This is a genomic window from Pseudoalteromonas luteoviolacea, assembly GCF_001696455.1.
Classification (GTDB): domain Bacteria; phylum Pseudomonadota; class Gammaproteobacteria; order Enterobacterales; family Alteromonadaceae; genus Pseudoalteromonas; species Pseudoalteromonas luteoviolacea_C.
Map to the genome: position 1 here is coordinate 1,095,758 of NZ_MAUJ01000001.1, position 115,343 is coordinate 1,211,100.

Annotated in this window: 97 protein-coding genes and 1 tRNA gene (2 of these 98 running past the window's edge); 49 read left to right on the top strand and 49 right to left on the bottom strand. The window is 41.9% G+C overall.

Annotated elements, in window-relative coordinates:
* Together bioA and A7985_RS04705 are read left to right on the top strand one after the other, a co-directional pair.
* Positions 1 to 7, top strand: the 3' portion of a protein-coding gene (bioA, locus tag A7985_RS04700) for an adenosylmethionine--8-amino-7-oxononanoate transaminase (RefSeq protein ID WP_065789265.1). It extends 1,283 nt beyond the left edge of the window; 7 of the gene's 1,290 nt are visible here — the last part of the coding sequence; the start codon falls outside the window, past its left edge; it ends in the stop codon at positions 5 to 7.
* A gap of 210 nt (positions 8 to 217) precedes the next feature.
* Positions 218 to 1,555: a KamA family radical SAM protein gene (locus A7985_RS04705; protein WP_065789267.1), complete on the top strand. Its 1,338-nt coding sequence runs from the start codon at positions 218 to 220 to the stop codon at positions 1,553 to 1,555.
* A 31-nt stretch (positions 1,556 to 1,586) separates the two neighbouring features.
* On the opposite strand, the gene A7985_RS04710 is transcribed toward A7985_RS04705, so the two are convergent.
* Entirely contained in the window at positions 1,587 to 2,021 is a 435-nt protein-coding gene (locus A7985_RS04710) for an ATP-binding protein (protein ID WP_065789270.1), read from the bottom strand.
* Positions 2,022 to 2,371: 350 nt separating this feature from the next.
* On the opposite strand from A7985_RS04710, the gene asnS reads away from it, so the two are divergent.
* Positions 2,372 to 3,769, top strand: a complete 1,398-nt coding sequence (gene asnS / locus A7985_RS04715; protein ID WP_065789275.1) for an asparagine--tRNA ligase — start codon at positions 2,372 to 2,374, stop codon at positions 3,767 to 3,769.
* Positions 3,770 to 3,858: 89 nt separating this feature from the next.
* On the opposite strand, the gene A7985_RS04720 is transcribed toward asnS, so the two are convergent.
* From A7985_RS04720 to A7985_RS04740, 5 genes are all read right to left on the bottom strand, one after another.
* Positions 3,859 to 5,082, bottom strand: a complete 1,224-nt coding sequence (locus A7985_RS04720) for a glycoside hydrolase family 18 protein (protein WP_065789276.1) — start codon at positions 5,080 to 5,082, stop codon at positions 3,859 to 3,861.
* Between the two features lie 173 nt (positions 5,083 to 5,255).
* Complete coding sequence (locus tag A7985_RS04725) at positions 5,256 to 5,672, bottom strand: globin family protein (RefSeq protein ID WP_065789277.1); 417 nt, start codon at positions 5,670 to 5,672, stop codon at positions 5,256 to 5,258.
* A gap of 327 nt (positions 5,673 to 5,999) precedes the next feature.
* Positions 6,000 to 6,584: a cytochrome P460 family protein gene (locus tag A7985_RS04730; protein ID WP_081310425.1), complete on the bottom strand. Its 585-nt coding sequence runs from the start codon at positions 6,582 to 6,584 to the stop codon at positions 6,000 to 6,002.
* 9 nt (positions 6,585 to 6,593) lie between these two features.
* Complete coding sequence (locus tag A7985_RS04735) at positions 6,594 to 7,202, bottom strand: hypothetical protein (RefSeq protein ID WP_065789279.1); 609 nt, start codon at positions 7,200 to 7,202, stop codon at positions 6,594 to 6,596.
* A gap of 9 nt (positions 7,203 to 7,211) precedes the next feature.
* Positions 7,212 to 8,204, bottom strand: a complete 993-nt coding sequence (locus A7985_RS04740; RefSeq protein WP_065789280.1) for a cytochrome-c peroxidase — start codon at positions 8,202 to 8,204, stop codon at positions 7,212 to 7,214.
* Positions 8,205 to 8,400: 196 nt separating this feature from the next.
* Between A7985_RS04740 and A7985_RS04745 the strand changes: the two genes are divergently transcribed.
* Positions 8,401 to 10,818: a methyl-accepting chemotaxis protein gene (locus tag A7985_RS04745; RefSeq protein WP_065789281.1), complete on the top strand. Its 2,418-nt coding sequence runs from the start codon at positions 8,401 to 8,403 to the stop codon at positions 10,816 to 10,818.
* A gap of 60 nt (positions 10,819 to 10,878) precedes the next feature.
* Here the strand turns inward: A7985_RS04745 and A7985_RS04750 are convergent, their stop codons facing one another.
* The 4 genes from A7985_RS04750 to A7985_RS04765 form a co-directional block, all read right to left on the bottom strand.
* Positions 10,879 to 11,496 carry an FKBP-type peptidyl-prolyl cis-trans isomerase gene (locus A7985_RS04750; protein WP_065789282.1) on the bottom strand — a complete coding sequence of 206 codons (618 nt, stop codon included), beginning with the start codon at positions 11,494 to 11,496 and terminating at the stop codon, positions 10,879 to 10,881.
* Between the two features lie 105 nt (positions 11,497 to 11,601).
* Positions 11,602 to 11,973: a hypothetical protein gene (locus A7985_RS04755; RefSeq protein ID WP_065789283.1), complete on the bottom strand. Its 372-nt coding sequence runs from the start codon at positions 11,971 to 11,973 to the stop codon at positions 11,602 to 11,604.
* A 50-nt stretch (positions 11,974 to 12,023) separates the two neighbouring features.
* Positions 12,024 to 12,114: transfer RNA gene (locus tag A7985_RS04760), tRNA-Ser, on the bottom strand.
* Between the two features lie 87 nt (positions 12,115 to 12,201).
* Entirely contained in the window at positions 12,202 to 12,573 is a 372-nt protein-coding gene (locus tag A7985_RS04765) for a hypothetical protein (RefSeq protein WP_065789284.1), read from the bottom strand.
* Positions 12,574 to 13,105: 532 nt separating this feature from the next.
* Between A7985_RS04765 and A7985_RS04770 the strand changes: the two genes are divergently transcribed.
* The 3 genes from A7985_RS04770 to A7985_RS04780 all read left to right on the top strand — a co-directional run bounded on the left by A7985_RS04770 (position 13,106) and on the right by A7985_RS04780 (position 18,551).
* On the top strand, positions 13,106 to 15,364 hold the full coding sequence (locus A7985_RS04770; protein ID WP_065789285.1) for a TonB-dependent siderophore receptor: 2,259 nt from the start codon (positions 13,106 to 13,108) through the stop codon (positions 15,362 to 15,364).
* Positions 15,365 to 15,658: 294 nt separating this feature from the next.
* Positions 15,659 to 17,263 (top strand): trypsin-like serine protease, encoded by a 1,605-nt coding sequence (locus A7985_RS04775; protein WP_065789286.1) that lies wholly within the window; start codon positions 15,659 to 15,661, stop codon positions 17,261 to 17,263.
* Positions 17,264 to 17,351: 88 nt separating this feature from the next.
* Positions 17,352 to 18,551 carry a hypothetical protein gene (locus tag A7985_RS04780; RefSeq protein WP_065789287.1) on the top strand — a complete coding sequence of 400 codons (1,200 nt, stop codon included), beginning with the start codon at positions 17,352 to 17,354 and terminating at the stop codon, positions 18,549 to 18,551.
* Here A7985_RS04780 and A7985_RS04785 read toward each other — a convergent pair whose 3' ends face one another.
* From A7985_RS04785 to gyrA, 13 genes are all read right to left on the bottom strand, one after another.
* A complete protein-coding gene (locus A7985_RS04785; RefSeq protein WP_065789288.1) occupies positions 18,552 to 20,123 on the bottom strand; it encodes a cryptochrome/photolyase family protein in 1,572 nt (523 codons plus the stop codon).
* 3 nt (positions 20,124 to 20,126) lie between these two features.
* Positions 20,127 to 20,273 carry a DUF2256 domain-containing protein gene (locus A7985_RS25650; RefSeq protein WP_081310426.1) on the bottom strand — a complete coding sequence of 49 codons (147 nt, stop codon included), beginning with the start codon at positions 20,271 to 20,273 and terminating at the stop codon, positions 20,127 to 20,129.
* 5 nt (positions 20,274 to 20,278) lie between these two features.
* Positions 20,279 to 21,727 (bottom strand): cryptochrome/deoxyribodipyrimidine photo-lyase family protein, encoded by a 1,449-nt coding sequence (locus A7985_RS04790; RefSeq protein ID WP_065789289.1) that lies wholly within the window; start codon positions 21,725 to 21,727, stop codon positions 20,279 to 20,281.
* Between the two features lie 4 nt (positions 21,728 to 21,731).
* On the bottom strand, positions 21,732 to 23,054 hold the full coding sequence (locus A7985_RS04795; RefSeq protein ID WP_065789290.1) for a DASH family cryptochrome: 1,323 nt from the start codon (positions 23,052 to 23,054) through the stop codon (positions 21,732 to 21,734).
* 149 nt (positions 23,055 to 23,203) lie between these two features.
* Entirely contained in the window at positions 23,204 to 23,908 is a 705-nt protein-coding gene (gene pyrF / locus A7985_RS04800; protein ID WP_065789291.1) for an orotidine-5'-phosphate decarboxylase, read from the bottom strand.
* A 37-nt stretch (positions 23,909 to 23,945) separates the two neighbouring features.
* On the bottom strand, positions 23,946 to 25,082 hold the full coding sequence (locus A7985_RS04805; protein WP_065789292.1) for a lipopolysaccharide assembly protein LapB: 1,137 nt from the start codon (positions 25,080 to 25,082) through the stop codon (positions 23,946 to 23,948).
* Positions 25,079 to 25,315: a LapA family protein gene (locus A7985_RS04810; RefSeq protein WP_348772429.1), complete on the bottom strand. Its 237-nt coding sequence runs from the start codon at positions 25,313 to 25,315 to the stop codon at positions 25,079 to 25,081. The genes A7985_RS04805 and A7985_RS04810 overlap by 4 nt, the downstream gene beginning before the upstream one ends.
* Before the next feature lie 48 nt (positions 25,316 to 25,363).
* Entirely contained in the window at positions 25,364 to 25,654 is a 291-nt protein-coding gene (ihfB, locus tag A7985_RS04815; RefSeq protein ID WP_063357208.1) for an integration host factor subunit beta, read from the bottom strand.
* A 60-nt stretch (positions 25,655 to 25,714) separates the two neighbouring features.
* Complete coding sequence (gene rpsA / locus A7985_RS04820; RefSeq protein WP_065789293.1) at positions 25,715 to 27,382, bottom strand: 30S ribosomal protein S1; 1,668 nt, start codon at positions 27,380 to 27,382, stop codon at positions 25,715 to 25,717.
* Between the two features lie 97 nt (positions 27,383 to 27,479).
* Positions 27,480 to 28,187, bottom strand: a complete 708-nt coding sequence (gene cmk / locus A7985_RS04825; RefSeq protein WP_065789294.1) for a (d)CMP kinase — start codon at positions 28,185 to 28,187, stop codon at positions 27,480 to 27,482.
* 154 nt (positions 28,188 to 28,341) lie between these two features.
* Positions 28,342 to 29,622, bottom strand: coding sequence for a 3-phosphoshikimate 1-carboxyvinyltransferase (gene aroA / locus A7985_RS04830; protein WP_065789295.1), 1,281 nt, complete (start codon positions 29,620 to 29,622; stop codon positions 28,342 to 28,344).
* Entirely contained in the window at positions 29,622 to 30,704 is a 1,083-nt protein-coding gene (gene serC / locus A7985_RS04835; RefSeq protein WP_065789296.1) for a 3-phosphoserine/phosphohydroxythreonine transaminase, read from the bottom strand. Before serC ends, aroA begins: the two co-directional genes overlap by 1 nt.
* Before the next feature lie 184 nt (positions 30,705 to 30,888).
* A complete protein-coding gene (gene gyrA, locus A7985_RS04840; RefSeq protein WP_065789297.1) occupies positions 30,889 to 33,567 on the bottom strand; it encodes a DNA gyrase subunit A in 2,679 nt (892 codons plus the stop codon).
* A 181-nt stretch (positions 33,568 to 33,748) separates the two neighbouring features.
* On the opposite strand from gyrA, the gene ubiG reads away from it, so the two are divergent.
* The 3 genes from ubiG (at position 33,749) to nrdA (ending at position 37,723) form a co-directional block, all read left to right on the top strand.
* Positions 33,749 to 34,459 carry a bifunctional 2-polyprenyl-6-hydroxyphenol methylase/3-demethylubiquinol 3-O-methyltransferase UbiG gene (gene ubiG / locus A7985_RS04845; RefSeq protein ID WP_065789298.1) on the top strand — a complete coding sequence of 237 codons (711 nt, stop codon included), beginning with the start codon at positions 33,749 to 33,751 and terminating at the stop codon, positions 34,457 to 34,459.
* The gene (locus A7985_RS04850) at positions 34,456 to 35,103 is read left to right on the top strand and encodes an HAD family hydrolase (RefSeq protein ID WP_065789299.1); all 648 of its coding nucleotides are present in this window, start codon (positions 34,456 to 34,458) and stop codon (positions 35,101 to 35,103) included. The genes ubiG and A7985_RS04850 overlap by 4 nt, the downstream gene beginning before the upstream one ends.
* 334 nt (positions 35,104 to 35,437) lie before the next feature.
* Positions 35,438 to 37,723 (top strand): class 1a ribonucleoside-diphosphate reductase subunit alpha, encoded by a 2,286-nt coding sequence (nrdA, locus tag A7985_RS04855; RefSeq protein WP_065789300.1) that lies wholly within the window; start codon positions 35,438 to 35,440, stop codon positions 37,721 to 37,723.
* A gap of 66 nt (positions 37,724 to 37,789) precedes the next feature.
* Here nrdA and A7985_RS04860 read toward each other — a convergent pair whose 3' ends face one another.
* From A7985_RS04860 to A7985_RS04895, 8 genes are all read right to left on the bottom strand, one after another.
* A complete protein-coding gene (locus tag A7985_RS04860) occupies positions 37,790 to 40,843 on the bottom strand; it encodes an efflux RND transporter permease subunit (protein ID WP_065789301.1) in 3,054 nt (1,017 codons plus the stop codon).
* A 1-nt stretch (position 40,844) separates the two neighbouring features.
* Positions 40,845 to 41,975, bottom strand: a complete 1,131-nt coding sequence (locus tag A7985_RS04865) for an efflux RND transporter periplasmic adaptor subunit (protein WP_065789302.1) — start codon at positions 41,973 to 41,975, stop codon at positions 40,845 to 40,847.
* 126 nt (positions 41,976 to 42,101) lie between these two features.
* On the bottom strand, positions 42,102 to 42,923 hold the full coding sequence (locus tag A7985_RS04870) for a PhzF family phenazine biosynthesis protein (RefSeq protein ID WP_065789303.1): 822 nt from the start codon (positions 42,921 to 42,923) through the stop codon (positions 42,102 to 42,104).
* A 61-nt stretch (positions 42,924 to 42,984) separates the two neighbouring features.
* Positions 42,985 to 43,983, bottom strand: coding sequence for an L-histidine N(alpha)-methyltransferase (locus A7985_RS04875; RefSeq protein ID WP_065789304.1), 999 nt, complete (start codon positions 43,981 to 43,983; stop codon positions 42,985 to 42,987).
* Positions 43,983 to 45,257 carry an ergothioneine biosynthesis protein EgtB gene (gene egtB, locus A7985_RS04880; protein ID WP_065789305.1) on the bottom strand — a complete coding sequence of 425 codons (1,275 nt, stop codon included), beginning with the start codon at positions 45,255 to 45,257 and terminating at the stop codon, positions 43,983 to 43,985. Before egtB ends, A7985_RS04875 begins: the two co-directional genes overlap by 1 nt.
* A gap of 299 nt (positions 45,258 to 45,556) precedes the next feature.
* Positions 45,557 to 46,624: a DUF4331 family protein gene (locus A7985_RS04885; RefSeq protein WP_065789306.1), complete on the bottom strand. Its 1,068-nt coding sequence runs from the start codon at positions 46,622 to 46,624 to the stop codon at positions 45,557 to 45,559.
* Between the two features lie 99 nt (positions 46,625 to 46,723).
* Positions 46,724 to 47,188: a DUF417 family protein gene (locus tag A7985_RS04890; protein WP_065789307.1), complete on the bottom strand. Its 465-nt coding sequence runs from the start codon at positions 47,186 to 47,188 to the stop codon at positions 46,724 to 46,726.
* 551 nt (positions 47,189 to 47,739) lie between these two features.
* Positions 47,740 to 48,207, bottom strand: a complete 468-nt coding sequence (locus tag A7985_RS04895) for a hypothetical protein (protein ID WP_065789308.1) — start codon at positions 48,205 to 48,207, stop codon at positions 47,740 to 47,742.
* A gap of 134 nt (positions 48,208 to 48,341) precedes the next feature.
* Here A7985_RS04895 and A7985_RS04900 point away from each other — a divergent pair, with 134 nt between their 5' ends.
* The gene (locus A7985_RS04900) at positions 48,342 to 49,316 is read left to right on the top strand and encodes an AraC family transcriptional regulator (protein ID WP_065789309.1); all 975 of its coding nucleotides are present in this window, start codon (positions 48,342 to 48,344) and stop codon (positions 49,314 to 49,316) included.
* 261 nt (positions 49,317 to 49,577) lie between these two features.
* A complete protein-coding gene (locus A7985_RS04905; RefSeq protein ID WP_065789310.1) occupies positions 49,578 to 50,120 on the top strand; it encodes a carboxymuconolactone decarboxylase family protein in 543 nt (180 codons plus the stop codon).
* Positions 50,121 to 50,570: 450 nt separating this feature from the next.
* Here the strand turns inward: A7985_RS04905 and pssA are convergent, their stop codons facing one another.
* Positions 50,571 to 51,896: a CDP-diacylglycerol--serine O-phosphatidyltransferase gene (pssA, locus tag A7985_RS04910; RefSeq protein ID WP_065789311.1), complete on the bottom strand. Its 1,326-nt coding sequence runs from the start codon at positions 51,894 to 51,896 to the stop codon at positions 50,571 to 50,573.
* Between the two features lie 255 nt (positions 51,897 to 52,151).
* Between pssA and trxB the strand changes: the two genes are divergently transcribed.
* The 4 genes from trxB to infA all read left to right on the top strand — a co-directional run bounded on the left by trxB (position 52,152) and on the right by infA (position 54,920).
* The gene (gene trxB / locus A7985_RS04915) at positions 52,152 to 53,102 is read left to right on the top strand and encodes a thioredoxin-disulfide reductase (protein WP_065789312.1); all 951 of its coding nucleotides are present in this window, start codon (positions 52,152 to 52,154) and stop codon (positions 53,100 to 53,102) included.
* A 96-nt stretch (positions 53,103 to 53,198) separates the two neighbouring features.
* Entirely contained in the window at positions 53,199 to 53,915 is a 717-nt protein-coding gene (gene aat / locus A7985_RS04920) for a leucyl/phenylalanyl-tRNA--protein transferase (RefSeq protein ID WP_065789313.1), read from the top strand.
* Positions 53,908 to 54,612 carry an arginyltransferase gene (locus A7985_RS04925; protein ID WP_065789314.1) on the top strand — a complete coding sequence of 235 codons (705 nt, stop codon included), beginning with the start codon at positions 53,908 to 53,910 and terminating at the stop codon, positions 54,610 to 54,612. Before aat ends, A7985_RS04925 begins: the two co-directional genes overlap by 8 nt.
* Positions 54,613 to 54,701: 89 nt before the next feature.
* Positions 54,702 to 54,920, top strand: a complete 219-nt coding sequence (infA, locus tag A7985_RS04930; RefSeq protein WP_023401681.1) for a translation initiation factor IF-1 — start codon at positions 54,702 to 54,704, stop codon at positions 54,918 to 54,920.
* Positions 54,921 to 55,279: 359 nt separating this feature from the next.
* Here infA and clpA read toward each other — a convergent pair whose 3' ends face one another.
* Entirely contained in the window at positions 55,280 to 57,544 is a 2,265-nt protein-coding gene (gene clpA, locus A7985_RS04935; RefSeq protein WP_065789315.1) for an ATP-dependent Clp protease ATP-binding subunit ClpA, read from the bottom strand.
* Positions 57,545 to 57,572: 28 nt separating this feature from the next.
* Positions 57,573 to 57,890 (bottom strand): ATP-dependent Clp protease adapter ClpS, encoded by a 318-nt coding sequence (gene clpS / locus A7985_RS04940; protein WP_065789316.1) that lies wholly within the window; start codon positions 57,888 to 57,890, stop codon positions 57,573 to 57,575.
* Positions 57,891 to 58,091: 201 nt separating this feature from the next.
* Between clpS and cspD the strand changes: the two genes are divergently transcribed.
* The 8 genes from cspD (at position 58,092) to A7985_RS04980 (ending at position 66,673) form a co-directional block, all read left to right on the top strand.
* Positions 58,092 to 58,310: a cold shock domain-containing protein CspD gene (gene cspD, locus A7985_RS04945; RefSeq protein ID WP_063373876.1), complete on the top strand. Its 219-nt coding sequence runs from the start codon at positions 58,092 to 58,094 to the stop codon at positions 58,308 to 58,310.
* Positions 58,311 to 58,666: 356 nt separating this feature from the next.
* Entirely contained in the window at positions 58,667 to 60,889 is a 2,223-nt protein-coding gene (locus A7985_RS04950; protein ID WP_065789317.1) for an NADP-dependent isocitrate dehydrogenase, read from the top strand.
* Between the two features lie 119 nt (positions 60,890 to 61,008).
* Entirely contained in the window at positions 61,009 to 61,668 is a 660-nt protein-coding gene (locus tag A7985_RS04955) for an rRNA large subunit pseudouridine synthase E (RefSeq protein WP_065790035.1), read from the top strand.
* A 78-nt stretch (positions 61,669 to 61,746) separates the two neighbouring features.
* Positions 61,747 to 62,847, top strand: coding sequence for a tRNA 2-thiouridine(34) synthase MnmA (mnmA, locus tag A7985_RS04960; RefSeq protein ID WP_065789318.1), 1,101 nt, complete (start codon positions 61,747 to 61,749; stop codon positions 62,845 to 62,847).
* Positions 62,847 to 63,449: a high frequency lysogenization protein HflD gene (gene hflD / locus A7985_RS04965; protein WP_065789319.1), complete on the top strand. Its 603-nt coding sequence runs from the start codon at positions 62,847 to 62,849 to the stop codon at positions 63,447 to 63,449. The genes mnmA and hflD overlap by 1 nt, the downstream gene beginning before the upstream one ends.
* 36 nt (positions 63,450 to 63,485) lie before the next feature.
* A complete protein-coding gene (gene purB, locus A7985_RS04970) occupies positions 63,486 to 64,856 on the top strand; it encodes an adenylosuccinate lyase (protein WP_065789320.1) in 1,371 nt (456 codons plus the stop codon).
* Between the two features lie 77 nt (positions 64,857 to 64,933).
* Entirely contained in the window at positions 64,934 to 66,088 is a 1,155-nt protein-coding gene (locus tag A7985_RS04975) for a cupin domain-containing protein (RefSeq protein WP_065789321.1), read from the top strand.
* A gap of 126 nt (positions 66,089 to 66,214) precedes the next feature.
* Positions 66,215 to 66,673, top strand: coding sequence for a GNAT family N-acetyltransferase (locus A7985_RS04980; RefSeq protein ID WP_065789322.1), 459 nt, complete (start codon positions 66,215 to 66,217; stop codon positions 66,671 to 66,673).
* Here the strand turns inward: A7985_RS04980 and A7985_RS04985 are convergent.
* Positions 66,657 to 67,100 (bottom strand): DUF4826 family protein, encoded by a 444-nt coding sequence (locus tag A7985_RS04985; RefSeq protein ID WP_065789323.1) that lies wholly within the window; start codon positions 67,098 to 67,100, stop codon positions 66,657 to 66,659. The genes A7985_RS04980 and A7985_RS04985 overlap by 17 nt on opposite strands.
* 148 nt (positions 67,101 to 67,248) lie before the next feature.
* On the opposite strand from A7985_RS04985, the gene A7985_RS04990 reads away from it, so the two are divergent.
* From A7985_RS04990 to A7985_RS05035, 10 genes are read left to right on the top strand one after another with little or no spacing between them, the layout of a single operon-like run.
* Positions 67,249 to 68,394 carry a methyl-accepting chemotaxis protein gene (locus A7985_RS04990; RefSeq protein WP_065789324.1) on the top strand — a complete coding sequence of 382 codons (1,146 nt, stop codon included), beginning with the start codon at positions 67,249 to 67,251 and terminating at the stop codon, positions 68,392 to 68,394.
* Positions 68,395 to 68,401: 7 nt separating this feature from the next.
* Positions 68,402 to 68,770 (top strand): response regulator, encoded by a 369-nt coding sequence (locus tag A7985_RS04995; RefSeq protein WP_039608997.1) that lies wholly within the window; start codon positions 68,402 to 68,404, stop codon positions 68,768 to 68,770.
* Positions 68,771 to 68,780: 10 nt separating this feature from the next.
* Positions 68,781 to 69,056 carry an STAS domain-containing protein gene (locus A7985_RS05000; protein WP_065789325.1) on the top strand — a complete coding sequence of 92 codons (276 nt, stop codon included), beginning with the start codon at positions 68,781 to 68,783 and terminating at the stop codon, positions 69,054 to 69,056.
* Between the two features lie 9 nt (positions 69,057 to 69,065).
* Positions 69,066 to 71,174, top strand: coding sequence for a chemotaxis protein CheA (locus A7985_RS05005; RefSeq protein WP_065789326.1), 2,109 nt, complete (start codon positions 69,066 to 69,068; stop codon positions 71,172 to 71,174).
* Positions 71,175 to 71,194: 20 nt separating this feature from the next.
* Entirely contained in the window at positions 71,195 to 73,177 is a 1,983-nt protein-coding gene (locus A7985_RS05010; RefSeq protein WP_065789327.1) for a methyl-accepting chemotaxis protein, read from the top strand.
* 5 nt (positions 73,178 to 73,182) lie between these two features.
* Positions 73,183 to 73,785, top strand: a complete 603-nt coding sequence (locus A7985_RS05015; protein ID WP_081310428.1) for a chemotaxis protein CheW — start codon at positions 73,183 to 73,185, stop codon at positions 73,783 to 73,785.
* Positions 73,778 to 74,323, top strand: a complete 546-nt coding sequence (locus A7985_RS05020; protein WP_065789328.1) for a chemotaxis protein CheW — start codon at positions 73,778 to 73,780, stop codon at positions 74,321 to 74,323. Before A7985_RS05015 ends, A7985_RS05020 begins: the two co-directional genes overlap by 8 nt.
* A gap of 9 nt (positions 74,324 to 74,332) precedes the next feature.
* Positions 74,333 to 75,136: a CheR family methyltransferase gene (locus A7985_RS05025; protein ID WP_065789329.1), complete on the top strand. Its 804-nt coding sequence runs from the start codon at positions 74,333 to 74,335 to the stop codon at positions 75,134 to 75,136.
* Positions 75,133 to 76,206, top strand: a complete 1,074-nt coding sequence (locus A7985_RS05030) for a protein-glutamate methylesterase/protein-glutamine glutaminase (protein ID WP_065789330.1) — start codon at positions 75,133 to 75,135, stop codon at positions 76,204 to 76,206. Before A7985_RS05025 ends, A7985_RS05030 begins: the two co-directional genes overlap by 4 nt.
* Before the next feature lie 2 nt (positions 76,207 to 76,208).
* Positions 76,209 to 77,831 (top strand): bifunctional diguanylate cyclase/phosphodiesterase, encoded by a 1,623-nt coding sequence (locus A7985_RS05035; protein WP_065789331.1) that lies wholly within the window; start codon positions 76,209 to 76,211, stop codon positions 77,829 to 77,831.
* 1 nt (position 77,832) lies between these two features.
* Here A7985_RS05035 and A7985_RS05040 read toward each other — a convergent pair whose 3' ends face one another.
* Genes A7985_RS05040 through A7985_RS05050 form a run of 3 tightly spaced genes read right to left on the bottom strand, consistent with a single transcriptional unit; the run spans position 77,833 to position 80,957 of the window.
* On the bottom strand, positions 77,833 to 79,062 hold the full coding sequence (locus A7985_RS05040; protein ID WP_065789332.1) for a lipoprotein-releasing ABC transporter permease subunit: 1,230 nt from the start codon (positions 79,060 to 79,062) through the stop codon (positions 77,833 to 77,835).
* The gene (gene lolD / locus A7985_RS05045) at positions 79,055 to 79,762 is read right to left on the bottom strand and encodes a lipoprotein-releasing ABC transporter ATP-binding protein LolD (protein ID WP_065789333.1); all 708 of its coding nucleotides are present in this window, start codon (positions 79,760 to 79,762) and stop codon (positions 79,055 to 79,057) included. Before lolD ends, A7985_RS05040 begins: the two co-directional genes overlap by 8 nt.
* Positions 79,755 to 80,957 carry a lipoprotein-releasing ABC transporter permease subunit gene (locus tag A7985_RS05050; protein ID WP_065789334.1) on the bottom strand — a complete coding sequence of 401 codons (1,203 nt, stop codon included), beginning with the start codon at positions 80,955 to 80,957 and terminating at the stop codon, positions 79,755 to 79,757. Before A7985_RS05050 ends, lolD begins: the two co-directional genes overlap by 8 nt.
* Positions 80,958 to 81,113: 156 nt before the next feature.
* On the opposite strand from A7985_RS05050, the gene A7985_RS05055 reads away from it, so the two are divergent.
* On the top strand, positions 81,114 to 82,763 hold the full coding sequence (locus A7985_RS05055; protein WP_065789335.1) for a SulP family inorganic anion transporter: 1,650 nt from the start codon (positions 81,114 to 81,116) through the stop codon (positions 82,761 to 82,763).
* Positions 82,764 to 82,772: 9 nt separating this feature from the next.
* Here A7985_RS05055 and A7985_RS05060 read toward each other — a convergent pair whose 3' ends face one another.
* The gene (locus A7985_RS05060; protein ID WP_065789336.1) at positions 82,773 to 83,648 is read right to left on the bottom strand and encodes a LysR family transcriptional regulator; all 876 of its coding nucleotides are present in this window, start codon (positions 83,646 to 83,648) and stop codon (positions 82,773 to 82,775) included.
* Between the two features lie 98 nt (positions 83,649 to 83,746).
* Here A7985_RS05060 and A7985_RS05065 point away from each other — a divergent pair, with 98 nt between their 5' ends.
* Positions 83,747 to 84,868 carry an S-(hydroxymethyl)glutathione dehydrogenase/class III alcohol dehydrogenase gene (locus A7985_RS05065; RefSeq protein WP_065789337.1) on the top strand — a complete coding sequence of 374 codons (1,122 nt, stop codon included), beginning with the start codon at positions 83,747 to 83,749 and terminating at the stop codon, positions 84,866 to 84,868.
* A 77-nt stretch (positions 84,869 to 84,945) separates the two neighbouring features.
* The gene (gene fghA, locus A7985_RS05070) at positions 84,946 to 85,788 is read left to right on the top strand and encodes an S-formylglutathione hydrolase (RefSeq protein ID WP_065789338.1); all 843 of its coding nucleotides are present in this window, start codon (positions 84,946 to 84,948) and stop codon (positions 85,786 to 85,788) included.
* 65 nt (positions 85,789 to 85,853) lie between these two features.
* On the opposite strand, the gene A7985_RS05075 is transcribed toward fghA, so the two are convergent.
* Positions 85,854 to 87,755, bottom strand: coding sequence for a beta-ketoacyl synthase (locus A7985_RS05075; protein WP_065789339.1), 1,902 nt, complete (start codon positions 87,753 to 87,755; stop codon positions 85,854 to 85,856).
* 121 nt (positions 87,756 to 87,876) lie between these two features.
* On the opposite strand from A7985_RS05075, the gene A7985_RS05080 reads away from it, so the two are divergent.
* Positions 87,877 to 88,866, top strand: a complete 990-nt coding sequence (locus A7985_RS05080) for a GlxA family transcriptional regulator (protein WP_370671159.1) — start codon at positions 87,877 to 87,879, stop codon at positions 88,864 to 88,866.
* On the opposite strand, the gene A7985_RS05085 is transcribed toward A7985_RS05080, so the two are convergent.
* From A7985_RS05085 to A7985_RS05105, 5 genes are all read right to left on the bottom strand, one after another.
* The gene (locus A7985_RS05085; protein WP_065789341.1) at positions 88,867 to 89,346 is read right to left on the bottom strand and encodes a GreA/GreB family elongation factor; all 480 of its coding nucleotides are present in this window, start codon (positions 89,344 to 89,346) and stop codon (positions 88,867 to 88,869) included.
* Positions 89,347 to 89,405: 59 nt separating this feature from the next.
* A complete protein-coding gene (locus tag A7985_RS05090) occupies positions 89,406 to 91,295 on the bottom strand; it encodes a hypothetical protein (RefSeq protein WP_065789342.1) in 1,890 nt (629 codons plus the stop codon).
* A 9-nt stretch (positions 91,296 to 91,304) separates the two neighbouring features.
* Positions 91,305 to 92,381, bottom strand: a complete 1,077-nt coding sequence (locus A7985_RS05095; protein ID WP_065789343.1) for a hypothetical protein — start codon at positions 92,379 to 92,381, stop codon at positions 91,305 to 91,307.
* Positions 92,382 to 92,437: 56 nt separating this feature from the next.
* A complete protein-coding gene (locus A7985_RS05100) occupies positions 92,438 to 95,512 on the bottom strand; it encodes a hypothetical protein (RefSeq protein ID WP_141685263.1) in 3,075 nt (1,024 codons plus the stop codon).
* Positions 95,513 to 95,973: 461 nt separating this feature from the next.
* Positions 95,974 to 96,414, bottom strand: a complete 441-nt coding sequence (locus tag A7985_RS05105) for a hypothetical protein (protein WP_065789345.1) — start codon at positions 96,412 to 96,414, stop codon at positions 95,974 to 95,976.
* A 333-nt stretch (positions 96,415 to 96,747) separates the two neighbouring features.
* On the opposite strand from A7985_RS05105, the gene ccoN reads away from it, so the two are divergent.
* The 11 genes from ccoN (at position 96,748) to A7985_RS05160 (ending at position 110,302) form a co-directional block, all read left to right on the top strand.
* A complete protein-coding gene (ccoN, locus tag A7985_RS05110) occupies positions 96,748 to 98,181 on the top strand; it encodes a cytochrome-c oxidase, cbb3-type subunit I (RefSeq protein ID WP_065789346.1) in 1,434 nt (477 codons plus the stop codon).
* A gap of 12 nt (positions 98,182 to 98,193) precedes the next feature.
* Positions 98,194 to 98,814, top strand: coding sequence for a cytochrome-c oxidase, cbb3-type subunit II (gene ccoO / locus A7985_RS05115; protein ID WP_063373907.1), 621 nt, complete (start codon positions 98,194 to 98,196; stop codon positions 98,812 to 98,814).
* A 6-nt stretch (positions 98,815 to 98,820) separates the two neighbouring features.
* A complete protein-coding gene (locus A7985_RS05120) occupies positions 98,821 to 99,006 on the top strand; it encodes a cbb3-type cytochrome oxidase subunit 3 (RefSeq protein WP_065789347.1) in 186 nt (61 codons plus the stop codon).
* On the top strand, positions 99,003 to 99,968 hold the full coding sequence (ccoP, locus tag A7985_RS05125) for a cytochrome-c oxidase, cbb3-type subunit III (RefSeq protein WP_065789348.1): 966 nt from the start codon (positions 99,003 to 99,005) through the stop codon (positions 99,966 to 99,968). The genes A7985_RS05120 and ccoP overlap by 4 nt, the downstream gene beginning before the upstream one ends.
* Before the next feature lie 132 nt (positions 99,969 to 100,100).
* Positions 100,101 to 100,592, top strand: coding sequence for a FixH family protein (locus A7985_RS05130; protein ID WP_065789349.1), 492 nt, complete (start codon positions 100,101 to 100,103; stop codon positions 100,590 to 100,592).
* Positions 100,593 to 100,597: 5 nt separating this feature from the next.
* A complete protein-coding gene (locus A7985_RS05135; RefSeq protein WP_065789350.1) occupies positions 100,598 to 102,970 on the top strand; it encodes a heavy metal translocating P-type ATPase in 2,373 nt (790 codons plus the stop codon).
* A complete protein-coding gene (ccoS, locus tag A7985_RS05140) occupies positions 102,967 to 103,140 on the top strand; it encodes a cbb3-type cytochrome oxidase assembly protein CcoS (RefSeq protein ID WP_063359916.1) in 174 nt (57 codons plus the stop codon). The genes A7985_RS05135 and ccoS overlap by 4 nt, the downstream gene beginning before the upstream one ends.
* The gene (locus A7985_RS05145) at positions 103,127 to 103,798 is read left to right on the top strand and encodes a sulfite exporter TauE/SafE family protein (protein WP_065789351.1); all 672 of its coding nucleotides are present in this window, start codon (positions 103,127 to 103,129) and stop codon (positions 103,796 to 103,798) included. The genes ccoS and A7985_RS05145 overlap by 14 nt, the downstream gene beginning before the upstream one ends.
* A gap of 190 nt (positions 103,799 to 103,988) precedes the next feature.
* Positions 103,989 to 104,717, top strand: coding sequence for an FNR family transcription factor (locus A7985_RS05150; RefSeq protein WP_065789352.1), 729 nt, complete (start codon positions 103,989 to 103,991; stop codon positions 104,715 to 104,717).
* 95 nt (positions 104,718 to 104,812) lie between these two features.
* Positions 104,813 to 105,736 (top strand): universal stress protein UspE, encoded by a 924-nt coding sequence (gene uspE, locus A7985_RS05155; RefSeq protein WP_065789353.1) that lies wholly within the window; start codon positions 104,813 to 104,815, stop codon positions 105,734 to 105,736.
* Between the two features lie 471 nt (positions 105,737 to 106,207).
* Entirely contained in the window at positions 106,208 to 110,302 is a 4,095-nt protein-coding gene (locus tag A7985_RS05160) for a GEVED domain-containing protein (protein WP_065789354.1), read from the top strand.
* Between the two features lie 453 nt (positions 110,303 to 110,755).
* On the opposite strand, the gene ccoG is transcribed toward A7985_RS05160, so the two are convergent.
* The 4 genes from ccoG to carB form a co-directional block, all read right to left on the bottom strand.
* Positions 110,756 to 112,138, bottom strand: a complete 1,383-nt coding sequence (gene ccoG, locus A7985_RS05165) for a cytochrome c oxidase accessory protein CcoG (RefSeq protein WP_065789355.1) — start codon at positions 112,136 to 112,138, stop codon at positions 110,756 to 110,758.
* Between the two features lie 139 nt (positions 112,139 to 112,277).
* Entirely contained in the window at positions 112,278 to 113,717 is a 1,440-nt protein-coding gene (locus A7985_RS05170) for a sigma-54 interaction domain-containing protein (protein WP_065789356.1), read from the bottom strand.
* 274 nt (positions 113,718 to 113,991) lie between these two features.
* Positions 113,992 to 114,468 carry a transcription elongation factor GreA gene (gene greA, locus A7985_RS05175; RefSeq protein ID WP_063357270.1) on the bottom strand — a complete coding sequence of 159 codons (477 nt, stop codon included), beginning with the start codon at positions 114,466 to 114,468 and terminating at the stop codon, positions 113,992 to 113,994.
* Positions 114,469 to 114,514: 46 nt separating this feature from the next.
* A protein-coding gene (carB, locus tag A7985_RS05180; RefSeq protein WP_065789357.1) for a carbamoyl-phosphate synthase large subunit crosses the window boundary here: on the bottom strand, positions 114,515 to 115,343 show its final stretch. The gene runs 2,390 nt beyond the window's last position; 829 of the gene's 3,219 nt are visible here — the last part of the coding sequence; its start codon lies off the right edge, out of view; its stop codon occupies positions 114,515 to 114,517.

Here is a 115,343-nt window from a genome sequence, read left to right on the forward strand (position 1 = left end):
ATATTAAACCACCAATCGCCCAGTTCATGTGCTGGGCTAATTGCTCCCTCTTACGTCAGCGAGACCAAATTTCACTCAAGTCCGTATATATTCCAAGCACATACGAAGAAAAGTACCATTTTTTCAGGGTCTTTGATGATTTGTACCTGAATTTACTTCAAGTTTTTGGTACAATACGCCTCTTATTTTTAAACTAGCAAGCCGAGAAGTAGTAAGTATGCAACAATCCGTCCAATTGCAGCCGGCAGAGGCCTATCAACCACCTCGCTTTACTGTGTATCAACACCGTCAAATTGATAAAATTGAGCAGCTAGACAAGCTGCCTGAGCACCTTCGCTTTCAAATGAAGGTGGTTGCTAATGTGTTTCCTTTCCGTGTAAACAATTACGTTATAGACGAATTGATTGACTGGGACAAGGTACCTAACGATCCTGTATTCCAGCTCACGTTCCCCCAACGAGGCATGCTTGACGATGAGTCTTACGAGGAAATGGCGGCGCTATTAAAGCGTGACCATACGCCGGAAGAAGTATTTGAGCTTGCAACTAAACTTAGACAAAAGCTTAACCCACATCCAGCAGGTCAAATGGACAAAAACGTCCCTTCATTTGAAGGTGAAAACGTCGAAGGTGTACAGCATAAGTATAAAGAAACCGTTTTATTCTTCCCTGCTCAAGGCCAGTATTGCCACTCGTACTGTACGTTCTGTTTCCGCTGGGCTCAGTTTGTTGGTAAAGCAACACGCTTTAACAACAACGATGAAGAATTACTACACCGATATTTAGAAGAGCACACTGAAGTGACTGATCTTCTGATGACTGGTGGTGACCCTATGGTAATGCGCACGGTTAAATTGCGTAAATATCTTGAGGCACTAAAAGAGCCAAGGTTTGACCATATTCGTACTATACGTATCGGTACTAAGTCGTTAACTTTCTGGCCATTCAGATATGTAACAGACCCAGATGCACAAGACCTACTTGCACTATTAAAAGAGCTGGTAGATGCCGGTAAGCATGTGTCTATCATGGCGCACGTAAATCACAAGCAAGAATTGCGTACAGATGTAGCAAAAGAAGCCATCAAATTACTTCGTAAAACTGGCGCACAGATCCGTACACAAGCCCCACTACTTAACCATTTGAATACTGATCCAAATATGTGGGCAGAAATGTGGAAAGAGCAAACGCAAATGGGCATGATCCCTTACTACATGTTTATCGAACGTGATACGGGTGCAAAACGCTATTTTGAGTTGCCACTTCACAAAACTTGGGAAATATTCAGAGACGCGTACAAGCAGGTTTCTGGCGTAAGTAGAACAGTACGTGGACCTTCGATGAGTGCTGGCCCGGGTAAAGTAGAGATTTCTGGTGTCACGGAAATTGCTGGTGAGAAAGTATTCGCGCTGCGCTTTATTCAAGCTCGAAATCCAGAATGGGTGCAACGCCCGTTCTTCGCAAAATTCGACGAGAATGCCCATTGGTTAGATGACTTAAAACCAGCATTCGGTGAGGAAAAGTTCTTCTGGCAAGAAGAATACGAAGCGATGTAATTCAAAAAAAGCCGACTTAAAAGTCGGCTTTTTACCATTCAAATATGTGTGCCATTTTACTGATGGTCTTTAATGCAACGCCATGCTCATTGCGTTTAGCATACAGATGCTGCATAGATTTATCTTTAACCTCTCCAACAATCACTTCTTTAACCTGATAGCCCATCGCTTGAGCCGCACTGACATAGGCAATGAACTCCCACTTTTTAACGTTTGTATTATCAGCTATCACCAACGGGATGCCCTGTGCTAATGCATTAATAAAGCGAGCAAGGTTTAAGTTATGGTATTGAGGTAGTTTCGACTTATTGAACTCATAACGACCGTCTTCATCCGTAAAGTAGTCATCTGTCGAGCAGATAGTGTATTGAGACTCATCGCCTGCTACAAGTTCGTCTGCTAGCGTATGCGCGTAATGTGTTTTACCTGAACCTGGTAAACCTCTTAGAATAAAAGCTTGTTTCATTTAATGAAATTTCATTCCGACTATTTTTTTAATTAACCTATCTATAATGCCATAAAAAAGCCCTGTCGCACAGCCTCTCAGGTGGTCAATAACACGCCAACCCATGAAATAAGTGAATATTTAAAGAAATTTTTTAGCATATCCTTAAATTGATAGTTTTTTTATGTAGCTATCAGGGGTAAGATACGGATTACGTGACTTCACACACAAACAAGCGAAATTTCGTTAAACAAAAGCGAGTCACAACAGAATTTGCATTTAGGTATATTGAAATATGTATCTGCGTGCATATATAGACAAAAACAAGTGGGCATATTGGCCCTTATATAATTAATCATTTTGGAGTAAAGATGAGCCACATAGCGATAACGGAGCTACTAGCAGGCACCGTTGCGGTAGACAGCCAAGTTACGATTAAAGGCTGGATCCGTACACGACGCGATTCAAAAGCGGGTATTTCATTTCTTGCCGTCCACGACGGTTCTTGTTTTGACCCTATTCAAGCAGTAGTACCTAATTCGCTCAATAATTATGAAGAAGTCACTCGTCTTACTGCAGGTTGCTCTGTCGCTGTCACTGGTATCCTTGTGGAATCACAAGGTAAAGGCCAAAGCTTTGAGCTTCAAGCTAACTCAGTTGAAGTACTTGGCTGGGTAGAAAACCCAGATTCGTACCCAATGGCGGCGAAGCGCCACTCAATTGAGTATTTGCGTGAACATGCTCACCTACGTCCACGTACCAATGTAATCGGTGCGGTTACCCGTGTTCGTAACTGTTTATCGCAAGCAATTCACAGATTTTTCCATGAGCAAGGTTATATGTGGATCAGCACACCAATCATCACAGCAAGTGACTGTGAAGGTGCAGGTGAAATGTTCCGTGTATCAACGCTTGATATGAATAACCTGCCTCGCACAGAGAAAGGCGACGTAGATTACAGCGAAGACTTTTTCGGAAAAGAAGCGTTCCTAACCGTATCTGGTCAGCTGAACGGTGAGACATATGCAAGTGCCATGTCTAAAATTTACACTTTCGGCCCGACATTCCGTGCTGAAAACTCAAACACATCTCGCCATTTGGCTGAGTTCTGGATGGTAGAGCCTGAAGTGGCATTTGCAGACTTAGACGATATCGCAGGCCTGGCTGAAAACATGCTTAAGTATGTATTTAAAGCCGTACTTGAAGAGCGTCGCGACGACATGGAGTTTTTTGCACAGCGTATCAACAAAGAAGCGATCTCTAGACTAGAGAACTTTGTAGACAAAGATTTTGCTCAGGTCGACTACACAGATGCGATTGACATCCTAAAAGCATCTGGTAAAAAGTTTGAATTTGACGTTGAATGGGGCGTAGACCTTCAATCTGAACACGAGCGTTACCTTGCTGAGGAGCACTTTAAGGCACCTGTAGTTATTAAAAACTACCCTCGTGACATCAAAGCTTTCTACATGCGTCAAAATGAAGACGGCAAAACAGTGGCAGCAATGGACGTTGTTGCACCAGGCATTGGTGAAATCATCGGTGGCTCTCAGCGTGAAGAGCGTTTAGACGTATTGGACGCACGCCTAGAAGAAATGGGCTTGAATAAAGAAGATTACAGCTGGTATAGAGACCTTCGTAAATACGGTACGGTTCCTCACTCTGGCTTTGGCCTTGGATTCGAGCGTCTAGTTGCATACGTAACTGGTATGGCTAACGTTCGTGACGTTATCGCATTCCCGCGTACAAAAGGCAGTGCAACTTACTAATTTGGAATAAATTTCAAATATAAAAAGCCCCTTTTTAAAGGGGCTTTTTTAATCCTTTTATGCTTCTCTTTTAAAAGTAGATTAATGCATTATAGGCTATTACTTACGACATAATTCTGGCATGAACCCAGCTCAGTATACCTATGTGCATGCCCCAGTGTTTTGGGTGCGACGCCATGCAAAGGCCCACCATTTACACGCCAATTTTTACCTTCAAAGCTCACGACATCCCCTGTGCTATATACGCTAGGGTACGGCTGCCACTTGGCTGCACATGGTTGACACTTAGGTAACTCTCTCGCAATTACATCTAACAACTTATAGTCATCATCGCGTGAATCTTGGTGTAGTTCCCAGATAAAAATACCTGGGTAACCATTCTCAGAAACGAAATTTGTTTTGGTTTTTAGGAGTTCAGGCGTTTCCCAAAAATGAACATAATTATCCAGCTCATGCACGCCTTGGTTGTAATCAATACCTTCTCCTTGCACCATAGTTTCTACAATCTCTCGGGCTGTAAGCGTTCGAACTGGTCCACTCACCAAAGGAAAAGATTTATTGTAAAAAGGGATACCTAAACTGGTTTTAGATACATCGTACTTGGTGATCATACTTTGGCTCCATTCATGTGGATTTACCAAACCACCATGAATGTATTCCCAAGCTGCGTGGTGATTTTTAGGAGAGCCGCCCCACCCGCCAGTATAGTCATACGCCATAAAGCGAATAATATCGGCATACTCGTCTAAGTCTTTATGGAAATTGATACCTGACCAGCCACCAGCTTGCACGTCTACAGAAACCTCAAGATTTTGTGGTAATTTTTCTCTAAGCTCTTTTACCAAATTTAATAAATAGCCGCTTTCAACCGGGTTAGGCTGGTTATATGTACTCCAGTCCTCCCAGTCTACATCAATCCCATCCAAGTTATGTAATTCAGCGTAAGCAACTAAGTTGTCAACGAGCTTGCTTCTAGCAGCAGCATCCATAGACAAAAAGTCTACACCAGCCCCTCCAACAGAAATCATCACCCCTGTATTATTCGCATGAGCATGCTCGACGATATCATCGATATAACGATCTGCTTCTGTCGTGTCTAGTGAGCCGTCAGAGCGAGGGTAGGCAAAAGCCACAATGATGTGTGTTAACTGGTCTGTTGCGAGGTCTTTAACGTCTAGTTCACCACCTGCTGGATAATCCCAAGTTGAATAGAAACCTTCTACTCTTGGACAGGACTCTGACGCAAGCACATTTAAACTGACAGACCCCAATGTGAGGGCCGTGATTGCTGCTAAGTAACTTTTTTTAAACATAACCTTCTCCATGTTGTATAGAAATAAATTTCCCTTTTTTAATAACATGATTGAGTAGGTTGTTATATTGAATTTTTGTAAAGGTATAAAGTCAAAAATAAGCGGTAGTTAATACTAATAAAAGCAACAAACTACAAAGCGAGTTAAGTAAGGTAGCCACGACCAAATAAAGTTTAACTTTTGAACGCGTGGCTCTTCATAACCGTTGCGACTAAACGTATCACCTCTATCCAAGCTTGCCTTAGCTCAGGGTTCCAATCTTCTCCGAGCCCCTTTTTTAAAGTATAGAGTAATGCATTGCCAACAGGCGTAAAATGAGAAGCTTTGACACCATAGTTTACGTGCCTTTCGGCCAATTTATGTAATACTGGAACCAAGCTGTCTAGATCATCGAGCGACTTAACCGCCACCTTTAATGTGGCCATTAATTTTTGCCCTTGGCTTTTCATACTATTCTTAAAGAGCGCTTTAAGTGACGGGTCGTAATGAAAAAGCGTGTTGTAAAATATCTCCGCGGCTTGTTCTGCAATAGGCTCAACCTTTGCAAAGCTCTCCTGAACCAATTGCTTTTGTCTAGCTGATAAACTCATGCACGAACCCCATCTTTATAGGTCATACAACATACTCTAGACTTAAAATTACAGCATGGCTAATAATTGCTTAATTTAAAACATTTTACCAATTAAGCTCAGATTAAAAGGTTGTTTAAAGTGAATAAACTTAATTCAGCTTAAGTTCCCATAATGGTATTAGTGTGGTCGATTTAGCATCTTATCTTAATTTAAAAGTAATCCATTTACTGTTTATTCGTTGCCAAAAGAATCAATACTCAATAATCATTGAGTAGACTGTGTAAATAGATGATTCACCCTTATCGCTGGGTAGTGGGCTGAATCACACTACCCTGCAATCATATTTTATTTCTTCTTAGAGTAAAAGTTAGCGAATATAAAATCTCTTTCTGCAATACTCGCATGGCAATTTGAGCAAGTGTGCTTAATAGCGGGTTCACTTCCCTTACCTGCCAAAATTATATTTCCCAGCTTATCGAACTGGACATACTCCCAATCTCCATACCCTTTTGAGTAGCCCTTTTCCCTTTTTAACATCATAGTAATCGTTAAAGCATCATGTGGTGCACCAGACTGAGAAGAGAAGTTTTCTTTAAGAACAATTGTACCCGGTTTATACATTCTAAATTTGGGGTCTGCTAGTTCTTCTTCCTCTTCTTCTTCATCATAGTCTTGGTAATATCGAAGATACTCTAAATAATTGTTTTCATATGCTCTGACGTCCTTATTCAAAAAAACAACAATAAACTGCTGCCAATGAAGGCCTGAGTGCTCAAAGCCCGTTACTCGATGCCAACTGGTTCGATAGTCTTTGAGCGCTTCTTGATACTTTTCTGGGATCTTAAACGGATAAACTTTAAATGGGTCTGCACCTGCCGTGTCCACAGTAAAAAGCGCACTCATACAAAGAAGTGCCATTATACGTTTCATAGATAAACCTTAATTGAGAGCCAATTTTAAAGTTGCACGTTTTTTACCTTTGTACATAACATCGACACTGGTCTCTTGTCCCTTAGCCAGCTTTAACTCCACGGGGTCGTATTTAGGTATTTGTAATACAAACTCGGTATGAGAACCCACATCCAACTTAATAGGATATACTTTTTGCTTTTTACTGAATGGCAGCACTTGATAAGCATCTGAGTTAACATTCGCGATATAACTGCGCATTTTGGGATGTATTTTGCAACCTATGCGTGTAAGCGTATTTTCCGACCAGTCTGCCGACACTTTTGTTGTTTGTCCCTGATTCATTAAGCCAACATCAAATTTAACCCCTGAATTTGGGTCATTAGCAAAAATGTTATGCTGGAACTCATCAGAGTTTTTAAAAGTAATTTCACCTTTGGGCCCAATAACCACCGCTTTTTTATCAAATATTTTATTTGATTGGTCTAATTCGGCCTTTTGAGGTCCAACGCCTCCTTTTGCATACACAACCCCTACAAACGATGGTCTTTTTACAAACTCTAGCTCACCAGTTAATGTCGCTGCTTCAACACAAAATACTGAACTAAACCCCACCATTAACATTGCGTACTTTTTCATATCTACTCCTTAATTCGGTAAAATTGGTCTTTCAATTACAACGGGATCGGTCAACGCTGCCATAAACGCTATTAAGTCCGCTTTTTCTTGCGGGTTAAGGTTAAGAGGCACAATGAGAGGGCTGACATTTTTGACGTTAACTGCACCTTGGTCATAATGCTCCACGACCTCTTCTAAACTCGCCAAGGAGCCATCGTGCATATAAGGCGCACTCATGATGATGTTTCTTAGACCGGGGGTTTTAAAAGCGCCCATTAATTCTTTATTTTTGTCTATGGCATAGCGCCCTTTATCACCACTTTGAATGCCTATATTATGAAAACTGTCATCAGTAAAGTTCGCACCATCATGGCATTTTACACAGCGCGCTTTACCGACAAACAGCTTCAAACCTCGCACGGCAGACATAGACATAGCTTCCTTTTGACCAGCAAGATATTTATCGAACGCCGAGTCATCACTCACAATCGTCATTTCAAATGCCGCGATTGCTTTACCAACATTTTCAAACGTCATCTCACCGTATAGCTCTTTGAATTCTTTTTTATAGAACGGCACTTTTTTAAGTCGTTGCAAGACATCTTTCGGTGTCATCTGCATTTCAACATCAGACACTAGCGGCCCTAACGCTTGTTCCTGTAAAGAGCCAGCCCGCCCATCCCAAAAAAAGATACCAGACCACGCTAAGTTATAGAGGTGTGGCGCATTACGCCCTAGAATATCACCGCCGCTTCCTATTCCCTTTGCGACTCCATCACTGAAACCTAATTCTGGGTTATGACAAGTTGCACAAGATTGGTTTTGATGTTTTGACAATCTATTATCAAAAAATAGCATTTTGCCTAATTTAACTTCTCTATCTGATGGCTCTTCTTCATCTATGTATTCGATATCGTCGACATCAGGCGTCGCTAAATTGCCAAATACAGGTATGTCTTTGGCTTGTAACTGAGTACTAAATATCAAAGGTAAAGCGGCTAAAACCAACTTCTTACAATCCATTACTCGTCCCCCGAAACAGTTTGTTTACACATGTTAATTTTAATGGTTAAACTTTGACCTTATCGAAGGATTGACTATATTTGTCAATAAATCAAAAAATTAGCCGATTTTAATAAAAGTTTCGCAAAACAGGTAAACGCACAAACTTAACTTAAATTAAAATTGCTAATACCAACTCTGAGACACTCATAACAACATGATGATTTCTAGATTTGTTCCAGGCATCGCTGCGCAAATGCTCTTGGCTTTTGGTGTAATAACATCGCTGGGTATATTCAGTAACTTTTTCGTTTATTTAAGTACAGGCACCCTAGCCAAAAACTTCACTCAGGTCTCCTCTGTATCCATTCCACTCGTTAATGTTAATTCAGATCTCAAAATGAATATTTTGGAATCTTTGATAGCATTAGAGGAGCAAATAATCACTGGTAATAATGATACGGCGAGAAATACAGCCATTACGAAAAGAAACGTCGCATGGCAGGACATTGAAAGTGGATTTGAACATCTGGCCAAGTTCGCACGAGAAACAGGATTTGAAGAAGATAAACTTGATGTCATAAAAGGCCACCTTCAACAGTTAAAACATGAGCAAAAAGTGATCTCTGACATCGCTAATACGCTTGATAATGAGCCTGCCGTGAAGTTGCTGGTTACCGAAGCTATCCCATTAGCAGAATCAATGGTCGCACTCCTTGCGCAAATGATAGAGATAGAAAGAGAAGAAGACGTAGATGAGGATAGGTTTGAGTTATTTAAGCTGTTGGTAGACTCAGAAATCAGCTTTGCAACCGCGATTTCTGAGCTCAGAGCTTTTTTATTGACTCGAGAACAAAAGAACATTGATGGCTTTGACCAAGCTTGGTTTCAAAATAGCGACGCTTTTGTATCGATATTAGATGACTATGAAGACCTTTTCACTGAAGAGCAATTAGAGTATTGGAATGCTTACAGTGAAGAACGGGAAAAGCTCGCACCAATTACTATTCGCGCATTTGAAAAGCAAGCCAGTGAAGAGTCCAACTTCGCAAATAACCACCTAAGAAAAGTCATCAAACCATTAACGGCGACGATTTTTGATGAACTACAAGCCATGAATCAGCACGTTACAGATGTTACGAAACAAGGGATTGATGATACACAAAATGCACTTTCTAATATGTTCATCGTCCTTGCAATCAGCTCAATTCTAACCATCATCATTGCCGGCACAATAAGTGTCGTGTTTAGTAATAAATTGAAAAACCGTGTTCAGTCATTGCTTGCGCGTGCCAAAAATATTTCTGTTGGCGACTTTAAGACCCAGACAGACTACTTTGTCATTCGCTCAAACGACGAGCTCAACCAATTGTCCGAGAGTTTTAACCATATGACACTTTCGCTGTCTTCTACTATTTCTACCGTACGGAGGCAATCAAGACAAGTTGGCCATTCGGCGCATCAAGTCGCCGCTATTGCCACCGAAATCTCCACCGTTGCTAAAAATGAAAACTCCAGTTATTCAGAGGTCATGCGTGTAATTGAATCCTTTATGGACTTGCTAGTAGAGTCTGGACAAGCCATTGAGCAAAGCCAAACAGTCCTCGAGCAAGCAAAAACTCAAGCTGATACCGGTATTGCAGCAGTCAATAGCAACTTAGATGAAATGAATAAAACGGTCGATGTTGTCACACTCGCCTCTGAAGGAGTTGAAGAGCTTAAAACGGCAAGCGAAGAGATTGAATCCGTAACTGATGCTATTTCAACTGTTGCCGACCAAACTGCACTTATTGCACTCAATGCTGCTATTGAAGCCGCTCGCGCCGGCGAGCAAGGACGTGGCTTTGCAGTTGTTGCAGACGAAGTACGCAGCCTCGCGCAAAGAACGGCTAATTCTACGGATGAAATAAGAAACGTTATCTCCCAACTAACCAATAAAGTGGGCGATGTCATAAGATTGATGACCGATATTATTCATCAGGTAGACGTGAGTAAAGCCCGCTCAGATGAAAGTGGCCAAGCACTTCGAGCGATGACAACAACCATAGAGAGTATTATTGACGCTAATGACCAAATTGCACATCGTTCAGATGAACAAAGTAATCAAATGCTTGAGATGCAAATAAAGCTTCAACATCTATTTTCGTCACTTCAGCAGAATGCAGAAAAAGCACAAATGGTATCCATGATTGGCGGAGACTTGTATCAGACATCCGAGCTTGTAAATAGCTTAATGGATGGCTTCCATTTTGACGAAGATGATGGTTTAGTTAAGAAAAAGCACGAAAAAAGACGTTCGGATCGACTCGAAGCTAAGGTCAAAATTAAAATATCGCAGGACGATAAAGACTACTCCACCATTACTAGAGAGCTCAGCTGTGTTGGCTGTGGAATACGACTGAGTAAGCAGTTGAATCAAGAACTGGATATTGACTCTGCGGTTATACTCGTGATGTATTTACCCAAAAAGAACTACAAAGAGTACATGGATCAATCACCGATGTGCATTACTGCGCGGGTCGTTCGCAAAGAAGATAGAAATAGCAAGTATACATACTACGGTCTTGAATTTTCGGCGACGGGGCCTGATCAAAAGGATGCACTGTCTGAACTATATGAGTTTTTTGATCAGTAAAATTCAAAAAAATACCCAGCATAAGCTGGGTATTACTATTAATTAAAACCAAGGTTTTAATTATAGGATTTCAAGTAGCTCAACATCAAAGATTAACGTTGAGTAAGGCGCGATTGAAGCACCTGCGCCACGCTCGCCGTAAGCAAGGTCGTGTGGGATGTATAAACGTAATTTTGAACCAGTGTTCATAAGCTGTAGCGCTTCAGTCCAGCCTTTGATTACGCCATTTACTGGGAATTCAGCTGGTTGACCACGGTCATATGAACTATCGAATACTGTACCATTGATCAAAGTACCGTGATAGTGCACACGTACTGTAGAATCAGCAGCTGGCTTGTCACCTTCGCCCGCAGAAATTACTTCGTATTGTAGGCCTGACTCAGTAACTGTTACTTCTGCACGCTTTGCATTTTCTTCTAAGAATGCTGTGCCTTCAGCAGCTAGTACTTTAGCTTCTTCTTCACGGCGAGCTTGAATCTCGCTGTTAATTTTTTCAAAAGCAGCTTGGATCTCTGGGATCTCAACGCGGAATTCACCGCCAGTGTAAGCATCTTTCATGCCTTCAAACACTGCATTTAAATCTAGACCTTCAAAAGGGTTTGCTTTTAATTGCTCACCCATTTGTAGACCGATACCGTAGCTCGCTTTGCCTGCGTCCGTATTGAATAAATCTGACATATCAAATTCACTTTCTTTATCAGCTTAAAAGGACGCGCAGTGTAGCATAGTGAAACCGTAACTTATAGGGCACAGATAAAAACCATGCCCTTTAAATTACAGAGTTTATTGAGACTGTTGTTCTATATGCTTTGACTTTATCTCTTTAACAAGAAATGTTGCAAAAGGAAGAGAAAGAACAAGGCCTATCAACAGTTCATTACTATACCCTGCAAGCTTGTCACCAAAAAATACGCCAAAGCCCATGATGCCAAAGAGAGAAATAACGATTGAGGCAAGGAAAGGCCATAATTTTTCGTATTTGGTAACTAAATGCCCGATTAGTGCATTATACAAGAATGTGTATAAAAGCGTTTGCCATAATGTCGGCTCGGTTTGACCATCAATTGACATAATCACAGCCATTTGCAGGCCACTTAAGTAGAAAAAACTAAAGACAATCCATAGTGAACAATGTTTAACAACATTTTGGGCCATTGAACTCTCCTAACGAAAAAAACCGCCGTTAGGCGGTTTTGGGAATGAGGTGGCGGAGAGATAGGGATTTGAACCCTAGATACGCTATTAACGTATGCCGGTTTTCAAGACCGGTGCTTTCAACCACTCAGCCATCTCTCCGTTGTTGGCGCGCATATTAATTGCTAATTATACTTATGTAAAGTATTTTTTTGACTATTTCGCAATTGTTATGGCACCCCGTATATCTTAATAATACTGCTTTGGCCTTTTAGCCAAAAGAGCACATACGATGCTCACCGTGAGTAAAGATATAATTAATGTACCAGACTCTACAGCAATATGTATCATCTGGTCCCAGCGGCTCCATCGCTGTTCAAAAAGTGGTATCAAAGATATGGTCCCTACCAACATTAATATCTTTAGCGCTCTGGTAAAGTCGAATCGACGATTAAAGTTCATCCAAGCAGTCAGAATTACCAATATTGTGACAGGTGCCAACAAGACCCACCACGTATTATCTAGCATTGATAATATAAGCTTGCTCGATATAAACCCAATAACTCCCCATACGATCCATACCCACCAATTTTCACGCTGCTTTAGAAAGAGATCTCCCATAGCTTTTCTTCTTATAATTATTCTTAGGTATCATATTAGGTACTATAGTAAGTAGCACTACAAGACTAACAAAGAGAGCTCAAAAAACAACCGTTGACTAAAAATTAGTTGTAACTCATGACTACCTAACAAACCTCGGAGAAATAAAATACGTACAAGGTAAAAGTTAGGTTAACTTTAGCTGCATTCCCGAGATCGCTCTAAGCAACAGAACATTTCCCATTTAGGTAAATACAAGTTCCCCTGATCTCACTATTACGCAGAGAATTTATCAGAGCATCTATCATAGACGCTGATGTAACGATAAAGTTTAGTTTAAAAAGTCTATAATTATTAGAAACTTAATATACGCCAATTATTACTTTGTAGCTTCTCAATATATCTTGACTTTGCCAAACCCATAACGATAATGCAAACCATTATCAGTTATGACCCTAGTTTGGTACAATTACTCTAACTTTAATCTTTGAAATAACTGACAACGATTGCGCTGTAAATTACAGCTTTTTTTGATCTTCTGGAATAAGGTTTTATGGACAATTCAAAACTTCGAACTTCTCTTAAAAAACGCCCCGCTCTTCGCCTTGGGCCTATTGCGCTCGCATTAACAACAGCACTGGCCAGTACACACACTATTGCTGAAACGACCGCAAATGGGTCTCAGTCCGCAAATGAAATCGAGCGTATCTATGTAACCGCTTCAACGGTCGGTAATTATTCGGATGCAGCAACTAAGTCTGCGACAAAAATGATCTTGTCATTAAAAGAAACACCGCAATCAGTTTCTGTTATTACCCAGCAACAATTAGAAGATTGGAAGTCAATCAATATTAAAGATGTCTTACAGCATACGACTGGTGTATACGCAAATAGTGGTCGTAGCCACGACCGAACACAGTTTATTGTTCGTGGTGACAACGTCAATCTTATCCAAATAGACGGTGTTCAACAATTTCCTGGCGGACGGCGAGCCGACATAAACGGCGACGCAATTGCCTACGAGCGCGTTGAGATTTTGCGTGGAGCCAATGGTTTAATGACTGGTGCCGGCTCTCCTACAGCCACGATCAACTTAGTACGTAAGCGTGCAGTGAGTAAAGAGTTACAAGGCCATATTGGGGTGATGACAGGTCGTTGGAACAATGATCGAGTTGAGCTAGACATCTCCACACCGTTAAGTAGTGACGGTAGCGTGCGAGGCAGAGTGGCGGCAGCACATTACGACAGAGACTCATTTGTCGATAGATATGGACAAGAAAAAACCTCTATTTACGCTACAGCTGAAGGTGACTTAACGGATGCAACACTTATTCGTGTTGGTTATGAGTATGCTGATACAGCGTCTCGTGGTGTTATTAACTCTCACGCAGCACCCTATTACTACGCTGACGGCAGTCTATTCAACCCCAAAAGAAGCGACACGGGGTTAACTGCTAAAAATAGTAGTTGGCCACTGGAAGAAAATACCTACTTTGCATCGCTCAGCCACGGTTTCGACAATGGGTGGCAATTAAACTCAATCGCCACATACAACACCATAGATATGGAAGGTGGCAAGCTCTTCTTCCTCTATGAGAATGGCTATTATAATCAGGATGGATTTACTGACGATGGTTTTGGCATGAGTGCCGTTATTAGCAGTTCTAAAGATGTTCAAAGAACTTTTGACGTCAACTTACAAGGCAGCTTCGAGTTTCTTGGCCAGGAGCATGACCTCATTGTTGGCTACAATAGCTTTGACCGCGAAAGAACATATATTGGAAACGAGCATAAGCAATATGAAGTTCAAATTGGTGATATTGATAAAATAAATTACTTCACATGGACTGGTGATATTCCTCATTACCCATTTAGTGATACTCACCCGAATAGGCTTGAAACCCATGTAAGCAGCGGTGTTTACTTTGCGACTCGGCTATCTCTAACGGACAACCTCAAAACAATCATCGGTGCGAGAAGAACCGACTGGGAATATAAAGAGTTTGGCCAGAACGAAGAAAAAAATGGCGTTGATGTGAGCGAGCACACTGTAAAGCAAGTAGAAACAGAAACCACACCTTATGCCGGCATAATTTATGATATTAATGATGAGTATAGTGTGTATGCAAGCTACTCCGATGCATTTGAACCCCAGCTAGAATATGACAAAAACATGAAGCTTCACGGTCCGATTATTGGCGACAGCCTTGAAGCAGGACTGAAAGCTGAAATAGGCTTACTCAACTTCTCTTTTGCAATCTTTGAATCAAACAAGATGAATGAAGCAATAGATGACCCTGATTTTGACCGTCGCTTCAGGTTTGAAGGTACCCGTATAAATCCAACAATTGTAGTTGATACAGGAACGACCCATGGCCTTGAATTGGAACTCAGTGGCGAAGTATCGCCAGGGTTTAATGTTTATACGGGTTACTCTTATGCTAAAACAGAAGATCAAGATGGAGAGCAACTTAACTCAGATATTCCTAAACAGCTTTTCAACTTATATACAACATATCAACCATCAGACTTTGTCGAAGGGTTGACTGTAGGGTTTGGTATGAACTGGAAAGATGGCTACTGGGTTGAAAGTGGCAGGCCTAATATTCAAGGTCGTGAACGCCGTGATCATGGTTCTATTACCTTATTCAATTTAATGGCGAGGTACGATGTGACAGACTCATTAAGCGTTTCGCTAAACGTTGATAATGTATTTGATAAAAGCTATCACAATGATATCGCACCATGGAGTGGGTCAGTAACTTGGGGCGAGCCTCGCAATTGGAAGCTTTCTGCGAGATATAGCTTTTAAAATAGATAAGTAGTCAAATGTAAAGCGGGTTTAGTTTTTAACTCGCTTTGCTTGAAAAGCAAGTTACACCACCCTACCTCCTTAAAACACACATTCACCCCTTTCTAAATTAGACACAAGCGTAAACAAAGTGTTACACAAATATTCTTTTGTAACAATTATCTAGCTTAGTGCGAGACTAAAAACTACCTGCTCTTACCAGTGTTTATTTTTCACCCAACCATTGAATCTCAGGTGTATCTCAGATTAATTGTATACCTGCTCATTTTCGAGCTAATAAAGGAAAGATACATCATGAAAAAGGTTAAAATAATACTATCTGCGCTTACAGCGATAAGCTCTTGTGCATATGCAAGCAACGATATCGATGTGACGCCAAGTGTCGTTGGTGGGGTTGAAACACCCGCTTATTCAAGACCATATCAAGTAGCACTGCTAATGAATGGTAGACAAGGTTGTGGCGGTACGTTAATCAGCCCCGACTGGGTATTGACCGCAGCGCACTGCTTAGACAGTGCATCTACCGCGAGTCTTACTGTCCGTGTTGGTGCGCATTCGATCAGTCGTGGTGACGGACAGACACTACGTGTATCTCAGATTATTAATCATGAGCGTTGGCGTGGGGCGAATGGGATCCGTTCGGGTTACGACATTGCCTTACTAAAACTGGCTTCACCTGCGCCCACTCAGTATACACCGGCTAAACTGCCTACCACTGCAATAGAATCCCAATATGCAAACGTTGGAAATTATGTGACTGTTTCAGGCTGGGGCCTCACCTCAAATCGCGGACGACCTAGCGATGTGTTAAGAGAAGCAGAGCTTCCTGTGATCAGCAATAGTAGTTGTAGTTCACTGCTTAACTTTTCTATTCCAGGCTCCGTCGTGTGTGGTGGTGGCGAAGGTGGCCGTTCAGCATGTAACGGCGATAGTGGTGGTCCATATGCAGTGAGAGTCGGTAATGACTTCTATAGTATCGGTACCGTCAGTTGGGGCATTGCATGTCAAGGTGCCACAGCATTTACACGAACCACCAGTTACCTAGATTGGATAAAGCAAAAAACCGGGATCGGTGACAATCCGACAGACAATCCACCTGTCGCTAACTTCACTTATTCAGTCAATGGTACCGTCGCTAATTTCACGAACCAATCGACAGATGACAAGGGTATCACCCAATATCAGTGGAATTTTGGTCAAGGTAACGCGACATCATCAGCTGAAAACCCAAGCTTCGATTATGCTGCGGCGGGTAATTTCAATGTCACACTTACTGTTACAGATACTAAAAACCAAACGAGTAGCACTTCAAAGGTTGTCAACATAGGCACACCTCCTGAGTGTGCGCCTAACTGGGATGCTCAAAAGAGTTACGCTCCGGGTGAAAAAGTGTCATTCAATGGTGCCGTGTATGAAGCAATTTGGTGGTCACAAGGTGCGCAACCAGATCTGTATAGCAATGTTTGGAGAAAAGGAAGTGATTGTGATGGCTCTACAGATATAAAAGCAGACTTTGCTGTGTCCACCAATGGTTTGAGTGTCTCGTTACAAAACAACAGTACGGGTAACACAAGTTCAAGCTGGAATTTTGGCGATGGTAAATCTAGCACTGAAAACTCACCTACGCATACTTACGCGCTAGCAGGCCAATATACAATTGAACTGCGTGTCAGTAACAGAGATGGTCAATCAGATACGATTAGTAAGACTGTTTCGGTAAAAGACGGTTCAACTGGCTGTAATGGGTTGCCCACATGGTCAGCGGCAGCAGTGTACTTAAAAGGTGACCGAGTCGCACATGCTGGAAATATTTATGAAGCTAATTGGTGGGTTCAGGGTGACAACCCTGCTGATTCTGGCCAATGGGGACCATGGAAAAAACTCGGCGCTTGTAACTAATATATGTACAAATTAGTGATTGAGGACTTTTAAATCCAATCAGTCCCATGTAACCTAAGGTAAATTAAGAAAATAATGCTTTTGGTATATGGGACTGAATCAAGAAGAAAAAACCGAGCTTACTCGACTAGGTGAACGCATCCAAAAAACTTTTATTGCGGTGCGTTCAACCCTCTCTGAACAAGCAAGTTCAATTGGTGGATTCTCAAAATTACTAGGTTACAACCGCTCAAACAGCCAAAGATTCTTCGCAGCTTGCAAAGCCAGTAATGGATTAGAAGTCTTAATTGAACTACCTGGAACTCAAGCTTTAGCGCTTTTAATTGAAAAGCTAAGCCCCCTATTACCACCCCCACTACTGAGCCAATTAAAGCAAGTTGTTCAACTGTTTACCCAGTGCTTAAGACAAAATGCCAAAAGTCATGCACAATTAAAACGTCTAATCACTGATGAGATTAAAACACCTCAAACGCATCCTCAGGAGCAGGATAAAAAAGCACAGCTTTATTATGCAGCAAAAGCGCTTTTAAAGTTCAGCGTCGACGAGGTATTTTGTATTTACATTTTGCGTCAAAATAAGAACGATCCGAATTATTTGCAAGAAACAGCTTTAATCAGTAAATCAGGTATCAAGCGAGAGGCTGGCGCTGTTCCATTTGTCCAGTTTTATACTCACCCTCACCCAGAGGATTTTGAATCGCCTGCAAATATTACCCGAGACAGTAAACTAGAGCCACAGGCGTTTACGCTTGGCGTGTCTAAAGAATATTCGACTAATGGGTTTTTAGACTCATTTAGTACCTACTCCCCTAGTAATTCAGGTCTCGTATTTGACCCGCTTCCGGCGCACGATTGCAATGTCACATTTGTCTTCAATAACCCTGATGAAGTAGTCAACCCGTTGAACCAAAATAGCCCTTGCAGCTCGACAAGTCTCTCCATAAAAAACCCAGTTAAGAAACTCACTATGCTAGTTCTACTAGAAAAACAGATTGATCGCTGTAGTACCGTGAACATTGGCTGCTATCACAACAATCAAAAAGTTGAAGAAGGCAAATTAAGAGCCAGTGACATGTGGACCGAGCGCTTTCCAGAGTTTCCAAACTTAAACGTAACCTCGCTAGAAAGCAACTTTGCACACAGCCAGTTAGAGCAAAGCCAAATAGCAAAGTTACAGTATTTACTTGACGTAAGTAACACAGATGCTCAAGACTTTATCTGTTACGCGACGCATGTCGACTTTCCGATTTGGTCGAGTACATACAGAATTTATTTTGAGCACCAGTGATCATAAATCGTCTAAAGAATTAAGGTAGGTTGTTGCCCTCGAGAGTATTTTCTCTCTTTGCTCAGGCTGCTTTTTGTGCCAGCTAGAATAAATCATCTTGTTACGAGGGTTTTTAGTAAACTCAGCTTCATGGCTTGTCATAAAGTGCCAATACATTGAGTTCATAGGGCATGCATTTTGGCCATCGATAGATTTGATGTCATAGTGACATGAACTACAGTAATCGCTCATCTTGTTGATATAATTGCCACTCGCGGCATACGCTTTAGAGCCTACAATGCCGCCATCAGCAAACTGGCTCATACCTCGAGTATTAGGCATTTCAACCCACTCAATGGCATCAATGTATACGCCTAAATACCAATCATCTACCTGCCTCGGCTCTATCCCAGCTATCAAGCAAAAGTTGCCCGTAACCATAAGTCTTTGAATATGATGCGCATAGGCGTAATCTAAAGATTGCTGAACAGCATGCTTTTGACAGTTCATTTTTGTCTCACCGGTCCAGAACCAAGTTGGTAATTCACGTTCAGCCCCTAACGAATTTAACTGACCATATTCTGGCATATTCACCCAGTAGATCCCCCGAACAAATTCCCGCCAACCAATAATCTGGCGAACAAACCCCTCTATCTGTGCAATATCGACATCGTCAGTATGGTCATAATAATAATCAAGGACTGTCTCCACCACATAGGCAGGACTAATGATCTTGCTATTTAATGCAAAAGAAAGCCTAGAATGATACAAGCTCCATTGTTTTTTTGTGTACATATCATCAGCATTACACGTCATCGCATCTTGGAAAAAACCAAACTTCGATAACTGTGTTTTACAAAATGCCAACACTAGTTCTCTTGCTTGTACTCTATTGATAGGCCATAAAAGCTGTTCATGAAATACACCAAAAGTAACCACATTATGACGCTTTAGTCTGTCTTCTATATCACTTACATCATTTGCGAAAACGAGCGGCCCTGGGATCTCTGACAAATCTTTTTGCTTCAACTTATTGCGGTTTTTACTGTCAAAGTTCCACTCGCCACCTAGCGGGTTTTTACCTTCCATAAGAATATTAAACCGAACTCGCATTTTTCTATAAAACGCTTCTAGCCGATGCTTTTTACCCGCTTTAAAATAGCTACCTAGCTCACTGTCCGACAGGTAAAAGTGTTCTGTTTCATAAGCGTTAGAGTCGATACAGAGGTTGTTTCTAAATTCGCTCAATTGAGAACGGAGCCTATATTCATCTGGTAATTGATATTCAAACAACTTTATGCTGTATCTCTCAATCAGGCTATTGAGTAATTCTGGTAACTGCGTGTACTGCTTTGTATCATCCAAAGTCAAATAAGAAACTTTATGTCCTGCCTTCATTAACGCTTGACTGAACGCATTCATCGCAGCAAAAAATGCACACACCTTTTGAACATGGTGCTTTACATAACTCGTCTCTTGATGCAATTCAGCGATTACATAAAGTGTGTCCTCATTTTTATTTGTGTACCAAGAATGACTGGCATTCAATTGGTCGCCTAAGATAAGCCTAAGCGTTTTGTACTCTTCAGCCATTTTCTAGTCTGCCTCTTTATTACGTTTCCCGGCACAACGCTTAGAACAATACTTCACGTTTTCCCAATCTCTATGCCACTTTTTTCTCCATGAAAATGGCCTTTGACAACAAGCACATATTTTTGTCGGTAACTTAAGCTTTTTGTGCATAGTACTTACCTAACATGAATTGAAAGCACACGCTTTGCCTCACTGATAACATCATCACGCCTTTTCCATTGCCAAAGTAAAGCTTGCGCTTTTGAATAGCTCTCTTTAAGGTCGACAACTGGTAATGGGTAATCGACGCCAAGTTCAATGCCATACATCATCTGCTCCATTTCAGTTAGCGTCCAAGGGCTGTGTACCAGTGGTGCCGGTATATCAGCTAGCTCCGGAACCCACTTTTTAACGAAGTCGCCATCAGGGTCTTTGTCTTCCCCTTGCTTTACAGGATTATAGATTCGGATTGTGTTGATACCAGTCACACCCGCCTGCATTTGGAATTGGCTGTAATGTATACCCGGTTCAAAGTCTAGAAATAGCCTCGCCAAATGGGCTACACCGGTACGCCAATCCAGCTCTAAATGATGGCACAAGAAACTTACGAGCATGGCGCGCATGCGAAAATTGAGATAACCTGTGGCGATCAAACTCCTCATACAGGCATCAACCATTGGGACCCCAGTATTACCGCTTTTCCAAGCCTCAAGTCTCTCCAGACCTGCGCTTCCTGTAACTCTGGGCATATTTTCATAGGCTCTATTCACGCATCTGAACTCCATGTCACATTCACTTTCAAATTTTTGGATAAAGTGACAGTGCCAGTGGAGCCTAGAAGTAAAAGCAACCAGTGTTTTTCGCCAATATGGCTTTTTCCAGTTTTTGAGTACTTCTTGATAAACTTGGCGTAAACTCAAATTACCCCAAGCGAGATAGGTTGATAGCCGCGAGCAATGCTCTACAGCCTTTTCTGGGCTAGACAGAGAGTATGCATATTCCTTTCCTCTACTTTCAAAAAAAGAAGCCAAAACTTGCCGCCCAATACCTTCCCCTCCAGTTTGAAACCCGCTAATACTTTGTGCGCGAATAAAAAAATCTAAATCGACATGATTATCAAATTTATGCTTTTCACTGAAAAAATCAACTTGTTGGATATCAACGTCAAGTACTGAGTCTCGCATCGTTTTTTGCCAATTCTTGTCCCAATTAGTTCTTGCTCGAAGCCCTCTAACTACAGCGCCTTGTGGGAATTCATGCCAGACTATCGCTTTTGACTCACACCAGCTGGCAACGTGTTTGTCTCGTTCAAAAGTGTATGAAAGGCCAATTTCTTGGTGACTAAAAATCTCATTAATACCCACAGACATTTGAATTTGTTCTAATACGGCCAAGCAATCCCCATAGGCACAATAAAGTGCACCATCAGGCAATCTTGATTTAATATCTATCAACGACTGGGCTATAAACTGAAAGTGCCGCATAGACGAGTGTTTGTCGCGCAGTGCAATGGGTTCAAAACAATAGAAAAGGAGAACGGGCTCACCTTGTTTCACGGCATTAAATAGTGCTTGGTGATCGGTCAACCTGAGATCTCTTTTCAACCAGACAATATTCACAGGCACAGCATTAGCTCTCTTGAGGCCAGTCGACCATATCGACTTCTATATTCACCATAGGATTGCTGGTTGACCATTTTCGAATAAACTCTCCTTCGGGGTCATACATTGCAGTTTGTTTATCGATATTGAAGTGTCTTCCCCCTTTTGGGTCGTCACCGACTCCTGCGATGTATTGCCAATTTCCCCAATTTGAAGCTACATCATGATCTATGAGTTGCTGCTGGAAATAAGCAGCGCCATACCGCCAATCAACTTGCAGTTCATTAACTAAACAGCTGGCTACAATTTGACGCCCACGGTTTGACATAAACCCCGTCGTGTTTAGCTCTCGCATTAACGCATTAACCAATGGGTATCTGGTTTCTCCATTGCACCAGCTTGAAAATCGCTGAGGGTAGTACGTGGTCAAAGGACGCTTACCCGCTTCCCCGGAAAATTCGAACAATTTACTGCCTTTTGCCAACGCTTTATGATGAAAAAACTCTCTCCACAACAACTCAAAGAATATCCAATATGTTGAGTCATTAGCGCCATGTGTTTGTTCGAACCGTTTTAAGCGTGCCACTATTTGTCTTGGTGATATATTACCCGACGCTAGGTATGGACTAAACTTGGTGGAGTTGTCGTACCCGTCTAACTCATTACGCGTCTCTTTGTATCGCAAGGCGGCATGTGATTTAAAATATTTTTCTATCAAAAAACAGGCTTGTGACTCACCGCCTTTAAAAGCAGGAGTTTGTCCCTCTGTACTGATTTCTTCGTTCAAGTTCCATTGCTCCAACCCAACTTTGCTGCCATTTACAGGCATGGGAAGCGTATCGGAGAGCGCACTGTCGACCGGCTCATACACCATGGTATGTGCCATTTTTTTACGAAACTTAGAGAAAGACCCGTTCAGTGCATTACTTTCAACCTGTTTACTGCCAAATAGTAAGTTATTGTTTTGGCATATAAAACGTACTTGAGGAAGCTGTGCCTTCAACCTTGATAGGCTTTGCCTCTCTTGTAACCCTCTGGAATATTGACAGCCAATTACATCGACATTAAAAGTACTTACAAGCTTTTTTAAAACAGCTTGTGTGTCACCACGTAAAACAAGTAACTCGTATCCAAGCTGCTGTAATTGTTCAGAAACGTCCAACAAGGACTGTTTTATAAACCGTAATTTACTCGCACCTATCTGCGCGTGATTATAGTTTATTGGTTTTAACAAGCTTTCATCTAAAACATAGACAAACAATATCTTGTCACACGCGTACAATGTGGCATTTAACGTAATATTATCATTGATCCGCAAGTCTTCTGTGAACCAGTAAAGGGCTGTTTTCATCGTATCGTAATACCCATTCCATAACGCTATTGAACAATGCTCAATACGTAAGAAGTAAGTATTTAGATTAGCGATAGATAAGAATTAGGGAAAAGTATTCAGATTTTGAAATGCCAATGTATATGTTTATACATTGGCATGAATGAAAATTAAGCGATGCTTGAGTTGATTGCTCTGAGTGCCTGAGCAGGATCGTCAGCTTTAGTTATTGGACGCCCAATAACTAAATAATCACTCCCAGCTGCAATGGCTTTTTCTGGAGTCATGATACGCTTTTGGTCTCCTGCATCACTGCCAGCAGGCCTTATTCCTGGTGTAACTAGCTTAAACTCGTCTCCTAGCTCCGCTTTTAAAGACTCTGCCTCTTGTGCTGAACAAACAACACCGTCTAAGCCAGATTCTTTAGCAAGTTTAGCTAGATACAAAACTTGCTCTTGCGGTGTTTTTTCTACACCCAGCTTGCTCAATTGTGCTTGATCCATGCTTGTCAAAACTGTCACTGCAATTAAAAGCGGCGCTTTGTCACCATACTGTGTTAAAGCTTCTTTCGCTTTTGACATCATTTCTGTTCCGCCACTGGCATGTACGTTCACCATCCACACACCAAGTTCAGCTGCAGCTGTTACTGCTTTTGCTACCGTGTTAGGGATATCATGGAATTTAAGGTCAAGAAATACATCAAACCCAAGATCAACCAGTTTTTTAACGAATTGAGGGCCAAAGTAGGTAAACATTTCTTTGCCAACTTTAAGGCGACACTCATTCGGAGACAGTTGAGAAACAAATTCTAATGCCGCACTTTCGTCATCATAATCCAACGCAATTAGCACTTTTTTTAGTTCAATGTTTGACATAATTACCTTACTTTTATTCAAAAAGAATCAAGAAAATCTAGTATCCATCTAAACCACGATTTGGAACGACTGACTCCCATGTTTTACAAGATGGGCACAACCAATATAACTTGTGGCTAGTAAAGCCGCATTTATGGCATTGGTAGTCAGGTTTTGTCGCGATATACGAAGTTACCAAGTGATCAATTTCACCCAGCACATCCTGTATTTTAACGTTTTTAGTACTTAACAATTGCAGTAAGTAGCTAAAGCCTCTAATAGATGGCTCTCTCTTTAAGCTATCTGTTAGAAACTCTATTGCTGTGGCTGTTTCACCTGCCTCAATCAAACCTTGGCAGTGCTTAATTTTGATCGTTACACCACTACTTGGGAGCAACTCTTCAATTAACTCATAATATTCTAATGCGATATTCAGAGATTTATAACAGGTTTGTAAGTCATTGATTATCAGAGGTGCTATTTGAGGGTATTCAGAAAGTAGTTTTCGCCAGTAATAAATTGCCTTCACATTATCTTGGCGATTAAAAGCGTCTAACCCTAATTCATAAAGCGGTCTAATCGCTTGATGAGTTAATTTGGTTGCTTTGTCTAACAACAAAACATCGTTTGACTCCAGCGCGGCTTCACAATAAAAGTTTGCTATAGCAGAACAGCTATTTTTATCTACAAACAAGTCAGAGTAGGCTTCATACATATTAATGCCTTTTTCCCAGTCTCTTGTTTGAGAGTACAACTGAATGATTGGCTCTCTTGCATCTGCAAACCCGGCTTTAACCAGCACGACAAGATTTGACTCAGCACTGTCTAATAACCCGGCCATGACATAGTCTTGAGCCAATTCCAGTCGACACGATTTGACTAGCTCAGTTTCAAGGTTAGGCTGCTCGATTAATAATTCATGGATTTTAATTGCTCTATCCAACTCCCCTCTTTTTCTAAAGAGTGTCGCGAGTGTTAAATAGTGCTCTACGGAATCGGCGGAGACTTCAAGTAGCTGAATTAAATGTTCAAGACCTTGATCTTCTTCACGATCAAGAAGAAATTTTAGGCCTTTACTATATTCGGATGTGATTTTTCTATTTTGCTCATGCGCTAAATTTTTAGCACTATTTTTACCCATTACATAGCCATAAGCGGCAGCAACAGGAAGCAACAAGAACAAAAGCTCTATCATGACTGGCTTTGATTTTTAGTCAGAAGTAAGTTGTTTGCCTTATGTAATTGACGATTTTTTTGCTTCAGCTTGACCAAAGATGTCAGGTTAAACAAAAGTCCTACCAAAATACCAGTAAAAAGACATAAGCTTAATAGTGTCGCCAACGGCATTTTGGCACTTGCAACAATATAGTTAACCTCTACAAGGTCTGGATTTTGCGTACCTACAACAAAAGCCACCAACAGCAACACTAACAATAGTCCCTTTTTTACAACTCGAACCAAACTAGGTTTCTCCAATTAGCCTTCAATACTAGCGTTTACGCGATCTCTTAGCTCTTTACCAGGCTTGAAGTGTGGTACATATTTACCGTCTAACTCTACAGTTTCGCCAGTTTTAGGGTTACGACCGGTTCTAGGTGAACGATAGTGTAGAGAGAAACTGCCAAAGCCACGGATTTCAATTCTATCTGATCCAGACAGCGAACCCGCCATTTGTTCTAAAACTTCTTTTACTGCATTTTCTACATCTTTAACAGGAACATGCGCATGCTGTTCAGCAAGTTTTTCTATTAATTCAGACTTTGTCATAACGTTTCCTTAAGGTAAAAAAGAAGGGCAAAAGTGCCCTTCTTGTTTAGACTTTAAAAATTAGTCTTTCTGAGCGTTTTTGAAAGCTGCAGCCATTGCATTTTCGAATGCAGGCTCTTCTTTCTTAAGCTTCTCTAGCGCTTCTTTCTCTTCAGCTTCGAAGATAGCTTTAACAGATAGGCTGATCGCACGGTTCTTACGGTCAACACCTACAAATTTAGCTTCTAGTTCGTCACCTTCAGAAACAACAGAAGTTGCATCTTCTACGCGCTCTTGAGCGATGTCAGCAACACGGATGTAACCTTCAACGCCTTCAGCTAGCTCAACAGTTGCGCCTTTCGCGTCAACTTCAGTCACTTTACCTTTAACAATAGCACCTTTTTTGTTTGCGTCTAGGTAGTTATTGAAAGGATCAGCTTCGATTTGCTTAACGCCTAGTGAGATACGCTCACGCTCTGGGTCAACCTGAAGAACGATTGCAGTGATCTCGTCGCCTTTCTTGTACTCACGTACAGCTTCTTCGCCTGGAGTGTTCCAAGAGATATCAGAAAGGTGTACAAGGCCGTCGATGCCGCCGTCAAGACCGATGAAGATACCGAAGTCAGTGATTGACTTGATCTTACCAGTAACTTGGTCGCCTTTGTTTTGTAGACGAGCAAATTCCTGCCAAGGGTTCGCTTTACACTGCTTAAGACCTAGAGAAATACGACGACGTTCTTCGTCGATTTCAAGAACCATAACTTCAACAGTATCACCTAGTGAAACAACTTTTGAAGGGTGGATGTTCTTGTTAGTCCAGTCCATTTCTGAAACGTGAACTAGGCCTTCAACGCCTTCTTCGATCTCAACGAAACAACCGTAGTCAGTTAGGTTAGTTACGCGACCAGTAAGCTTAGCGCCTTCTGGGTAACGACCAGCGATAGCTGCCCAAGGATCTTCGCCAAGTTGCTTAAGACCTAGAGAAACACGAGTCTTCTCTTTGTCGAACTTAAGTACTTTAACAGCGATTTCGTCACCAACATTTACGATCTCAGATGGGTGCTTAACACGCTTCCAAGCCATATCAGTGATGTGAAGTAGACCGTCAACACCACCTAGATCTACGAATGCACCGTAGTCTGTAAGGTTCTTAACGATACCTTTAACTTCTTGACCTTCAACAAGGTTAGCAAGTAGTTCTTCACGCTCTTGAGAGTTTTCAGACTCGATAACTGCACGGCGAGAAACAACAACGTTGTTACGCTTCTGGTCAAGCTTGATAACTTTGAACTCAAGCTCTTTACCTTCAAGGTGAGCAGTGTCACGTACAGGACGAACATCAACAAGTGAACCAGGTAGGAAAGCACGGATTGAATCAACTTCAACAGTGAAACCGCCTTTAACTTTACCGTTGATAATACCGATAACAGTCTCTTGCTCTTCACATGCTTTCTCAAGACGGATCCAAGCTTCGTGACGCTTCGCTTTCTCACGAGAAAGGATAGTTTCACCGAAACCGTCTTCGATTGCATCTAGTGCTACGTCTACTTCGTCGCCAACAGCAACTTCTAGTTCACCAGCAGCATTTTTGAATTGCTCTGCAGGGATTGCACTTTCAGACTTAAGGCCAGCATCAACAAGAACAATGTTGTTCTCGATAGAGATAACTGTACCTTTAACGATAGAGCCTTGCTCTGCTTCAAAACCCTTTAGGCTTTCTTCAAATAACTGCGCAAAATTTTCTGACATACTAAATACGTCTCATATATAAATGTACCAATAAGCAACCATGCTGCATGGGGTAGTTAAAAAAACACCGGCAGCCCTGCCAGTGATATGAAATAAATTAGCTAACTTTTGGAAGTTTTCCCGCTAATACAGCCTCTTCAACAAGCTTTAAAACCTGTTTAAACACTGCATCGGCATCAAGCAACGTGGTATCTATATGTATAGCGTCTTCAGCTGGCACTAATGGCGCAACAGGTCTATTCATATCTCTATCGTCACGAGCTTTAATATCTTCTAAAAGGCCCTCTAGTGTAACATCAAGGCCCTTATCCTTCAACTCATTAAAGCGTCTGTTAGCACGTTCTTCTGCACTTGCCGTTAGATAAATCTTCAGCTCAGCAGAAGGAAATACAACTGTGCCCATATCGCGACCATCTGCGATTAAGCCATTTTCGGTGCTAAAAGCTCTTTGTCTTCTCAATAGCGCTTCTCTAACGCGAGGAAGCATTGCTATTTTTGATGCCGTAGCGCCGACTTCTTCATTGCGAATTGTATTCGTTACATCTTCACCTTCCAGTACAATTTTAGATTTCTTAGTCTCGCTATCAATCATAAATTGAACATCTAGGTTTGCCGCAAGTGGCACGAGTGCTTCTTCATTATCCAAAGCAATCTGATGATGTAACACAGCTATAGACAGCACACGATAAATTGCGCCACTGTCTAAAACATCCCAATTTAGTTTCTCAGCCAACAAACGACACACAGTCCCTTTGCCTGATCCGCTTGGGCCGTCTACGGTGATTACGGGCATTGCAGCCTGCATTAATACCTCCTGAAATGCACACCTTATATAAATCGGCGCTTATTATACGCAAGTTTAATGAATAGATCCTTATCAACATGTAACTTTTTGTTCTGTTGATACATTTGTATTCTTTTCGGGTAATAGGTGTGCGATTGCACACCTATTTAAATCTTTAAAACTGGGAGATAGAAGACAGTACTTCAAAATAGGTAGGGAATGTTTTTGCGGTGCAGCCAGGATCGTTGATAACCACCGGCTTCCCGCCTACTGCAACCATTGAAAAACACATTGCGATTCGGTGATCATTATATGTGTCGATTTCTGCTAATTTAAACTCTTTAGGTGGAGTTACTTCAATATAATCCTCACCTTCGACCACTTCCGCCCCTACTTTACGTAGCTCTGTCGCCATCGCAAATAACCTATCAGTTTCTTTAACACGCCAGTTGTAAATATTTCTTATCGCCGTTTTACCTTCAGCAAAAAGTGCAACTGTGGCCAGCGTCATTGCAGCATCAGGAATAGCGTTGGCATCTATATCAACACCTTTTAATTGCCCTTTTTTGACAACGAGCTTTTCGTCAAACCATTCTATTTCTGCGCCGACCTGTTCCATCACTTTGGCAAAACCAATATCGCCTTGGACACTTGATAGACCAACGCCATTGATTTCGATCTCTCCACCTGCAATGGCAGCAGCTGCCACAAAATAAGAAGCGGAAGAAGCGTCCCCCTCAACCATAATGCTTCCTGGAGATTGATAACCTTGTTTCCCTTTCACATAAAAAACTTGATAGTTATCATGTTCAACAACCACACCAAAATGTTTCATTACACCAAGTGTGATGTCGATATAAGGTTTGGAGACAAGCTCACCAACTATTTTGATTTCACTGTCACCTTTAAACAGAGGAGCGGCCATGAGCAAAGCAGTTAAGAATTGGCTTGAAATACTGCCGTCAATTTCTACTTTGCCACCGGCAATATTTTTACCTACGATCTCTAACGGTGGATAATGTGCATTTTTAAGGTAGGTTACATCAGCTCCCAAAGCATCTAACGCATCAACTAAATGACCAATTGGCCTTTCTTCCATTCTCGGTTCACCTGTTAGAGTGAACTTCCCTTCTGTCGCAGCTAAAACCGCCGTTAAAGGACGAAACGCGGTACCCGCATTTCCTAAAAATAGCGGCGCTTCAGGAGTCAGTAATTTGCCACCTGTGCCATGTACTGTGGCCACGGTTTTGTCTTCGTTCAGTTGAACTTGTACGCCCATTTCATCGAGCGCACCAAGCATGTGACGAATGTCGTCACTGTCCAAAAGGTTTCTAACTTCCGTCACACCATCACATAATGCCGCCAGCAACAAAATGCGATTCGACAAACTTTTTGAGCCGGGTAAAGTGACTGAACCCGCTACTTTTTTAATCGGTTCGAGAGAGAGTTGTTCCATCAGCTATTCTCCTGTGCAAATCGCTTCATAAATGCGATTAGGGCTTCAATGCCTTCTTTAGGCATTGCGTTATAAATACTGGCTCGCATACCACCTACAAAACGGTGTCCTTCGAGTGCCATCAAGCCGTTTTGCTCAGCTTCAGCTAAAAATTGCTCATTTAAAGCATCGTCTTTTAGCCAGAAAGGGACATTCATTAACGAGCGACAATCAGTTGCCACTTTATTGAAATAAAACTCTGAACTATCGATATAATCGTATAGCAACGCAGCCTTTTCTCTATTGTGCTTCTCCATTGCAGGCACGCCGCCAATTGATTCTAAGTATTTGAACACCTCAGCAGCTAAATACCATGCATAAGTCGGTGGTGTGTTATACATGCTGTTTTGCTTCGCTTCGATTGCATAATCCAAGATAGCTGGCCTTGGTAAACCTTTTCTTTCTAAAAGAGACTTACGAACAATCGCAATACTTAATCCAGAGGGGCCAATATTCTTTTGTGCACCAGCATAAATCAGATCAAAGTCGTCCACATTAATTTCACGTGACAAAATCATTGAAGACATATCCGCGACAATCGGCGCGGTCGGATGCTTAGGCACATCAAAGATCTCTATGCCATCAATTGTCTCGTTAGGACAATAATGAATGAATGATGCGTTCTCAGGTAATGCCCACTTTTCTACGGGTAAAATATCGAACTTTCCTTCAGCATCTGTTCTGATGTCCAAAGATTCTACAGCAGTAAACTTAGCACCTTCTTTGGTAGCACCCACAGACCAAATACCATTTTCTACATAAACCCCTGGCGCCTCATCTAAATGCAAATTAAGCGGCACGGCTGCAAAATGACCACGACCACCCCCATGCATAAACAAGACTTCAAATTCATCCGAAATATTCATTAGCCTTCTTAAACTGGCTTCACACTCTTTTGCTAGCTCAAGAAACGGTTTAGAACGGTGGCTTATCTCCATTACCGAAACACCGAGGCCTTGCCAATTAATAAACTCAGATTGGGCCTTTTCCATTACGGCTGGAGGCAACATAGCTGGCCCCGCACAAAAATTATAAACGGTCATTTTTTCCTCATTCCAAATAAAAGACGTTATAAAAGACGAATGCTCTGCAGGTTAAACGCGCCGAACATAAAATAGTAGTCTATGAATTTACATCAAATACGATGTTTGATGAAACAAAATTATTTGCTAAATAATTTAATTTGATTGAATTTTTTTAATAAAAAAGCGGCCTAAGCCGCTTTTATTATTCTTCTGAGTCTTGTTCAGGTGTATTTTCTGGCACTTGCTCGCCAGTCACCTCGTCAGTGACGCCCTCTTCGAGGTCATCCACTTCGATTTCTTCAATACGCTGAAGCCCAACTACTTGCTCATCTTCAATGGTACGGATCAAGATAACACCTTGTGTGTTTCGACCCACGGTAGACACTTCGTTAACACGTGTTCTCACCAACGTACCTCGATTCGAAATAAGCATGATTTCGTTGTTATCTTCTACCTGCACTGCGCCAACAACATTACCGTTACGCTCTGTTACTTTGATAGAAACAACACCTTGCGTTGCACGGCTCTTAGCTGGGTACTCTTCAAGTGGTGTACGCTTACCATAACCATTTTCAGTCACAGTTAAGATAGCACCATCGTTCTTAGGTACAATCAAAGAAACCACTTTCACGCCATCAGGCATCTTGATGCCACGAACACCCGTTGCGGTACGACCCATTGGGCGCAGTGCAAGCATTTCTTCACCCGTTTCAGGGTCTAGCTTAACTTCACCAGTTTCTGAGTCACGTAGCTTTTCATTGAAACGAACCACCTTACCGTGGTCAGTAAATAGCATGATGTCGTTGCTGCCATCGGTGATGTCTGCACCAATCAGGTTATCGCCTTCATTTAGGTTGATTGCAATAATACCGCTCGCGCGCTGACGACTGTATGCTGTCAATGGTGTTTTCTTAACGGTACCGTTCGCAGTTGCCATTAATACGTACTTGTCTTCTTCGTATTCACGAACTGGCAGGATTGTTGTAATGCGTTCGTCTGCCTCAAGTGGCAATAAGTTAACGATTGGCTTACCACGTGCCTGACGAGACGCAAGAGGTAGTTGATATACCTTCAACCAATACAAACGACCCGCAGTTGAGAAACAAAGAATTGTATCGTGTGTATTCGCAACAAGTAGACGCTCGATGAAATCTTCATCCTTCATCTTAGTCGCTGCTTTACCTTTACCACCACGACGCTGTGCTTCGTAATCTGATAGTGGCTGATACTTAACGTAGCCTTCGTGAGAAAGCGTTACGACAACATCTTCTTCGTTGATCAAGTCTTCTAAGCTAATATCGTGAGCTGCTGCCGTGATTTCTGTACGACGCTCGTCACCATATACTTCTTTAATTTCTACAAGCTCATCACGGATAACTTCCATTAAGCGCTCTGGAGAAGAAAGAATAAGTAGTAATTCTGCAATTAACTCTAGTAGCTCTTGGTATTCACCTAAGATCTTTTCATGCTCTAAGCCAGTTAGCTTGTGAAGACGAAGGTCTAGAATCGCCTGAGCTTGTTGCTCTGATAGGTAGTACTGACCGTCTCTAATACCAAGCTCTGGTGCCAACCAATCCGGTCTAGCAACATTTTGCTCTCCGGCTCTTTCAAGCATTGGCTGTACTGAGCCAAGCTCCCAAGCGCGAGATGTTAACGCGGCTTTCGCTTCAGATGGTGTTGGAGACTTTCTAATAAGTTCTATAATCGGGTCGATATTCGCAAGTGCAATTGCCAGACCTTCAAGAGTGTGTGCTCTATCACGCGCTTTACGCAGGTCATATACTGTTCGGCGTGTCACAACTTCACGGCGGTGAATAACAAACGCTTCTAGCATTTCTTTCAAGTTGAAACACTTAGGCTGATTGTTATCCAAAGCAACCATGTTCATACCGAACACAGTTTGTAGCTGAGTTTGCGCGTATAAGTTATTAAGGACAACTTCGCCTACTTCGCCACGTTTAATCTCAATAACAATACGCATACCGTCTTTATCTGACTCGTCGCGTAGTGCACTGATCCCTTCAACTTTTTTGTCTTTAACTAACTCAGCAATTTTCTCAATCAATCTTGCTTTGTTAACTTGATAAGGGATTTCATTAACGATGATGGTTTCTTTGCCCGTTTTCTCGTCAGTTTCGATTTCTGCGCGAGCTCGGATATAAACTTTACCACGACCAGTCTTATAAGCTTGTTCAATCCCTTTTTTACCGCTGATAATTGCTGCGGTTGGGAAATCAGGGCCTGGAATATATTCAATTAACTCTTCAATGGTGATATCTGGGTTTTGAATAATCGCCAAGCAGCCATTGATAACTTCAGTCAAGTTGTGCGGCGGAATGTTCGTCGCCATACCTACCGCAATACCAGATGAACCATTTACTAATAAGTTAGGCACTTTGGTCGGTAAAACATCTGGGATTTGCTCTGTACCATCATAGTTAGGTACGTAGTCTACCGTTTCTTTTTCTAAGTCAGCTAATAGTTCATGGGACATTTTAGCCATACGAACTTCGGTATAACGCATCGCAGCTGCAGAGTCACCATCAACCGAACCGAAGTTACCTTGACCGTCAACGAGCATGTAGCGAAGAGAGAAAGGCTGAGCCATACGAACAATTGTATCGTAAACCGCACTATCACCATGAGGGTGGTATTTACCGATAACGTCACCGACTACACGAGCTGATTTTTTATATGGTTTGTTCCAGTCATTGCGTAATTCGTTCATTGCGAAAAGCACACGGCGGTGAACAGGTTTCAAACCGTCACGTACGTCTGGCAATGCACGCCCTACGATTACACTCATCGCGTAATCAAGGTATGAATTTTTCAATTCATCTTCAATATTGACCGGGAGGATTTCATTGGCGAGATCAGTCATTTGATACCACTTTCCTTCAGAGTCTTGCCCTTTTATGTCACACTATTGGTGCCAAAGGGTTAAGTTATTATTTATTCGGCTGCCGATACTAACACAGGTAAATCTAATTTGCAGTCGTAAAATGTCTGGTATTTTTATAAATAGCCAATACAATGCGCCCAGATAAACGAGGAAGCTTTTTATGACCGAACATCAAAATGTAGACCACGAAGAAATCGCGAAATTCGAAGAAATCGCCGAAAGATGGTGGGATACAGAGGGTGAATTTAAACCTCTACATGACATCAATCCGCTACGACTGGACTTTATTAATGACAAAAGTACGGGGCTTTTTGCAAAGAAAGTACTCGATGTTGGCTGTGGTGGTGGTATTTTGACCGAAAGTATGGCCAAGCTCGGGGCAGAAGCCACCGGTATTGATATGGGGCAAGAGCCCTTAAATGTTGCTAAGTTGCATAGCTTAGAAAGCGGTATTTCTGTCGAATACAAAAAAATACCGGCAGAAATGTTCGCTGACGAAAACCCTGAACAATTTGATGTTGTGACCTGTATGGAAATGCTGGAACACGTGCCAGACCCTTCAGCTATTATTGCTGCAGTCGCTAAAGCCGCAAAACCAGGTGCGAGCGTATTCTTTTCGACCCTGAATAAAACACACAAAGCGTATTTGTTGGCAGTGGTTGCAGCAGAGAAATTGCTTAAGATGGTGCCTGAAGGTACACATGACCACAACAAGTTTATTCGACCTTCTACTTTGATTGGTTGGGCAGAACAACACGGTTTAAAGGTGCGTCATTCAGCGGGGATCAGCTATAACCCTTTCACTAAAACATTTACACTGAGCGACGACGTGAGTGTTAATTACCTCCTTCATTTTGAGAAATTAGCATGACCAAAGCCGTAATATTCGATTTAGATGGAACTTTGCTAAATACTAGTGAAGATTTAGGGAGCGCACTAAATCAAGTGCTACGAAAGCACAATAGGCCCATCGTATCTAAAAAAGATTACAGCCCAGCGATTTCAAATGGTGTAAAAGCTTTACTTGAGGTTGGGTTTGGTGAAGAGCTAAATCGCTACGATGTCGAGTCACTCAGACAACAAGTACTAGACAGCTATGAGAAAAATATAGCTGTGCACTCTTTTTGTTTTGATGGCATAGCAGAATTATTGCAAAAACTTGAATCACTGGACATCGCAGTGGGCATCATGACAAACAAGCCAGAATTTTTGACCAAACCACTGCTAAAACAGATCCCAGACCTCTGCCATATCGAGGCCGTAGTATGCGGTGATACACTCAAAGTTGCCAAACCTCACCCTGAACCACTACTTTTGGTTGCAAAGCAACTTGGCGTAGACCCCCAACAATGTATTTATGTTGGAGATGCACAAAGAGATATAGAAGCAGCACATGCAGCGCAAATGCGTTCAGTCTCAGCACTATGGGGCTTTATACCTTCTCTTGAGGAAGCTATCTCATGGGGGGCGGAATTAAATCTAAGCCACCCTGTGGAGATAATTTCGCACATATAGTGTGTAATTTAGTTTGAGACACTACATATTGTGTCTTACACTTAATTGCGAAGAAAATTGAACATAAAAAAATCAGTCAGTTTTTTTGCCAAAAAAAGACAAAAATCGCTGTATTGAAGTTGATTTTTTTAAGGGCTCAGACATCGTGGATAATTAAAGGTTAGTACACACTAACACGACGAATTTATCCCAATGTTATCCACAATCTGAGCTCAGTTGTTCTATTGCAAAATTAAAACAACCACACTATCTTGTGATGCACTTTCAAATAGGCACCATATATAGTGGTGATTTCCTAACCAATATAAAGAACTTGGGAATACAGGCATAGCTTATGAACCAACAATTATCTGTCAGTAAAAGAAACGGTCGTAAAGAACCGCTTGATTTAGATAAAATTCATCGTGTGATAACTTGGGCTGCAGAAGGCCTAGATAATGTCTCGGTCTCTCAAGTAGAGTTAAAATCTCATATCCAGTTTTATGATGGGATCCGTACTGAAGACATTCATGAAACTATCATCAAAGCAGCTGCTGACTTAATATCTAAAGATACGCCAGATTATCAATATTTAGCCGCACGATTAGCAGTTTTCCACCTAAGGAAAAAAGCTTATGGACAATTCGAGCCACCACACTTGTTTGACCATGTTGTAAAGCTAGTAGAAGAAAAGCGCTACGACGAACACCTATTGAAAGATTACACGCGCGAAGAGCTCAATGAATTAAATGAATACATTGACCACAGTCGAGATATGACTTTCAGCTATGCCGCTGTAAAACAATTGGAAGGAAAGTACCTAGTTCAGAATCGCGTAACCGGTGAGATTTATGAGAGCGCACAGTTCTTATATATGCTAGTTGCTGCAAGTTTATTCTCAGATTACAACAAAGAACAGCGTTTAGACTACATCAAGCGTTTTTATGACGCTGTTTCTCAGTTTAAGATTTCACTACCTACGCCAATTATGGCGGGGGTTCGTACGCCGACACGTCAGTTTAGCTCATGCGTACTAATTGAGTGTGACGACAGCCTTGATTCAATCAATGCGACTTCTTCTGCTATCGTAAAGTATGTGAGCCAACGCGCAGGTATTGGTGTAAATGCTGGTAGGATCCGTGCTTTGGGTAGTCCTATCCGCAACGGTGAAGCTTTCCACACTGGCTGTATTCCATTTTATAAACACTTCCAAACGGCTGTAAAAAGCTGTTCGCAAGGCGGTGTACGCGGTGGTGCTGCAACCCTATTCTACCCGCTTTGGCATCTAGAAGTTGAAAACTTACTTGTACTTAAAAACAACCGTGGTGTTGAAGAAAACCGAGTTCGTCACCTAGACTATGGTGTTCAGTTCAACAAGACTATGTACACGCGCCTTCTAAAAGACGATTACATCACGTTGTTCAGTCCGTCGGACACGCCTGGTCTTTATGACTCATTCTTTGAAGATCAAGAGCTTTTTGAAGAACTGTACACTAAGTACGAGCAAGACGATTCCATTCGTAAAAAGCGCATTAAAGCAATTGAGCTGTTCTCGATGTTTGCTCAAGAGCGTGCAAGTACAGGTCGTATCTACTTACAAAATGTTGACCACTGTAATACTCACAGTCCTTTCGATTCTAAGGTTGCGCCAATTAGACAATCAAACCTATGTCTAGAGATTGCATTGCCAACAAAACCGTTGAGCAACGTAAATGACGCTGAAGGCGAAATTGCACTGTGTACTCTTTCGGCATTTAACTTAGGTGCAATTAAAGATTTATCTGAGCTTGAAGAACTGGCGGAACTTGCTGTTCGTGCACTAGATAACCTACTCGACTTCCAAGACTACCCTGTTCCAGCAGCGCACACTGCAACAATGGGACGTCGTACTTTAGGTATTGGTGTAATCAACTTCGCTTACTATCTTGCGAAGAATGGTAAAAAGTATTCAGATGGAAGTGCAAATGCGTTGACACATAAAACGTTCGAAGCAATTCAGTATTACCTGATGAAAGCATCTAACGAACTTGCAAAAGAGCGCGGTGCATGTCCTAAGTTCAATGAAACAACATACTCTCAAGGCATCATGCCTATCGATACTTACAAAAAAGACATCGATAAAATTTGTGATGAGCCTTTGCATCTTGATTGGGACACGTTAAGAGAAAGCATTAAAGAATTTGGCATGAGAAACTCTACGCTTTCAGCCCTGATGCCATCAGAGACGTCTTCTCAAATCTCTAACGCAACAAACGGTATTGAACCACCTCGTGGGCATATCAGCGTTAAAGCAAGTAAAGATGGTATCTTGAAGCAAGTTGTTCCAGAGTATGAAAAGTTAAAAGATCAGTATGAACTGCTATGGGAAATTCCTTCAAATGACGGATACCTTGGCCTAGTGGGTATTATGCAGAAGTTTGTCGATCAAACTATTTCTGCAAATACAAACTACGACCCAACGAAGTTTGAAGGCGGTAAAGTACCAATGAAATTATTGCTGAAAGACTTACTTACAGCATACAAACTTGGGGTTAAAACACTTTACTACCACAACACCCGTGATGGTGCAGCTGATGCACAAGACGAATTAAAGCCTGAAGTCGAAGATGATGGCTGTGAAGGCGGCGCTTGTAAGATTTAACAAGCTTTTAAAGCCGTAAAAAAGCCCAGCGTATGCTGGGCTTTTTTGTTTGAGTGGCCGACTTTATCACTGATGAGCGGAGATAAATTGAGTATTTTCTTTTGTGTCTTGTTGAACATTTTTAGTGAGTAACATATAAATGGTTGGCAACACAAATAACGTGAATACCGTTCCTATTAGCATACCTGCCACTAAAATGATCCCAATACTGTTTCTTGCTTCTGCGCCTGCACCAGACACCATCACAAGCGGAAAATGCCCCAAAACTGTGGCAGCAGTTGTCATCAAGATAGGTCTCAGTCTCACTACTGCACCTTCGATAATTGCTTCACTCTTGGACTTTCCTTGCATCAATAATTCATTGGCAAACTCAGTAATCAAAATGCCGTTTTTTGCGATTAGACCAACTAACGTAATGAGTCCAATCTGGGCATAGATGTTCATGCTTGTTAGATTAAAGAAACTAAATGACATAGCACCTGATATCGCCAATGGTACCGAGCCAAGTAAAATCACCAGAGGCGACCTAAAGCTATTAAATTGCACAGCAAGCACCAAATAAACCACTAAAATAGCAACGCTAAGTGTTACTAAGAAGCTATTTCCTTGCTTTTTTAACTGGCGGCTATTTCCTGCATAATTTAACGAGTAACCATCTGGTAATATACTGTGTGCTTTTGATTCCAACGCTTGTAGTGCGTGCTCAGCGGTGACCCCGGGCGCAACACCGCCTAAGATTCTAAATGCATTTTGCTGGTTAAATTTACCCATTTTTCTTGGCCCAACGACTTCTTTGATAGTCGCGACCGAGCTTAGTTGAACCAACTCGCCGCTGGGCAGTTTTATATGTAATCCCAATGCGGCCTCTGCAAAACGTCGCTCATGATGTTCGACCATGGGAATAACTCGATAAGCCCGACCATCAGCATCAAACCGATTTACAGCTTGTTCAGAGAGTAAAGATGATACTTGATTGACAACGCTAGATACATTCAACCCTAAATCCGCGAGTTGTTGATGATTAAACTCAATATGTGCTAGCACCCGATCTACTTTTAAATCGGTGTCTACAAAAAGAAACATATTGGTTTCATAGGCGGCTCCAACTAATTGATACGCATAGTTCAACATCTCTTCGTAGCTATCTTGAGACTGGACCACCAGCTCCACATCAAACTGCCCAGCTGTTGGTAAAGGCATGGGTAAAACAGGAAACACTTTAATCCCGGAAATCTGAGATAACTGCCCATATAGTGTAGGTAACATAGCTTGAACAGAATCCTCCCTTTGCTCAAAGTCGACAAAGTTGATCCCGCTGAATGCATTACCCGGGCGTATGATTTGCCAAATTGCTTCAACTCCTTGGTTTTGACTCAACGCATCCACTGCCTTTGACATATATTCAGTACCATACGCTAAAGTAGAAGCAGGTGGCGCATCAGAAACAATATACACCGAGCTTTGGTCTTCTACTGGTGCAAGCTCTTTGGCGGAGTATAAATAGAATGGCACCATCATGCAGCTGAGCACAATTGATGCAAAAACAATCTGAACTTTATACCCAAAACTTGCTTTTAGTGCTTGCCTATAAAGGCGTCCAACCCTGTCGAAGTAGAGATTTACCCTTCTGGTAAATTTACTTTCCTTGCCCCCTTCGTGAAGCACAAATGCACTCATCACTGGTGATAAGGTGACAGCGACAATACCAGAAATAAAGACAGCAATTGCCAAGGTAAATGCGAACTCTTTAAACAATGCACCCGTGAGGCCCGATACAAATCCGATCGGCGCATACACCACAGCCAGTGTTATCGTCATTGCGACAATCGGTGAAAATAGCTCCCTCGAGCTTATCAAGGCCGCAGAGAGACGAGACTGACCTTGACGCATATGCCGAGCGACGTTTTCAACAACAACGATAGCATCATCAACGACCAATCCCACAGAAAGCACGATGGCAAGAATCGTCAACAGGTTAAGTGAAAATCCCAACATCAAAATCACAGCAATGCTGCCCAAAATAGAAATCGGAATTGTAACTAAAGGCACAATAGCAGAACGAAAAGACCCCATTAAAAATAGAATGACAACGCCAACAAGTACCACGGTCTCAAGCAAGGTAGTAAAAATTTCCTGCAAGGCATCTCGCATATATAAGGTACCATCAAAACTAATATTGATTTTAATCCCTTCGGGTAAACTGGCGTTGATTTGATCTAATTGTGTATATAACGCGTCACCGATCTCTATTTCATTGGCACCAGGCAGTGCGTAAACCGACAAATAAATAGTTTGACGTTGATTGATTCGAGCATCTATTCTGCCTCTGTCTTCTCCTTTCTCGACTCTCGCGATATCCCTAAGTCGTATGACCCCTCCGTCAAACTGCTTTATGATCATCATTTCAAAGTCATGGACGGTTTTCATGGTCGCGTTACTCAGAAAATCGATTTCGTGAGCTTCGTTTTGCGCACGACCTAACGAAGCGACTACGTTATTACTTTGCATCGCTTCAAATACTTCATTACTGCCAATATTAAATGCGGTCATTTTAATTGGGTCTAGCCACACTCTCATCGCAGGGTTTCTCGCCCCTTCCAAATCTACTTTTTGAACACCATTTATCCCCGACAACAAAGGCGTGATTTTACGGCTCAGAAAATCTGTCAGTTCAGCACGACTCAAATCAGGGGCATCAACGTCTAAATAAAAGGTTGCACCGGGTCTGTCGACCCGAGAAACGGTAACAGCGGGATCTTCTGCGCCCGCAGGTAGTTCATATTTAATTTGGCTTAGTCTCGAGTTAAGCTCTGCCATTGCGTCAGTGCTATTTTGATTTAACTTAAGCCACGCGGTTACAGTAGATGAGCCAGCAATAGTCGTGGAGTCGACAAAGTCAACGCCAGGGACTGTCATCGCTACTCGCTCTATCGGATCTGTTACAAATCCTTGCACAGTTTGCGCTGATACACCGTTATATTGGGTAGAGATAATCAAAGATGTGCTCTCAATCGTAGGAAACTGAGAGACGGAAATTTTTGTTGCCGCAAGTACACCACTCAATAGAATGACGATAGATAATACAATCGCTAATATTGGCCTTTTTACGAATAAATCCACTTTATAACTCCTTGCTAAAAGTAGCCGACTTGTTTGCCAAAGTGTTTGTTTGATTGACAACATTCACTAATACACCATCAAATAACTTAAACGCGCCCGGCGCTGCGACTATGCTGTCTGGAGTCAAACCTGCGTGTAAGAAAGTGACATGCTCGTTGGACGAAATAATTTCAACGGGTTTGCGCTTGGCTCTAAATTGTCCCTTAGACCCAGTTGGGATCAATTCGAAAACATAACCTCCAGTTACATCCCTCAAAACAGATATATTTGGCACACTCATGATGTCGTTAAATTGATTCACAGGCACGCTAACCGCTATGGCCTCATTTACATCGATTTCTAGTGAAGTGCGCAAAACTTTTGCTCTGTACTTACGGCTGCGGATCCCTGCTAAGAACGACTCCTCCACAGCAACGATACCCGCTTTTGCTTCCATCAAACCTGCGGTTTCACCAACCTTATTGATTTGAACTAAGCTCCCAACAGCTAGTTTTCGATATGTTTGAGGAATATAGAAATCTACCCACATAAACCCAGCTTCACCCGTGATGGAAACAACACGTGTATTGGCGCTCAAAAACTCCCCCGCTTTCGCTGAGTGAATACCCAACACACCATCAAATGGCGCCGTGATTGTCTTTTTCCTGATTATATTTTTTATCGCTTCTATCTCTGCATCAATCACCACTAAATTGGCCTGTGCGGTATCTAGCGCTTCTTGACTAATCGCTTGATGGGAGCTGAGCGCTTTAACGCGAGTGTAATTTGAAGCCAGCAATTTCCTCTTCGCAGAGGCGGCTTTGAGGTTAGCTTGCTCTGTACGAATATCTAATTGAACAATAACCTCCCCGCCTTTTACTCGTTCTCCAGACGAAAAGTTGACCTCGCTGACCAAACCCGACGCTTCACTTACAAGCTCGATATGATCTGGTGCCACAGCATTCCCTATAACCGCAACCGATTGGGTGTACTTTGCCTGTTTGACTTGGGTCGCCTCTACAGTCTCAGAATATTCAGGGACATTTGCAGAAGCAGCCATAATGGCAGACATTTCAATCCACTTTATATAACCCATGGAGCCTATTAATGCCGCTATCGCGACAACGGTTGCTATCCAAGCTTTTATTTTCATTCGTCAAACCTCTATTAATGGATGTCAATTCACAAAGTGCGCGCAGACTAAAACCTCAAGTTATATTGAGGTCAATGCGAATTTGAAATTAATTCGAAATTTTTCAAAGTGGTAAAAAAGGAAGTGTTAAAGAGGCGTTTGCACACTTGCAAAAACAGATACTTCAAGGTCGCTTTGTGAAATTCGGTAAAAAGCACCTTGAGAAGATAGCTGGTAACATTTGAGAGTTCGATTAATGGGTAACTGCCAAAGTGCCGCTAAAAGTGGTGCCGCAGAACCGGTTGCAGCGTCTTCTTTGCTCCCGTATTGTGGCGCGAAGTATCTAAAATATACTGTATTAGGTTGACTCACGTCTTGTGCAGTAATGAGTAGCGCTCGACGCGTAAGTTTGCAATACCTATCGCTAGCAAAATCAAAGTTGGCCACGTGATCTCTGTTTGGTACTTGAGCTACAAGATAGCCATCGTCGGGCTCGGTGTAATGAAAGTTAGTGACCTCTTCGCTGAATATTTTGGCAACGTCAGGTAAATCCAGGCTTGCTCTAAGTGTGCATTGAGGCAGAAGCATGACGTAATGACCCGAAGTCACCCTTTTCACACATATCGAATGACTGGCAGACCTGAAATGAAGCGCGCCTTGACGCGTGTTTATAGCTGTTATCAATACATCCGCAGCTGCTAACGTCGCATGACCGCAAAATTGAATCTCACTATAGGGTGAAAACCATCGAATTAAATGAGGGCCATCTATTTGGCAATAAACAAATGCTGTTGCTGCACACCCAGTACTCAAAGCTCTTGATTGAAGGTGGGTACTATCATTAAATTCAGATAGGTTAGAACACAGCGTCACAGAGGCAAAGCTCCCCCTATAACCCTGCGAGCAAAACACCTGACGGACAAAGGTCTGGTTCACTTGGTTACCGCCAAGGTGTGTTTTCCCATACATACGTGTAGCAATTTACCCATTAGAATCTCTCAGCATCACTCTTCCCGCGGTGTCGCCTTTGTCACAAGTCATCTTTGACAACTTGCCACAAAGAGTCAACAAAGTGATTCTGCTCATCAGTAAAGTGTTTAACCACCTTAAAGCCGGTTTGTTGGCATAAACACTCAATATCGTTTGGTGTGAACTTAAACGAATACTCTAAGTGAATAGCTTCATATGCATCAAACTTAAAGGTCCGTTGCAACGAGGCTATATACACTTCCTGTTTTTCGGTTGAAAGCACATAACTTTCCATAGCGCCTAATATTGGGTTGTAAACGCCAAAGTGCTGAAATTTCTCTAGTTGAAAATTGCCGCCCAGTTCGTTGTTTATACGGTGCAGTAAATTGAGGTTAAATTGTGCCGTTAATCCAGCTCTGTCGTTGTAGGCTGCGGTAAGCTTATTGACGTCTTTTTTTAAATCATAGCCCGTCAGTATGAAATCAGACGCGTTCAAACTCATCCAGAGCTTTCTTAAAAATCCTTGACTCTGCTCTCGATTAAAATTGCCAATATTTGACCCCAAAAATAACACCAGCTGCTTGTTACTTGATTGGCTTCGAACAAGCTTCAACCCTTCAAAATACTCCGCGACGACACCATGTATTGACAATTTATCATCTGGCACAATGTTATCTTGTAACATCACCATTGCTTTTTCTGAAATATCGATAGGGTAAAAATTAACCTTACAACCCAATTGTAGAAAGCCATTTATAATCAGTTGGCTTTTGTGGCCATCCCCGACACCCAGTTCAATAATATCAATTTCCTGCTCATCAATTAGCTGCGCGAGCTGAACACTAATTCGGGTCAGAATTTCGACTTCTTTGGCTGTAAGATAATAATCCTCATGCTGAGTAATCTTCTGAAAAATTTCACTCCCAGTATCATCGTAAAAATACTTTGCTGACAAATGTTTCGGTGTCGCGCTCAAACCGGTCAAGACCTCAATGGCCAGTTGATCATCTTGCGTTTTATCACCATGTGATTCTTGTGTGAGTAATCTAAAGTGTGTCATTAAATATCCTTTGCTAGTCTGATACCTGAAAACATCCAACGTTGATGTGGCGCATAAAAATTGCGGTAGCTATGGCGGTAATGACCAACCGGCGTGGCCACACATCCCCCTCTCAAAACAAACTGATTACACATAAACTTTCCATTATACTCAGTGAGCATCCCTTGATATGGCTTGTAGCTCGGGTAGCCAGAATAATGACTTTTACTCCAACACCAAACTTGCCCACAAGACGCGTTACTCGCTGTAGGATGATATATGTCTGTACGTTCGCCACGTTGCAGTTGTACTTCAGAGGCCGCTTTGATTCCAAAAGAGCTAGCTGCTAGGTAAATTTCCAATTCCTGCTCTGTTGGTAGCCTTGCTACTCGCCAATTTGCAAACGCATCCGCTTCAAAGTAACTAATGTGTGTGACAGGCAGATTGAGGTCTAATGGCATCAGTCCATGAAGTGTGAATTCAAACCATTCATTGTCTATTTTTTGCCAATACAAAGGGTGACTAACTTTCATATTGTTTATCCAATCCCACCCCAAGCTTAACCAAAATTCGGCTCGGGCGTACCCACCATCTTGAATAAATTCCAAGTACTCACCGTTTGAGACCAAGGTTTCACTGATGGCAAATGCATAGTTGTAGCTCTTATGTCTCGGCATTTCATTGTCATAAGCGAAACCATTGCCTATCGCACCGATTTCGTATAACCCTTCATCAAATGAACGCCAAGATGATTTTTCAGAACTCAAAGCATTTAAGTGGGTATCACTAAAAACAGGGGCCAAAGGGTTGCAACCCAAAATATACTTGATATCCATCAGCAACAGCTCTTGGTGTTGCTGCTCATGATGTAAGCCTATTTCCAACAAAGATAAAATGACATCATCAGCCTCGGACATCGTTAAAAAATTTATCACACATTCGTCTACAAAATTACGATAGTGCAATACTTCATCAACCGTTGGTCTTGACAGATCACCTCGTTGACTTTGAAGCCAGTGCCCACCAGCTGACTTGTAATATGAATTAAACAACAGACGATACCCTTGCTGGTACCTTGTATAATCAGCCATATGTTTAACTAAGATAACTTCTTCAAAAAACCATGTTGTATGGCCTAAATGCCACTTAGGAGGACTTACATCAGCAATGGGTTGAACGGTGTAATCCTCTTTCTCGAGCCCTTTACACAAGGCAATTGTGCTTGAGCGGATCTGGATATATTTATCTACAAAGTACTTCGTTTTTTCGTTACTGCTTAATTGCTGCCAATTCATAAGCTACCCACTAATAAACCTTTTTATTTCAGTGATGTGCTTTCTGCTCAACACGGACAAATCGATGTTGAATGCAATCACTTTTTAACTGTTACCTTTTAGATGTGAACCTCTGTTTGTTGAATCTTTGATGGAAAATCGTCACTGCTTTGATATCGCAAATATAAGTAAATTAACTATGTTCATCCTTGGTGCTTGTTTAACAGGCTACCTATATCAAGTTTAAATAAACAAGCGCATGAAGTGGTGCTTCTAGCTAACTAGAAACACCAGTGCTGTTACAAAGCATAGAAGTTTCATTATTTTATTGGTACTACGTAAGGAAATTTATTAGGGTGACGATCAAATGTATTCGCATGATCGGTTACCTTTCTTCCGACCAGTAAGCTCAGTACAGCATCCATTGCGTCATCGTGTGGCTTGCGACCATTGATTTTTGAAAAACGATACTCAGCGCGACTACCCACTTTATATGGGATCATGTCTGGTAGTAGTTTGTCCGCCACCATATCAGCGTATTGCACGGGGTTAGGTAACTTTCTATCCAGTGCTACGGCACGCAATACCATGCCGGAAATTGCATACTTACGAGAAGCGTCACTATCAGGGCGATGATGTATATGTTCGCTCACTTCCATTTTATTGTTTGCTAAAAACATATGTGTAATAAGGGGATTTGCCAATCTATTGACCTGCACCCATTGATCGACATTGTACATAGCACTACTGGCATATACATGGATATGTTTTGGTAACATTTTATTTGGCACTTCGACTAAAATAATACTGCTATTAAAGTCTTTAAATAGATCAACCCCGTTGTCGAACTGCGACAATTCAAGCTCTCCTTTTCCAATGAGGGTCGTTAAAAAACCTATAATCCCCGCGGAGTTTCCAACAAATGGATCTCGCGCGGCACCGCTCCAAACCTTGATGCCATTTTTAAACTTTGCAGTCTTACCTACAGTTACTCTGCCAAAGACTTTTCCTTTCGTGCCAATGGCCTGATTTGCGCCATCAATCAGGCCAAAAACCATTTCGTCATTTTCTAAATGCGCAGTGATGGTTATGCCACCTCCACTCAATGACTTGTCACGCGCGATATGGAAGCTATACACGCCACTTTTACCAAATGCCGCCTCACTTTTGGTTGTCGGATTTACATCCATCATAAATGCCGTATAACCACGTCGCTCTGAGTCAAAAACAAACATGTCTGTCAAATCAAACTGGGGGTGCTGTTGAGCCAGTTTGCTTTCAAAGTGATGGCTCGCAACCGCTGGCGCTGCACTTATACTCATGCCTAACGCGAGCGCTAACAGCGCTATAGTTGAGTTGTTGGGTAATTTTTTTAGCAATTTAATCATGATGGTCTCCTAAAAACTTGGTTGCCAATTGAAAGTGTTGTTCTGGTGTAAATACTTGTTTATTGCCCCCTTACTTTACATTCTGGTTGTCTTGCTGGCTCAGCTGCGAGCATGTAAACGCCCATAGCAATGAGTCAATACCAATATTGAAATACCTAACAATGCAACATCCTTTATTAAAAACTGGCCTAGAAAATTGACAAACGGGAAACCGCCTTCTTTTTCTTCCCAAATTGGTAACACAATTAAAGTACTTACAGTCACTAAAAAAGTCATTGCCCCCATAACTCCACCGGCAATGCCTGCACGTGCAGACCAGACCGACCCGATTAATAACATGGCGGTAATAAGCTCAAAAACACCAAGGAAATAGGATGTACCCTCTACCCCAAATACAATGTATAGCCAAGTTAACCATGGGGTGCCATTGATGATAGGTTTTAATGCTTCTACTTCTGTGGGCGTAAACTTAAGTACCCCAATTAACAATAAAGGCAACACGACACCCAGCAGTGCTGTACCTTGTCCAATCTTGTGCAAAGAATTTACTGAATTAGCAGACATAAACAGCCCTTTTAAAAATGAATAAGCTATGAATTACGAGTGCCGTTAGTAGAGACAAAGCAAAAGGCGTCGCTACTGGCATTTATGCCTTACACTCTATTTGCTGTGAAACAAATGAGTAGCATGGTAAAAACGCACCTGTCCATTGCTGCTAACCATATAATATTTTAAGGCCGCGGCTAAAAAGTCATCTATAACGGTTCGATAAAGATTATTGACTGAGCTTGTCAAAAGGACCATGACCATATGAACTAAAGTCTTGTCAGTTCGTACAAAGTTCAGGGATAACAAACAAGAAATATGACTAGCTTATTGCCAGAGGTCGTTGCAACTTAAGCTAACCCGTTAAGGTCTGTATGGCGGTACAAAAACAGAAAAAGTGGTTTCGGCATCAAAAAGTAGGAAAGAGTTAGACAGCTCGTAGAGACAAGAAGTCGTCAAACGGGGGATTTATTTGCTTGATTACCTCTATCAAAATTACTTAAAAGCAATTTGCGGGTCTCTACAACCCGCTATATATTTCAAGAATACTTGTTAAAACAATTATGTTATTAATTAAAGATCTGCTGTCGTGTTTTATATAAGCCTGTTGCCATCAAGATACAAAAAAGCCAAGGCATGACAAACATTGGTGCACCTGTTTCGAAATAAAACTGAGTCACACTATAAACATCACTAAAGCCTTCCCAAACAAGCATAAATAAAAGGTAATACCAAGCCCATTTTTGACCCGCTCTAAGTGCAAAGATAGAAATTAGAATAATTGGTACTGCCGCTGACACAATGTTCACACTGGCAAGCATCGCTAAAAATGCGACAAACGGACCTGCTTGAGGGTCAATTACTGCAAGCTGCGCGAAACTAAAGTCCAACTTATGAATAATAAATGTCCATTGCGACATATCATTCGACATAGATAAATTTGAAGTCAGCAACATAAATAGCCCCGCCATCAATGGTATTAACCCAGCGTACATGGTCCATCTCCAACCAGTTACTTCATTTTCTGTCGCATTCATCGTAATACACTCCTCATTTAATAAACTATTGAGTGAGTGATTTTAAGGTTTAATCTTGTACATACGATGATATTTAATACAATATATATGTCCAATCGTATTTTTAGTTGATATTTAAATATAGGAGCAAGCAGGTGTTCGATCAAACTCCCTCCCGTTCTAGTGAACAACTTCCCAATGCTGGAAATAGCTTAATTGGAGGGGATGCATTGTCAGATATATTAAACGTGCTCCGGCTTCAAGCTAGCAGCTATTTTTGCACTGAGTTTTTTGCACCTTGGGGTATAAAAGAGGAAAAAACAGACTACGGTACTTTTCACTTCGTGGTGCGAGGTAGTGCTTGGTTAAGCATGCCTGGTACTCAGCATGCAACTTACCTGTCAACCGGCGACATTGTTGCATTTCCAACAGGAGCAGCTCACCAAATTAGCGATCAACCAAATGGTGTCTGTATATCCGGAGATGAGTTGTATACACAGATCCAAAAAAATGAAAATCCCTTCTCTAAGGGGTCAATAAATACCACCCTGTTGTGTGGGTACTTTAAATATCAACAACATGTCCAGTTGCCATTATTGAGGGATATGCCGGACTTTTTACATATTAAAACAAATGAAGAGCCATCTCTCTTATGGTTAAACAACCTAGCTAACATGCTAGCTCATGAATCTCGATCGACATTACCAGGGGGCTCGGTTATCGTTGATCGCCTGACTGAGGTACTTGTCATTCAATTATTACGATGGCATATGAATAAACAACACTCAGGTACTGGGTACTTTCGGGCCCTCGCTGATACGCGTCTGAGCCATGCATTAAGCCTGATCCATAAACAACCAGCCCATGCGTGGACAGTAGAACGCATGGCACGCACTGTTGGTATGTCTCGCTCAGCTTTTGCTAACCTATTCCATGAAGTCATCGGTATGACCCCCTTGTCTTACCTCAGTCAGTGGCGAATGCATATCGCCCATGCCCTATTGAAAGAAGGCAAAGAGTCAATGATAAACATAGCGGAGCAAGTTGGCTATCGTTCGGAGGCTTCGTTTAGTAAGGCATTTAAAAAGATTATCGGTGTCAGCCCTGGCCAATTAAGGCGTCAAAAATAGCGATTATTCCAGCACCTCAAAGACTCGCGCTGATATACATCTACATCGTTGCTGGCTGGAGCTGTACTCATCAAGATACCTCGATGTGATACGGTTCGACATAAATCTTGCACCTTCTCACATTGTTTAGCTGGCTTGTTGTTTTCAGAATATATCGTGTCTGGAGCAAGACGAGCGCTTAAGTATTTGCAATAAATCATAGGCGCTTTACATGCTTATAGACGCTTTCATTTCGCTAAATAACTTAATTGGAGTGTAAATATGACGCGCATCAAACCTGTTGATCCAAGTACTGCTGAGGGGAAAACCAAAGAAGTACTAGACCTTGCTCAAAAGCAATTTGGTGACATTCCCAATGCCTTTAAAACTCTCGCAAGTTCGCCTGCTGTACTAGAAGCATTTCTTGGTCTAAGCAACTCATTGGTTAAAGGCCTGTTAACCCCGACTTTGCGAGAACAAATCGCATTATCGGTAGCGGGTAAAAATAACTGTGACTACTGTGCTTCAGCACACACTGCCATAGGAGGGATGTTAGGCCTTAGTAAAAAGGAGATGGCGCTTAACTTAAAGAGTCAATCTGATGAACCCAGAACGCAGGGAATATTACAGTTTGTTAATCATATCGTCGACTCCCGCGGGCAGATCTACGATATGGAGTTTATCAGACTAAAAGAGCTTCACCTTTCCGATGCTGAGATCAGCGAAGTTGTGGCGCATACAGCAATGAACATATTTACAACTTACTACCATATTATTGCCCAAACTGAAGTCGACTACCCATTAGTTAAAGCACAAAGTAAGTAAATTCAAACGCGATATTCAATCGGAAATGTCTTTATTACATACTGTCATTGATGCTTTTTACCACCTCTTTAGCATGGAGCAACATTGAAACACCAGTCTAACCGCTATAATGGGACACTATATGAACTTTAAAGCTCGCGCTACGGTGAAAAAAGCCACTGTTAAGCCCTGAAACGCGAAAGCCATAATTTATCCATGGGCCAAGTATAACCTCTATCCTCAGCCGGAAGATTCTTTAAGAAAACACGCTCATAGTGTAAAACGCATCAAGATCAAGCTAGCATATTTGTTCTTATAGATCGAAACAACAGGCATCACTTACATTGTCAGAAAAAGCAAAGCGTGGAGATAATGATGGGCTTGAATAAAGCCCATACAGTATATTTTTAGCGTTAGTAGCCGCTTCCCGAAATGAGTTCTCGCTCACTGGGGCTGCATATTACGCCGAGCCTAAATGAACTTTTTAATGATAAAGTCGACTTTAACCCGCTTTGCTTGCCCCAAAATTTTCTGAACTGGTGCGGGGTAATCTTGCAGCGTCTCAATATCATCTGGCCCAGATAGCTTTCTACAATTGGCTAAAATGGCTTCTTTTTCGGTATCAATAAAAGCTTTCAGCTCTTGAGCCTTATCTTCTATTAAAACCCCATTTTCAATATCCAGACCCCATGCCCTTGGGTTCAAGTTATGACCTGTCATCAAATGAACTTGATTGTCTCGATTGATGCCTTTCAAATGGAAAGAGTTGTCACCATCTTTCCACAGATAAACATTTAAGATTCCTTGCTCAATGTACTTTCTTTGCGACTTTAAAAATTTATGCAAAATACGTTCGTACAAGTAAGGTAGAGCGCCTATTCGACTAAACGGCTTATCTGGCGATATATAAAAATCATTCGCCGTTTTATCACCCACAACAATAGTGATTGATTTACCCTGCTTTAATAGACGCCTTAATGACCTCAATAATGGCGCTGGAAAATTAAAATAGGGAGTATAAAGAATCAACTCTTGCTCCGTTGTATCAAACAACGCTTTAATTAAACGATTCAACTTATTTGTTCTACGCCCAAAACCTAGAAATGCTCTTACACTGAGCCCAGACGATTCATCTCCAGCAGACATGTCATAATTGGCTCTTTTTAAGGCGCGCATCAGCTTTTTTTGCGCTAGCTTTATATCTGCAAAAGAAGGCAAAGGCCTTGAGTCTAGTCTAGGAACCGCTTCTGAACTAAGTAAGTGCTTTTCAATAAAGCCGACAAAGCTATCAGCAAGCTGTGGGTTTTCGATTAAAAAGTATCTATCGAGCCTATATTTGTCGTTTTGATGTAGATACACATCGTTGATACTCGCGCCGCTATACAACACAGTGTCATCAATTACGAATCCCTTTAAGTGAAGTACACCAAATAGCTCTTTGGCTTTTACTGGCACACCAAAAACCTGTACTTTTGAGCCAAACTTCTCTAAAAAGTCGCAATACAGTCGTGCATTACCTTCGGACTTTGCTTCTCCAATAAGGCCACGTTGTGCTCTATGAAAATCAACAAGTACTTTGATTTCCAAATTCGGGTTCCGTAAAGATGCTTCATGCAGTGCAGTCAATACGCCCTGCCCTGCGCTATCATCTTGCAAATACAAAGCCGTAATATAAATTCGCTTTTGAGCCTTACCAATCAGCGACAATAATTCGCTGTGATAATGCTTAGCATCTGTTAAAACCGTGCACTTATTTGCTTCTAAAGAAAAGCCAGCGTTGTCCTGCCAAAATGCCATACATACCTTTTATTCTTGGGCGACCGTTAATACGGCAGCAAAAAAAATTGCTTAAAACATATCAAAAAAAAATAGAAAGGTCATGGAGATCCGATAATTTAAGCTTCGTTGGCCTACTTTTCCATCAAGTACAGTATTTTTGACAAGATTTAGATTTCTCAAATTGCTTTATTTGATTTTTATTTTACTTCTGGGTTGATTTACTTAGAATCGGCATCATTGTAAAGCTAATACTAAATTTTAGGACAGAAATTAATGAGTGATAAGCACTGTAAACTATTGATCTTAGGCTCAGGCCCGGCTGGCTACACAGCGGCTGTATATGCAGCTAGAGCAAACTTAAACCCAGTTTTAATTACTGGTATGCAACAAGGTGGTCAGCTTACAACAACAACTGAAGTAGAAAACTGGCCAGGTGATGCACACGGTTTAACAGGCCCAGCATTAATGGAGCGCATGAAAGAGCACGCAGAGCGCTTTGAAACAGAAATTATTTTTGATCACATCAACAAAGTAGATGTAACTAAAAGACCTTTCACATTAACTGGTGACCAAGGCACATATACATGCGATGCACTTATCATTGCTACAGGTGCATCTGCTAAGTACCTAGGTCTTGAATCAGAAACAGCTTTCCAAGGTCGTGGTGTTTCAGCATGTGCTACTTGTGATGGTTTTTTCTACAGAGGCCAAAAAGTAGCTGTAGTAGGTGGTGGTAATACTGCTGTAGAAGAAGCACTTTACCTATCGAATATCGCAGAAGAAGTACACGTCGTTCACCGTAGAGATAGTTTCCGCAGTGAAAAGATTCTATCTGATCGTCTTTTAGAAAAAGCGAAAAATGGCAACGTAGTTCTACACTTCGACCGTACCTTAGACGAAGTCTTAGGCGATGATATGGGTGTTACAGGTATCAGAATTAAAGACACTAATTCTGATGCAACTGAAGACCTAGATTTAGCCGGTGTGTTCATTGCGATTGGTCACAAGCCAAACACAGACATGTTCGAAGGTCAACTTGAAATGAAAGACGGCTACCTAGTTGTAGAATCAGGTCTTAACGGCAATGCGACACAAACGAGTGTCGAAGGTGTATTCGCGGCAGGTGATGTTTCTGACCACATCTATCGTCAGGCTATCACATCAGCGGGCACAGGCTGTATGGCAGCACTAGACGCAGAGCGTTATTTAGATAACCTAAAATAAAACGCTAAGCACGCCATTTTTTGGCGTGCTTCCACTCTTATTTTGCTAAACTAACTGTATGTTTAGCGCTTAACCGCCTTACTTTTTAACTCAGATATGACGCAACAGCTGTTTCACTTATCACCGTCTGACTTTCTTTTTCCACCTTGCCATTTTGCTTTGACAGATCCTGATGGGCTTTTAGCAATTGGTGGTTGCCTCAGCACACAAAGGCTCCGCAAAGCTTACCAACTCGGGATTTTCCCTTGGTTTAATGAACGCGAGCCCATAATGTGGTGGGCACCAAGTGAGCGAGGTATTCTAGAACTTGAAGATTTCCATGTTGGCAGAACACTTAAAAAAGCCAAAAACAAGCTAAACCCAACCGTAACGGTCAACACTGCTTTCGAACAAGTTATCAAACAGTGCCGAGAACAAAGGCTCCACAATGAAGGCACATGGATAAATAAAAATATGGTTCAAGCATACTGTCAAGGGCATAGAGAAGGCTTTGTACACAGTGTCGAGGTGTGGGCTGACGGTAAACTAGTTGGTGGGCTCTATGGCATTATGGTATCCGGTGTTTTTTGTGGCGAGTCTATGTTTCATACTGTCCCAAATGCGTCAAAATTGGCTATGTGGGCCCTCGTTAATTGGTTGAAAAAGCACAACGCCCACTTTATCGACTGCCAACTAGATAACCCTTACCTTAGTTCAATGGGCGCAAAAGTCATTCCTAGAGCTGAATTTTTGACTAGACTTAAAGAAGCAAGCGACTACAAATCAGCCGATGATATGTGGCAGCCACAAGAACTGAGGGCAATATATGACTGAACACTTCCCATCAAAAATTGGACTCAGTCAACAGTTTGATTGCAGTTACTTACCAAATCGAAAAGAACAATTGCTTGTAATACTCGACCATGAATGCTACTCAGCAGAACGGTTCGAGGCTCTTTTATCTCTCGGCTTTCGACGCAGTGGAGATCAAATTTACCGCCCCCACTGCCCTATGTGTAACGCCTGTCAATCTGTAAGGGTGCTCGCAGAGCAATATACCGCATCCAAATCTCAGAAGCGCAAGTTTAAAAAGATTAAAAATGGTTTTTCGATTCAAGTAAGTTTTGACGAGAAGCCAAACTACTACCCGCTTTATGAAAAGTACATTTCGGAACGCCACCAAGATGGTACTATGTACCCCCCTAACAGATTGCAATATGAAAGCTTTTTATTTTGTCGGTGGATGCCGATTTCTTTTATTGAGCTGTGGCATGAAGACAAATTAATTGCAATCGCCGTTACTGACACCATGCCAAATGCCTTATCAGCTATTTATACATTTTTTGACCCGGACTATGAACATATGAGTCTTGGCACAATTATGATTATGGCACAAATAGATCTCGCAAAATCCGAGAATAAACAATACGTTTACCTTGGTTACCAAATAGACGAATGCAAAAAAATGCGCTACAAAAAGCAGTTTTTACCCGCTCAACAGTTTAAAGAAGACGTTTGGACAAATATTTAGGCCACTAATTTAGGCTCTTACCTTTACTTATTGCGTGCTTTTGGGCAAAATCTCCAACGATTAACTAATACAGAGGTGATACGCTCCAAATGGCGAAAGAAGACGTAATTGAAATGCAAGGCACGGTCCTTGAAACTTTACCAAATACTATGTTCCGTGTTGAATTAGAAAACGGTCACGTTGTTGTGGCTCATATTTCTGGCAAAATGCGTAAAAACTACATCCGTATTTTAACAGGTGACAAGGTCACAGTAGAGTTAACACCTTACGACTTAAGCAAGGGACGCATTGTTTTCCGCGCGCGTTAATTCTATTCGTCTCGCCAGCATTGATTAAGATGCTATAAGACGTATGTAGCAAAAAACCTAGCTTAACAGCTAGGTTTTTTGCATTCAGAGCCTATTCTTAACAATCATTCTCAAAAAAGGGTTAATAGCCTGCTGTTGAGACTAATTCACTTCCCCTGTAATTCTCGCTAAGTTACATCACCCTACCATTCTATCTTCCTAGTTCACAAAAGATTGCAGCAAGAAAGATTGCCATCGACTATTAAAGCACTTCCCTAGACAGACTTAGATTATTCATACTTTCGATTTATATCGTTAAGTAACAACAAAAAGCCCGCTAATTCAGCGGGCTTTATCGATTGCATCAAAACTAAGTTGCTTTATGCAGGTACTAATTCTTGTTCAAAGGTAAATGACAACTCATTGCCTTTAACCGACACTTTGACACTACCGCCATCAGCGAGTTTGCCAAATAGTATTTCGTTGGCTAACGGCTTTTTCAGATTATCTTGTATTACACGGGCCATAGGTCTCGCACCCATTGATTTATCATAACCTGTATCGGCCAACCAATCTCTTGCCTCATTAGTTAGCTCTAAATTGACAGACTTCTTATCAAGCTGAGCTTGAAGCTCAACAATAAATTTGTCCACAACCTGCAAGATAACCTCTTTCTCGAGGTGATTGAACCAAATAATGTTATCAAGTCTATTTCTAAACTCAGGTGTAAATACTTTATTGATTTCTAGCATGGCATCATGTGAATGATCCTGCTGTTGGAAACCAATCGACTTTCTCACTGTTTCTTGTACACCAGCATTCGTGGTCATGACGAAGATAACATTTCTAAAATCGGCTTTGCGGCCGTTATTATCTGTTAGCGTACCGTGATCCATAACTTGAAGTAGAATGTTATAGATGTCCGGGTGCGCTTTTTCTATTTCATCCAGAAGCACAACCGCATGTGGGTGCTTGATTACAGAGTCAGTAAGTAGTCCGCCTTGTTCAAATCCAACATAGCCAGGAGGCGCACCAATTAATCGGCTTACTGCATGTCTCTCTGAGTATTCAGACATATCAAATCTAATAAACTCAATGCCCATGCATTTGGCTAATTGCTTAGTCACCTCTGTTTTACCTACACCGGTTGGCCCAGCAAAAAGGAATGAACCAATTGGCTTTTCTTCATTCGCTAACCCAGAGCGTGATAGTCTAATGGCCGATGTTAACGCATCAATTGACTCATCTTGACCAAATACCAGCATTTTCAGATTTCTATCTAGGTTTTTAAGTACTTCTTTATCGCTAGATGAAACATTTTGCTGCGGAATACGTGCGATTTTTGAAACAATCTGCTCAATATCCGATACACCAATTGTTTTTTTGCGTCTCGAAACAGGCAACAACCTTTGATTAGCGCCAGCCTCATCAATCACATCGATCGCCTTATCAGGCAAATGACGCTCATTGATATATTTTGCGCTTAACTCAGCAGCTGCTTTAAGTGCTTTTTGTGTATAGCGAATACCATGGTGCTCTTCGTATCGCTCTTTTAGCCCGTACAAAATCTTCGCAGTGTCTGCAACACTCGGCTCGACAACATCAATTTTTTGGAAACGACGAACAAGCGCGCGGTCTTTTTCGAAAATGTTTTTGAATTCTGAATATGTTGTTGAGCCCAAACAGCGTAATTTACCACTCGATAGCAATGGCTTAATTAAGTTTGATGCATCCATCACACCACCAGAGGCTGCGCCTGCGCCAATGATGGTATGGATCTCATCAATAAATAAAATCGCATTTGGCTTGGCTTGTAACTCTTTTAGTAGCGCTTTGAATCGTTTTTCAAAATCACCACGATATTTTGTGCCTGCTAATAAAGCGCCCATATCCAAAGAGTATACGACAGCGTCTTCAATAACTTCTGGTACCTGATCGTTAACAATTCGATAGGCAAGGCCTTCGGCAATCGCCGTTTTACCAACCCCTGCTTCCCCAACCAATAGTGGATTGTTTTTCTTACGACGGCATAAAACCTGAATTGTACGTTCTACTTCTTGGTCGCGTCCGACTAGCGGATCTATTTGGCCGGCTTTTGCCATTACATTAAGGTTTGACGTAAAGTTCTCAAGTTTGGTTTTTTCTTCACTTTGAACTTCAGCACCTTCGTCATTTAAATCTTCATGTTCTTCTGGTTCAGGCTCATCGTCTGATTTAGAAATGCCATGGCTGATGAAATTAACAATATCTAGACGACTTACATCAGCTTTTTTAAGTAAATAAACTGCCTGACTTTCTTGCTCAGAAAAAATAGCGACTAATACATTCACACCAGTCACTTCGTTTCTTCCCGAAGACTGCACATGAAACACGGCTCGTTGCAATACACGCTGGAAACCTAGAGTTGGCTGAGTTTCTCTGTCTTCCTCTAGCTCCGGTATGATTGGCGTAGTTTCATCTATAAATTCGGAAAGATCACGCTTTAACCCTTCTGTGTCCACGCTACATGCGTTTAATGCTTCACTTGCTGACGGGTTATCGATCAAGGCAAGTAATAAGTGCTCTACCGTCATAAACTCGTGACGACGTGTACGAGCTTCACGAAACGCGGTGTTAAGTGTAATTTCTAAATCTTTATTTAGCATTGGCAACCCCCAACGAGAATAAATAAGGTCATTCTTGCTCACAGCTACACAAGAGCGGATGCTCATGGTCGCGAGCGTATCTGTTCACCTGCTCAGCCTTTGTATAGGCAATATCTGCAGGATACATTCCACATACCGCTTTTCCCTCGTGATGTACTTGTAACATCACTTCAGTTGCTCTTTCGCTATCCATGTTGAAAAATGTCATCAGTACCTCAATGACGAAATCCATCGGTGTATAATCATCGTTATTTAAAATAACTTTGTATTTTCTTGGTGGTTGAAGTTTTTGCTTCTCTTGGTCTCTGACCTCTTCTAACACACCTGAATCTTTTATCCCACTCATAATTAAATATAGTCTTGTCTTATATACTCAAGCAAACTTGAATTAAAAAATAAATAAAATGTTAAAAAACTGCACTAAAAAACTTGACTGTATGGTTATTTAAACTACATTCTAGTCCTAGTTGTTCATGTTATGGACAGCTTAGCAAATTTCAAAGGTTAGATTAACTTAATTAGTCAACTTATAGAAGGATGTAGAAGTATGGCTTGCGGAAAAGTCAAATGGTTTAACAATGCCAAAGGGTTTGGTTTCATCGTAGAAGACGGCAGTGACGAAGATATCTTTGCACATTACTCAACGATTGTAATGGATGGATACAAGACGCTTAAAGCTGGTCAAGATGTAACATTCGAGCTACAGGAAGGGCCTAAGGGCTTACATGCTACTAATATTGCACCGAAAATTGGTGAAATGGCGTAGAATATTCTCAAGGCTCTAAAAGCGAGTTACGCAAGTATCTCGCTTCATCTCTTTATTAAATTCTCTCACGATAGCCCCTATGTAACATATTTATCTATATCTGAAGTAAATTGCATTAGCAGCATTGCATTTAGATTGGTACAATCCCTGCCGATGTCCAGGTCTGTTAGTTATGTTTATTGCTTTAATAAGTAAAAATAACTAACAAACTTGCTAATTACTACGAATTTAGATTTGATCTTACAAGCTAATTTTTTTGCGGCTCATACGTCGATATAACGTTGGGTAACAAAAGTTAGCAAGATTTTGCTTATGTTGAACGGTCTTAGTTGACCCAAAACTATCTAGGAATGATGATGACATCAAAAATTATTTATACAAAAACCGATGAAGCGCCAGCTTTGGCAACATATTCTTTACTACCAGTGATCCAAGCTTATACTAAAGCTGCTGGTGTTGAAGTTGAGACAAGAGATATTTCTCTAGCTGGTCGTGTGATCGCAAACTTCCCTGAGTTCCTTAAAGAAGAACAAAGAATTGCCGATGCGCTTTCTGAGCTAGGTGAACTAGCAAAAACTCCAGAAGCAAATATCATCAAATTACCTAACATCAGTGCTTCAATCCCTCAGCTAAAAGCAACTATCAAAGAGCTTCAAGAAAAAGGCTATGCACTTCCTGACTATCCAGAAGAGCCTAAAGATGACAAAGAAGCTGCTATCAAAGCGACTTATGACAAAATCAAAGGTAGTGCGGTAAACCCAGTCCTGCGTGAAGGTAACTCAGACCGTCGTGCGCCAGGTTCTGTTAAAGCTTATGCACAGAAAAACCCGCATTCAATGGGTGCATGGTCTGCAGACTCACAATCTTATGTTGCAAGCATGAGTGAAGGTGACTTCTTTGGTTCTGAGCAATCTACAACTATCGGTGAAGCGACTGACGTACGTATTGAGCACGTAGCAGCTGACGGCACAATAAGTGTATTAAAGCAAAGCACGCCACTTCTTGCTGGTGAAATCATTGATGCGTCACGCATGAATGTCAACGCTTTACGTAGCTTCTTACAAGCAGAAGTTGAAGCGGCAAAAGAGAAAGGTGTTCTTTTCTCACTTCACATGAAAGCAACAATGATGAAGGTTTCTGACCCAATCATTTTCGGCCACGCTGTTAAAGTGTTCTATAAAGAAGTTTTCGACAAGCACGGTGAGACTTTTGAAAAGCTAGGTGTAGACGTAAACAATGGTATAGGCGACGTTTATAATAAACTCGCGAACCTTGACGACGCTAAGCGCGCTGAAATCGAAGCTGATTTAGCTGCTGTTTACGACGTTCGCCCTAGCATCGCGATGGTTGACTCTGATCGTGGCATCACAAACCTACATGTACCAAGTGACGTAATCATCGACGCATCTATGCCTGCGGCGATCCGTACAAGTGGTCAAATGTGGAATGCAGAAGGTAAACAACAAGACACTAGTTTTGTTATCCCTGATCGTTGTTACTCTGGTGTTTATCAAGCAACTATTGACTTCTGTAAAGAAAATGGTGCTTTCGACCCTCGTACTATGGGTACTATTCCTAACGTTGGTCTAATGGCGCAAAAAGCAGAAGAGTACGGTTCACACGACAAAACGTTTGAAGCACCTTCAAATGGTGTTATCCGTGTAGTTGATAGCGCAGACAATGTACTTCTTCAACACGACGTTGAACAAGGTGACATCTGGCGTATGTGTCAGGTTAAAGATGCACCAATCAAAGATTGGGTAAAACTTGCTGTTAACCGTTCACGCGCTTCAAACACACCTGCTGTATTCTGGCTAAACGAAGAACGTGCGCACGATGCAGAGCTAATCAAAAAGGTAAATGCCTACCTTCCTGAGCACAACACGGATGGACTAGACATTCGTATTCTTGCGCCTGTTGAAGCGACTAAGTTCTCTTTAGCACGTATGAAAGACAGCCAAGATACAATCTCGGTAACTGGTAACGTACTTCGTGATTACCTAACTGACCTATTCCCTATTTTAGAGCTTGGCACAAGTGCGAAGATGCTTTCTATCGTTCCACTAATGAACGGTGGCGGCTTATTCGAAACAGGTGCTGGTGGTTCTGCTCCTAAGCACGTACAGCAATTTGAGAAAGAAAACCACTTACGTTGGGATTCACTGGGTGAATTCTTAGCGTTAGCGGCTTCTCTTGAGCACCTAAGCCAAGTAACTAATAACACTAAAGCACAAGTACTTGCTGATACGCTAGACGCAGCAACAGGTAAATTCCTTGATGAGAACAAATCTCCATCTCGTAAAGTGAATGAGCTTGATAACCGTGGTAGCCACTTCTACCTATCTCTGTACTGGGCTCAAGAGCTTGCAGTACAAGATAAAGATGCAGAGCTAAAAGCTAAATTTGAAGCCGTTGCAAAGCAACTTACTGAAAATGAAGCAGCCATTGTTGCTGAACTTAATGATGTTCAAGGTCAAGCAATGGACGTTGAAGGTTACTTCCAGCCAAATGACGAAAAAGCATTTGCAGCGATGCGCCCAAGCAAGCTGTTCAATGATGCATTAAACCTAATCGCTTAATCTAAAGTGATTGTTTGAAAAAGGCGGCAATATGCTGCCTTTTTTTATTTTTAAGATACGTGTCTAAGCACTCAAATTTTGCTAGAATTCTTCCTCCTACGTTACAGCCTAATATCAAGATGACCAACAATAATCGTAACCGCCCTTTTTCATCTTCTAGTAAAAAGCCTTTCAATAAAAATAAACGAAATAAGAGTCAAGCAAGGCAAAAGCCAACAGTTAAACCTGAAGATGTAAAGATTGTACTGTTTAACAAGCCATTTGATGTACTTTGTCAGTTTACAGACGACCAACATCGTAAAACGCTTGCAGACTTTATTGATATTAAGTCAGTGTATGCTGCTGGGCGATTAGACAGGGACAGTGAAGGTCTTCTACTGTTAACGAATTGCGGAAAATTACAACATAAGTTGACCGAGCCTAAAAAAAATACCGATAAAACCTACTGGGTACAAGTAGAAGGAGAACCTTCAGAACAAGCACTAGATGCCTTAAGAGAAGGTGTAGAACTCAAAGATGGCATGACTAAACCCGCAAAAATAGAAGTAATGCCTGAACCCGAAGTATGGCCAAGAAACCCACCAATTCGAGAGCGTAAAAATATTCCTACCACATGGTTGAGCATTACCATTTCAGAAGGCAGAAATAGGCAAGTTCGCCGAATGACTGCACATATTGGCCACCCTACTCTCAGATTGATCCGTTACAGCATAGGAAAGTACACATTATCGGGGTTAAATAACGGGCAGTATAGGGTTTTACAGGGAAATAAAGTCTAAAGTGTGGCTTTTGAGGGGGGGCAATTGCATGCTATACTCACGGCCTTTCAAATATTCATATAGATTTACAGCGATATTATGAGCGATAACAGTAACATTAAAGTCATTGTCGGCATGTCTGGTGGCGTGGATTCTTCAGTTTCAGCTTATCTTTTAAAAGAACAAGGCTATCAGGTAGAAGGCCTTTTCATGAAAAACTGGGAAGAAGACGATAACGATGAATACTGCGCGGCAGCTGAAGATCTAAAAGATGCACAAGCCGTTTGTGACAAGCTTGGGATCGAATTACACACCGTTAATTTTGCGGCTGAGTACTGGGACAACGTATTTGAATATTTCTTAGAGGAATATCGTGCGGGTCGTACGCCAAACCCAGATATCATGTGTAACAAAGAAATTAAATTCAAAGCCTTTTTAGAGTTTGCTGCTGAAGCACTCGGTGCAGACTACATCGCTACTGGGCACTACGTGCGCAGAGAAGAGCGCGATGGAAAATTCGCCATGTTGAGAGGCCTTGATAACAATAAAGATCAAAGTTATTTCTTATACACTTTAAGCCATGAACATGTTGCCCAAACGCTCTTCCCTGTCGGAGAAATTGAGAAGCCAGAAGTGCGTCGTATTGCCGAAGAGCAAGGCCTAATCACGCACAATAAAAAAGACAGCACAGGTATTTGCTTCATTGGCGAGCGAAAATTTAAAGACTTTCTACAAAAGTTTTTGCCAGCTCAACCTGGTAAGATCGAAGACACCGAAGGTAATCATGTCGGCGAACATGAAGGCTTAATGTACCATACGCTTGGTCAGCGTAAAGGCCTATTAATCGGTGGTATGAAAGAAGGTTCTGGTGAACCATGGTATGTTGTTGACAAAGATATTGAACGCAATGTGCTTGTGGTTGGTCAAGGCAAAGATCACCCAAGACTGTACAGTAATGGCTTAAATGCAAATCAATTACATTGGGTAGACAGAGAAGGTCCTCAAGGCACTACTCGCTGTACCGTCAAGACACGATATAGACAAGAAGATATCCCTTGCACATTGTTAGTTGGCCAAGATGGTATGGCGCGCGTTTTATTCGATGAGCCACAAAAAGCCGTTACACCGGGTCAATCAGCAGTATTTTATTTAAATGATGCTTGCTTAGGTGGCGGTATCATCGAGTCGGTGATTAAATAATGCAGCCAAAAGTCGTTATTCCACTTGCCGCAATTTGCCAAATTGCAAAGCTCGTACAAAAATGTGCGCGCTACGGTACTTTTAACGAAAATGAAGTACATACGTTTTTGCAAAGCATATTAAATACAACGCCGACTAACCCAGAAGATGTCTATGATGATCACTTTGCACTTAAGGGCGGTTATCAGGCACTCGTTTCTCAACTTTCAAGTGAAGGTGAGAAAGACGTTGAAATTGTCAAGTACGTTGGCAGTTTGATGCAATTAGAAAGAGCTCTATCCTCTAATCCTGATGTGTTTTCAGAATTAGCAAAAAGAATAGAGCAAGTGGAGCGACAAGCGCTTCATTTTAATGTCTATGACGAGCAAATCCTTGGCGCTTTCGCTGATATCTATACCCAAGTTATCAGCCCAGCGGGACCAAAGATTCAAGTATTTGGCAAACCAGATTTGCTTCAACAAACTCATATTCAGCATAAGATCCGCGCCCTATTATTGGCTGGGATCAGAAGTGCCGTACTGTGGCGACAGCTAGGTGGAAAACGCCGCCACTTCTTCTTTTCTAAGAGGAAGATCATCGCCACAGCACAACAGTTTATTTAAATATCGTTCAAAAAAACCAATTAGTTAGGAGAAATTATGGAGCTTTCAGCGTTAACCGCTATCTCTCCAGTGGATGGTCGCTATGGTAGCAAAACCAAAGAACTGAGAAGCATCTTCAGTGAGTTCGGTCTTATTAAGTATCGAGTAACTGTTGAAGTTCGTTGGTTACAAGCATTAGCGAAAGCTGACGCTATCAAAGAAGTACCTGCGTTCAGTGACGAAGCTAACGCGCTACTAGACAGCATCGTTGACAACTTCAGTGAAGAAGATGCACAACGAGTAAAAGACATCGAGCGTACGACTAACCACGATGTGAAAGCCGTTGAATACTTGCTGAAAGAGAAAGTTGCAGACAACGCAGAATTACAAGCTGTAAATGAGTTCATTCACTTCGCATGTACGTCTGAAGACATTAATAATCTGTCTCATGGCTTAATGTTAAGTGAAGCTCGTGATGAAGTATTATTGCCTTACTGCGACAATCTACTTGCTGCGATTAAAGAAAAAGCGATTGAGTACAAGTCTGTACCAATGATGACACGTACTCACGGTCAACCTGCTTCACCTTCTACGATGGGTAAAGAATTCGCTAACGTTTATGTTCGACTTCAGCGTCAGCGTGAGCAAATTGCAAACGTATCTATCCTTGGTAAAATCAATGGTGCTGTAGGTAACTACAATGCACACCTAAGTGCATACCCTGAATATGACTGGCACGCGCATGCTGAATCTTTCGTAACAAGCCTAGGTTTGACTTGGAATGCATTTACTACTCAAATCGAGCCACATGACTACATTGCTGAGTTGTTCGATGCAATTGCACGTTTTAACACAATCTTATTAGATTTCGATCGTGACGTTTGGGGCTACATTGCACTAAACCACTTCAAGCAAAAAACAATCGCTGGCGAAATCGGCTCTTCAACTATGCCGCACAAAGTTAACCCTATCGATTTCGAAAACTCTGAAGGTAACTTAGGTCTAGCAAATGCAATCTTTGCTCACTTGGCACAAAAGCTGCCAGTTTCAAGATGGCAACGCGACCTAACTGACTCAACAGTTTTACGTAACTTAGGTGTAGGTATGGGCTACGCGCTTATCGCTTACCAAGCGACGCTAAAAGGTATCAGCAAATTAGAAGTGAATGCCGATCGCCTACTAGCCGAGCTAGATGACAACTGGGAGCTGTTAGCAGAGCCAATCCAAACTGTCATGCGTAAGTATGGTATCGAAAAGCCATATGAAAAGCTGAAAGAATTGACACGCGGTAAACGTGTAAACAAAGAGATTATGGCTGACTTCATCGATGGTCTAGATCTTCCAGATGCTGCAAAAGCAGAAATGAAGCTAATGACGCCAGCAAACTACATTGGTCGTGCTGAAGCTTTCATCGACGAACTGAAATAATCTAATCTAAATTAGGTATAATTAAGCGAAAGAAACAGCTCAGTGCTTGTTACTTTCGCTTTTTTTATGGGGAAAATATGTATCAGCTATCTATCAATGGCATGACTCATCAAGAGTTTTTGGAAAATTACTGGCAAAAGAAACCTTTGCTTATAAAGGGTGGATTTACTGACTTTGAGGACCCTTTAACCGCGGAGGAACTCGCGGGGCTAGCAATGGAAGAAGCGATTGAATCGCGTTTAGTAACGAACCACGAAGGAAATTGGCAGGCCCATCATGGACCTTTTGAAGATTTTTCCAAACTTACCGATAGCCACAGTACGTTACTCGTTCAAGCGGTTGACCATTGGCACCCACCAGCAGCTGAATTATTAGCGCCTTTTCGTTTTATTCCTAACTGGCGCATTGACGATTTAATGATTAGCTTTTCAACACCTCATGGCGGTGTAGGTCCTCATCTCGACCAGTACGATGTATTTATTATTCAAGGACAAGGCAAGAGAAGATGGCGAGTCGGTTTGCCAGATGCTAGCCTCAAACAATTCGCAAAAGATAAAGCGTTGCTCCAAGTTGAGCAGTTTGAAGCCATCATTGACCACGAGTTAGAATCAGGCGACATTCTTTATATCCCACCGGGCTGCCCACATGAAGGTTATGCTGTAGAAAACGCGCTAAATTATTCTGTTGGATTTAGGGCCCCAGATCAAAAAGATCTGATAAGTAGTTTCGCAGATCATGTCATTGATGAAGAAGCAGGTAAGCTGCGCTACAGCGACACAGACTTAAATCTCAGAGATTCTATTGGCGAGATCTGCGAAGATGATAAAAGCAGAGTTCGTGAACTTCTAAACTCACTTGTAAATAATGAAGCTTTGTATAGTCACTGGCTAGGTACTTTCCTAAGTCAACCTAAGCATGACATGGACCTTGCCCCACTCGAAGATGCGCTCGTCGCAGACTTTTTAGAAGACGAGATTAACCCAGAAGATGTTATCAATAGAGCTGGTGGTGTCAGAGCATTGTATCAGCTTGTTGACAACGAAATACTCTTGAGTATCAATGGTGAAACCTATCGCATTGCGGAAAAACACCTAGAACAGGTAAAATTGTTAACAGATGAAACATTTTTTTCATTTAATGAGGTAAAACCAGCTCTAAATTGCTTGGAATTCAAACAAACGTTAACTACGCTTATAAACGACGGGCTGTATTATGTTGAAGCTTGGTCTTAATGCCTGACCTACAGGGTCAACCAAAGAATAAAGGTGTCATTGCACAGTGGCACCTAATAATAATAGGGGTTGAAACTTCCCTTATTCGTCAGGACGTGTTGAATGATTTTTCGCTAAGAGGTAATCATGATTTATCACGTCGACAAAGTGAGTTGGAAACAAACTCAGGGACAGCTGCGACAAATACGTGAGCGTGTTTTTGTTTGTGAATTGCACCTACCTAAGCATGTTGAGTTTGACCAGCATGACAAAACGGCTGATCACGTCCTTATCAGGGATGAAAACCAGCAAGCCGTTGGCACCGGCAGGCTGTGTAGTGACGGACTTATAAGTCGAATCGCCATCGTAAAAGCCCATAGAAACCGTGAAGCCTATCAATCTCTTATTGGCTACTTAGCTGACTTGGCTCTGCAAAAAGGTTTAAAAGAAGTATTTGTGCAGTGTATTCTTGAAGAGGTGCCGACATTTATAAAGTCAGGGTTTAGTAAACAAGGTTCGGTATTTATGGAGGCAGGCATCCCTAGACAAAGGCTAAAGTGCCCTGCTTCCATGATAAATTCGGAGCCATTTACGATGCTTCACTAGCCCATAGTTTATCGCTTTCATACAGGTCATATAGCGCATGCGCGCGATTGACAAGCAAGTTGGCAAAATCAAGTTGCGTCTGGTCTTTTACGCCTGAAGCGATAATACCATCGGCTTTCATTTGCCATTGAAAAGAAAAGTACCTCAATACATCTCTTGGATTAGTTGCAGCTGATTCTTCTGCAGCGTCCGTTGGCAATTGTCCTGAAATAGCCCAGTATCCCTTCCCTTTTTGATCCTTGATCTTCCAAATTGCAATAGCAGGGGGTAACAAGCGGCAGTCTTTTTCTACAACTTTGTTCGTGATTATCCCTTTTTCTGCTAGAAACTTCTGGGCGTTTTGTAAATGTTGTCTTTGCCACTGCACCAATCTTTGTTGTTTTTGCTCTTCAGTTAACTCTGGCTCAACGTGTTTATTTTCACTCATAGTATTACTTCTCTAATTTTTCCCTTCACTCTATTAATTTCGTTAACTAGTTGCAACAAAGAAACGCCTAAGACACAAAACAAATTAAAATTTGCACAATAATCATACTTTACTAGTCTAAAAATAATCCAACAAAGGATTTATCAAAATGCTCTTGTTTGTCTCTTATGCTACACCGATTGTTATATTGGTGATTGGGTTATTTTTTATTAACTCAATAATGATAACCATAATCGTGTCTACCACTTGTGCACTTGGGCTTGCCTTGCAAAAAGTAGCGCTGACGAAAAAAGAGCGTGAAGAAAAAGAACATGACTTAGACGCTGTGAACAAAGCTTTCGAATCTCAGCAGCACCAAGAAGACGATTTGGCTTGTCTAGAGCAACTGAGTAGCGTCATCATTCCCCAACTAATCGCTCAAGTTACCACAGCAAGAGAGCAAACGAAAACGTCCATCGTCAATATGTCTGGAGAGTTTTCGCAACTGGTGACTAATATTTCAGAAACATTGGACAGAACCAATTCTCAAAGTGGTAGCAGCTTGCAAGACGTCTCAGAGACAAGCCGAGACAAACTCAACGGTGTGCTCGAATACATCGAACAAACAAATGACTCCCAAGCGCAAATGACAGCCACAATAAAAGATCTTGTCGTAAAGAGTAACGAGCTGCAAACAATGTCTATCGACGTTTCGAAAATCGCAGAGCAAACCAACTTGCTCGCGCTCAACGCTTCAATCGAAGCGGCTCGAGCCGGTGAAAATGGTAGAGGGTTTGCCGTCGTGGCAGATGAAGTGAGATCACTCGCTAGCTCTAGTGGTGAAACGGGTGTGCGCATTGGACAGTTAATTGAGAGTATTGCTAACGCAATGCGAACCTCTATGGACATGATGAATGCCGAGCTTGAAAAGAAACAATCCCTGACAGAAAAATATCGCTCTGAAATAAACCAAGTTGTGGACGAGTGGTTAGAGCTCTCACAGCAAGTTGAAGCGCAAGCGGCTGAGTTACATACATCTAATATAGAAATCAGAGAAAAAGTATCACAAATACTCGTTGACCTCCAATTCCAAGACAGAGTTGACCAGATCCAAGATAGCGTAACGATCGCTTTGAACCTTATGACAGAAGAAATTGACCAGTTTATTACCAGCAGACGCGAATGTAAGACCGCTAAATTCAATCATCAAAGGATCAGCAGAGAGCTTAAGAAAACAGCCGCCACTAACGAACAAAGAGACATTTTGTCGAAAAGCGGCGGCGACGATACTGTTGATGACTTAACTTTTTTATGAGGAAATTATGAGTAAAACCATATTAGTAGTAGATGATTCTGATTCTCTCAGACAAGTTGTAAATATCGCACTGACGGGTGCTGGGTTTAATGTCGTTGAAGCTCGGGATGGCAAAGATGCCCTAACCAAGCTAAATGGTAATAAGATCCACCTAATAATTAGCGATGTGAACATGCCAAATATGAACGGTATTGAGTTTGTAAAACAGGCCAAACAGCTGCCCCAATATAAGTTCACACCCGTGATCATGCTCACAACCGAGAATCAACAAAGCATGATGGAAGAAGGAAAAAAAGCCGGCGCAAAGGCGTGGATGGTTAAACCATTTAAACCCGCGCAAATGCTACAAGCGGTTTCAAAACTATTGATGATGTAGAGAGTTAAGTATGTCTGAGTGTTTTAAATTTCCTTCTGAGCTCACCATATACGAAGTTCAGGAAACGTTTAACGAAGTAAAATCATATATTTCAGACAAAGAGCATGTCTCTTTCGATTTTAGCGAAACAACCGAGATCGACTCAGCTGGATTGCAATTGATAATCTGGGTGGTATATCACAGCCAAAAAGTTGGATTAAACATCGAAACTATCTCTACCAATGAATTAATTGAGACTCGGTGTAAAAAATTGGGTGTAGGGATCTCCACCCCTCAAAACGAGTAAGGGGCAAACATGTCTATTGATTTGTCTTCGGCAATTGCGACTTTCGTAACCGAATCGAAAGAACTCTTGCAAGAAATGGAAAATGGCCTTTTGGATCTTGAGTCTGAGACCTCAGAGGAACATGCCAATGAAATTATCAATGCACTTTTTCGCGCTATTCATACGATAAAAGGCAGTGCAGGTATATTCGACTTTGAGCACGTTGTTACACTCACTCATATTGCCGAAACCCTGTTAGAAGATGCGAGAAATGGCAATTTGCAGCTAGGCAAGGAGCTGATTTCTCTTTACCTAGAAACCAGAGATGCCACCGAGTCACTTATCGTGTTAGCCGCAGCAGAGACAGAACCTGACCAAGCGCTTTTAAATAAAGTGAACAACCTCGTATCTTGCTTTTCAAAGTATATTGACGCCGATAATACACAAATCGACCAACACACCGCGGCTCAAAGCTCAAATGAAGGCACGCTTGATAACGAACGTTGGATTGTGTTTTTTGTCCCAAATGAAAACGTACTCAGAAATGGACTTGACCCCTACTCGTTTATTCACTATCTGGACTCAGAAACATCAAACCTAGTGGTCAACACTTGGTTAGAATCCATGTTTGGGCCCCAGCAATATGATCCTGAATCCAATTATTTGTCTTTTGTTTTATCATTCGATTCGGACAAATCTGAAAGTGAAATATTGGATATATTTGAATTTATTCAAAGCGAAGCTTACATCGCAGTATTGCCACCCAAAGGCAATATTGATGTACTGAAATTAAGCATTCAAAAGTATCAAGACTTTGACTTTATTACTGAAGCGCTTAGCAAAGCCGACCAATCCTTCGTAGATATCGTAAAGCTACTGAATTGCGAAGGCACAGACAGTAATGACCCCCCCAAAAAAGTGTCTGACGAGCCAGCAGCCGTCCCATCAAAAATCCATAAAAGTAAAACGCTCAGAGTGGAAGCACTCAAGTTGGACAGGCTAATTGACCAAGTAGGTGAAATGGTAATCACCGGTGCTCGAACCAATTTACTTGCCCACGAAACAGGTAACGAAACACTCATTGAGGCCATGGCTTTACTAGAGCGGTTGGTCGAAAATATTCGAGACAGCTCACTTAAGCTCAGAATGGTGCAAATTGGCGAGACATTTAATAAGTTTAAACGCGTCGTGAGAGATATTGCCGATGAACTTGGTAAGCAAGTCGATTTAACAATTATTGGCGCGGAGACGGAGTTAGACAAAACGTTCGTCGAAAAAGTCAGTGACCCGCTTATGCACATCGTTAGGAACGCGATTGACCATGGTATAGAAGACCCAGAAACCCGACTTGCTCAGGGCAAGCCTGAGCAAGGGCAGCTCACTTTAAAAGCCTATCACGACTCTGGCTCCATTGTGATTGAGGTCAGTGATGATGGCAAAGGCCTAGATCAAGAAAAAATCCTAAAACGCGCTGTAGACAGAGGGCTCATATCTTCAAACCAAACCCTACAAGAAAAAGACATCAACTTATTAATTTTTGAGCCTGGCTTTTCCACTGCCGAGTCAATTACGAATATCTCTGGTCGTGGTGTAGGCATGGATGTTGTCAAAAGAAACATCGATAGTTTAAGAGGAAGTGTAGAGGTCGAAAGCGTTCAAGGTGAAGGGTCAACAATTCTGATCCGCCTGCCGCTTACACTTTCTATCATTGACGGATTTATGTTTGAAGTACACAAAGAAAACTATGTCATTCCATTAGACACCGTCGTCGAGTGCTTAGAACTACACGAAGTTGTATCAGAGCAAGACATACAAGATAAGAGTTATATAAACCTACGCACAGAAGTGCTCCCATTCATTAGATTACGCACCTTGTTTGGGATTGAAGAGCAAATTGACCACACACGAGAATCATTGGTAATTGTGCAATTTGGCACCCTACGCGCAGGGTTAGTAGTGGACTCACTCAAAGGTGAGTTTCAAACGGTTGTTAAACCACTAGGAAGGTTGTTCGAAGGACTCAAATGTATAAGTGGCGCGACGATTTTAGGAAGCGGCAATGTGGCAATCATATTAGACGTCTCTGCCCTAATAAAATCAGCCATTTCTGTATATGAAGCATTAGAGAAAAAACATTAGGCGATACCCGGAGAACGATCATGTTTAAGAACTTCACCATTCGCAATAAAATAATTCTTGCGATGTTTACCATGGGACTACTGTTATTAGTCATAGCAATGTCAGTGCAACTCAAAAACGGAGAGATTGAAGAGTTTGCGGTAGATGTGGGTAAGGTTGATATACCTGAAACTATCTATGCTTTAAACATGCTAGATGAACTGGGCGATATGAATAGCAATGTCCTTGAATATATCGCTGGTGAGTCTGATGAGAGTGAAGACTTTAGATCAAACTACAATGAGTTTATTCGCTACCTCGAAGATTTAAAGCAATTGGGGACGGTAAACAACTCAATGGTCCGCCAATTAGAAGAATTAATCACCCGCTACGCGAACGAGAACCAGGAACTTATCTTTGACCGCTTTGACCCCCTACTAGAGGCCAAAGCCATAGATAAATATGACTATCTAAATAAAGAGTTCGCCATTCCACTCGAACAATTGCTCGATACTTTGAAAGAGGAAGAGGTCGCAGATGCTGGTAGCAGTGGTGATTTTAATGAAGTGGTAAACGACGACCTCCCCGGCGTACGCTATTACTTAGAACTAATTGATGAGCAAGGCGATATGATGAGCTCTTTAAATGCTTACATGCGGGGAGCACTTGGCGCAGACGCTGCTTTTGAAAAAGATGCCAGAACATTTACCGGTTTTCTTGCTGATTTGAAACCTTTAGAGAGAAAGCCTCCAGAAATTAAAGCGCTGAGTGAAGTTGAAAGAATGTATAACGAGCTGTACAACGGCGGCAAAGAAATATTCGCCATGTATGACCCTAGAAATAAAATAAAGGCCTCACAAGACGTTGACCGTTTAGAACACGAGGTGTTCAACAAGATTGAGGACCTACTTGAGGAAGTCTCAAATGAGGCCATTAAAGAAGGCGACGATTCTCTCAATGCACTTGTAACCGCTGCACGCGAGAGCATATCACTGGTATGGGGGCTACTCGTCGTCGCGATTATCCTCGCTACCGCAACTGCCGCGTTTTTAATCCGAGGCATTGTAATTCCAATCAATGCACTTGCAGAAGCCGCGGAAGATTTACGTTCAGGTGAAGGTGACTTAACCCGTCGTATTCCTGATTTTGGCAATGATGAGATAGGCGAAACAGCACGCAGCTTCAACGGTTTTATCCAACGACTGCAAAATATACTGCTAGATATCCAAGAGTCCGTTGAGTCTATTGCCCACAGTACGAATGAAGTTGGCACCACCTCAAGAATGCTTAGTTCCACGTCTAATCAACTAGCAGCCAGTGTTGAAGAAACATCGGCGTCTTTAGAGCAAATGAGTTCTTCCATCTCCATGAATACTGAAAACTCAAAAGTCACCAACGACATTGCTAAACAATCTAGTAGCGAAGCTAATGATGGTGGACGTGCAGTAAAAGATACCGTCAAGGCAATGACCCAGATTGCGGAAAAGATCGGCATCATCGAAGACATCGCCTACAAAACCAATCTGTTGGCCTTAAATGCTGCCATTGAGGCCGCAAGGGCTGGGGAACATGGTAAGGGCTTTGCAGTGGTTGCGGATGAAGTTAGAAAGCTCGCCGAAAGGTCGCAAGTTGCTGCGCAAGATATAAGTACATTAGCTGATAACAGCGTAAAAATCGCGCAACACGCAGGTGGCATGCTCGACCGAATGGTGCCAAATATTGGTAAAACAGCAGATCTTGTTCAAGAAATTACGGCAGCATCTACAGAGCAAAGTACCAGTGTTGCTGAAATAAACAGAACAGTTTCTCAACTTGACGAAATTGCGCAGCAAAACGCCTCTGCATCTGAGGAGTTGGCATCAACCGCTAAAATGGTGCAGGACCAAACAAGTGATATACGCTCTACCGTCAACTACTTTAAGCTGAGCAATGACAGGCAAATGATGAAAATTAGGCGCTCTGTACAAGAAGGAAAATCTTCTAGCTCTATGCCTGAAGAAGGCTATACGCCTTTTGACGAGTAACGACTATGACTGATCAAACAACTCAAAGTAGCTTTGTCGATAAAGATAAGTACTTGGCTTTTGAGCTGAATCATGCTTCATACTCTATCAACATTTCGTTGGTCAAGGAGATCATGGAGTATGTTGAGGTCGATCCTATTCCAATGGCCCCTGATTTTATAATCGGCGCTATTAATTTGCGTGGTGAAGTTATTCCGGTATTTGATTTATCTTTACGCCTAGGCAAGCAACCTCAAGAGCTTACTAACAGGACATGTATCATTATTGCAGAATGCCTGTTTAATGAGCAGCAGATAACCATAGGTTTGAAAGTAGACATTGTAACTAAAGTACTGGATATTTCAGGCTCAGATATTGACAGCGTGCCAAGTATTGGTGGTCAATTCCATAGTCGCTTTGTATTAGGTTTGGCAAAGCTGCCTGACAAATTAATGACCATTTTGGATATTTCCAAAATTCTTACACTGGATGACATAAAGCTGATCGAAGATCTCAACAATGCGGACCTAAGTGAGGATGTTCAAAATCACCAAGACTCTGAAAGTGAAGACTTGAGTAGCCAAAATACAGTGTGTGAAAGTGACGAAACCGAGGTCAACCATGAGTGAGACTCAACCCGACAGTGGCCACATTCATCAAAAAGATGAGCTGAGATACTTATTCGTTAAAGTTGGGCATGACCATTTTGGTATCCCGATTGACTCCGTAAAAGAAGTTATTGAGTTAGTGGAGACGACTATGGTGCCAATGTGCTCAGATGTAATACGAGGCGTTATTAATGTGCGTGGTAGCGTTATCCCAGTATTAGATTTACAAAGACGCCTCGGGCTCAAATTAACCACACCTTATAACAAATATAGCTGTATTGTTCTTTACGATTTTTATGACCATTCACTGGAAGAATCAATGACGCTAGGCATGCTCGTCAACAGCGTTGTATCAATAGAGTTTATAGATCTCAGTAAGCTAGAATCTTCCCCTTCTTTTGGGTCAAATATTCCTCGCCATTTTGAGTGGAAAATGGCAAAAATCAATAATAAGCTCACTACCCTTTTAGATATTGCCAAGGTATTGAATGTAAATGAAATAAATTCTTCTCTTAAACACGAGCAAGAACAGTTTTTTATCGACTACTGTCAAAGGTAAAACGGCTATATGTCAATTACTAAGCTTGAGTTCAATCAGTTAAACCGTGTTTTAGACGAACATACGGGAATACGGTTGAACTCAAACAAATCTGACATAATGGCAAGCCGTTTAAGCTCTAGATTACGCTCAAACCAATGCTCATCTTTTAATCGGTATTATCAGCTTATTATTAGCCCAGAAGGCAAAAGCGAGCTCGACGTATTTATAGATAAAATGACCACCCACGAAACTTACTTTTTCAGAGAGCAAGTACAGTTCGAATTTATGTACGACTACTTTCGGCAAAAAAAATGCAGAAATGTGCCCATTAGGGCTTGGAGTGCAGCTTCGTCAACCGGTGAAGAAGCTTACTCAATCGCCATGGTGCTCGATGATTTATTCTATAGTGGAAACTGGTCTGTTACGGGTACCGATATATCACCAACAGCTGTTGAGATGGCTAAAGAAGCCTGCTTTGCTTTATCAACCGTACAAAAAATCCCCAAAAAATATCGACGCTCGTACTGTCTAAAAGGTACAGGGCAAAACGAAGGGACATTTACCGTTAATAAAGCCATTCGCAGTCATTGCACCTTCAGCGTTGATAATCTTTTAAAACTAAGAACTGTAGACTATTCCTTTGACATCATTTTTTTACGTAACGTCCTTATTTACTTTGATGAAACTAAACAAAACAAAATAATCGACAACATAATTCATCGCCTTAACCACGGTGGTTTAATGTTTTTAGGCCACTCTGAATCATTGCGAAAAAAACGAGCTGGCATAGAGTTAATTCAGCCCTGTATTTATAAAAAGGTGCGATTATGATTAGCGTATTCATCGTTGATGACTCTGCGGTTATGAGGCAACTCGTTGGAGAAATCATTAACCATGATAGAGAGTTAAAACTTATTGGTTCAGCGCCAGATCCAATTTTGGCTGAAAGAAAAATGAAAATGAATTGGCCAGACGTGATCTTGCTTGATGTGGAAATGCCAAAAATGGACGGCATCACATTTTTAAAAAAGATTATGCAAGAGAGGCCCACGCCTATCATCATGTGCTCTGCCCTTACCCAAAAACATACCGAAACAACCATGGAAGCGCTCGCATCCGGTGCAGTGGATGTCATCGCTAAACCCACGCAAGGGTTAGCTGACTTTATTAATAATCAAGGCGTGACTCAAATTGTCGATGCAATAAAAGCGGCCGGTAAGGCAAAGGTCAAACCGATGCGCTACTTAGCAGAAGAGTCAATTAGACGAAATCACACAGCGGATGAAGTTCTCCCATCTCCAAGCCCTGATGAACTCAAACCCCCTATCACATCTGATAAAGTCATCGCTGTCGGAGCCTCTACTGGTGGAACAGAAGCATTAACTGGATTTCTCTCTTTATTACCGCCCACAACGCCACCGATTGTTATCGTACAACATATGCCAAGTAAGTTTACTCACGCTTTTGCACAGCGCTTAAACACCATAACTCGTCACGTTGTCGTCGAGGGGGAGACCGCTATGCGACTTAAGTCCGGACATGTATACATCGCGCCTGGCGGTAAGCATATGTTGGTAAAACGCCAAGGGAGCGACTACTATTTAGAAATACGGGATGGCCCACTGGTTAGTCGACACAGGCCTTCTGTCGATGTCCTATTTAGATCTGTCGCACAAACCGTTGGTAGAAATGCGATTGGCGTCATTTTGACCGGAATGGGAGACGATGGGGCATCTGGCATGTTAGATATGAAACAAGCTGGTGCGATTAACTTTGCTGAAAGTGAATCCAGTTGCGTCGTATTTGGCATGCCAAAAGAGGCAATCGCTAGAGGTGCTGTTGATAAAGTGTATTCTCTTAGCAATATTCCGTATCAAATTTTAAAAGTGCTAGGGTGCTAGGTATGCAAAAAAGCCTCATTGAGCTGCTCAATATAATCTACGTTGCGTATGAAAAGGACGGTTCAATAACCGGTATTTCTGATAAAGCAAGCGACCTTATAAAACTCAATGTAGGGGATAATATTGTAAACAGCCCCACTTTAAAATTTTTTGATGAAGATTTCGTAGAACTCAATAGTCAGGATATATTATTTGAGCCTTGCTTTGAGCAATTAGAGGTGGGAGTGAGCGTTGATAATAGCAACGTGCATTGGGTTAGGTTTAACTATACTCGTAAGAACACGCTCACCTTCGTAAAGGTTGAGCTTATCGAAGAATTGGTAGCCATTAGAAGGCTAAACAAGCAGCTGGCCATAAGAGATCCACATACGGGATTACTATACAGAGAAGCATTTGTTTCTAAAGTTCAAGAACTAGATACTTATGGGATCATGTGTTGCATTCGAATATGTAATTATCAGCGCATATCCGAAGTTTGGAATATTGGCGTTGCAAACCTCGTATTTATGGAAGTGCTTTCGCGATTTCAAGGAGACTTTGAACAAGGGATTTTTTCCAAGCACTCGTCAGATTGTTTTTGTGTATTCGTCCCACATACAACCCCAATCAATATAGAAGCCTTGTACAACCATCTTAACGAACCATTTGAATTCAATGACAGTAGTTTCTACAGTAACGTTGCTTTAGGTTACTACAAAGAAAATCACATCGATGATCACGAGCTAAGCCTAAACAAAGCTGAGATGGCAACATTCGATGTGTTGTCTGACAAACTGAGGCTAGTCGAGTTTCAAGAAGGCTTAGCCAGACAGATTGAACGCCAAAACAAGATTGAAACGGCGCTTAGAGATTCTTTCCATCAAGATTTGAGCAACAGCTTTACCGTTGTATTGCAACCTCTGCACGACACCAAAACTGAATGCCTCATTGGTGCTGAATGTTTGATGCGCTGGACTCTTGAGGGCAAGCCTATATCCCCCGCAGAGTTTATACCCATTGTAGAAAGTACAGGGGATATCAATAAATTAACCCTCTTTACTCTCTCTCAAATAAGAAAGACCGTTGAACATTTAACAAGTGAAGGTATTGACTGCAAGCACTATATGTTCGCAATTAATATTAGTGTTGTAGAAATTCTAGACGTTAAATTTGAAAGTAAATTACTCGCGGCACTGGCCGAGCACAATATCGACCCTAAACGTATCAAACTCGAGTTGACCGAATCTGCACTCATAGACAACTTTTCGTATGTTAATGAAGTGCTTGTTTCATTACAATCGAAAGGCTTCCTAATTTCGATTGACGACTTCGGGACCGGTTTTTCCAGTTTGAGCTATTTGTGTAAGCTCAACTTTGACGAGATCAAAATTGACCGCTCATTTGTGACAAACGTTGTTAAAGATGGAAAACTTCAGTCGGTATTTAACTCCATTGTTTCTTTGGCTAAAAACCTCGATAAACCACTCGTCGCAGAGGGCGTCGAAGATATGGAACAAATGATTTATGCAAAAGCAAAAGGCGTCCAATATGTTCAAGGGTACTATTACAGTAAACCTCTTCCCATCGACGCCTTTGTGGAATATGTACTAGAGGACAAATCTAGCTACTTACACTTTGAAAGCTAGTTTACCCACCTCCTAGTACGCGAGCTGGCTCTATTTTGGTGGCCTGCCAAGCCGGGTATACGCTTGATAGCACAGAAATAATTAAAGTCGCCCCCAATACAATTGCAATATCAGCTATTGCAAGTTTGCTTGGCAAAAACTCAATGAAATAAATACCCTGCAACGGATTTGCGCCATCCAAGGAGATCCAAAAAGAAAATAGATCAGTGATACTCAAAGCCACGGCCGTACCCAGTATCAAGCCAAACAATGCGCCAACCATCGCATAGCTTAGACCTTGAACAGCAAATGTCATGAATATGGTTTTATCCTGAGTCCCCATTGTCTTTAAAATGGCGATATCAGCTTGTTTCTCTTTGACTTCCATAACCATAGACGAAATGATATTGAAGCTAGCCACCGCTATGATTAAAAAGACCACCAAATATACAATCGTTCTTACCATTTGAATATCTTGGTACAGACTTCCCTGTGTACGAAACCAACTTTGGACATACACAAGATCTGGCAAGGCCCTACCCGCACTCATCGCAATTTGATGCGCGTTGAATACATCGTCAACTGCAAGTCTTAATCCTGTTACCGTATTTTCGGTCAGTGAGAGCGCTTTTTGGACCTTAGCCAAACTAACTATCGCTAGGTTCCTATCTACCTCGCCCCCCATCGAAATAAACCCAGCAACTTTAAATGACACTCTTTTAGGCGCAGCAAGTGCATTTTTGGCGTGTTGGTTTGCAATTAGTATTGTTACTTTATCGCCCTCTTTAACGTGAAGTTGCTCCGCAATTTCCCTGCCTAATAAGATCTCTTCGCTGGACAACTGGCTTAGATTAAACGGCTTTATATATTGCCCTATACTAGAAACATGCTGGTGCTTGTTGGGTTCAATTGCTTTTAGCTGAGCGGCTTTTAATTTACCTTTATGCTGTATCATTGCCGTTAGATTTATCTCAGGTGCCGCGCTTATCACACCTACCTGCGCTTCAAGCAGTTTCACTTTTGCAGGCCAGTTTTCTATCGGGTCATATGGCGCTTGGTAACTCACATGAGGCACAACAGACAACAACCTTTCTTTGAGCTGGTGCTCAAAGCCATTGATGACGGACAGTGCGACTATCAATACTGTCACACCGAGAAATACCCCAATGGTGGAAGCCTTACTTAAAAATCCAAACAATCCACTGTGGTTTTTTGATTCTCGAAGCCGCTTGCTTAAAAATAGGCTAAGCATGCTTCACTCCATTTGCACCTTGATACTCAACTAAAACCCCATCGTCCAGTTGCACCACACGACCTAATTTTTCAGCTAACTCTAAATCATGAGTAACAACCACGAAGCTCGTATCAAACTCTTGGTTTAGCTCATTCAATAACTCATAAATTTTTAGTGCATTGTGTTTATCTAAGTTTCCAGTTGGTTCATCCGCCAACACCAACGAAGGTTTAGTGACAAGTGCTCTAGCGATAGCGACCCGCTGCCTTTCACCACCAGATAACTCAGAAGGTCGGTGATCCACACGATGCGCTAAGCCTACTTTTTCTAACATTTGTGCCGCAATTTGTTTTGCTTCAACTTTTGATTTTCCTGCTATTAATAAAGGCATCGCGACGTTTTCGAGTGCACTAAAGTCCATCAACAAATGGTGAAACTGATAAATAAACCCCATATGTCTATTGCGAAAGTCCGCTTGTTTCGCTCTAGAAAGCTTGTCAACTTCTATGCCCTTAATTTTGAGGCTGCCATCAGTAGCGCCATCAAGCGTCCCCAATATATGCAATAACGTACTTTTCCCCGAGCCTGAGCTTCCCACTATAGACAGCGTTTCACCCTGCTCTAGGGATAAATTTACACCTTTTAATACCGACACCTGTGAACCAGCTTCTTGATAAGACTTGCTTAATTGCTGACACTGAATAACGGGATCACTCATATCTTAATACCTCAGCAGGCATCACTTTTGCTGCTTTCTTCGCAGGATAAAGTGTTGCTAAAAAACTTAATAATAAACTTGTAAAAATAATGAAAGACAAACTAACGGGATCAAATTTAACCGGTAGCGACATCCCTCCAAGGAGAGATAAGCCAACTAAACTTAAAACTTCATTGATATTTGCAGCGAGTGCAATTCCTAAGATAGACCCAATTGCAGTACCCACAACGCCGTTGTATAAACCTTGAACCATAAATACTTGCGCAATTTTGCTCGGTGTAAATCCTAATGTTTGTAAGATTGCCACCTCTCCTTGTTTTTCACTCACCATCATAGAAAGTGCTGAAACGATATTGAACACCGCTACAATAACGATCAACGCTAGTAATAATGACATTACTCGTTTCTCCATCGCTACCGCCGCAAATAATGCGCCTTGCTGCACTTGCCAATCTTGATATTTGTACTGCGATAGTAATGCATGATTTGCTTGTTTAAATTGCGCAACGGAAAAAGCGTCCTCAAGTGTTATGCTCAAATCATACTCATTAGGCTTTTTCTTTAACAACTTCATAAGGCTAGCGCCATCAGCAAACGCTAAGCTGGTGTCCGCTTCGCTCGCAGAATTATAAATAATAGCGACAGTGAATAAGCGCTGCTTCGGTACACGACCTAAAGGTGTATAACTGGTTATATCGGGAAAAATAACCCGAACTTTGCTTCCTAATCTCACGTCAAGTTTATTAGCTAAAAAACGGCTTAGTGCTAGTTGGTAACGTGAATCATCAAAAGATTTTACACTCCCTGACTCAACATGTTTAGAAATAGAACTAGGATAACCCTTAAACGCACCTTGAAGTCTGACCCCGACCAACTCTTTGTTCGTTTGCAAGATCACATCCGATGTTACGTAGGGTGTAACGCGTTGAACCCCCGGCAAAACTTTAAACTGCTCTGCGTTAATTTGTGGTTGCTCTGCTGTTTTCCTAGAAAGCTGCACATGTGGTATTAAATCCAACATGGCATTTTTCAAACTCTGTTCGAAGCCATTCATAACCGAGTTAACCGTAATTAATGACATAAGCCCAAGAGCGATACCTGCTATTGAAAAGAAAGATATAAAAGAAACAAAGGCGTTACCTTTAGAGGAACGACTGTATCTAAGCCCGACAAACAAGCTAACCGATTGAAACATATTAAAAATTTAATTCTGAATTTTCATCTAGTAGCTAATCCTAACACAGATAGGAATTTCCGGTCACATCTAGATATGTAAAAAATTTTTAATTATCCGCTACTTAATGTCTGATTTTAGTGTAAAATGCGTGAAATCTTGCGGTATGGAAGTTATATGTTATCCCTAGACAGATTTAAGCATATGAATATAAAGGGAGATTTGTTTGGTGGTGTGACCACTGCAATCATTTCTCTCCCTCTTGCCCTTGCTTTCGGAGTTGCTTCTGGTGCCGGTGCAGAAGCAGGTATGTGGGGCGCAATTCTCGTCGGTCTTTTTGCTGCCTTGTTTGGCGGCTCAACCTCTTTAATCTCTGAACCAACAGGTCCGATGACTGTTATCATGACAGCTGTTTTGACCACGATGATGGCTCAGTACCCTGAAAGTGGCCTCGCCATGGGCTTTACAGTTGTCATGATGGCAGGTGCATTTCAAATACTTTTGGGCACATTGAAATTAGGCAAATACGTTACACTCATGCCTTACAGCGTGATCTCCGGTTTCATGTCAGGTATCGGCGTAATCCTCATCATTTTGCAACTTGCGCCTTTGCTCGGGCATCAAGCACCTGCGGGTGGGGTGTTAGGCACATTAAATGCGCTTCCGTCACTTATTTTTGATTTACATTTTGCAGAACTGTTTTTAGGCATAATAACGCTAGCAATACTGTTTTACCTGCCACAAAAATATCGACAGTACGTACCAGCACAGCTTGTTGCTTTGGTTGCCGTTACTCTCCTATCAATAATCTTGTTTGATACAGACAGTATTAACCGCATCGGCGAGATACCAAGTGGGTTACCTTCAATCGTTTGGCCAACTTTTACCACCGAGCAATTTACATCCATGGTGATTGACGCATTGGTATTAGGTACGTTGGGCTGCATAGATACCTTACTTACTGCCGTTATTGGCGATAGCTTGACAAGAACTGAGCACGACTCAGACAAAGAGCTAAGAGGTCAAGGCATTGCAAATATGATTTCGGGACTATTTGGCGCACTGCCTGGTGCAGGTGCAACGATGGGCACCGTCGTAAATATTCAGGTTGGTGCGAGATCTCCACTTGCTGGCATTATTAGGGCACTCATTCTAATGGCCGTGGTGTTTGTCGCTGGAAGTCTAACAGAACCAATTCCAATGGCCGTATTGGCAGGCATAGCCGTTTATGTTGGATACAACATCTTAGATTGGAGCTTTATCCAACGTGCACATAAGATCAGCATCAGCCAGATGGCCATTATGTATGGCGTTATGCTATTGACTGTGTTTGTTGATTTAATTGTCGCTGTGGGCTTAGGTGTATTTATATCTAACATTATGGTTATTGAGAGGCTAAGCCGTGTTCAAGAGCAACATGTTAAAGCAATCAGTGACAGTGATACAGATGAAGATGTGCCACTGAGTGCGCACGAAAAGTCCTTACTGGAAAAAGCACAGGGTCAATTATTGTTTTTCTACTTGTCAGGCCCTATGATTTTCAGTGTATCTAAAGCGATTGCTCGTCAACATAGACAAATCAGTGAATACAAAACAATGGTTTTAGACTTAAGTGATGTCGCCATGTTAGATGTGACTGTAAGCCTTGCCATTGAAAATGCGATTTCTGATGCCGTTGATGCAAATGTGGAAGTATTTATTTATTCACCTAACCCAGAAACAAGCGAAAGGCTTAACAAAATTAATGTGCGTGAAAAGCTTGGTGATGACGCGTTTTGTCATAGCCGAGAGTCAGCATTGAACAAAGCGCTAGAAGCAATGAGTTAAAGCTAAGGGTTAGTTAGTTGCTAACCCTTCGGCAAGAAACTCTAGTAACTCCCGAACAGAAGTGGGTAAAAACCTTCTGGGTGGATACACCGCCCAGACCCCTTCTGATTCGGGCTTGAAGTCTTGCAACACTTCCACTAACGCATGATTCGATATCGCTTCTTCTAGGTAATAATGTGGAAGTTGTACTAAACCAAGGCCTTGCTCAGCAGCATTAACGAGTGCCCAGCCACTGTTACACCTAAGTCTTCCTTTGACATTAAAGTGTGTTTCCTTCCCTTCAGCTACAAACCTCCAAACACTCGACTTGCCCAATAAACAATAATGATGCTCTAAATCAGTCAGCGTTTCGAGTCTAGGCGCACTCGCCAAATAGTTAGGCGCTCCGCAAACCAAAGTTTGACGATGTGCCAATAACCGAGCTCTCAATGAAGAATCTTTTAAGTTTCCAAGTCGAATAGCAAAATCAAAGCCCTGCTCTATCAAGTCGAGTTGATTGTTATTAAGTTCCATATCTACCTGAATATTGGGATATAGGGACATAAACTTATTGATGAGTGGCATGATGTATTGCTCTCCATACATCACTGGGGCAGTGATCTTAATCTTGCCTGCTGGTTCTGCATCGCGCTGTCTTAGCGCCGCGGTGGCATCATCAAGGACATGTTGCAGATGTTTGGCATGGGATAAAAAGACGTTTCCCTCTGTCGTCAAAGATAGCTTGCGTGTTGTCCGATTTAAAAGTTGATAGCCCAGCGTTCCCTCTAAAGCTTTAACACGCCGACTGACTTGTGCTACTGAGGTGTCGAGTTGTTCTGCAGCCCCAGTAAACGAACCACATACTGCAACAGCAACAAATTCATCAATTCCAACCCACCTATCCATTATTACATATCCGTAAAAGTATTTTATTATTTTAGAGATTATCAAATTTACAATAAAGGTTATACTAAGCTCATCTATAAAAGTAGGAAAACAAAGAAATGGGACAATTTATCAAATCAAAAGCTGCCATAGCATGGGGCCCTGGCAAGCCACTTAGCATTGAAGAAGTTGATGTAATGATGCCTCAAGCTGGCGAAGTGCTGGTAAAAATTACTGCAACAGGTGTGTGCCATACCGATGCTTTCACCCTTTCTGGAGACGACCCTGAAGGCGTATTCCCAGCAATCTTGGGTCATGAAGGCGCAGGAATTGTTGAAGCTGTTGGTGAAGGCGTAACAGGCCTCGAAGTCGGCGACCATGTCATTCCACTTTACACTCCAGAGTGCGGTGAATGTAAGTTCTGTACTTCTGGAAAAACTAATCTATGTCAGAAAATCCGTGAGACACAAGGTAAAGGCTTAATGCCAGACGGCACAACGCGCTTCTACAAAGACGGGGAACCCATTTATCATTATATGGGAACATCTACGTTCTCTGAATACACTGTATTGCCTGAGATCTCTCTTGCTAAGGTCAACAAAGAAGCCCCTCTTGAAGAAATTTGCCTACTTGGCTGCGGGGTTACAACAGGCATGGGCGCGGTACTCAATACTGCAAAAGTACAAAAAGGAGACACTGTCGCGATTTTCGGATTGGGTGGCATCGGCTTATCTGCCATCATCGGAGCAACCATGGCTGGCGCGAGCCGAATCATAGGTATCGATATCAATACAGATAAATTCGAGTTGGCCACAAAACTTGGCGCAACGGATTTAATTAACCCGAACGACTATGACAAACCAATCCAAGAAGTCATCGTAGAGATGACCGATGGAGGGGTAGATTTCTCATTTGAATGTATTGGTAACGTTAATGTTATGCGTAGCGCACTTGAATGTTGTCATAAAGGCTGGGGCGAGTCAGTCATCATTGGTGTTGCAGGTGCTGGGCAAGAAATCTCAACGAGACCTTTTCAGTTGGTTACGGGTCGAGTATGGCGCGGTAGTGCTTTTGGTGGCGTAAAAGGTCGCTCTGAACTTCCTGAAATCGTTGAGCGTTATATGGCTGGCGAATTTAAGCTAAATGACTTTATTACTCATACAATGAAACTTGAAGACATTAATGAAGCTTTTGATTTAATGCATAAAGGCGAAAGCATTCGCTCTGTTATCCACTACTAGACGACAGAATGATGGTGGTGATCCCGCCATCATTCAGCAATATTAAAATTCACTAACGTAAAGGTATTTTAGTAAGTATGGAATTGATTAGCGAAAATAAAGTCTTTGGTGGTTGGCACAAACGCTATAAACACGCAAGTACGGTTAATAATTGCGAGATGACTTTTGCGGTATACATGCCTGAACAAGTCAAAAATGGGGCAAAAGTGCCTACTTTGTACTGGCTATCAGGGCTAACCTGTACCGATGAAAACTTCATGCAAAAAGCCGCCGCGTTTAAATATGCGAGTCAACATGGCATTGCGATCATTGCACCCGATACGAGCCCGAGGGGTGAAAATGTTGCAGACGATGCCTCAGGTGCATACGATTTCGGATTGGGCGCTGGCTTCTATGTAAACGCGACACAAGAGCCATTTAGTCGCCATTATAATATGTATGATTACATCACCAAAGAATTGCCCGAGCTGATTGAAGCACACTTTCCTGTTAACGACAAAAAGAGTATCTTCGGTCACTCCATGGGAGGTCATGGTGCCTTGGTCATCGGCTTAAGAAATAGCTTAGAATACGAGAGCATCTCTGCATTTGCACCTATCGTTAACCCGGTTAATTGTCCGTGGGGCCAAAAAGCATTTAGTGGTTATCTCGGTGACGACGTAAGTATCTGGAATCAATATGATGCAACTGAATTGATGCAAGCATCGTGTTATGACATAAAGCGCCCTATCAAAATAGATCAAGGTAATGCTGATCAGTTTTTAACATCACAGCTGAAGCCAGAAAACTTTATTCAGGCTGCAACGGCTAACAACTTCGAAATCGAATACCAAAGTCATGATGGCTACGATCACAGCTACTTTTTCATTTCAACGTTTGTAGAGCAACACATCAATTTTCACGCAAAATATCTAAAGTAAAAGTATTTTGGCATGAAAAAAGGCGCTTTTCCCTAGCGCCTTTAATTGCTTAACATTAATTCTATTTACTTACTGATATCTTGATACTGATTCAAGCCACTTAAAGATATCGCCTGTTCAAATCCAGGAATATGCAATTCATTTTGATCAATCTCTAAACCTGATTCATCTATCATGCCGTTGCCAAATCGATAAATCAGTTCATACTGACCAAGGTCTGCCGACTCTCTGTAAGTTTGCTGTCTTGCGATAGTTTGAGCTAATTTTTCTGAATATGACTCAAGTCTTTCTTCCCCGTGACGCTTACTCAATAACTTATGAGTTACATTTGGAGAAAAGACGGTCGCAGTTGCATTATTACCACCAAAGCCTTTAGAGTTTATGAACGCTACATCCATTTCGCCACAATCATAGTGTTCAGTTCGGATATCAAGGTGTTCATTCCATACATCATCAGCAACTTTATCAATAGTCGTGATACCCGGCATAATATTGTGACTAAAGACGCCTAAAGCAATCGCTAATTGATCACCTGATGCAGGCGCTATTGTATGGCCAACGAATGCTTTTGGTGCCGCTAATTTCCATCCTTCAATGGAAAAAGCTTCTGCAACTTTATGATAGATAGCGGACTCTGTAACTCGGTTTTGTGGTGTACTTGAACCGTGTGCAAGAATAAAACTACGCTTTTGTAAAGACTCAGACCCTACAATCTGCTGAGCCAGTGCAACTGACTTAGCCATCGTAATATAGTTGCCAGGACCAGGCGCTGTAATAGACTTTTTAACACCATCGGCATTTACAAACACGTCAACAACAGAGCCCATAACCTGAGCGCCTAGTTCAAGTGCAAGCTTATCATCCATTAGAATCGCAACTTGCGCACCTTCACCAATTGTAAAGCCACAGTTTTCACCAAAAGGACGACTGGTTCTGCGATGATCCGCAACGTCTGAGTTATCAAGTTTCTTCAAGCCCTCTTCATTCGCCAATGCGCCCATATTACCAAAGCCTTCAATGACTTCTGGCGTTAGCGCACATTCAACGCTAGCAACAACGGCCACACGTGTACGCCCGGCTTGAATATCATTCACCGCAGCCCTTAGGTTATATAGAAACGTTGCGCACGCACCCGTTGAGGTGAAAGTCGTCCCAACACTACCAGTAACATAGGCATTGATGAAATCAGTAGACATTGTATTTAAACCCAACGCCAACTGCTTTGTACTGACTCGATCACCTTTTAATCTGTTTCGAATAAGACCACCAAGGCCTTCAGCATCCATTTGGCCTGCAACGGAAGCTGAATAAGTACCTATTTCATCAGGCCTTACACTGTTAATCACCAGTTCCCAATCTAGGCCTGTTGACTTAATTGCATCAGTTGCAGAAAAGATAGTCGCTTGCAAACCTCTTGGTTGATAGCGGCTGTTGTACATGTTAGCTGGCTCAAAGCCTGTAGGTAGCTGACCTGCGGCTTTGATTGGGTTATCCCTGTAGCTATCATGCTTTATTTCTAACTGTTCGGGGACACGAACTTTGACTGTTTTTGGTTCAACTTCCTCAACAATCCAACTACTGGGCACTGGCGTAGGCAAATCACGCTTTCGGCATGTAAAAGAGATACCTTCACTGTTATTTGCCGTAATAGTCAGCTTCTGTTGCCAGTGAGTGGCATCCACATCAAAGTGATTTTTCTCTATTTTCCGGATTAAAGTGCCAGCAATTATTTGCTCGCCAAGTTTCTTTTCAATATCTCTAGCACTCACGACCTCACCGTCATGAGTCACCAGCTTACCTTCTTCAAAAGATACTAAGTTCATCAAAGTGGCTAGACCAAGAAAAGTCTCTTCTCTTGCAGCACCATCAAGCTTATCCAGTATGATCCTTCTGTAACCTTGGTGGAAAGATGTACGACCTGCAGCGTTGATGCCGCCCATACCGACTATGATAGGTAATGCTGTCATATATAACTCATTTAATACTAATTTGTTGCAATAATTCTAGAATGAAGTAGATAATATAACTTAACACATTTCGCCATTAATCATGCCTTTTTCGCCAACATCAAGTGGTCAGATGAGTAAAATGAATAAAATCAAAATAGCAATAACATTATATGAACAAATATTAATCACAAGCGTAACGTTACCAATTGAAATGCTCCGAGCTGGAGAAGCATTCGCAAAAAGGCACTCGCGAGATTCGTTTGTTCCCCTCGATATTGCGTGTTTAAGCCAAACTGGTAAAACAGTGAAAACACCCATGGGAATGACTATGGACGTACAGTCCAATTTCAGCGCATTAACAGAGTATGATTATGTGATCGTGCCGAGCATTTGGCGTAATCCAAGACCCGTTGTTACCAATAACCCACAGCTTGCAAAAAGCTTGTCAGAAGCATGGCATCAAGGTGCAACATTAATTGGCGTTGGTACCGGTGTATGCTTTTTAGCCGAATCAGCAATATTAGATGGCCACTCAGCTACAACACATTGGCACTACGCCAAGCAATTCTCTAAAAGCTACCCCAATGTACAGCTCAAGCCCGACTATTTTATTACTCAATCAGACCGCATATATTCAGTCGCCAGTCTAAATGCACTGGCTGACGTCGTGGTACATTTAATTGGCCTGTTTTACGGCAAAGAAGCAGCCAATCACGTTCAGCAGAACTTTTCTCACGAAATACGGAAACCTTATGAGGAGCAGCGGTATTTAGAAGGCGCGGTGGATAGGCATAGTGATGAACAAATTGCGGCTATTCAATTTTGGCTGAAAAATAACGCTAATTCTATTTCTTCGCTTAGTGACGTCGCCGAACAATTTAACATGAGCTATCGGAGTTTTAATCGTCGCTTTAAATCTGCAACCGGAAAAACTGCGATTAACTATGTACAAGAAGTCAGAATACAACAAGCATCGGAACTGCTATCTTCTACCAATTTAAGCATACAAGATATTGCATTGACTGTTGGTTTTAGCTCCCAAAGTCAATTATCTCGGGCATTTAAGGAGCAAATGAATCAAACGCCCAGTAGCTACCGACAAATTGTGAGGAAGAAATTGTTCTCGTAATTATAAAATTGCTTCAATATTTAAATACTGGGTGCGGCCATTAAAATTAAACTCTACCTCATCACCTAAGAGTTTACCTTTTAAAGCTTGGCCCAGTGGCGACGCGAGCGTCAAAATCATTACCTGCTCAGAACCAATTTCAATTTTAAGGCCACCTTCAGTCGGACCTATATAATACCAGCTCAATACTTGTGACTCATCGTCGCATAGATTTATCAATGCGCCTTCAATCACACACTCTGTTGAACTTAAGGTATAGCTTTTTTTGAAGGCGTTAATAGCACTTATTGCCTGCTCAACCCTTTCACTTTGCCCTTCGGCTAAATAACCTGACTCAATACTCAATGAATCATATTGAGTTTCTGCAGCGCTCTGTTCATGAATTGCGTCCTCACGAGCACTATCAGCCGCAGCTTTAGCCTCATACAACTTACCTTCTAAGGCGAGCTTTAACGCCTCTATAACCACTATTTTTTTCACAGCACTCTCTTAAAAGCAAAAAGGGCCAACCGGCCCTTTTGATAAACCCCTATTTTATATTAAAACAGAGATTCGAAGCTACCATCTGGAAACAATACGCCAGGGATCCCTCTAATAGTCCTCACGTCTCCAACGGTTTTATCCCCAAAGTAAAAACCACCTGTATATAACTTATCTTTCTTCTTAATATCGACCCAATAGCCATCTCGACCGCGAACGATTAAGTTAATATTACCACCGACGTTTGTTACCGTTAACTCGCTTACATGCCCGCCTAGTATCATAGAAACATCGACGGTGCCAAAGTTCGTAAAAGTATCGGGCTCCCCATCCAATTGAATGCGAAGATCTTTGCCACCATTTAAAGCTAATTCTAACTGGACTCCAAAAGTAAGATCAAGGTTCTCCGTTAAAGCCAGCGGAGAACGTTCATTCGCGTACAATCGGATTGGTGTAGTTTGGTTTGGGGTTGTTAATATCCCGTCTACTTTTAAATAAGGTATAATTGTCTTAGTTGTGCGTATATTCAGGACATCTCGAATCACGTCTAGTTCAATTTTACCCGTTAGAACGGAATTCGTTTGTGTTAATTCTACTCGGCCTTTTGCCGATGCAACACCGGCTATCTCTTGCACATTATTTGGATCAAAGCTGTTACTAGATACAATTTCAAAAGAATCAAATGTAAAGTTAAGATCAGTGCCAGGTTTTGTTACGACCCCTCCCCCTGAACCAACAACTTTGTCACCTAACGTAGGACTGATCCTCCATTCCGGTACAAGGACATCAATATTGATTTCAAAACCACGTCGTGTGCCAGTAATCACCCAGCGAAATCCTACCTTCGTCTCATATCTAATGTCTAAACCTGGCAATTCATATTGACCAGCCTCTGAACCTTCTGCTGGAGAAACATGCTTTACAACGTCACCGATGACTTCGCCAATAGTCACCAACGCTTGTTGTGCGTCATCACTTGCAATGCTTTCAACATCATCCAGTTTTTCTTTTAGCTCTTCACTGTATTGTTCTTCCTGAAGCCTTAACACGCCAAGTGCATTTCGGACTTCCCCCAACAGTTCATTACTGTAAGGTGTAATTGTGCTTTGAAGTTTATCTAGTTGTCGTAGCCTAAAAAGCTCATTGACCTCAAGCAGCGTTTTCGCTGCATGCTGTCGATACAACGTGTTCGTATCTTCACTTAGCAGGGTTTCTGATAGATAGTCGTTCGCCAGCGCCAAATACGAAGCCCAAATGTCATTGTCCTCAGACAAGGCTGCATTAAATGTATCGGTAAACAGAGCGTCATTCGAGATTTCTAAATTATATTGCTGCATGATGTCTGAATAAGTCATGGCATTGGCAACATACTCTGCTTTTCGTTGTTGTAACACCGTGCTAACTGTTAAATGATAGTGAGGCGCTGCCGTCAGTGATAGTGGCCGACTATCATAGTTGTTACCAGTAACTGCCGTTGAGTATGCTGAGAAATACAGCTGGTTTAGACCCGGCACAGGCAACGTGGTGAGCTCAAAACGCAATTTAGCGATCACGGGTTCGCCAAAGTCAATTTCATTGTTCTCATTTAAATCATTCGGGTCATTCAATTTTGATCTGCCACAACCTAGCACTCTTGGGCACGTTATCTGATCGTTTTCAGGTTCAAATTTAAAATGATACAGTCCTCCCACAGCAAGTTCAGTGCTAAACTGACTCAATGAGTCCACTGTGTGATTTGTGACTGAGTTATCCAATAGATTAGTGATAGCGAGCTCACCTTTTTGGCCCAAAAATGAAGGAAGATAGAACTCAACTTTTGCCTCTAAAGATTCATTGACGTTATTACCAAGTCCAGGTTCAATTTCTGACACAGTCGGTGCTTCACCGCCACTCCCTCCGCAACCAAGCAGTGTGGCTGTCAAAGCCCATAGTACACTTAACTTCTTCATAATTACTCCCTAAAACGCAAACTTCAAAAACCAATTAACTCTTGCGTAATACGCATCATCTAGATCTAGTTTGTCCGTTTTAACTGAGACGCCGAAATACTTGTTCTTAATGCCCAACTCAATTGCTTTTGAATGTGTTTCATAACCCGAATAAATACCCCAATCATCGTTTATGTGGTAATTCACATTACCTTGGATGAAGGTATCGCTACTAAACTTTCGAGTAAATACATCGAATGAGAACTGATTGTTGTATCGATAAGATATGTCAAAATAGTAACGAGCTTCATGTTCAAAGGAATACTCAATTTCGCCGCCAAAAGCGGAAGTTCTGAGTCTGACGGAGGGCTCAGTCACAATACTATCGCCCTGCTCAGTAAATGGCACATCGGTTGTAAAACCATTCACAAACCCCACACCATCGTATTTAGTCTCATTAACTAAATCTTTTGCCTTTATCGACATTTTTAGATCGTCATTCACTTGCCAGTTGAGTTCGAGGTCAAAAGAATACCCCTTGCCATCTGGCCTTTCTGTTGGAGTAAAAGACTTAAAAAGTATATCTTTAGAGAAGTAATATTCTGTTTGTAGTTGCCCTTTGATTTCATCACTGAAAACGGTGCCATCTACAACGGCATCTTGAAAATGCGCACTTTGGTAATATGTTACCTTGGGCGTGATAGTGATACCATTTCCCAAAAGCTCTATGTCATAAGATAAAAACACACCATGTGTTGTTGATTGCTTGCCTTTAAGCAAGTATCGATAGTTTCTCCTTTCAAAAGGAAGATCATTTTTCTCTAAATATGTAAAGAGTGCTGTATCAGGGTCAAACTCCAAAACATAGTTATATCGAGTTTGCGCCCCAATTGAAAACCCTTTGTACTTCACACCAAGTTCAAAAACATTGTATGTAAACGCGCTGTCTCCAGTCGTGATCGGGTGGTCAAATTCATCAAGGAAAGATTTTACAGGCTGAGCTTCTGTATAAATTTCAGACTCAAAAGTATGAAGAAGCTCTATATCTTTCGCAGCAGCAGTAAACGCTGTACACAGCGCCATAGAAATAAGGCTGTATTTTATCATAAGCAAGTAAAACAAAGGCGGTACTATCGTGCCGCCTTTCCTGTGTTATGGTTATTTTATGGATTGGTCGATTGACCTAGGAAGTCGATGTCTGTGTAGTCGATAGAGACACCATCTATATAAGTAACTCTGAATCCATTTGTAATCTCAAGTACATCACCCACTTTCAATGGAGACGAGTTATTGTCGATAGAGACTTCACCGACAAGAGGCGCATCTGAGTCAACCAGATTGACATTAAAGGCATATCCGTTAAACAAATCTAACGTTACCTTCGCCATACCCAGTTCATCAACACCATCTTCATTTCTCAATGCCAGCTCAAGACCCATCACTAAATCTTGCGTGGTGCCGTTGATACGCACATTCGCCAATTCAATGGCATCGTCGACAAACAAAGGTGATGGATTACCAGTGGCATCCACTGATGTTAGCTCCGCGTACATTGTTCCGTTAAAACCATATTGGCCATCTATAAACTCAACGATATTGAATGTTTCGCCTTTGGTCGCCTCAAAGTCTTTCGCATCTTCAATTGTCGCAATATTGCCATCTATTGATATGACGGAACATGAAGCATTAGGAGTATCAATTGTGCCAAGCGCCCAACGCTCACATTCAGCTAAGTCTGGTGACTTCACCTCTACAGTTTGGCCTTCAACAGCTTTTAAAATCCCACTCCAAGTCAAAATAATTCTGCTAGATGCACCCGAGTTAACTTGCGCTACAGCTGAGATTTCAGTGCCTTCTTGTGCATTGCTTAATTCAATCCGATAGCCATCTGTATCATAAGTATATGTCCAAGCCGGATAGTTTGGCGCTGTCCCCGTATGCAGCCCAGATCCCAGGTCTTGCTCCCATATATCTCTCACAACATCGTAAACGACTTCACCTGCATTAAAGACTGCATCGGCGCCGTCTTTCGTTACAAAACCTATTGAAGTCAGTCTGGTAGTACCTTCTTTACCTCTTGCTACGTCGAACCCCGCAGCGATTTGAGTTCTAAGAGCTCGAATTGGCTGCTCTTTTGCTCTAAATACAGCCAGTCCAGAGTTAAATTGATTTTCAATGCTTTGTACATCCGCAAGGATTTGCTCTGCTTCTTCCTTTTGAGCGTCAGTCGCTGCAGAAACATAGCTTTCAGCCCGAGCTTTTGCCAAAGCTATGTCGCTAAGAATCGCATCAACGCCACTATTTATTTCACCAAATAATTCAACGGCACTCTGTGCTGTTGCTAACGCCGCCTCAAGAGCAGTCGTATCTGTTGCAGAAGCAAATTGGCTGTTTGCATCCTCCACAGTGTTATCTAAATTATCATTCTGAGCTTCAAAGTTACTCTGCGTGGCTATAATTCTCGATAGTGCCGTTTGCGCTAGAATTTTGGCAGTGTTGTCGTCACCACCGAACGCGCCTATCGCTTTTTGTAGCTCATCGTTTGCACTTGTTACTAAAGCCGCATAATTCGAATTCACTGAATTGGCATTTTGTAACAATGCTTGCGCGCCTGTTAGTACAGCTTGTGCCGCGCTAGTCAAAGCAGTAAATGATTCTGCACTGCTCTCAATGAGCGTCACTTGTGCGATGAGGTTCGTAATATCAGAATTCAGATTGCTCGCCGCTATCGTAACGACTAAACCATCGGCCAACTGCAAGTAGGCTTCTTTCTGTTCTAGCGTATCGAGAGTTTGTCCTGCAGCGACTACAGCAGCCAAGCTAGTGCTTAGGCTATCAAATTGCGAATTTATCACCGTAAATCGGGTTTGAGCACTCGTCAGCGCTTCATTTAGTTGCGCAACACCCTCGTTAATAAATGCTTGGTCATCAGCATTACATTCATCACCAGTACAACCTAAATCTTCTACGGCTTTTTTAGAGTCTTCTGCCGCCTCATTTAATGTAGCTTCATCTGTAGAACCAGATTCAATCGCCTTATCTCTAGCTTCTTTGGCCTTGTCAGCCAAATCAGCGATCACATCGTCACTTAACTCAGGTGCTATTTCTTTTAATGCGTTCTTAATCGCTTCAACATCGCCACTGGCTATAGCCACAAATACCGTCGCAGTTTTCGTTGCCTCTTCTTGAAGGGTTGCGGCAAGCGCTGCTACCGTTTGGTTGCTACTACCTTTAACAGCACCACCAGAAACCCCCGTTTTCAGAGTATTGATTACCGAATCTAATGAAGAGCCATCGCTGCTAGAAGCGATATTTTGTATGGTTGACGCAACGTTAATTAAGGCTAGTGTGCCAGCATTGATCACATCTTCAGAGCCGACATTTGTGAAATCCACAGCCCCACCAATCGAGATATCTCCGGCGAGAAGTATAGCCTCTTTCGCTGCATCTGGGCCCAATAGAAGGAGTAATGTACTCAAACTCGCTTTAGATATGGCTGCACTGTCGATTGCATTACCATTTTCAGATTCGGATTGCAGTAGTTCCGTTGCGAGACTGGTGAAAATAGTTGCATTCGCTGTGTATGCCTTGGTTGTTCCCTCAGCCCCTTTTGATTTTCGATTTGCTTGTTGAGCGGTTATCTCCTTGACCACATTTAATGTCAGGTCATCTTGATACCATTCGTCGAAGTCAACTTTTAAATTAGCGTTAACATCGAGATTTGATGCAGCAGAAAAGTCACCGCACCCTAAAATAGCATCGCATTTAATAAACCCGCTTGTTTTGGTTGTTTTTACGGTTATGTATAGTGCCCCGCTAAAACTCTGGTCGATATAAAAGCCATAAGTTCCATCGTCAGCCGTTTGCAGGGAACTTGGACTACCAGCAATTATTTGTGCAGTTGCTTTGGCGATGGCATCACTTTCTGTTGAAGAAGTGGCCTTTTCTTCCACACTCCCCAACTCAGACCTAAATGCAATGTCAATTAACTCACCATCTTTTAGCTCTTTAACAGTTAATTCGGCATTCCTCATTGTACCTTTTACTGCTTTGCCCGAAATGAATACATTAAACTCTGCATTTGCCGTACCTTCTACATCTGTAGGATCTACGGGTGTTACAGGATCGACTGGTACAACAGAGGCACCATCTTCACTATCAAAAAGACTACATCCAGTTAAACCGAGAGTTAAAGCTAACGATGCAGCTACTGGGGTAAGGTAAATTTTTTTATTCACCACGGAGGCCTCCTTAAATGCCCGACATTTTTCTTTTAGTTATTTAAAGCGTAGTTGTAAAAGAGTAAAACTCTAGCGATGGCACATATTTTTTTGTTGAATATTTTGTACTTAGCACATATTTGGCTTTTTCAATTCTGTTTTATAGGACACAAAGAAACTCAATAAACGCAACAAAAAACCAACCAAATGCAACAATACAAGCCATTAACGACCAAATATTGCACAACCTGTTAAATTTATGAAAGCAAAATTAAAAACAAAAGGCAACAGTATATTTATCGACCGACAAGGTTAATACTTTGATACGAACCCAGCACCGAAAAGTGACTGTGAGGTTAAATAAGCTTGAACGAGAACTCGTATTTTTGGGAGGCTAGTTTCATTAAATTTATATGACATACAAATTGGCTGTAGTTGGTAAGCTATGCTGACTAAATTAGGGCGTAATATATTCCTGATTACTGATATGTGAAAACACTTGGTGAAAATCCCAAACGATGTCTATTCGAATCGTATAAATTAAGTGTCCATTCCATCTCGGAAAGGTTGCAAGACCCAACCATTACCTCAGATTGCCATAGCCCTTCTCTTTGCTCCACAAACATAACTGGGATCTTACCCATGTACATGGAAACGCCTTCCAAATGAGCAATGCTTATATCCATAGGCGCCTGCGACGCAAAATAAACTTTAAATGGCGTTTCAGGTTGTGGCTTATCGGTATCAACCCAAAACTTTATATCGCCTTCAAAAACACAAGGCTTTTCTTGAGTGCAATTTTTAGTTTTAATTGAACGTTCACTTTTTTCTGAACTTTCATGTATACTTATATCTGGGTCTGAACAAGCCACAAGAAAAGAAACAAAAAATACCCCAGCGAATGTTGAAAAATAGCGCATAATTTAAACTGACATCGGACGTACAAAGTAAGCTTAATGTTACGCTTTTCGACGGGTTTGAGCCAGTTTAGATTGGGCTGAGCCTAGATTTGGTGCAGTAAAATGCTGTACACACAATCTACTCACTGAAAATTTGATTGATGTCATGCTTTAGGGTGTTTTAGGTATCTTTTATTTTGCAAAAAAATTATTATTTCCTTGCAAAAATAAGGGTTTCTCGGACTTGCTTTGTCACTTTAGCGTACTCAAAGCGAGTCTGTTGAAATATAAAAATAGGGCCTGTTTTACAGGTTATTCATTTCTAATCGCATTAACTGCAGCGGAATCCAGAAAATGAGCCAAACAGTAGCATCACAAACTGAGTACAATTATAAAGTTGTACGCCAATTCGCTATTATGACAGTGATTTGGGGCATCGTTGGCATGGGTGTAGGTGTCTTTATCGCAGCGCAACTTGCTTGGCCTGCTTTAAACTTCGACATTCCATGGTTAACTTACTCTCGACTTCGTCCGTTACATACGAACGCTGTTATTTTCGCATTTGGTACAAGTGCATTATTCGCAACATCGTATTATGTTGTACAACGCACATGTCAAACGCGTCTATTCTCCGATAAGCTAGCTTCTTTTACATTTTGGGGCTGGCAAGCAATCATAGTTGCAGCAGCAATAACATTGCCTTTGGGTATCACAAGCTCAAAAGAATATGCTGAACTAGAATGGCCAATTGACATCGCTATAGCTGTCGTTTGGGTCACTTATGCCGTCGTATTCTTTGGCACACTTATAAATCGTAAAGTGTCGCACATTTATGTCGCCAACTGGTTTTATGCAGGATTCATAATTACTGTTGCTGTATTACATATCGTGAACAGCATGGCTGTACCTGTCTCATTAACTAAATCTTACTCGATATATGCAGGCGCGGTAGATGCAATGGTTCAGTGGTGGTACGGACACAACGCAGTAGGCTTCTTGTTGACCGCAGGCTTCTTGGGAATGATGTATTACTTTGTTCCGAAACAAGCTGGTCGCCCTGTTTACTCTTACCGTTTATCTGTTGTTCACTTTTGGGCACTTGTATCTCTTTATATCTGGGCTGGTCCACATCACCTTCATTATACTGCTCTACCAGATTGGACCCAATCTCTCGGCATGGTTATGTCTGTGATTTTATTTGTACCATCTTGGGGTGGCATGATAAATGGTATTATGACTCTATCTGGTGCATGGCACAAACTTCGTACAGACCCTGTTTTAAGATTCCTCGTGGTTTCTCTTTCTTTCTACGGCATGTCAACATTTGAAGGCCCAATGATGGCAATCAAGTCTGTTAATGCCCTATCTCACTACACTGACTGGACTGTTGGCCACGTTCACTCTGGTGCGCTTGGTTGGGTGGCAATGATTTCAATTGGCGCGATATATCACCTAATTCCTGCGCTTTTCGGCCACTCGAATATGTACAGTGTAAAACTCGTAAACACGCATTTCTGGCTGCATACAGTAGGGGTGGTTTTATACATCGTTGCAATGTGGATTTCAGGTGTAATGCAAGGCCTAATGTGGCGTGCAGTTAATTCTGATGGAACATTAATGTACAGCTTTGTACAGTCGCTTGAAGCTTCATATCCATTCTATGTAATGCGCTTCCTAGGTGGTGTGTTCATCGTCGTAGGCATGCTGGTTATGGCTTACAACGTGTTCCGTACTGTTACGGCAAAAAGTGGCTCGCTTGCTACTGACGCAAACACACAAATGGCTTAAGGGGTAACGATTATGAGCAGCAATGGTTCTACTAATAAACATGAAATTGTAGAAAAAAATGTCGGCTTAATGGCTATTTTAACCGTGTTTGCAATTAGTTTTGGTGCACTTGTGGAAATAACGCCACTGATGTTCCAAAAAGACACGACGCAGCCTGTAGATGGACTACGCCCTTTAACGGCCCTTGAGATGGAAGGACGAGATATTTATGTGAGAGAAGGCTGCTACAACTGCCACTCTCAGATGATCCGCCCTTTTAGAGATGAAGTTGAGCGTTATGGTCATTACTCTGTAGCCGGTGAATCAGTTTGGGACCACCCTTTTCAGTGGGGCTCTAAACGCACAGGACCTGACTTAGCACGTGTAGGTGGTCGCTACTCAGATGATTGGCACTACGCACACCTAATCGATCCTCGCTCAGTAGTTCCTGAATCGAATATGCCAGGCTACCCTTGGCTCGAAGAGAACATTCTGGATGGTAAATTAACCGCCAAGAAACTTGAAGTCTTCAAAAATTTCGGTGTTCCTTATACCGACGAAGATATTCAAGGTGCAAAAGCCGCTGTTGAGGGCAAGACCGAAATGGAAGCACTCATAGCCTATTTGCAACAACTTGGCACGCATTTGAAGTAATTGATTATGGATTACGGCACATACAGAGGCATTTTAACTCTGGTAATTTTAGTACTGTTCATTGTGATTGTTGTGTGGGCTTACAGCAAGCGTACCAAAAGTCGGTTTGATGATGCTGCTAAGGCAATATTCGACGACGAAGTAAAACATGACAACACGATCTCAAAAGAGGAAAAGGAGTCTGAAAAATGACTAGCTTTTGGAGTATTTGGGTCATCGTATTGACCCTAGCATGTCTGGCTCTGATATTTGGCCTGCTTATTTGGAACCTGAAAAACTATACGGGCGTCGAAGAAGGCGAAAGCTGTGGCCACGAGTTTGACGGTATCGAAGAATTAAATAACCCACTACCAAAATGGTGGACCTATATGTTCTTCGCAACCTTTGTTTGGTCAGTTTATTACTTAGCGATGTATCCTGGTTTAGGTAACTTTGTCGGCTTATTAGGCTGGACAAGCTCAAACCAAGGGGTCACTTCTTTAGAAGAGTCAAAGCAAGCCGTGCTTGATGCAAAAGAAAGTGGTCTGTGGGTGCAACTTGATAAAGAGTTTGAAGCAGCTGATGAACGTTTTGGGCCTATATTCAAAGCATTTGCTCAGCAAGACGTGTTAGCGCTAGCTGAGAATAGCGAAGCACTTGAAATCGGTCAGCGTCTATATGCTCAAAACTGTGCACAGTGCCACGGCTCTGATGCGCGAGGTGGGCTGGGCTTCCCTAACTTAACTGACAAAGACTGGTTATATGGTGGCAACCCTGACCAAATTAAAGAAACGTTGTTACATGGCCGCGTTGCCGCAATGCCAGGTTGGGAAGCGGCGCTTGGCGAGCAAGGCGTTAAAGAAATGACAGCCTTTGTTCTTAGCCTGTCAGGTCGTAAAGTTAATCAAAAAGACGCCGAAGCAGGTAAAAGTAAATTTGCAATGTGTGCTGCATGCCACGGCATGGACGGCAAAGGCTCCGTTGCACATAATTTACCATTTGGTGCGCCTGATTTGACGGACAACATATGGCTTTATGGCGGTTCTCAAAGAGCTGTTGAAGAGTCAGTACGTCACGGTCGCGCTGGTGTGATGCCGGCTTGGAAAGACATCCTTGGAGAAGATAAGGTTCACTTATTAACCGCGTATGTCTACAGCTTGTCGCAAGACAAATAGCTAAATTGTATATAACCTAGTAAGCCTCTGGTATTCAGAGGCTTACTTTTTAACGTAGTAAGTACCTAAACTTTAAAGAATTATACAACCGTACATTAAGTACATAACAACATTGTAAAGTAGTGAACAATTATGAATCCAACTCCGTGGTATAAGAATTTTTGGCCTTGGTTTTTAATGTTTTTCCCGCTGGTTACGATTATAGCGTGTGTTATTTTAGTCACTGTTGCAGTGGGTAATGGACCTGACATGGTAGTTGATGATTATTATAAAAAAGGTAAAGCCATCAATTTGGAATTGAGCAAGTTTAACAAAGCAAAAGCGCTATATCTGCACGGAGATTTACGCGTAGAAAACGACAGAGTCAGTTTCAATTTTACCAAAGGCGATCACAGTAAAGTAAACGCGCTCAAAGTCTCATTTTACCACCGAACTATCAAAGAATATGATTTTTCCCTCACCCTCCTAGCAAATGCCCGTGGCGCATTTACAGGGTTACTTGAAGAGCCTCATCAAGGTGCTTTTACCGTTTTTATTGAACCAATGGATGGGAGTTGGAAGATGAAAGAAAATCTACAACTCCCCTCTGAGAGCCTTATTTCAATCACACCGCAATACAAGTAGGCGATATGGCAAAAAGTTGTTTTCATTGCCTAGAGCCCGTGCCAAACGGCTTTACAGGCGAAGTTATTTTTGAAGGTGTTTCAAATCCCGTGTGTTGCACGGGATGCCAAGCCGTCGCCGATACGATTCTCGCGCAAGGCATGAGCGACTATTACAAATTTAGAACCGAAACCAACGGCAAAGTTGAAGAGCTAGTTCCCGAAAAATTAAAAGAATTAACCAGCTACGATAACCAAGATATTCAAAGGGACTTTGTCGATCAGCAAGGTGATCTCAAAGAGGTGTTACTGAGCGTTGAAGGCATTAGTTGTGCTGCGTGTGCGTGGCTAATAGAAAAACAGCTTCTAGCGATTTCAGGCGTAAAGCGAGTCGATGTGAATACCTCAACACACCGCGCCATGATTTTGTGGCAAGATAAAGACGCCAAACTCAGTGAAATTATTGCTGCACTTATGCAAATTGGCTACAAAGCCTATCCATTTCAAGCAGACGAAGAAGCGAATCAAAAACAAGCTGCTGCCAAAGCATACATGAGACGCCTAGGTGTCGCTGGTCTCATGACAATGCAAGTGATGATGTTTGCCTTTGCGATGTACTTTGGCATGTTTTCGGGCATGGATGAAGGGTTTGAGCAGTATTTTAGATGGATCAGTTTGGTTTTGGCTTCTCCCGTTATTCTTTACTCTGCCCTGCCCTTTTTGACCAATGCGGTAAAAGGCCTTCAAAGTAAACAACTCAATATGGACTTACCTGTATCCCTCGCTATTTTTGGCGCTTACGGTGCGAGCTGTTATGCCACTGTAATGTCAGTCGGTGAGGTTTACTTTGAGTCAATCTGCATGTTCACTTTCTTATTGCTTTTGGGCAAATACCTTGAATTTAGAGCACGAATGAAAGCCAGCGAATTTACCGCAAACTTACAAAAACTACTGCCACTCACCGCTAGAAAAATATCAGGTAACAAAGAAGAAGTCATCGCTGCGAAAAGCCTACAATTGAATGATATGATTTTGATAAAGCCTGGTGAAGCAATCCCAGCAGATGGTCTAGTCGTAAATGGCACCAGTACCGTGGACGAGTCGATGATGACTGGAGAGCATCTGCCCATTAAGAAGTTTGAAAACCATCAGGTCTACGCTGGCACGCTAAATCACGATGGCGTAATTACTATACAAATAAACAAGGTTGGACAAAATACCCTGCTCAACCAAATCATTAAGCTGCAACACAATGCCCTAATGAAAAGGCCAAAGATTGTTGAGGTAACCGATAAAGTAGCACAGTGGTTCGTCGCTTGCCTTTTGGTTTTCGCCTCAATCACTGCAATCGGGTGGTATCACATTGAACCCGAGCATGCATTTTGGGTAACCATTGCTGTGCTTGTTGCAACCTGTCCATGCGCATTGAGTTTGGCTATACCAACAGCACTTACTTGCGCAGTAGCCACACTCACCAAAAAAGGCATTTTGATAAAAGAAAGCCATGTTCTCGAGACCACGCCCAAAGTAACACGTTATGCCTTTGATAAAACAGGCACCTTAACAGAGGGGCGTTTTTCCATTGTAAAAACAACCATGCTCGATCAGAATTATTCTGCCGAGCAAGTTCTAGGATTCGCAAGCGCGCTAGAAAGATACTCTGAGCACCCTATCGCAAAAGCGTTTACGCAAAAAGACGCGCAAGTAATTGAGATTACTTCTCCTACCGTAAGAACAGGTCTTGGTGTCGCTGGTGAGATGAATGGTGATCAGATTGCGATAGGTAAACCTAATTGGTTTAACAATCACGCCTCATTTGCGCAAGCAACTCTTTTTATAAACGAGCAGCCAATTGCTGATTTTTATCTTCAAGATAAAGTTCGAGAAAGTGCTCATAGAGTCGTCGCCTACTTGCAAAGCAAAAACCTTACCTGCCACATGCTTACGGGCGATAGTTCAAATGCCGCAAAGAACTTAGCTGACGAACTAGGTCTTGATTCATTCAAACAAGCGTGTTCACCCAAAGACAAGCAACTCTGCGTAGAAAAGTGGTCCCGCGAACAAGATATTGTTGCCATGATTGGCGACGGCGTAAATGACAGTCCGGTATTCAACAGTGCTCACCTATCAATCGCAATGGAGACTGGCGCGGATATTTCAAAAAATACGGCCGATGTAGTACTGTTAAATAGTGACTTAAACTCGCTACAAACGCTACAAACTGTAGCTGTTAAAACAAAGCGAATCATCAAGCAGAATTTGACGATTTCGTTACTCTACAACGGGTCTATATTACCGTTAGCAGCTTTGGGGATGGTTCCACCATGGCTCGCAGTAATTGGTATGTCGGCAAGCTCTATTGTTGTGATTTCTAACTCATTAAGGTTATTGAAACTATGAGTATTATCTACGTATTAATTCCCATTGCTATCCTATTTGTCGTCATCGCCATAGGCGTATTCTTTTGGGCAGTGAAAAGTGAGCAATTTTCAGATTTAAACAAGCAAGCGCATAGCATCCTGTTTGAAGACGATAAAGAGCAACACAACAAGAGCAATGATGGAAATTAGTTTAGCGAGTGCCTTTTTTATGGGGCTCGCAGGCAGTGGCCACTGCCTAGCCATGTGCGGTGGCGTCGCATCCAGCCTACAATTGGCACAAGACAAGCAACACCCGTTAGTTGTCGCATTTTTATATAACTTTGGTAGGCTTTTGAGCTATGCGATTGCGGGCACGTTTGTGGCTTTGCTGGGCACATCTTTTGCGCAGCAAAATACAACATTCGCACTTGGACTCTCTTACTTAAGTGGTATTTTTATGCTGCTTGTAGGTCTGTATATTATGCGTTTTGTCGCCACATTAAATTGGTTGGAAAAGTTAGGCAACTTTGTAATTTGGCGAAGAGTCGTAAAACTAAATAAATATATATTACCCATCGACACCAAGAAAAAAGCATTAGCATATGGTGCGCTATGGGGCTGGTTACCGTGTGGTTTAGTTTACAGTGCATTACTATGGAGTTTACAGGCTGCTAGCCCGTTTTATGGTGCACTTACCATGGTGGCTTTTGCATTGGGAACCTTTCCTGCACTTATTGTTGCAGGTCAGTCTGCTCAAGTGTTAAACAATTTCTTAAATCACCCAGTTACGCGAATAATTCTTGGAAACTTGTTTGTTTGGTATGGGTTGTACCTGATTATAATCGCTAGTAACAAATTAGTACTTTAATCTGGTTTTATGGTGGTCATTGTAAGATAATACCAACCATACAATAGGCGTTTGGAAGCAGGAGTTTTTATTCGCCTACATGGTGAAAGTTTTATGGTAAAAACCAGATATACTCTAGTTTTGGCTTTATTTACCTATAACTTTTTGAATTTAATATTTTTTATGTGCGTCTAAGAGTAATGGATTTATTATGGATTTAAATAATCGCTCCAAAAGTCAGTGTACGATCAGTTGTACAAACTGCAGTATTAGTCAGCTTTGTTTGCCCTATTCTCTAAATGGGAATGAAATGGACAAACTTGATGAAATCATTGAACGTAAAAAGCCTTTGCACAAAGGTGACTTTTTGTTCGAATCGGGCTCTAAACTTGAGGCAATTTACGCCGTCAGGTCTGGGTCGTTTAAATCTTATACTTTATCAGAACAAGGCGACGAACAAATCACTGGCTTTCACTTAGCTGGCGATCTCGTTGGCTTTGACGCCATAAATAAAATGCAACATCAGAGTTTTGCTCAAGCTCTTGAAACATCGATGGTATGTGAGATCCCTTTTGACACATTGGACGAACTAGCTGGTAAACTGCCTAAGCTGCGACAGCAAATCATGCGTCTGATGAGTAGCGAAATCAACTATGATCAAGAGATGTTGTTGCTACTGAACAAGAAAACAGCTGAAGAAAGGCTCGCGACTTTCATTTATAACTTATCAAATCGTTTTGGTGAGCGAGGCTTCTCTCGAAAAGAGTTCAGATTTACAATGACACGTGGTGAGATTGGTAACTATTTGGGACTTACCGTTGAGACCATTAGCCGACTATTAAGCCGTTTCCAAAAAGCCGGTCTAATTAAAGTAGAAGGCAAATTCATCACAATTCTAGAAGGCGACGGTTTGGCGAGCGCTGCTGGTATTAGTAGTTGATCTAAACCAATTTTTCCATCGAAATAACTTTATACCTTGGCTATATCGGTTACACTCAAAGTATACTGATTAGCCAAGCGCCATAGGAGGCTCCGATGGATAAGATTAAACGTATTCTCACTGTCATTGACCCAACTAAAGAGCAGCAAAACAGTCTTGAGCGCTCTATCAGCCTAGCCAAAAAAACAGGTGCGCAAATCACCGCATTTCTGTCTATCTATGACTTCTCGTATGAAATGACCACCATGCTTTCAAAAGAAGAAAGAGAGGCCATGCGGTCAGCTGTAATCAAAGATAGAGAAGAGTGGATCAATGAACTCATTACCGATTATGTGGGTCTTGATATTCAAGCTAAAGTTGTATGGCATAATCGACCTTATGAAGCGATTATCGAAGAAGTCCTTCATGCCCAATTTGATATTGTTATCAAGTCGACACATCAACATGATACGCTCAAATCAGTGATATTCACGCCCACTGACTGGCATTTAATTAGGAAGTGCCCTACCCCTGTTTTACTTGTTAAAGATCAGGCTTGGCCCGAGCACGGAGAGATCATTGCGGCTGTCAATGCAGTCAGCGATAATGAACAACATCAAACATTAAATAAGCGCATTATCAAAGATGCCCTGTTCATTTGCGACCTAGCTGACGCATCATTAAGCTTGGTAAACACCTACCCCGCAACACCGGTAAATATTGCAATAGAAATTCCAGAATTTAACCCATCTCAATATAGCGAAGCGGTCAAGAAACACCATGAAGATGAAACTTGGTCTCTCGCCAATGAATTTAATATTGCCAAAGAAACATGCATCGTCGAAGAGGGTTTACCTGAAGATGTGATCCCAGCAATAGCCCAGAAAAAGTCGGCGGAATTGGTCGTCATTGGTACTGTTGGGCGAACAGGTCTAAGTGCAGCATTAATTGGAAACACCGCCGAGCACGTAATAGACAGCCTAGATTGTGATGTATTGGCCCTCAAACCTGATGGCTATAAAAGCCCATTAGAGCACTAAATATTTAGAAGTCCGGTAATAGTATCGGACTTTTCTTTCCCTCCCGATGTGTAACGAGCTTAGATTAACATCATTAAATTTGATGGGTTAAACAACCCACTTGTGATTGAAAAAACTATCCGCAGACTTATAACAGCAAATCGAATACCTATTCCTATCAAAAAAGAATAATTTTTTTCATTTTTTTTCAGTTAGTACCCAAGATGATACTCCTTTGATTTTGTTAACAAAAAAGGAACTTTTTATCCTTGTTTCTTAATTGATACACCCCAATGCGTTGATATAAATTCAACAAAACCATGTACAAATCTTAAACGCATATTATATATTGTATACAATCATACTTTATGAACTGTCATTAAAGTATGGTATGCAAGAGGTATGTCATTGAAATTCAATGCCTAAGACTCCTCTTTAACAACATGTAAAGCATGTTTGTGCTTTACCCATACTCGTTAAAGGAAAGTTACAGTGCGACAAAAAAACCAATTAAAAAAGCTAGCCCTAGCAACGGCTATCACTGTTTCATTTTCAGCTTCGGCTCAACATACCTATCTATTCGATAGACAATTGAGCTTCGAAAATGAAATTTCGAACCTAGCACAGTCATCAACAACAGAGCCTAGCCAAACAAGGCAAAAGCTGATTTTAGATTCAATTAAATTAAACAGTGCTTTGGGTGCAAGCCTGCAAGTGGGAAATTCACTTAGCCTTACAATTGACGGGCAGTATGTACAAATTCACCTGTATGAAGTAACGCAAAAAAATAGCAAAACAACCTATATAAATGGCCGCTCGTCTGATGGCCATGCCAAACTGTCAATGATAAAAACAAACAACAGTTACAGCGCAAAGATTTATATTGGAAATACCGGTTATTTATTAACTCCCACGGGGAATGGGCTGTATAAATTAAGTAAATTCACCCAAGATAATGCACCGATTGACTCAACAGCAGATAGACCGGGTTTGGAGCATGGGGACTCTTCACACGGTTTAGTTGGCCACACAGATATCTCACCTTTTTTACGTGCTGCCGCAAGTAGCGATGCCAATGCTGTGCCCGAAGTAACCGTGGTTGTTGCTTATACGGACAAACTCGCTACCGAGGTTGGTGATGTCGATGCATACATCGCACTGATGGAAAAAGACACTAATGACAGTTATACCGCAAGTGGCATAAATGCCAGCGTCAGAGTCGTACATTCCTATCAAACCGGTTATGTATCTACCGGCGATATGTCTGAGGATAACTCATTACTACTTAATGAAAATACCAGTAGTTGGCTAGCAGAACCAAACCCTCTAGCCCCAAACGGGTTTGGCGTAGAACTAAAAAGTATTCGAGACGAGCACCAAGCAGATATCATGGTATTTTTAGCGGATCAGAATGCTAGTTCGCCTTGGGCTGGATGGGCGGGACAAATTGGTACTGATGCCGAAAGCGCCTTATTTACGATGAGTAGCTGGGGTACCTTTAAAAATACCTTTGGTCATGAACTCGGGCACTTGTACGGTGCAAGACATGACAATGATTCGACAACGACTCCTTTTGCTTTTGGCCATGGATTTTGTAATGAGTCCAAAACGTGGCGTACACTCATGGCCATTAGTGATTGTGGCGAAAGGCTAAACGTATGGTCAAACCCCAATAAAACCTACCAAGGGGAAGCTGGGGGGACGGTCGAAGTCAACGACAATGCCCGTGTACATAATGAACGCGCGACATTTATGGCTGCTTTGCGGACCTCATCACACAACGCGCCGTCAGCTACGATAACACAAGCAACCATTACGCCAGGTAACCTAACAGCCAATTTCTCAGGTCAAGCAAATGACAGCGATGGCAATATTGTGTCTACACTCTGGGATTTTGGTGATGGTGTATACAATAATAAGCCATACGCACAAGGTGACTCGGTTACACATACTTATCTATTCCCCGGCACTTATATTGTTAGGTATACTGCAACCGATAATGAAGGTTTGATCCATTCAGCCTCGCAGCAAGTCACTATTACCTCCACGCCAGGCCAAAGCTACTGCGGTGTAAAAGGAACAAATGCGGTCTATCAATATACACAAAGTGTGTCTGTGAATGGTAAGGTGCATCAGTCGGATAGAAGGCAGTACACGGATCACACAGCATTGGAACCATTCACTGTTTATGCTGGTTCGGCAACAGGCATTGAGCTACAACAAGGTACCCGTGGCAGTAAGTTTGGCCCCTACTCCGCATATTGGGCCGTATATGTTGATTTAAACCAAAATAACAGTTTTGATGACCCTGGAGAGCTCATTCATTTTTCTGAGCCACTATCCAAGTCGTCTCCTGAACCCATACTGGCTAGTATCACTATCCCTGATAGTGCACTTGCGGGTACAACTCGAATGCGTGTTATTCAATCTAACACTCTACGTGAAGGGGAGACACAACTTGCAGCCTGCGGCGATTTTAAGTTTGGTGAAGCTGAAGATTACAGCATTCATATAATTAAAGAGCAAAATCCAGCAGAGTTTACGACGTCTATTAACAACAGCGATCTCAATGTCGGCTTTTCTATCGACTCTGACGATGTCGCATCGGTTAAATGGGACTTTGGCGATGGCCTCTTTAGCGACTCGAGCACCAGCACCTCTTTCAATCCAAATCATCAATATGTTTTTGGTGGAGAGTACACGGTAACGCTCACGGTAACTTTAAAAAATGGTGAAACCTATACTCACACTAAAGTCATAACTGTCACCGCCCCTGCAGGACAAGACTATTGTCGTGCGTATGGTAACCAACCAAAATATCAATACAACGCGAATGTCACACTGAACGGTAATAGCGTCACTTCTGGTTCGGCAAATTATACAGACCACACTGACAAAGTACTCGGCGCAGTTAAGGGAGACAACATCCTATCTGTGCGACAAGGTGCGACTGGGTCAAAAACCTCTTATAACGCTGAATGGCGCGTTTATATTGATATGAACCACAATGGTACTTTTGACGATTCTGAAAGCGTTTGGTACTGGGTAGGTGCAAATACTGCAAATGATATCGAAAGAACAATCACTATCCCTACAACTGCGTTAACGGGTAAAACCAGAATGCGTGTGCTACAAAGTTATGAAGAGTTGAAGTCTCCATGCGGACGCATCAGATGGGGTGAAGTTGAAGACTTTACTGTAGACATTCAGCCTGAAAACCCAGCCGATTTCACTGCCAATGTAACGACGAATAATCTGACGGTTAGTTTTACAGACTCATTGGGAAGTAACGCCGATATTGCTTCAATCGAGTATGATTTTGGCGACAGTGCAGTCAACCCAAACCATACCAGTACGCAAGGCAACCCTTCGCACACTTACCTATATGCAGGTACTTACTCTGTTAGACTAAAAGTGACATTGCAAAGTGGCATTAGCTACATGAAGGAGCAAAACGTCACGGTTGACGGCCCTGCGCACTGTATTGCATACGCAAAGTCCACAACGCAATGGACAAGCAAAGTCCGTGTTGGCAGTCTAAGTAATAGCTCAGAAAAAAGCCAGTTCAGCCGCTTTGACAATGCGGGCTTCAGCTTTAAAAAGGGCGCGGCAACAGACATTGGGTTAACACACGGTTCCAATGGACCATACCTTGCGAATTGGGCTGTATATGTAGACCTGAACCAAAACAACAGCTTTGATGATTCCGGCGAGTTATTGATCCAAACAAGCGCGACTACCTTTGATGAAGTTGTTAACTCAGTCACCATTCCGGCTTCTGCTGTAAACGGCTCAACAACGATGCGCGTGATTCAATCCTATGAACTAACTGATGGCAAGTTACCCGCATGTGGCACGTATGATTGGGGCGAAGTCGAGGATTACTCGGTGACGATAACAGATGAACAAGGTCCTGATTCTGATTTACTTAACGGCGTGACTAAGTCAGGTATTTCAGTTGCAGCAAAAGAAACTAAAACCTTTACATTTTTTGTCCCAGAGGGTGCCAAAAACATCAAAGTTGAAATGGGCGCAGGCACTGGTGACCCAGATCTATACGTAAAATTTGGTGATTCAGACACAGCAACTAATTGGGATTGTCGACCTTATACTAGCGGTAATAGAGACGAGACATGTGATAGCAGCAAACTCACTAAGTCAGGTGGTATTTACTATGTTTCAGTTGTCGGTTGGACTGCTTCGGACAACGTGACACTGACAGGCTCTTTCACCGAAGGCGATGTTATTGAGCCACCTGTTAGTGCTTGCGCAACTAAGGCACCGCAAACACGTGGTAACTTATCTAATAATGACGCTATCTGTATGGGCAGTAACACCGTCTATGTTGCCATTAGCGTGCCTGCTGGCCAGTCGAAGCTAACTATCACCACTACAGGTGGTGACGGCGACGCCAGCATTTATCAAAATGCAGCGGGTTGGCCAAGCACAAGTAACTTCCAAAACTCAGCGACAACACAAGGCAGTAGCGAAGAACAGATTGTGATCAATAGCCCTGCCTCTGGGTGGCACTACTTAATGGTGTCTGGGCAAGGTACTGGCGCACAGCTTAACGCAAAGTTTGAATAAACACATCATCATCTCCCTAGCCAAAGCCTCTTAGCAATAAGAGGCTTTTTTATAAAGTAAACAGGTATGCCACCCCTAGCCCACAAATACAAAACAACACTTTCATCAAAAGACTTAGCCTATTATTTTTGTGCGACATTTCATTTTTCCTAATGCCTTTAAGATAGCGCGCATCTTGGCTAGTTAAATCTCTACAGTGCGGGCATTCAGGTTCGTAATCGCTAACCAAAACACCGCACCTTTCACATGGGCTACTATGCTCACTTTTGTAATTAAAAAACTGAAACCACATCTTTTTTTATGCACCTAAAGTAGAACTACAAGCTGATTTCCAAAGTACTGCTTGGCGTGGAGTATGACAGCTATCGACTGGGGAATTGTACAGGTATTTTCAAGAGAAATATAAAAGGGCCAAATGGCCCTTGAGGAATAACCCAGTGCTCTACTAAAACACTAGTTTTTATAAAAATAGCTGTCTTTCGTTATCGAAATACTGCTATCTTCATTCGCGGAAATCGTAAAGGTAATTGGGATACGTTTGCCTTTAAGGTCATATCCATCAGCGGCAATAGTGACGGGTACCAATAACATCTTACCGGCCTGTATCTCAATGCGCTCTGGCGCGGTTAATTTGGCGTTCTCTATTCCACTAAAGCTCACTCTGTAGTGCATCACTTGCTGAGTTTTATTAATGACACTCAAAGTGTAGGGGTTTTCAACCAGCCCTTCATAATTCACTCGATAAAGCGCATTTCTATCTCTTATGACAGAAGCTTCTATTGGCGTGCGATTAAACGCCCAAATGGCCATAGTAACGATAATCAATCCAAACAAAGCAGCATAGCCCACTAATTTAAGTCTAAATGGGCTCGACTTCTTACCAGCCGTTTGGTTTTCACTGGTATATTTTATAAGCCCTTTAGCATAGCCAAACTTTGTCATTGTATCGTCACACGCATCAATACAAAGGCCGCAATTTATACACTCATATTGCAGACCATTGCGGATATCAATCCCCGCAGGGCATACTTCCACACACAAATTGCAATCGACACAGTCCCCTAAACCTTGTGCTTTATGATCGGATTTGCGTTTACGTCTGCCTCTATTTTCTCCTCGAATAGCATCATACGCCACTACCAGAGTATCTTTATCAAACATCACCGACTGAAAACGAGAATAAGGACAAGCGACAGTGCACATTTTCTCACGTAAAAACCCAGCGTTTCCGTAAGTACAAAACGCGAATAGGAATACCCAAAAACTTACTAGCCCAGACCATTCTAGTGTGAACATTTCCATATATAGCGTTTTTGCTGGCACAAAATAGGCCATAAATGAAGTCGCTGTAAAGACAGAAATGACTAGCCAAATAGCATGCTTAACTACTTTTTTAGTTGCTTTTTGTGCGCTCCAGTCAGACTTATCTAGTTTTATCCTTTGATTACGAGTCCCCTCTACTTTGTGCTCCACCCAAGTAAACATAAGCATCCAAATCGTTTGAGGACAGGTGTAACCACACCAAACACGACCTAACCAGTTTGTAACAAAGAAAAGGCCGAACGCGCCGGCCATAAAAACCCATGCAAGGATCATAAAGTCATGGGGAAGGAAGGTCTGGCCAAAAATTCTAAACTGCTGACTCGCAACGTCTAATAAAACGGCTTGCTGGCCTTTATAAGGTATCCAAGGAATAGCAACAAACACAAACATAAGGATCCAACCAAGGTAACGACGGATTTTTTGGAAGAAACCTTTTTGCTCACGGATATAAATTGGGCCCTCTTGCTTATAGGGCTTTATAATCATATCTTCTTCTTTGATATCAAACTTCATATTACTTGCTTACAAATAGTGAAACACAGTTGATACTTTGCAACTTTCAGACCAAACTGAAACTTTGTTAAGCTACTGTATTATAAACATTTATAAACCTCCACCACACAGCGCCATCGTGAAATATCGCGAATGACCGTTAAATGTCACGATTTTTAATAATATTGAGCTTTTTCATCTTCGACCGTAACGTACTTTCGTTTAGGCCTAACGTTTCTGCTGCACCAGCCTTTCCTGATATTTTCCAACCACAAGATTCCAAAGTCTTAGTAATATGACGCTTTTGAATCGCCTCCAAACTTTGATTCTTATCGTCATCTTGCGAACCAGTTTCACCTAAGTCTAATGGCTGGGATAGGTGCAGTGTATGACTGTGTGACAAGATGGCTTCACGCTCTAACACATTCTGTAATTCTCGAATATTACCTGGCCAACTATAAGCTTGCAGCTTCTTCAATGATTGCTTAGCAATACCTTTAATTTGCTTTTTGAGTCGGACATTCAATTTGCTTATCATGTTTGCGCAGAGCACTGGCAGGTCTTCCACTCTCTCACGCAGTGGTGGCACCTTGATAGGAAAGACATTGAGACGGTAATACAAATCCATTCTAAACGCGCCTTCTTCGACCATTTTCCACAGGTCGCGATTGGTTGCGGCAATAACTCGAATGTTCACTGCAATGGTTTTGCTGCCGCCTACTCGCTCAAACTCCTGTTCTTGCAACACCCTGAGCAGCTTACTTTGTGCTTCTTGTGGAAGTTCACCAATTTCATCCAAAAACAAGGTCCCATTGTGGGCTAGCTCAAAGCGTCCTTTCCTTTTATCATGCGCGCCAGTAAATGCCCCTTTTTCATGACCAAAAAGCTCAGATTCCAATAGGCTTGGAGAAAAAGCAGCGCAGTTGACGCGTACAAACGGCATGTCAGATCGTCCGCTCAAAAAGTGCAAATTTCTAGCAACGAGTTCTTTGCCTGTACCATTTTCACCAAGGATTAGAACCGTACTATCCGTTTTACTCACCAGTTTTATTTGTTCGAGCATTCTATTGAACACATGACTTTCACCAACCAATCCCGAACCCTGCCAGTTTTGATTAATTTCCGAGAGTAAATAACTGTTTTCTTCTTTGAGTTGTTCTGACAGGCTTTGAACCTGTTTCAACGCGCTTCTCAGTGCCTGCTCAGTCTCTACCTGTTGTGATATATCACGAAAAATAGCCACAGCACCAATGATCTGGTCATCGCGATAAACAGGTGTTGATGTGTATTCCACGGGAAAGCATGAACCGTCCTTTCGCCAAAACACTTCCCCTTTAACATACCGTGTTTCACCGTCAAACATGGTTTTGTAAATTTGGCACTCATCCGCGGGGTATTCGCTGCCATCAGCATGGCTATGGTGATGGTATTGATGAATTTTCTTCCCCAGTAACTCCCCTGCCTCCCAACCAGTCATTTGTTCAGCTGCAGGATTAATAAATACAGCATTACCAGATAAGTCGAAACCGTATATTCCTTCCCCTACTGCATTGAGCAGTAACTTTGGATCATTTAAAAAATGTTTAATAACAGAAGACATGATACCCCCTCGCGATATTTCACGAGTATAGTATCGCAAAGAAAACCTTCGTACTAATTAAGCTAGTCAGCATATGATCTTGATCAAAAGATACCATGTAGTGCTAGTTGTGCGTGGTTCTATGGCATACATGGCGCCGGAAGTTCGGCGTTAATTTTAGTCATTACGTTAAATAGGGCTCAAATAGAGCTAGACGTGAATAAGGTAAGGGGAAAGTATCAATAAAAAAGCCCAACATGTTACTGCCGGGCTTTTGGTCTATAGGTTAGACAAATTAGATATATTCAACTTCGATGATTTCGTATTCAACAGTACCGTTAGGAGTTTGAATGTTAACTGAATCATCTAGCTCTTTGCCAACTAGGCCTCGAGCAATTGGTGAGTTCACAGAAATTAAGTTGTTTTTAATATCTGCTTCATCATCGCCAACAATTTTGTAAGTTACTTCTTCGTCAGTATCTACATTTACAATAGTTACAGTACTGCCAAAAATAACTTTGCCATTGTTTGCCATCTTTGTGACGTCAATTACTTGAGAAGTCGATAGTTTAGCTTCGATTTCTTGAATACGCCCTTCACAAAAACCCTGCTGTTCACGCGCTGCGTGATATTCAGCATTTTCTTTCAAGTCACCGTGTTCACGCGCTTCGGCGATATCGGCAACAATTTGGGGGCGGACCACTTTTTTCAGATGGTTCAGTTCTTCACGAAGCAATTCTTCGCCTCGCACAGTCATCGGAATTGATTGCATAAGTCTCTCACTTACCACCAAGGCCAAAGGCCTTGGCTTATATCCATTAGTTCAATCGCTGGTGTAATTCTTGTACAGAGTTTACAGAGCTTCTGTCATCCGCGGCATGCGCAGTACAGTTTGCAAACGCTGCATTTAGCGTGGTGGTGTAGTTAGTCTTATGCTGAAGTGCACCACGACGTAACACCTTCGAATCTTCAATCGCTTGGCGACCTTCTGTGGTATTTACGATGTAGCTGTACTCACCGTTCTTGATACGGTCAAGAATATGAGGGCGACCTTCGAATACCTTGTTCACGCGGCGTACTTCAATGCCTGCTTCTTCAAGGGCAATGGCAGTACCTTTTGTTGCATCAAGCTCAAAACCGATAGATTTCATTGTCTTGGCTAGTTCAACAACGCGTGACTTATCGCTGTTACGGACAGATAGTAACGCGCGACCGCCACGTGGTAAAGCGTTTGATGCACCTAATTGCGCTTTCGCGAACGCTTCGGCGAAGTTTTCGCCAACACCCATTACTTCACCCGTTGAACGCATTTCTGGTCCACGGATTGGGTCAACGCCTAAGAATTTAGCAAATGGCAATACAACTTCTTTCACACTGTAGTAAGGAGGGATAACTTCCGCCGTTACACCTTGGCTTTCAAGAGATTGACCAACCATACAACGCGCAGCAACCTTAGCTAGCGCAACACCCGTTGCTTTAGATACAAATGGTACGGTACGTGCTGCACGCGGGTTAACTTCGATTAAGTACACTTTGCCATCTTTAACAGCAAATTGTGTATTCATCAAACCAACCACACCTAGCTCTAATGCCATATCACGTACTTGCTTACGCATTACATTTTGAATGTCTTGCGACAAAGTGTGA

Excerpts from the sequence above, each read along its gene's own strand:
- A7985_RS04730 (WP_081310425.1), bottom strand. The coding sequence starts at position 6,584 with ATGAAACGTATAATGGCACTTCTTTGTATGAGTGCGCTTTTTACTGTG.
- uspE (WP_065789353.1), top strand. The coding sequence starts at position 104,813 with ATGGATAAGATTAAACGTATTCTCACTGTCATTGACCCAACTAAAGAG.
- asnS (WP_065789275.1), top strand. The coding sequence starts at position 2,372 with ATGAGCCACATAGCGATAACGGAGCTACTAGCAGGCACCGTTGCGGTA.
- A7985_RS05055 (WP_065789335.1), top strand. The coding sequence starts at position 81,114 with ATGTTATCCCTAGACAGATTTAAGCATATGAATATAAAGGGAGATTTG.
- A7985_RS04905 (WP_065789310.1), top strand. The coding sequence starts at position 49,578 with ATGACGCGCATCAAACCTGTTGATCCAAGTACTGCTGAGGGGAAAACC.
- rpsA (WP_065789293.1), bottom strand. The coding sequence starts at position 27,382 with ATGTCAGAAAATTTTGCGCAGTTATTTGAAGAAAGCCTAAAGGGTTTT.
- A7985_RS04710 (WP_065789270.1), bottom strand. The coding sequence starts at position 2,021 with ATGAAACAAGCTTTTATTCTAAGAGGTTTACCAGGTTCAGGTAAAACA.
- purB (WP_065789320.1), top strand. The coding sequence starts at position 63,486 with ATGGAGCTTTCAGCGTTAACCGCTATCTCTCCAGTGGATGGTCGCTAT.
- A7985_RS05035 (WP_065789331.1), top strand. The coding sequence starts at position 76,209 with ATGCAAAAAAGCCTCATTGAGCTGCTCAATATAATCTACGTTGCGTAT.
- A7985_RS05065 (WP_065789337.1), top strand. The coding sequence starts at position 83,747 with ATGGGACAATTTATCAAATCAAAAGCTGCCATAGCATGGGGCCCTGGC.
- infA (WP_023401681.1), top strand. The coding sequence starts at position 54,702 with ATGGCGAAAGAAGACGTAATTGAAATGCAAGGCACGGTCCTTGAAACT.
- A7985_RS04985 (WP_065789323.1), bottom strand. The coding sequence starts at position 67,100 with ATGAGTGAAAATAAACACGTTGAGCCAGAGTTAACTGAAGAGCAAAAA.
- A7985_RS05005 (WP_065789326.1), top strand. The coding sequence starts at position 69,066 with ATGTCTATTGATTTGTCTTCGGCAATTGCGACTTTCGTAACCGAATCG.
- A7985_RS05150 (WP_065789352.1), top strand. The coding sequence starts at position 103,989 with ATGGATTTAAATAATCGCTCCAAAAGTCAGTGTACGATCAGTTGTACA.
- A7985_RS05060 (WP_065789336.1), bottom strand. The coding sequence starts at position 83,648 with ATGGATAGGTGGGTTGGAATTGATGAATTTGTTGCTGTTGCAGTATGT.
- A7985_RS04980 (WP_065789322.1), top strand. The coding sequence starts at position 66,215 with ATGATTTATCACGTCGACAAAGTGAGTTGGAAACAAACTCAGGGACAG.
- A7985_RS04950 (WP_065789317.1), top strand. The coding sequence starts at position 58,667 with ATGACATCAAAAATTATTTATACAAAAACCGATGAAGCGCCAGCTTTG.
- ccoN (WP_065789346.1), top strand. The coding sequence starts at position 96,748 with ATGAGCCAAACAGTAGCATCACAAACTGAGTACAATTATAAAGTTGTA.
- A7985_RS04775 (WP_065789286.1), top strand. The coding sequence starts at position 15,659 with ATGAAAAAGGTTAAAATAATACTATCTGCGCTTACAGCGATAAGCTCT.
- clpA (WP_065789315.1), bottom strand. The coding sequence starts at position 57,544 with ATGCTAAATAAAGATTTAGAAATTACACTTAACACCGCGTTTCGTGAA.
- A7985_RS04875 (WP_065789304.1), bottom strand. The coding sequence starts at position 43,983 with ATGACACACTTTAGATTACTCACACAAGAATCACATGGTGATAAAACG.
- A7985_RS04735 (WP_065789279.1), bottom strand. The coding sequence starts at position 7,202 with ATGAAAAAGTACGCAATGTTAATGGTGGGGTTTAGTTCAGTATTTTGT.
- A7985_RS05015 (WP_081310428.1), top strand. The coding sequence starts at position 73,183 with ATGACTGATCAAACAACTCAAAGTAGCTTTGTCGATAAAGATAAGTAC.
- A7985_RS05170 (WP_065789356.1), bottom strand. The coding sequence starts at position 113,717 with ATGTCTTCTGTTATTAAACATTTTTTAAATGATCCAAAGTTACTGCTC.
- A7985_RS05090 (WP_065789342.1), bottom strand. The coding sequence starts at position 91,295 with ATGAAGAAGTTAAGTGTACTATGGGCTTTGACAGCCACACTGCTTGGT.
- A7985_RS04765 (WP_065789284.1), bottom strand. The coding sequence starts at position 12,573 with ATGGGAGATCTCTTTCTAAAGCAGCGTGAAAATTGGTGGGTATGGATC.
- hflD (WP_065789319.1), top strand. The coding sequence starts at position 62,847 with ATGCAGCCAAAAGTCGTTATTCCACTTGCCGCAATTTGCCAAATTGCA.
- A7985_RS04995 (WP_039608997.1), top strand. The coding sequence starts at position 68,402 with ATGAGTAAAACCATATTAGTAGTAGATGATTCTGATTCTCTCAGACAA.
- ccoS (WP_063359916.1), top strand. The coding sequence starts at position 102,967 with ATGAGTATTATCTACGTATTAATTCCCATTGCTATCCTATTTGTCGTC.
- A7985_RS04785 (WP_065789288.1), bottom strand. The coding sequence starts at position 20,123 with ATGGCTGAAGAGTACAAAACGCTTAGGCTTATCTTAGGCGACCAATTG.
- lolD (WP_065789333.1), bottom strand. The coding sequence starts at position 79,762 with ATGAGTGATCCCGTTATTCAGTGTCAGCAATTAAGCAAGTCTTATCAA.
- A7985_RS05130 (WP_065789349.1), top strand. The coding sequence starts at position 100,101 with ATGAATCCAACTCCGTGGTATAAGAATTTTTGGCCTTGGTTTTTAATG.
- fghA (WP_065789338.1), top strand. The coding sequence starts at position 84,946 with ATGGAATTGATTAGCGAAAATAAAGTCTTTGGTGGTTGGCACAAACGC.
- A7985_RS05025 (WP_065789329.1), top strand. The coding sequence starts at position 74,333 with ATGTCAATTACTAAGCTTGAGTTCAATCAGTTAAACCGTGTTTTAGAC.
- nrdA (WP_065789300.1), top strand. The coding sequence starts at position 35,438 with ATGAACCAACAATTATCTGTCAGTAAAAGAAACGGTCGTAAAGAACCG.
- pssA (WP_065789311.1), bottom strand. The coding sequence starts at position 51,896 with ATGGCATTTTGGCAGGACAACGCTGGCTTTTCTTTAGAAGCAAATAAG.
- A7985_RS04925 (WP_065789314.1), top strand. The coding sequence starts at position 53,908 with ATGACTGAACACTTCCCATCAAAAATTGGACTCAGTCAACAGTTTGAT.
- A7985_RS05050 (WP_065789334.1), bottom strand. The coding sequence starts at position 80,957 with ATGTTTCAATCGGTTAGCTTGTTTGTCGGGCTTAGATACAGTCGTTCC.
- A7985_RS25650 (WP_081310426.1), bottom strand. The coding sequence starts at position 20,273 with ATGCACAAAAAGCTTAAGTTACCGACAAAAATATGTGCTTGTTGTCAA.
- A7985_RS04720 (WP_065789276.1), bottom strand. The coding sequence starts at position 5,082 with ATGTTTAAAAAAAGTTACTTAGCAGCAATCACGGCCCTCACATTGGGG.
- A7985_RS04955 (WP_065790035.1), top strand. The coding sequence starts at position 61,009 with ATGACCAACAATAATCGTAACCGCCCTTTTTCATCTTCTAGTAAAAAG.
- A7985_RS04740 (WP_065789280.1), bottom strand. The coding sequence starts at position 8,204 with ATGGATTGTAAGAAGTTGGTTTTAGCCGCTTTACCTTTGATATTTAGT.
- A7985_RS05095 (WP_065789343.1), bottom strand. The coding sequence starts at position 92,381 with ATGATAAAATACAGCCTTATTTCTATGGCGCTGTGTACAGCGTTTACT.
- A7985_RS05075 (WP_065789339.1), bottom strand. The coding sequence starts at position 87,755 with ATGACAGCATTACCTATCATAGTCGGTATGGGCGGCATCAACGCTGCA.
- A7985_RS05030 (WP_065789330.1), top strand. The coding sequence starts at position 75,133 with ATGATTAGCGTATTCATCGTTGATGACTCTGCGGTTATGAGGCAACTC.
- ccoO (WP_063373907.1), top strand. The coding sequence starts at position 98,194 with ATGAGCAGCAATGGTTCTACTAATAAACATGAAATTGTAGAAAAAAAT.
- A7985_RS04850 (WP_065789299.1), top strand. The coding sequence starts at position 34,456 with ATGACCAAAGCCGTAATATTCGATTTAGATGGAACTTTGCTAAATACT.
- aat (WP_065789313.1), top strand. The coding sequence starts at position 53,199 with ATGACGCAACAGCTGTTTCACTTATCACCGTCTGACTTTCTTTTTCCA.
- ubiG (WP_065789298.1), top strand. The coding sequence starts at position 33,749 with ATGACCGAACATCAAAATGTAGACCACGAAGAAATCGCGAAATTCGAA.
- A7985_RS04780 (WP_065789287.1), top strand. The coding sequence starts at position 17,352 with ATGGGACTGAATCAAGAAGAAAAAACCGAGCTTACTCGACTAGGTGAA.
- A7985_RS04770 (WP_065789285.1), top strand. The coding sequence starts at position 13,106 with ATGGACAATTCAAAACTTCGAACTTCTCTTAAAAAACGCCCCGCTCTT.
- greA (WP_063357270.1), bottom strand. The coding sequence starts at position 114,468 with ATGCAATCAATTCCGATGACTGTGCGAGGCGAAGAATTGCTTCGTGAA.
- A7985_RS04895 (WP_065789308.1), bottom strand. The coding sequence starts at position 48,207 with ATGAATGCGACAGAAAATGAAGTAACTGGTTGGAGATGGACCATGTAC.
- A7985_RS04725 (WP_065789277.1), bottom strand. The coding sequence starts at position 5,672 with ATGAGTTTATCAGCTAGACAAAAGCAATTGGTTCAGGAGAGCTTTGCA.
- A7985_RS05020 (WP_065789328.1), top strand. The coding sequence starts at position 73,778 with ATGAGTGAGACTCAACCCGACAGTGGCCACATTCATCAAAAAGATGAG.
- serC (WP_065789296.1), bottom strand. The coding sequence starts at position 30,704 with ATGACCGTTTATAATTTTTGTGCGGGGCCAGCTATGTTGCCTCCAGCC.
- clpS (WP_065789316.1), bottom strand. The coding sequence starts at position 57,890 with ATGAGTGGGATAAAAGATTCAGGTGTGTTAGAAGAGGTCAGAGACCAA.
- A7985_RS04750 (WP_065789282.1), bottom strand. The coding sequence starts at position 11,496 with ATGTCAGATTTATTCAATACGGACGCAGGCAAAGCGAGCTACGGTATC.
- A7985_RS05040 (WP_065789332.1), bottom strand. The coding sequence starts at position 79,062 with ATGCTTAGCCTATTTTTAAGCAAGCGGCTTCGAGAATCAAAAAACCAC.
- egtB (WP_065789305.1), bottom strand. The coding sequence starts at position 45,257 with ATGAATTGGCAGCAATTAAGCAGTAACGAAAAAACGAAGTACTTTGTA.
- A7985_RS04745 (WP_065789281.1), top strand. The coding sequence starts at position 8,401 with ATGATGATTTCTAGATTTGTTCCAGGCATCGCTGCGCAAATGCTCTTG.
- A7985_RS05010 (WP_065789327.1), top strand. The coding sequence starts at position 71,195 with ATGTTTAAGAACTTCACCATTCGCAATAAAATAATTCTTGCGATGTTT.
- ihfB (WP_063357208.1), bottom strand. The coding sequence starts at position 25,654 with ATGACAAAGTCTGAATTAATAGAAAAACTTGCTGAACAGCATGCGCAT.
- A7985_RS05120 (WP_065789347.1), top strand. The coding sequence starts at position 98,821 with ATGGATTACGGCACATACAGAGGCATTTTAACTCTGGTAATTTTAGTA.
- ccoG (WP_065789355.1), bottom strand. The coding sequence starts at position 112,138 with ATGAAGTTTGATATCAAAGAAGAAGATATGATTATAAAGCCCTATAAG.
- A7985_RS04890 (WP_065789307.1), bottom strand. The coding sequence starts at position 47,188 with ATGTCTGCTAATTCAGTAAATTCTTTGCACAAGATTGGACAAGGTACA.
- trxB (WP_065789312.1), top strand. The coding sequence starts at position 52,152 with ATGAGTGATAAGCACTGTAAACTATTGATCTTAGGCTCAGGCCCGGCT.
- A7985_RS05105 (WP_065789345.1), bottom strand. The coding sequence starts at position 96,414 with ATGCGCTATTTTTCAACATTCGCTGGGGTATTTTTTGTTTCTTTTCTT.
- cmk (WP_065789294.1), bottom strand. The coding sequence starts at position 28,187 with ATGCAGGCTGCAATGCCCGTAATCACCGTAGACGGCCCAAGCGGATCA.
- A7985_RS04755 (WP_065789283.1), bottom strand. The coding sequence starts at position 11,973 with ATGGCCCAAAATGTTGTTAAACATTGTTCACTATGGATTGTCTTTAGT.
- A7985_RS04990 (WP_065789324.1), top strand. The coding sequence starts at position 67,249 with ATGCTCTTGTTTGTCTCTTATGCTACACCGATTGTTATATTGGTGATT.
- cspD (WP_063373876.1), top strand. The coding sequence starts at position 58,092 with ATGGCTTGCGGAAAAGTCAAATGGTTTAACAATGCCAAAGGGTTTGGT.
- A7985_RS04975 (WP_065789321.1), top strand. The coding sequence starts at position 64,934 with ATGTATCAGCTATCTATCAATGGCATGACTCATCAAGAGTTTTTGGAA.
- A7985_RS04865 (WP_065789302.1), bottom strand. The coding sequence starts at position 41,975 with ATGAAAATAAAAGCTTGGATAGCAACCGTTGTCGCGATAGCGGCATTA.
- ccoP (WP_065789348.1), top strand. The coding sequence starts at position 99,003 with ATGACTAGCTTTTGGAGTATTTGGGTCATCGTATTGACCCTAGCATGT.
- mnmA (WP_065789318.1), top strand. The coding sequence starts at position 61,747 with ATGAGCGATAACAGTAACATTAAAGTCATTGTCGGCATGTCTGGTGGC.
- aroA (WP_065789295.1), bottom strand. The coding sequence starts at position 29,622 with ATGGAACAACTCTCTCTCGAACCGATTAAAAAAGTAGCGGGTTCAGTC.
- pyrF (WP_065789291.1), bottom strand. The coding sequence starts at position 23,908 with ATGTCAAACATTGAACTAAAAAAAGTGCTAATTGCGTTGGATTATGAT.
- A7985_RS04805 (WP_065789292.1), bottom strand. The coding sequence starts at position 25,082 with ATGATAGAGCTTTTGTTCTTGTTGCTTCCTGTTGCTGCCGCTTATGGC.
- A7985_RS05000 (WP_065789325.1), top strand. The coding sequence starts at position 68,781 with ATGTCTGAGTGTTTTAAATTTCCTTCTGAGCTCACCATATACGAAGTT.
- gyrA (WP_065789297.1), bottom strand. The coding sequence starts at position 33,567 with ATGACTGATCTCGCCAATGAAATCCTCCCGGTCAATATTGAAGATGAA.
- A7985_RS04885 (WP_065789306.1), bottom strand. The coding sequence starts at position 46,624 with ATGATTAAATTGCTAAAAAAATTACCCAACAACTCAACTATAGCGCTG.
- A7985_RS04870 (WP_065789303.1), bottom strand. The coding sequence starts at position 42,923 with ATGTATGGGAAAACACACCTTGGCGGTAACCAAGTGAACCAGACCTTT.
- A7985_RS05145 (WP_065789351.1), top strand. The coding sequence starts at position 103,127 with ATGATGGAAATTAGTTTAGCGAGTGCCTTTTTTATGGGGCTCGCAGGC.
- A7985_RS05135 (WP_065789350.1), top strand. The coding sequence starts at position 100,598 with ATGGCAAAAAGTTGTTTTCATTGCCTAGAGCCCGTGCCAAACGGCTTT.
- A7985_RS05080 (WP_370671159.1), top strand. The coding sequence starts at position 87,877 with ATGAATAAAATCAAAATAGCAATAACATTATATGAACAAATATTAATC.
- A7985_RS04705 (WP_065789267.1), top strand. The coding sequence starts at position 218 with ATGCAACAATCCGTCCAATTGCAGCCGGCAGAGGCCTATCAACCACCT.
- A7985_RS04795 (WP_065789290.1), bottom strand. The coding sequence starts at position 23,054 with ATGAAAACAGCCCTTTACTGGTTCACAGAAGACTTGCGGATCAATGAT.